The following is a 112,129-nucleotide window of genomic DNA, read 5'->3' as shown; positions in this document are numbered from 1 at the left end:
AGGCGGTGCGCAACTGGCTCGGCGCATGGCTGCCGACGCCGAACCTGCCGTTGCCGATCCCCGAGGCCGGGCGCCTGCGCCTGAGCTGGGACACCCACCTGGCCGGCGACGCCGCCTGGCCGGACTGGCCGGACTGGCCGGGCCTGCGCGACGGCCAGGGCAGCATCGATCTCGCCCTGCAACTGCCACAGCCCTGGCCTTTGCCGGGCGCGGGCAATCTGCAGGGCGACTTGCGGCTGATCGCCGGCGCGACCGCCAACGGCTGGCGCCCGACGGTGGTGAGCGGGGATTTGCGCCTGTCCGATCTCTACGGCGACTGGCTGCAGGCGTTGCCGGTCGGCCTGCGCCCGGCGCGCCTGACCCTGCGCCTGGAGCCCGGCGTGGACGACGAGGCCGGCAGCGTGCGCGCCGACCTTCGCGCCGAGGGCGCCGCCGATCTGCGCCTGCGTTCCCGCGTGGCGCTGCTGGAGGCGACCCCGCTGGCGCTGCAACTGAGCGATTCGCGGCTGGAGGGGAAGGTCCCGCACCTGGAGCTGGCCGGCCTGCGCGGCGACAACAGCCGCGTCGACCTGGGCTTCGACGGCCGGATCGATCAGCAGTCGGCGAGTTTCAACGTAGCCGATGGCGCCCACGTCCAAGTCGGCACGCTGGCCGGTCCGCCATCGCTCAAGGCCAGCAGGCTGGCCGCCTCGCTGGGCAAAGGCACGCTGAATCTCGGGTATGCCAGTGACACGCCGGCCACCCTGCAACTGGATGCCCCGTTGAAACTGGCCGTAGGCGAGTTGCGCCAGCCCCACGTCAAGCCGCTGTCCTGGAATGCCGTGGGTACGCTCGTGGCCAGTCTCGACGCCCAGCAGTTCAAGGGGCGCCTGCTGAACAGCGGCGGCCTGAATGCCGAGGTCGATCTCAGCCACTCGGCAAAGCAGGGGATTGCCCTGAGTGCGCGCCATCCCGAATTCTTCCTGCGCACCGGCAACCCGCTGGAAAAGTCCCTCGGCGACTGGCCCGGCCTGCTCAGCCTGAACAATGGCAAGGCCAGCGTCGACCTGAACTGGCGCCTGCCGCCGGGCAACGCGCCGCAGAGCCTGGAGCTGAACCTGCGTGGCAGTGGGCTGGAAGGCGTCTACGACCGCAGCGAAATCCACGGCCTCGACCTCCAGGCGAACGTCGCCGTGAAGGGCGCGCAGATGCAGGTGCAACTGCCGCAGGTGAAGGTCGCCTCGCTCAACCCCGGCGTGACCCTGGGGCCGTTGACTGTGCAGGGCAGCTACACGGCATTGCTGGCGGCGCCGCTGGCCGGGCGGGTCGACTGGCGACAGGCCGAGCTGGGCCTGTTCAACGGCCGCGCCTGGCTGCCGGCGGGTGCCGTGGATCTTTCCACGCGTGGCCAGGGTCTGACCCTGCGGCTGGAAGGGCTGGCGCTGGAGGCGATTCTCGCGGCCTACCCGGCTGAAGGGCTGTCCGGCACCGGCATCCTCGACGGCAACCTGCCGCTGGCGTTGAACCAGGGCAAGCTGGTGATCCACGGCGGCGAGGTCGCCGCGCGGGAGCCGGGCGTGCTGCAGTTCCGCTCGGCGAAGATCCAGTCACTGGGCCAGAGCAACCCGGCCATGCAACTGGTGGCCACCGCCATCGACGATTTCCGCTACGACAAGCTGAGCAGCCGCGTGGATTATGATGAATCCGGCACGCTGCTCCTCGCCCTGAGCCTGAGCGGGCGCAACCCCGCGCTGGAGCAGGGGCGGCCGATCAACCTCAACGTCAACCTGGAGGAGAACGTGCCCAAGCTGCTCACCAGCCTGCAACTGAGCGACCGGGTCAGCGACACCATCCGCAAGCGCGTGCAGGACCGCCTGCGCAACGACCCGGCCGCCGCGCCATGACCGCAAGGAGACCCTGACATGCGCCTTCGCGCCCTATTTGCCCTACTGCTCCTGGCCGGCCTCGCCCAGGGCTGCACGCCCACCGTGCAGCTGGCGGCGCCCAAGGAGCCGATCAACATCAACCTCAACGTGAAGATCGAGCACGAGATCTACATCAAGGTCGACAAGGCGCTCGACGGCATCATCAACGAGAACAGCGGCCTGTTCTAAACAAGGAGCCTTTGCATGAGATTGCACCGCAAACTGGGCGTCGCACTGGTCGCCCTCTGCCTGAGCCTGCCGGTCATGGCCATGAGCCTGGAACAGGCGATGTCCGCCCTGGGTGGCGCCAAGTCCCAGGGCCTGGTCGGCGAGCAGGCCGACGGCTACCTGGGCGTCGTGAAGAATGGCGGCGAGGCCGCCGACATCGCCGCGCAGATCAACGCCGCACGCCGTGCCGAGTACCAGAAGGTCGCCAGCCAGAGCGGCGCCACCCTCAAGGACGTGGAAGCCCTGGCCGGCAAGAAGGCCATCGACCGCACGCCGTCGGGGCAGTACGTGCAGGTCAACGGCCAGTGGGTGCGCAAGTAGGTACGCCAAGGGGATTTCCCTGCTCGCCGCCGCCTCCGGTGGTGAGCCCGCGGCACGGCGCCGCAAGCAGGTAATTCCCGTCGCGGATCGGTTGGACGCGAGAAGTTCTGGCCGATGCGCCTCTGTTCGCTATTTCCTCTGGATCTGGTGAAAATTTCGCCAGATCCTCGACCACTCGGTCTCCGGCGAAAATGCTGTAATCCTGGTGGATGTCCCTCCGTGAAAGCGACTTTTACCAGGATTTTTCCTCAAATAGCGCATCGCAATCAGTGAATATCGCTGAGCCTGACTTCCTATACTGCGCGCATCTACGTTCAGAATAAGAAACGTCCGCGCCCCTGGCGCGACGTAGGAGGCAAAGATGCGCGTTCTGGTGCTTGGCAGCGGTGTGATCGGTACCGCCAGTGCTTACTATCTCGCCCGTGCCGGCTTCGAAGTGGTCGTGGTCGACCGCCAGCCCGGCCCGGCTCTGGAAACCAGCTTCGCCAACGCCGGCCAGGTTTCGCCTGGCTACGCCTCGCCCTGGGCTGCCCCGGGCATCCCGCTCAAGGCCATGAAATGGCTGCTGCAGACCCACGCCCCGCTGGCCATCAAGCTGACCGGCGACCCGAGCCAGTACAGCTGGATGTGGCAGATGCTGCGCAACTGCAACGCCAAGAGCTACGCGGTGAACAAGGAGCGCATGGTGCGCCTGTCCGAGTACAGCCGCGACTGCCTCGACGAACTGCGCGCCGAGACCGGCATCAGCTACGAAGGTCGCTCCCTGGGCACCACCCAGCTGTTCCGCACCCAGGCCCAGCTGGACTCCGCCGCCAAGGACATCGCCGTGCTGGAAAGCACCGGCGTGCCCTATGAAGTCCTCGACCGCGCCGGCATCGCCCGCGTCGAACCGGCCCTGGCCAAGGTGGCCGACAAGCTGGTCGGCGCGCTGCGCCTGCCCAACGACCAGACCGGCGACTGCCAGATGTTCACCACCAAGCTGGCCGAGATGGCCAAGGCCCTGGGCGTGGAATTCCGCTTCGGCCAGGACATCCAGCGCCTGGACTTCGCCGGCGACCGCATCAATGGCGTGTGGGTCGATGGCCAGCTGGTCACCGCCGACCGCTACGTGCTCGCGCTGGGCAGCTACTCGCCGCAGATGCTCAAGCCGCTGGGCATCGACGCCCCGGTCTACCCGCTCAAGGGTTACTCGCTGACGGTGCCGATCACCAACCCGGACATGGCGCCGACCTCGACCATCCTCGACGAGACCTACAAGGTCGCGATCACCCGCTTCGACCAGCGCATCCGCGTAGGCGGCATGGCGGAGATCGCCGGCTTCGACCTGTCGCTGAACCCGCGTCGCCGCGCCACCCTGGAAATGATCACCACCGACCTGTACCCCGAAGGCGGCGACGTCAGCCAGGCCGAGTTCTGGACCGGCCTGCGCCCGGCGACCCCGGACGGCACCCCGATCGTCGGTGCCACCCGCTACCGCAACCTGTTCCTCAATACCGGCCACGGCACCCTGGGCTGGACCATGGCGTGCGGCTCGGGCCGCTACCTCGCCGACCTGATGGCCAAGAAGCGCCCGCAGATCAGCACCGAGGGCCTGGACATCTCCCGCTACGGCGCTGCCTCGGAGGCCCACGATGGCCATCCTGCGCCTGCACACTAACCAGCGCATGAGCCAGGCGGTCGTCCACAACGGCACGGTGTACCTTGCCGGCCAGGTGGCGGACGACCTCAGCGCCGGAGTCGAACAGCAGACCCGCGACGTCCTCGCCCGCATCGAGCGCCTGCTCGAGGAAGCCGGCACCGACCCGTCGCGGATTCTCTCGGCAACCATTTACCTCAAGGACGTCGCCGCCGACTTCGCCGGCATGAACGGCGTCTGGGACCAGTGGGTCCCGCAGGGCTGCGCCCCGGCGCGCGCCACCGTCCAGGCGGCGCTGTGCTACCCGGAGATTCTCGTCGAGATCTCCGTCGTCGCCGCACTGCCCTGATCGTTTTGCGTGGCCCGGCCGGAGCGCCGGGTTTTTTTCGTCCGTCGTTTTGTTCCACCCACCATAAGAGAGCTTCGCCATGCGTCCCGCCCGTGCCCTGATCGACCTCGCCGCCCTGCGCCACAACTACCGCCTGGCCCGTGAAGTCTCCGGCGCCCGAGCGTTGGCGGTGGTCAAGGCCGACGCCTACGGCCATGGCGCTGTCGCTTGCGCCAAGGCATTGGAAGGCGAGGCCGACGGTTTCGCCGTGGCCTGCATCGAGGAAGCACTGGAACTGCGCGAAGCCGGCATCCGCGCGCCGATCCTGCTGCTCGAAGGCTTTTTCGAGGCCAGCGAACTGGAACTGATCGACGCCCATGACTTCTGGTGCGTGGTGCATTCGGCCTGGCAACTGGAAGCCATCGAACGTGCGCGCCCGAGCAAGCCGCTGACGGTCTGGCTGAAGATGGACTCGGGCATGCACCGCGTCGGTTTCTTCCCGCAGGACTATGCCGCCGCGCTGGCGCGCCTGAAGGCGCTGCCCCAGGTGGCCAAGGTCGTGCTGATGAGCCACTTCTCCCGCGCCGACGAACTGGACTGCCCGCGGACCGGGGAGCAGGTCGCCGCCTTCCAGGCCGTGCGCGAAGCCGCAGGCCAGGGCCACGAGATCAGCCTGCGTAACTCCCCCGGCATCCTCGGCTGGTCGGACGTGCCCAGTGACTGGGTGCGCCCCGGCATCATGCTCTACGGCGCCACTCCCTTCGAACAGGCGCATCCGCTGGCTGACCAGCTGCGCCCGGTGATGACCCTGGAATCCCAGGTCATCAGCCTCCGCGAACTGCCGGCCGGCGAGCCGGTGGGCTATGGAGCTCGCTTCATCGCCGACCGCCCGGTGCGCGTCGGCGTGGTCGCCATGGGTTACGCCGACGGCTATCCGCGCCAAGCGCCGGATGGCGCGCCGGTGTTCATCGACGGCAAGCCCAGCCGCATCATCGGCCGCGTTTCCATGGACATGCTCACCGTGGACCTGACCGACCTGCCCCAGGCCGGCCTGGGCAGCCGCGTCGAACTCTGGGGCCCGAACGTCCCCGCCAGCCAGCTGGCCGCCCTGTGCGGCAGCATCCCCTACCAGCTGTTCTGCAACCTCAAGCGCGTTCCGCGGGGCTACCTGGGCGAGTGACGGATACCGCCCGTAAAGTTTGCGCAGGATCGGCGGGCGATCTGTTGTAAATACTGAACGGTGTTGCCATGATACGTGGCACTTGGAACCCGCTCGGCTCAAGCCGTTGCGGGTTCTGCCTTTCAGAGCCTGCCTGATCACAAGAATAAGGAGGACCCCACCCTTGGACGTCGGTGCTCGTCTGCAAGCCATCCGTAAGCTCAAAGGTTTGTCCCAGCGCGAACTCGCCAAACGGGCGGGCGTAACCAACAGCACGATCTCGATGATCGAGAAGAACAGCGTCAGCCCCTCCATCAGCTCGCTGAAGAAAGTGCTGGGTGGTATTCCGATGTCCCTGGTCGAGTTCTTTTCCCTCGATCTGGAGCAGAGCAGCAACACTCCGGTGGTCTACAAGGCAGACGAACTCAGCGACATGTCCAGCGGCTCGATCATCATGAAGCTGATCGGCAAGGACTATCCCAGCCGCGCCATCACCCTGCTCGACGAGACCTACCCGCCGGGTTCCGACACCGGTGACGACATGTACGCCCACGAAGGCGAAGAGACCGGCGTGCTGGTCGAAGGCCGCCTGGAACTGACCGTTGGCGACGAGACCTTCGTCCTCGAGTGCGGCGACAGCTACTATTTCGACAGCACCAAGCCGCACCGCTTCCGCAACCCGTTCGAAGCCCCGGCGCGGCTGATCAGCGCGACTACTCCGGCAAATTTTTGAACAGCCGGTAGGACCGGCCAGACCAGCTGCGACCTAATGCCGCAAAGGCCTGCAAGGCAGTGCAATTGTTTCGAGCTTCCCGGCTTTGCCGTTATACTTGCGCCCGCTCGCGCGGCCCGAGACTGTGACTGCACCGCGACCGGGCGTGATAAGCCACGATGAGGGTGAAAGGGTGAACCTGATTAGAAAAATCCTGGCAGCCCAAGCTGCCGTACTGGCCCTGTGGGCAGTGAGCGTTCAGGCCGCGACCAACGATGACGCCATTGCCAAGCGTCTCGAACCTGTCGGCAAAGTCTGCGTCCAGGGCAAGGAATGCGAAGGCGTTGGCGCCGTCGCTTCTGCCGGTGGCGGCGGTGCCCCGCGTTCGGGCGAAGAGATTGTCGGCAAGGTCTGCACCAACTGCCACGGCAGCGGCCTGCTGGGCGCGCCGAAAGTCGGCGACAAGGCTGACTGGGGCAAGCGTGCGAAAGAACAAGGCGGCCTCGACGGCCTGCTGGCCAAGGCCATCTCGGGTATCAACGCCATGCCGCCCAAGGGCACCTGCGCTGATTGCTCCGATGACGAGCTGAAAGCTGCGATTCACCACATGTCCGGCCTGTAAGCCGCCGACCTGTGCGAAGGAGCCGCCCACGGGCGGCTTTTTCATGCCCGCGATATGTCACCGGATGAGTCACGGGAGCAACTTTTGCGCCCAGCCGGTCCAAACTCCTGTCGTTGAAACGAACCAGGAGCGAAACCGGTGCAATCCTGCTCGATCGAAACCGCCGTCGAACACCTGCTGCAACGCCTGGACGGACACATCCGCCTCGGCCTGCCGCTGGGGCTGGGCAAGCCCAACCAACTGGCCAACGCGCTGTACCGGCACATCCGCGAGAACCCGCGCCGGCAGCTGACGCTCTACACCGCGCTGTCCCTCGGGCGTCCGCAGGCCGGTGGGGAGCTGCAGCGGCGTTTTCTCGAGCCCTTCGTCGAGCGCATCTACGGCGACTATCCCGAGCTGGATTACCTGCATGACCTGCGCAGCGGCAGCCTGCCGGCGAACATCCGCGTCGAGGAGTTCTACCTGCAACCCGGCAGCCTCCTGGACAGCGCCCCGGCGCAGCAGAACTACATCAGTTGCAACTACAGCCACGTGGCGCGCGACATCAACGCCAAGGGTGTCAACGCCGTCGCCCAGCTGGTGGCCCGCGACCCGGCGCGGCCGGGCAAGCTGAGCCTCGCCTGCAACCCGGACATCACCCTGGACTTGCTGCCGATGTTGCAGCGCCGCCGCGCGGCGGGGGAAACCATCGTCACCATCGGCGTGGTCCACGACCAGTTACCCTACATGCCCGGCGACGCCGAGGTGGACGAGGATCTCTTCGACCTGCTGGTGGACGCGCCGGGCGACAGCAGTACGCTGTTCTCCACGCCCAACCTGCCGGTGGGGCTGCAGGATCACTGCATCGGCCTGCATGCCAGCGCCCTGGTACGCGACGGCGGCACCCTGCAGGTCGGCATCGGCTCCATGGGCGACGCCCTGACCTCCGCGCTGCTCACCCGCCAGCGCAACAATGACGGTTACCGCGCGCTGCTCGAGCGCCTCGACTCCACCAGCCGCCACGCCGGGCTGATCGAGCGCGACGGCGGGCTGGCTCCCTTCGAGCAGGGCCTGTACGGCTGCAGCGAGATGTTCGTCCCCGGCCTGCTGGCGCTGGCCGAGGCCGGCGTATTGAGCCGGCGCGTCGCCGCAAGGCCGGGGGCCTCGCCCGCCGAGCCAGGCGTATGGCTGCATGGCGGCTTCTTCCTCGGCCCGCAGGCTTTCTACCAGCGCCTGCGCGAGATGCCCCGCGAGGCGCTGGCCGGGATCGGCATGACCGGCATCGGCTTCGTCAACAACCTCTACCGCGACGAGGAGCTCAAGCGCCAGCAGCGGCGCGACGCGCGCTTCATCAACAGCGCCTTCACCGTGACCCTGCTGGGGGCCGGCGTCGCCGACCAGCTCGAAGACGGCCGGGTGCTCAGCGGCGTTGGCGGGCAGTACAACTTCGTCGCCCAGGCCCATGAGCTGGAAGGCGGGCGCTCCATCCTGATGCTGCGCAGCTGGCGCGAATCCGAAGGCGAGCTGAGTTCCAACATCGTCTGGAGCTACGGCCACACCACCATTCCCCGGCACCTGCGCGACATGGTGGTGACCGAGTACGGCATCGCCGACCTGCGCGGCAAGAACGACGCCGAGGTCATCGCCGCGATGCTCGCCATCGCCGACTCGCGCTTCCAGGACGAACTGATCGCCCAGGCCCAGGACGCCGGCAAGCTGCCGAAGGAGTTCGAACTGGACGCGCGTTACCGCCACAACACCCCGCAGCGCCTGCGCGAGGCGACCCAGGGGCTGCGCACGCTGCTGCCGGAATTTCCGCTGGGCTGCGACTTCACCGAGCACGAGCGCGACCTGCTGCGGGCGCTGGGCTGGTTGAAGAGCAAGCTGCGGCTGAGCGAAATCCTCGAACTGGGCAAGGCGACCCTGGACGCGCCGGAGCCGGAGGCGTTCCCGCAACACCTGGAGCGCATGGGGCTGGCGAAGCCGGAGGGGCTGCGCGAAGAGTTGTACCAGCGGCTGGTACTGGCCGGGCTTAAAGCCAGCCGACCAAGCCTGTAGGAGCAACTGCCTTCTTTCTGACAAGTTGGTGCCGACGTTCCCCTCACCCCAGCCCTCTCCCGGAGGGAGAGGGAGCAGATTGTGCCGACTGACGCTGAAGTTTCATCCTGCACCGGACCGTCCAGAGGATTAGCGTGAGACAGGCCCGAACGCTGGAGTATCACTGTAGGAGCGGGCCATGCCCGCGAACCGCCGGCAGGCGAATGAAAAAAGGCGGACCCCGCCAGGGGCCCGCCTTTTTCGTGGAGCGCCGGATCAGTCCTCGAGGAACTCGACCTGACCATTGGCCAGGGATTTCACCCGGGCCAGGGATTCCACACGGTAGCCTTCGCTTTCCAGCAGCGCGCGGCCTTCCTGGAAGGACTTCTCGATGACGATGCCCAAACCGGCGACGGATGCGCCCGCCTGCTGGATCAGGTCGATCAGCGCCTTGGCGGCGTGGCCGTTGGCGAGGAAGTCGTCCACCACCAGCACGTGGTCGGCGGCGGTCAGGTGCTTGGCGGAAATGGCGATGGTGCTTTCGGTCTGCTTGGTGAAGGAGAAGACCTTGGAGATCAGCAGGTCGTTCTTCAGCGTCAGCGACTGGAACTTGCGGGCGAAGATCACCGGGATGCCCAGCTCCAGGCCGGCCATGACCGCCGGGGCGATGCCCGAGGCCTCGATGGTGACGATCTTGGTGATGCCCTGGTTCTTGAAGCGTTCGGCGAACTCGTGGCCGATCAACTTCATCAGCGCCGGGTCGATCTGGTGGTTGAGGAAGGCGTCTACCTTGAGGACCTGTTCGGAAAGAACGATGCCTTCGCTGCGAATTTTGTCTTTGAGAGTGTTCACGGGGGGAGCTTCCGAAGCGGCTGTCGCTGATGAAGCGCGTAATTCTACAACGCCATCGGCCCTGTGCGCGACGTTCCGACCAATGCAATTGCTGATCGAATGGACAGTTTTTCGATAGGCGGAAAGGTACACCTCGACGTAGGAGCGGATTCATCCGCGATCCGGCCGGCAGGCCGGTGGCCACCGGATGACAATCGCGGACGGAGTCCGCTCCTACGCGCCAGCCCGCCATGGGCGCAGGGCGAACAACCTGGAACGGGTTATCCGCTGCAATAAAAAACCAGGCTCAGCGCTTGAGCAGCGCCCGGATATCCGCCAGCGCCGAGTTGCCCTTGGCCACCTTGACCTCCTGCGGTGCATCTTCCTGGCCTTCCCAGACCAGGTCTTCCGGCGGCAGCTCGTCGAGGAAGCGGCTGGGCGAGCAGTCGATGATCTCGCCGTACTGCTTGCGCTTGGCGGCGAAGGTCATGGCCAGGTTCTTCTTCGCCCGGGTGATGCCCACATAGGCCAGGCGCCGCTCTTCCTCAATGGTATCGGCCTCGATGCTGGAGCGGTGCGGGAGGATTTCCTCCTCCACGCCGAGAATGAACACGTAGGGGAATTCCAGGCCCTTGGAGGCGTGCAGGGTCATCATCTGCACGCCGTCGGCGCCTTCTTCCTCTTCCTGCTGGCGCTCGAGCATGTCGCGCAGCACCAGTTTGGCGATGGCCTGCTCGATGGTCATGTCGCCTTCTTCGTCCCGCTCCAGGGTGTTCTTCAGCGCGTCGATGAGGAACCAGACGTTGCCCATGCGGAAATCGGCGACCTTGTCACTGGACGCGTTCTGCCGCAGCCAGTTCTCGTAGTCGATGTCCATCACCATGCTGCGCAGCGCACCGATCGGATCGCTGCCGGCGCACTGCTCGCGGACCTTGTCGATGAAGCGCTTGAAGCGCTGCAGGCGCTCGACGTAGCGGGCGTCCAGCCGTTCGGACAGGCCCATTTCCTCGATGGCGTTGAACATCGAGCAGCCGCGCTCGGTGGCGTAGTTGCCGAGCTTTTCCAGGGTGGTGGAACCGATCTCGCGGCGCGGCACGTTGATCACGCGGAGGAAGGCGTTGTCATCGTCCGGGTTCACGAGGAGGCGGAAATAGGACATCAGGTCCTTCACCTCCTGGCGTCCGAAGAAGCTGGTGCCTCCTGACAGGTGATAGGGAATCTGGTGGTGCTGCAGTTTCAGCTCGATCAGCTTCGCCTGATAGTTGCCCCGGTAGAGGATGGCGAATTCGCTGTAGGGCCGCTGCGTCTTCAGGTGGATGGTGAGAATCTCCATGGCCACCCGCTCGGCCTCGGCCTCCTCGTTGCGGCAACGAATCACGCGGATCGGGTCGCCTTCGCCCATTTCGCTCCACAGCTGTTTCTCGAACACGTGGGGATTGTTGGCGATGAGGATGTTGGCGCACTTGAGGATGCGGCTGGTGGAGCGGTAGTTCTGCTCCAGCATCACCACCTTCAGCGACGGGAAGTCTTCCTTGAGCTGCATCAGGTTTTCCGGACGCGCGCCACGCCAGGCGTAGATCGACTGGTCGTCGTCGCCCACTACGGTGAAGTGCGCGCGTTGCTGCACCAGCATCTTCACCAGCAGGTACTGGCTGGCGTTGGTGTCCTGGTACTCGTCCACCAGCATGTAGCGCACGCGGTTGCGCCACTTGTCGAGGATTTCCGGGTGCTCCTGGAACAGCTTCACCGGTTGCAGGATGAGGTCGTCGAAGTCCACCGCGTTGTACGCCTTGAGCGTGCGCTGGTAGTGCAGGTAGACCATTGCGGCAGTCTGTTCCTTGGGATTGCGCGCCTTTTCCAGCGCCTCTTCCGGAAGGATCAGATCGTTCTTCCAGCCGCCGATCAGGTTCTTGATCTCGTCCAGACCGTCATCGCCGGAATATTCCTTCTGCATGATGTCGGTCATCAGCGCCTTCACATCGCTCTCGTCGAAGATCGAGAAGCCGGGCTTGTAGCCCAGGGCCGCATGTTCCTTGCGGATGATGTTCAGGCCCAGGTTGTGGAAGGTCGAGACGGTCAAGCCCTTGCCTTCGCCGGGGCGCAGCAGGGTGCTGACGCGCTCCTTCATCTCGCGGGCGGCCTTGTTGGTGAAGGTCACGGCGACGATGTACTGGGCGCGGATGCCGCACTGCTGCACCAGGTAGGCGATCTTGCGGGTGATCACGCTGGTCTTGCCGGAGCCGGCGCCGGCCAGCACCAGGAGCGGGCCGCCGACGTAGTTCACGGCCTCTTGCTGCCGGGGATTGAGTCGGGACATGAAAGGCGGGGGTCTGTAGCGAAGCGGGCGCGTATTCTAGCAGGCCGCGCCAGGCGTCGGGGTGCCGCTCGGAATAGCGGCGATCTGTGACACGATCGTACTTATGTGTTTTGGATAAATCTGTACATGTATTAGGCTTGTGACAGCAATACTTGAAGAAAACTCTTAAGAGTTTCTCTGAAGTTTCGTTTGCATCCGTGGGAAGTCCGGATGGCGTCGCTTCAAAACCGGGGGAAATGGGCGCAGGGACGGTGCCTGGAGTTTCTCCCCTTTCTCGAGATACATGGGGGTCGCTTGGCAGCGTCGGTTGAACCAACGCGCCTGCTCCTGCTGGCGGAAGCGCCGCAGTGGGCCCAGCTACTGCGCGGGCATCTGGCCGCGTTGGGACAGGGCTATTCGCTGATCACGGCCCCGTCCTGGCAGGCCGCCAGCGCCCTGTTCGACGAGGACCAGGTCGGCCTGGTGCTCGCCACGCCCGGCAAGCTGCCGTCCGCCCACCAGTGCCATCTGCCGCAGGTCCTGCTGCTGGAGCGCGAGCCCGCGCAAGAGCCGGTGGGCGTGGCCGATTATCTGGTGGCCGAATCCCTCAGCGTCGAAGTCCTGCGCCGCACCCTGCGCTACGTGCGCGAGCGCACGTCGCTGCAGAACACCCTGCAGAGCCTGGCCGAGCAGGACCCGCTGACCGGCATCGCCAACCGCCAGGGCTTCCAGACCCTGCTCGCCGCCCGCCTGAGCGAGAGCGAAGGGCGCGGCCTGGCGCTGGGCCACCTGGACCTGGACAACTTCCGCCACGTCAACGATGCCCTCGGCCACCAGGCCGGCGACCGCCTGATCCTGCAGGTGGTGGCGCGGCTGAAGGCGCACCTGGACAGTGGCGACGACATCGCCCGCCTGGGCAGCGACGAATTCGCCCTGCTGCTGGACACCCGCCGCGACCCGGCGCGGGTGGAAAAGATCGCCGAGCTGATCGTCGAATCCCTGGGCGAACCCTACTGGGTGGAGGGCGAAAGCCTGTTGCTCGGCTGCAGCCTGGGCATGGCCCACGCCCGCGCCGGCGAAGCCGCCGACCCGTTGCTGTGGCACGCGCACATCGCCATGCAGCAGGCCAAGTCGCGCCAGGGCTGCACCTTCCACGTCTTCGACGAGCGCATCAACCGTGGCGCACGCAGCCTAGCCGACCTGGAAAGCGAGCTGCGCCGGGCGCTGCGCCGCGACGAACTGGAGCTGCACTACCAGCCGCGGCTGGACCTGCACAGCGGGCAGATCGTCGGCCTCGAAGCGCTGGTGCGCTGGCGCCACCCTGAGCGCGGCCTGCTGACGCCGGGCGACTTCGTGCCGCTGGCCGAGGAAAGCGGGCTGATCGTGCCGCTGGGCTACTGGGTCATCTCCCGCGCCCTGCGCGACATGCAGTGGCTGCGCGGGCGCGGCCTGCCACCGCTGCACATGGCGGTGAACCTGTCGTTCCGCCAGTTCCAGGACAGCCAGCTGCTGCCGACCCTGGAGCGCCTGATCCGCGAGCGCGGTGTCGACGCCCAGTGGCTGGAATTCGAACTCACCGAAACTGCCGTGATGCGCCGCAGCGACCAGGTCCTGCAGACCATGCAGGCGCTCGGCCGCCTGGGCGTGCGCTTCTCGCTGGACGACTTCGGCACCGGCTTCTCGTCCTTCGTGCACCTGAACAGCCTGCCGATCACCCTGCTGAAGATCGACAAGAGCTTCGTCGGTGGCATGCACGAGCGCCCGGAAAACCTGCAACTGGTGCGGGCCATGATCAACCTGGCGCACAACCTCAACCTGGAAGTGGTCGCCGAGGGCGTGGAAACCGCCGCCCAGCAGGACGAACTGCGCCAGTTCGGCTGCGACCAGGTGCAGGGCTACTGGATCAGCCGCCCGCTGCCGTTGGCGGAATTGGCGCGCTTCCTGGTGTTCGGCGCCAACCGCGCGTTGCGCCTGCAGGACTCGGTCAGCTAGCGGCAAGCTGGCACGGCCCGCACCGCGCCGGCCATGTGCGGGCGCAGCAGGCGCGAGGTCTTCGCCTCGAAGGCCAGGGTCAGGCCGATGGCCGCGCAGGCCAGCCCGGACGCCAACCCCCACCACACGCCACTCGGGCCCCAGCCCAGTGGGAAGGTCAGCAGCAGTGCCATGGGCACGCCCACCAGCCAGTAGCCGGCCAGCCCGACGAAGAAGGTGGTGCGCGCGTCCTTCAGGCCCCGGATCGCGCCCATGGCGATGCACTGGGTGCCGTCGAACAGCTCGAACCACGCGGCGATGGCCAGCAGGCTCACGGCCAGCTGCACCACCTCGCGGTTGGCCGGGTCCCGGTGGTCGATGAACAGGCCGATGACCAGCTCCGGCGCCAGCCAGAACAGTGCTGCGAAGGCGAACATGCCACTGGCGCCGACGCCGATGCCCAGTCGCCCGGCGCGACGCGCCTCGACCAGCCGGCCGGCGCCGTAGTGCTGGCCGATGCGGAAGGTGACCGCGTAGGAAATCCCCATGGGCACCATGAAGGCCACGTACACCGACTGGATGGCGATCTGGTGCGCCGCCAGCGCGGTACTGCCGATCACCCCCATGCACAGCGTCGCCACGGTGAACATGCCCGACTCCACCGCATAGGTGCCGCCGATGGAAATGCCCAGGCGCAGGGATTCGCCGACCACCTTGAGATCCGGCGTCGACAGCCCGGCCAGCAGCGGGTAGGGCGCATAGGCCCGGTGCCAGCGCAGGTACAGGGCGAAGATCACCGGCAGCGCGTTCATCACCACCGCGGTGACCATGCCGATGCCCGCCAGCCCCAGCCTCGGCAGGCCGAACAGGCCCTCGATGAAGGCATAGTTGAGGGCCAGGTTGGCCAGCGCGCCGATCAGGCTGATGGCCATGACCGGGCCGGGACGCTCGATGGCGCTGGTGAAGCCGCGCAGCACCATGAAGGCCATGTAGCCGGGCAGGGCGAAGACGATGCTGTGCAGAAAACTCATGGTGCCGGCCACCGTCTGCGGCGCCTGGCCGAAGGCGATGAGGATCGGCCCGAGGTTCCACAGCAGCAGGCCCGCCAGCAGCGCCAGCGCGCCGCCGATCCACAGGCCGGCCTGGGTTGCCTGCACCACGCCGCGAGCGTCCTTCGCCCCATGCCGGATCGCCACCAGGTTGCCGGTGGCCGCCACCACGCCGACGCAGAAGGTCGACACCAGTGCGTAGGTCGATGCGCCCAGGCCGCCGCTGGCCAGCGCCTCGCGGCCGAGCTTGCCCATCATCACGGTGTCGGTGAACACCATGGCCACGTAGGCCAGCTGCGCGGCGATCAGAGGGCCGGCGAGGCGGAGGATGGCGGCAAGTTCGTCACGGTACGGGCGTTTCATGAGTCAGGCTCAGCAAGCGGCAGGCGCCGCATCGATGGGAGTCGCTCATTCTCAGGCGGCCGTGGAGGCGGGCACAAAAGGAAAAATGCGATGCCATTCATGAGTCATACTCATGCTTTGCGTCGTTGGAGGCCCGCCATGAATCGCCAGTTGCCGCCGCTGTATGCCCTGCGCGCCTTCGAGGCGGCGGCGCGGCATGCGTCGTTCACCCGTGCCGCCGAGGAATTGGCGATCACCCAGAGCGCGGTGAGCCGGCACATCAAGACCCTGGAGGAACACTTCGCCTGCCGCCTGTTCCAGCGCCGCGGCCGCCAACTGGAACTGACCGAAACGGCGCGGATGCTGCTGCCCGGCGTGCGCGATGGCTTCGATGCGCTGGAGCGCGCCTGCGCCAGCCTGCGCGCCGAGGAGGGCGTGCTGCGCCTGAAGGCCCCCTCGACCCTGACCATGCGTTGGCTGCTGGCGCGGCTGAGCAAGTTCCGCATGCAGCACAGCGACAGCGAGGTGCAACTGACCAGCGCCTGGATGGACGTGGACCGGGTGGACTTCGTCCATGAGCCCTTCGATTGCGCGGTACTGCTCAGCGCCGGGCACTTCCCGCCGGACTGGGGGGCCACGCTGCTGTTTCCCGAATGGCTGATTCCCGTCGGTGCGCCGGAGCTGATGGCGGACGGCCCGTGGGACGCCGAGCGCCTGGCCGGCGCCGAGCTGCTGCACCCTACACCCGACCGGCGCGATTGGCGGCGCTGGCTGCAGCGCATGGGGCTGGGGGACAAGGTGTCGCTCAAGGGCGGGCAGGTGTTCGACACCCTGGAGCTGGGCATTGTCGCCGCCGTCCGCGGCTACGGCGTTTCCATCGGCGATCTGGTGATGGTCGCCGAAGAGGCCAACCAGGGGCGCCTGGCGCTGCCCTGGCCCAGCGCGGTGGCCAGCGGCGAAAGCTACTACCTGGTCTGGCCCCGCGCCCGCCGCAACCAGGAGCGGCTGCGCCGCTTGCGCGACTTCCTGCAGGCCGAGGTGCAGGCCATGCAGCTGCCACCGGTGGCGCTGCTCGACTGAGTCCGGCGACTCGCCCGGCCACCCGCGCCGTGCGCTGGACTGCCCGGCCGTCGCTGCTGGCAAAACCCCATGACGCGGATGGATACGTCCTGCCGCCGTCGCGACGCTTTACGTCGCTGCCGTCGCAGAGCTGAAACAGCGCTTTGCTAGGGTCATGACTGGACTAGTCCAGCGAAGACCGATGACGGCCTCGCCGATTCCAATAAAGCTCGCCAACCACCACTCGGGGAAACTCCATGAAGCCCATGCGCACCTTGCTTGCCGGCCTGTTCCTGGCCGGCCTCGCCAGCACCTCTTTCGCCGCGACCGAACTGAAACACTGGCCCGCCCCGGCCGCCAAGCAGCTCGATGCCCTGATTGCCGCCAACGCCAACAAGGGCGCCTTCGCGGTCTTCGACATGGACAACACCAGCTACCGCTACGACCTCGAGGAATCGCTGCTGCCCTTCCTCGAAATGAAAGGCGTGCTGACCCGCGAGAAGCTCGACCCCTCGCTCAAGTTGATCCCCTTCAAGGACGTCAACGGCCACAAGGAAAGCCTCAACAGCTACTACTATCGCCTCTGCGAAGTGGACGACCTGGTCTGCTATCCCTGGGTTGCCCAGGTGTTCTCCGGCTTCACCCTCAAGGAGCTCAAGGGCTACGTCGACGAGCTGATGGCCTACGGCAAGCCGGTGCCCAGCACCTACTACGATGGCGACGTGGTCAAGACGATCGAGATCAACCCGCCCAAGGTCTTCACCGGCCAGACCGAGCTGTACAACAAGCTGATGGAGAACGGCATCGAGGTCTACGTGATGACCGCCGCCCACGAGGAACTGGTGCGCATGGTGGCCAGCGATCCCAAGTACGGCTACAACGTGAAGCCCGAGAACGTCATCGGCGTGACTACCCTGCTCAAGGATCGCCAGAGCGGCGCCCTGACCACCGCACGCAAGCAGATCGCCGAAGGCAAATACGATCCCAAGGCCAACCAGGACCTGGAGGTCACTCCCTACCTGTGGACCCCGGCGACCTGGATGGCCGGCAAGCAGGCGGCGATCCTCACCTACATCGACCAGTGGAAGAAACCGATCCTGGTGGGCGGCGACACGCCCAGCAGCGATGGCTACATGCTGTTCAACGGCACCGCCGAGAACGGCGTGCACCTGTGGATCAACCGCAAGGCCAAGTACATGGACCAGTTGAACGGCATGATCAAGAAGAATGCCGATGCCCAGGCCAAGCTCGGCCAGCCGGTCACTGCCGACAAGAACTGGGTGATCGTCACGCCGGAAGACATCCAGTAACGGCGCGTCCTCTGGAACGCAAACGCCCGGCAGAAATGGCCGGGCGTTTGCGTTCAGCGCGGGGTTAGGCGATGACGTCGTGGTTCAGCGGCAGGGCCGCGTGAAGATCGCTGGCCGAGTGGAACAGCGATTGGGCGGCCGCATCCGCCGCCTTGGCCTGCACGCTCACGGCATGGTCGCCGGCGAACTCGATGGCAGCCTGGCCGACCTGCAGCAGATCGGCCAGCTTCACGCCGGTCAGCGCCTGCGAACCCTGGGTTGCCACGTTCACATCGGACTTGCCGGTGAAGGACTGGCAGTCGGTGTTGAAGAAGCTGTCGACCAGCACGGCCGTGCTCTTGATCCCGTGCTGAACCAGCAGGCCGAGGTCGGTTTTGCCGGCGGCGCCTTCCTTGCCGGCTTCCAGTTGCGAGGAATTGATGAGATTGACCGCCGTGGCCAGCCCGTCCAGCACCTTCACGGCCACATCCGCCTTGCCGAGGGCGCCGTTCGGGGTGGCGGCGAGAGCGGCATCGACGTGGGTGTGGGTCGTGGTGTCGCCGCTCTGGGTGGCGACATCCGTGGTGTTCTGGACAACCCCCGATTCCTTGCCGAGGTTGAACAGGGTGTTGTTGGTCACGTCGACGACCTTGATCAGGTCATTGAGTACCTTGACGCCCACGTCGACCTTGCCGGAAACGCCCGATGGGCTGGTGTTGACCTGCGTGTTCACGCCGACGTCCACCGCCGAGCCGCTGGCGTCCTGGGTCTTCACCGCGACCGCCACCTGGGCCGTGCCCTTGGTGGCGTCGGTGTTCACGACGGTGCCAACCGAGACGCCGGTGGTCGGGGTCGCCAGGTTCAGATTGAAGTTCAGCTTGCCCAGCGCCGAGTTCGAGGCGCTGTTGCCGATGCCGAGAAAACTAAGCAGTCCCATGTTCATGCTCCTTGATGGCCAGTGCTGATCCGTTACGCCCTTGCAGCGCTTCGCAGGCTGCCGTGGGCGACTCATCAAGAAGCAAGGTAAAGCGTGAGACGGCACCGGGACTGTCAGCTCGTGCAGCGTTGCCGGGTGGACATTTCAGAACATTCGCGAGGGCGTTCTGGCCCTTCGTACTTGGCTGAAGGGCAATTCGCAGTTGTCCGATCCTGTCCGAGATTTTGCGCAAGGTTGGCCCAGGCAGGGCCCCGTGGAACACCAATTCCGGGTGAATGACTCAAGTATTGTCCTGGGCCGCCGATAGCCTGGGCAGACCGGCGAACAACGCCGGCATTCCCCTCGAACCGAAGCAGGCCGCTCCTCGAACCCCGGGCGACGGCATGCCGTTGCGTGCAGAACCCGAAAAATGAACCAGCCCCGATCCCGCATCGCCCTGCAATTGGCGGTGGCCCTGGCCGTGCTCCTGATGCTGTTGATCAGCGGCAGCACGCTGTTTGCCCTGCGCTCGCTAGACAGCGCTACCCTGACCACCCGCGAAGAGCACCTGGCCAGCGAAGCGCGCCTGTTGGCGGACCAGTTGGAGACCTTCCACGGCACCCTGCGCGAGAGCACCCAGCGCCTCGCCGGGCTGTTCGAGCAGCGCTTCGCCGCCGGCCTCACAGCGCGTCCCGAGGAGCGTGTGCCGGTCGCTGCGCTGCAGGCGCCGGCGCTGTACCTGGGGGACACCCGGCTGAACGGCGATTTCACCCTGGTCGACGAATTCCGCCAGCTCACCGCCGGCGTCGCCACCGTGTTCGTGCGCGATGGCGAGGATTTCGTGCGTATCACCACCTCGCTGACCAAGCAGGACGGCAGCCGCGCCATGGGCACCGTGCTCGACCACGGCAGCCCGGCCTATGCGCTGCTGATGCGCGGCGAAAGCTACGTCGGCCGCGCGCTGCTGTTCGGCCGCTACTACATGACCCAGTACACCCCGGTGCGCGACGGCAGCGGGCGGGTGATTGCCGTACTGTTCGTCGGCTTCGACTACACCGACGCGCAGAAGCGCCAGTTCGACAACCTCGGCCGTTTCCGCCTCGGCCAGGGCGGTTCGCTGGCGCTGCTGGACGAACAGCACCACTGGCTGGTGCCGCCGGCCGGCGCACGCGACCCCGAGCGAGCGGCCGAGAGCCTTGCCGGCCTGCTGGACAGCCCCGGCCGCGGACGTTTCTGGAGCGATGGCGACGACGACTTCTACAGCGTGGCGCAGCCCTTCGCCGGTGGCCCGTGGACCGTCCTGGCGAGCATGCCCAAGGACGAAATCCGCGCGGTGACCTGGCGCGTCGGCGGCCAGTTGGCCATGGGCAGCCTGATCGCCATGCTGCTGGCGGTGGTCGCCACCACCTGGCTGCTGCGCCGCCGCCTGCGCCCGCTGGGCGACCTGGTGCGCCAGGCCCAGGCGCTGGGCGCTGGGGACCTGGGCGCGCGCCTCACGGTGTCCAGCCACGATGAAATCGGCGACCTCGCCCGCAGCTTCAACCAGATGGGCGAGGCGCTCTCCAGCATGGTCGCGCGGGTACGCGGCGCGGCGGAGGACGTGGGGCATTGCTCGCGCTCGCTGTCCGGGCTGTCCAGCGGCGCCTACGCCGGCATGGAGCAGCAGTCCGGCGAGATCAACAGCATGGCCGGCGCGGTGGAGGAGTTCAGCGCCACCTCGATGGACATCGCCGACAACATGCGCAGCACCGAGCGCATGGCCAGCGAGAACACCCGCCAGACCCACATCGGCCTGCAATCGATGGACGATGCCTCGGCATCGCTGGCGCAGATCGCTGGCGCGCTGCAGCGGACCGTGGAGCGGGTGAACCGGCTGGGCGCGCGCTCCCAGGAGATCGGCAGCATCGTCGGGGTGATCACCTCCATTGCCGAACAGACCAACCTGCTGGCGCTCAACGCCGCCATCGAGGCCGCCCGCGCCGGCGAGCAGGGGCGCGGCTTCGCGGTGGTGGCCGACGAGGTGCGCAGCCTGGCGGCGCGCACCCAGGCCGCGACCACGGAGATCTCGCAGATGATCGGCGCCATCCAGCAGGACACCGGCAGCGCCATCGAGACCATCGAACAGGGCAGCCAGCTGATGCAGCACGGGCTGACGCTGAACGAGAAGGTTGCCGCCGCGCTGGCGCAAATCTCCCAGCAGAGCAGCGCCGCCGGCGAGCAGTTCGCCGCCATCACCACCGCGACGCAGGAGCAGAGCCGCACCGCGACCCTGCTCAGCAGCAACCTGCAGGGCATCGCCCAGGCCAACAGCGAACAGCGTCAGGTGGTGGCCGACCTGGCGCAGACCGTGCGCGAGCTGGACAGCCTGGCGGCCGGCCTGCGCGAGGAGGTCGGGCGGTTCCGTTGACCGCGCGCGTCAGTCCCTGAGCTGGCCCAGCCCGTACTCGAGGCTGGCGGCGGACAGCTCGCCCATCTGGCTGTGCTTCAGGCGCCCCTGGGCGTCGTAGAACAGTGTGGTGGGCATGCCGTAGGAGCCGGTCGCCTGGCCGAGGCGGTTGCCGCTGTCGAGCAGCACCGCCGCGTCGCTCAGGCCCTGGTCGCGCAGGAAACGCTGCACCGCCTCGGCGTTCTCGCCCTGGTTGACCAGCAGGAAGCGCACGTCGCCGTACTGCTTCTGCGCGGCCTCCAGTACCGGCATCTCGCGCCGGCACGGCGGGCACCAGGTGGCCCACAGGTTCACCACCATGGGGCGGCCGTCCAGCGCGCGCAGGTCCACGGCGGCGCCGCGCAGGTCCATCACCGTGAGCTCGGGAAGCTGCTGGCTGCGGTCCAGCGCCGAGGTCACCGCCTTGCCGCCACCCCACAGGCACACGCCGACCAGGGCCGCGACGGCCAGCGGGCGGCGCAGTTCCGCCCTGCGCCAGGCCAGCAGCGTGCCGATCAGCGCGGCAGCGATCACTCCCGGCAGCGCGAGAAAGCCGCCATCGCGGATATCCAGGATGCCCAGCGGCGTCGCCGCGTACTGCTCGACGTACCGCGTGACGAACGCCAGCCGCGCCGCCAGCAGGCCGCCAATGAGCATGGCGAACAAGGCGCCTTCGGGATTCGCGCCGCGCTTGCGCCCGGCCAGCCAGCCGGCCAGCAGGGCGCCGAAGAAGCCGAGGTAGAGCAGTACGTGGGGCAGGGGGATGGCCAGCGGGCCGAGGGTGAGACTGGTCAAAGCGGGTGCCTGGCAAAAGGAAACCACGGTACAGCAGGGCGCCGCCGTTCGGCAGCGCCGGGCTGTGGATAAATGTTTCGCCTCAGGCCGGCAGCGCCTCCGCGTGCTGCTCCTGCAGCTCGGCGGTGAGCCGCGTGGCGCAGGCGCCGACCTTGCGCACCGCCTCTTCGATCAGTGCCAGGTCGCGGTTGGAGTAGTTCATGCGGATGCAGTTGCGGTACTTGCCCGAGGCGGAAAAGATGTTGCCCGCCGCCACCTGCACATTGTCACGGCGCAGCTCCTGATTCAGCCGCACGCTGTCGAACTGCGGGTCGAACTCGACCCACAGCATGAAGCCCCCGCGCGGCCGGGTGACCCGTGCGCCCGCGGGGAAGTAGCGGCCGACCCATTCGGTCATCAGGTCGCGATGCCGCTGGTACTGCGCGCGCATGCGGCGGATGTGCGGTTCGTAGTGGCCGCCGCCGACGAACTCGGCCAGCGCCATCTGCGGCTGCGGCGCGCAGGTGCCGCTGGCGATGTACTTGAAGTGGAGGATGCGGTCCAGGTAGCGCCCGGGCACCACCCATCCGGTGCGCAGGCCGGGCGCCACGGTCTTGGAGAAGGAGCTGGCCAGCAGCACGCGGTCGTCGGTATCGAAGGACTTGATGCTGCGCGGCCGCGGGAAGGCATAGGCCAGTTCGCCATAGACGTCGTCCTCGAGGATCGGCACGTCGTAGCGCGCCGCGAGCGTGAGCAGGGCGCGCTTGCGGGCGTCGGGCATGATGTAGCCCAGCGGGTTGTTGCAGTTGGGCGTGAGCAGGATGAGCTTTACCGGCCACTGTTCCATGGCCAGCTCCAGCGCTTCCAGGCTGATGCCGTTGCTGGGGTCGGTGGGGATTTCCAGCGCTTTGAGGCCATACGCCTTGAGCGCCTGCATGGCGCCGTGGAAGCTCGGTGAGTCGATGGCGATGATGTCGCCCGGCTCGCAGATGGCGCGCAGGGTGATCGCCAGCGCCTCCTGGCAGCCGGTGGTGATGACGATCTCGCTGGGCGGCACCTGGCAGCCGGAATCCAGCATCAGCCGGGCGATCTGTTCGCGCAGCGGCAGCGAACCCTGGATGCCCTCGTAGCCCAGGCTCTGCAGGTCGGTGCGGCGTGCGGCGTGCACCATCGCCCGCTGCAGCGGCTTGAGCGACGGGCTGGCGATATCCGGCGTGCCGCGCCCGAGCTGGACGAAATCGCCGCCCGGTGCCCGGCGCACCTGTTCCAGCACCTGGTCCCACTGCGACACGTCCACCGGCCGCTGCGCCGGGCGGGTCATGGCCGGCATCGGCGGCAGCTCGCGGCGTTCGGGCACGAAGTAACCGGACTTCGGCCGCGGCTCCACCAGTCCGGCATCCTCCAGCACGCGGTAGGCCTGCTGCACGGTGCTGATGCTGACGCCGTGCTCCTCGCTCAGCGCGCGCACCGAGGGCAGGCGGGCGCCGGGGCGGTACAGGCCCTGCTCGATGCGTTCGCCCAGGGTGGCGGCCAGTTGCACATAGCGTTTCATGACAGATCTCCCTTGCCGGGTGGCTTCGGCTGGATGCAGTACAGATGGAGAAAAAATACGCCATTCAGACCGATTTTTCTCGCTTCTGTATGGAGAAAACTTCTCCAGGTTGAATCTGTAATGCTTTTCGCCGATCCGCCACGCTAGTCCCACGTCCGGAGAACCGACTGGAGGAGTGACGACATGAGCGGCCTGAGCGATGTGCGGCTGACCCTTTACCAACAGGAACTGCTGGAAATCCCCGGCGTGCGCGAAGCACCCCGCGGCTTGCAGGAGAGCCGCTGGCAGCAGTTCTGGCGCCGGGTGCGCACCCGCAAGCAACTGCTGGAGCTCAGCGACGCGCAGCTGCGCGACATCGGCATCAGCCGCGAGCAGGCCAAGCTGGAAGCGATGCGGCCGTTCTGGCGCTGCTGATCGGTCAATGAATCGTCAGGGAGTGGCCATGAGCGAGACACGTGCGGCCGCGTTCGAACGGATTGCCGGCGAACTGGGCTACGACTTCAGCGGTGAGATGAAGATTGGCGGCAACTATGTGCCGTTCGTCATCGACGGCCATCAGGTTCATGTCAGCGGGCAGATTCCGCGGGTGGGCGACGAAGTCGTCGTCACCGGCCGGGCGGGCAGCGAGGTCTCGTTGGCCGAGGCCCAGTTGGCGGCGAAGGTCTGTGTGCTGCGTGCGCTGGCGTTGCTACGCCAGGCGCTGGGCGACCTCGACCGTGTGCGCAAGGTGCTGCAGCTCAATGTGTTCGTGCAGTGTGCCGAGCACTTCACTCAGCTGAGCGAGGTGGCCGATGGTGCTTCGGCGGTGCTGTACGAGGTGCTGGGCGCGGCCGGCGTGCACACCCGCACGTCGGTCGGCGTCTACCAGTTGCCGAAGGGCGCGACGGTCGAGCTGAACCTCCTGGCGGTTGCGATCGATCGCCCCGGCTAATGCCCCGCCCGGTATTGCAGCGCTTCGGCCAGATGCGGACGAGCGATGCTGTCTGCCTGCTGAAGGTCGGCCAGGGTTCGGGCGACCTTGAGAATCCGGTGCAGGGCGCGCAGTGACAGGTTCAGGCGCTCGCCGGCCTTCTCCAGCCAGGCCTGGTCTTCTGGGCTCAGTGCACAATATTGGTGCATCTTCTTCAGGGTGAGAAAGGCGTTGGCGCAACCCTGGCGGGCAAGCTGGCGCTGGCGCGCGGCGGCGACCTGAACGGCCAGCTCGGCGCTGCTGGTACTCGGCCCGCTGGGCGCCAGGCTGGTACTTTCGCGGCTGACGGTGAGGTGCAGGTCGATGCGGTCCAGCAGCGGCCCGGACAGCTTGGCGCGGTAGCGCTGGACCTGTTCCGGCGAGCAGCGGCAACGGCCGCTGGGGTCGCCGAGGTAGCCGCAGGGGCAGGGGTTCATCGCCGCCACCAGCTGGAAGCGCGCGGGGAAGCGCACGCGACCGTTGGCGCGGGCGATGACGATTTCGCCCCCTTCCAGCGGCTCGCGCAGCACCTCCAACACCTTCCTGTCGAACTCGGGCAACTCATCGAGAAACAGCACGCCTTCGTGCGCCAGGGTGATTTCCCCCGGCTGCGGGCGACTGCCGCCACCCACCAGCGCCGGCGCGGAGGCGGTGTGGTGCGGCTGGCGGAACGGGCGTTGCGGCCAGTGGGTCAGCGGCCCCCGCCCGGCGACGGAATGGATCGCGGCCACCTGCAGCGCCTCGTCTTCGTCCAGCGGCGGCATCAGGCCGGGCAGGCGGCTGGCGAGCAGCGTCTTGCCGGTGCCGGGCGGCCCGCTGAACAACAGGTTGTGCGCGCCGGCGGCCGCTACCAGCAGCGCACGCTTGGCCGCGGCCTGGCCCTGCACTTCCGACAGGTCGGGATACGGCGGCGTCACCCGCAGCAGGCCGTTGGCCTCGTAGGGGCGCAGGCGTTCCTGGCCATTGAAGTGCGCGGCCAGCTCCAGCAGGTGACCGACCGCGTAGACGGTCAGGCCGCTGGCCAGGCTGGCTTCCTCGGCGTTTTCCCGCGGGACCACCAGCGTGCGGCCCGCGGCGCGGGCGGCGAGGGCGGCGGGCAGCACGCCGGGCACCGGGCGCAGCGTGCCGGAAAGCGCGAGCTCGCCCAGGCATTCCAGCTCCTCCAGGCCGGCGGCATCGGCCAGTTGGCCGCTGGCGGCGAGGATGCCCAGGGCGATGGCCAGGTCGAAGCGCCCGCCGTCCTTGGGCAAGTCGGCCGGGGCGAGATTGAGCGTGATTCTGCGGTTGGGGAAATCGAAGCCTGAGTTGAGCAGGGCGCTGCGCACGCGGTCCTTGCTCTCCTTCACGGCGCCTTCGGGCAGGCCGACCAGGGTCAGCGACGGCAGGCCGTTGGCCAGGTGCGCCTCGACGGTGACGCCGGGCGCTTCCACACCGACCTGGGCGCGGCTATGGACGATGGCGAGGGACATGGATCACTCCTGGATCGCATGCCACCCGCCAGGCGGGGCCTATTCTTCGGCGGCGGGGGCGTTGGTATCGGCAGGCGCGGACAGCCTGGCTTCGATCTCCGCGACCTTGGCTTCCAGCGCCTCCAGGCGGGCGCGGGTGCGCGCGAGGACGACCATCTGGCTGTCGAATTCGTCGCGGCTGACCAGGTCGAGCTTGCTGAAGGCGCTCTGCATCAGAACCTTGAACTGGGCTTCCAGCTCGGCCTTCGGCAGGGGCGATTCGCCACCGAACAGGCGTCCGGCTTGTTGGCTGATGGCATCGAGGAAGGCTTTGGGCGGCAGCATGGTTCATGGGTTCCGGATTGAATCAGAGCGCAGTCTATCACGCAGCCGGCGCTGGCTGCGGCGCCCGGGGTTGCACGCTTTTTGAGCAGTGTGCCCGCTCGCCGTGCGCGCTTTCGGTGCGCCAAGGCGGCGCTGGCGTTTCGCCAGAAATCCTCGTTTGAGCCCAAGTAGCTGATGCCACGGGGCTTTTCACGAACTGGCAAGCTTCATGCTTTGGGGCAGATAGGGCGTGCACCGATGCAGTTCCGGTGCTGCAGGCGAGGCGGAGGACCGCTTCGATCAACGCAGTCGGAGTGCTGAGGTAGGGCGGCCGGCGCATTACAAAAGCCAGACACTGCGCTTAGACTTGTCCCCGGGTTCGTTCTTCCTGGGGCGGGTCCACCAAAACACGGGAGAGAGTTACATGAAGCTAGTCACAGCCATCATCAAGCCGTTCAAGCTGGACGACGTTCGTGAGTCGCTGTCCGAGATCGGCGTGCAGGGCATCACTGTGACCGAAGTCAAGGGCTTCGGCCGGCAGAAGGGCCACACCGAGCTGTACCGTGGCGCGGAATACGTTGTCGATTTCCTGCCCAAGGTGAAAATCGACGTCGCCATCGCCGATGACCAACTGGATCGTGTTATCGAAGCCATCACCAAGGCCGCCAACACCGGGAAGATCGGTGACGGCAAGATCTTTGTTGTAAATCTGGAACAGGCCATTCGTATCCGTACCGGCGAAACCGGCACCGACGCGATCTAAGCCAAGCCCACACCGAACCCCACGCCCCAGGAGAAACAACAATGACTCTGCGCAAATACGCAGGGCTAGGCGCCCTATTGCCCCTCGCAATGCCCGGCCTGGCCATGGCCGACGAGGCAGCGGCCCCCGTCCTGAACAGCGGCGACACCGCCTGGATGCTGATTTCCAGCGCACTGGTGCTGCTGATGACCATCCCCGGCCTGGCCCTGTTCTACGGCGGCATGGTGCGCGCCAAGAACGTCCTGTCGATCATGATGCAGTGCTTCGCGATCACCGCGCTGGTCAGCATCCTCTGGGTCGTCTACGGCTACAGCCTGGCCTTCGATACCGTCGGTATGGAGAAGGGCGTGGTCAATTTCGCCTCCTTCGTCGGCGGGTTCGACAAGGCCTTCCTCAGCGGCCTGACCAGCACCGGCCTGACCTCGGCGGCCGCGCTGTTCCCCGAAAGCGTCTTCGTGATGTTCCAGATGACCTTCGCGATCATCACCCCGGCCCTCATCGTCGGCGCCTTCGCCGAGCGTATGAAGTTCTCCGCGATGCTGATCTTCACCGCGCTGTGGTTCACCCTGGTCTACGCACCGATCGCCCACATGGTCTGGAGCGGTGACGGCGGCCTGCTGTGGGACTGGGGCGTGCTGGACTTCGCCGGCGGCACCGTGGTGCACATTAACGCCGGTATCGCTGGCCTGGTGGCGTGCATCGTGCTCGGCAAGCGCAAGGGCTACCCGACCGCTGCCATGGCGCCGCACAACCTGGGCTACACCCTGATCGGCGCCGCGCTGCTGTGGGTGGGCTGGTTCGGCTTCAACGCCGGCTCCGCCGCTGCCGCCAACGGCACCGCCGGCATGGCCATGCTGGTCACCCAGATCGCCACCGCTGCCGCCGCCCTGGGCTGGATGTTCGCCGAGTGGATCACCCACGGTAAGCCGAGCGCCCTGGGCATCGCGTCGGGCGTCGTGGCTGGCCTGGTTGCCGTCACCCCGGCCGCCGGTACCTGCGGCCCGATGGGCGCCATCGTGATCGGCCTGGCTGCCGGCGTGATCTGCTTCTTCGCCGCCACCAGCCTCAAGCGTGCCGTCGGCTACGACGACTCCCTGGATGCCTTCGGCGTGCATGCGGTCGGCGGTATCGTCGGCGCCCTGCTCACCGGCGTGTTCGCGGCTCCCGCCCTGGGCGGCTTCGGCACCGTGACCGACATCGGCGCGCAGCTGTTCACCCAGTTCAAGGGCGTGGCCTTCACCATCGTCTACACCGGTATCGTCAGCTTCGTGATCCTCAAGGTCCTGGACCTGGTCATGGGCCTGCGCGTCACCGAGGAAGAGGAAACCGTGGGCCTGGACCTCTCCCTGCACAACGAGCGCGGCTACAACCTGTAAGGGTTCGCGCACGTTCGACGAAGGGCGCCCTCGGGCGCCCTTTGTTTTTTCGATCAGCACGCTAGAATGCGCGCGCATCACCGTTAGCGACGGAAGGATTGCCCGCCATGTGGCAGCAGAAGACCCTCACCCTGCGCCCTCGCCCGCGAGGTTTCCACCTGGTCACCGACGAGATCCTGGCCGCGCTGCCGGAGCTGTCGCGTTGCCGGGTCGGCCTGCTGCACCTGCTGTTGCAGCACACCTCCGCCTCGCTGACGGTCAACGAGAATGCCGACCCTTCGGTGCGCCGCGATTTCGAGCGATTCTTCAATCGCCTGGTGCCCCAGGGGGAGGGCGGCTACGAGCACGACTACGAAGGCCCGGACGATCTTCCGGCGCATTTCAAGGCCAGCCTGCTGGGCTGCCAGCTGACCCTGCCGATACAGGAAGGAGGGTTGGCATTGGGCACCTGGCAGGGTATCTATCTGGGCGAGCACCGCGATCATGGCGGCCCGCGCCGGATAGTGGCGACCTGGCAGGGCGAGCTTGTATGAATTTTTTCCGGCTGCGTTCGTCAAACCGCGCAGCTGGGCTATAACTAACGTGCTTTGCAGCACCACAGAGGTTGAATAATGAGCGACGAAGAACTGGAACAGGACGAGCTGGACGGCGCTGACGAGGATGATGGCGAGGAGCTCGCCGCAGCTGACGACAGCGAAGTCGACGCCGACAGCGGCGACGGGGATGAAGCCCCTGCTTCGAAGGGCGGTGGCAAGAAAGCCAAGGCCGCTGCTGAAGAAGAGGAACTGCCCTCGGTCGAAGCCAAGCAGAAGGATCGTGACGCCCTGGCCCGCGCGATGGAGGAGTTCCTCAATCGCGGTGGCAAGGTGCAGGAGATCGAGCCGAACGTCGTGGCCGACCCGCCCAAGAAGCCGGATAGCAAATACGGCAGCCGCCCTATCTGATATCTGAGGTTTCATGAAAACGGCCCCGTCGCTCCCTCGGAGCGGCGGGGCTTTTTCTTAGCCGTTTATTTCCTGCGATCTGTCATGAGCGTAGGAGCGGACTCCGTCCGCGATTGGACGCCGGCGCGATGCGGACAGTCCCCTCCCCAGCCCTGGCCATGCGCCCCGCTCCAAAGGGAGAGGGAGCAGATCGCGCGAGCGAACGCGCCGCGACGCAATCGGCGGATAACCCGTTCCGGGTTATGCGCCCTACGGTCCTGCGTTGTAGGAGCGAGCTTGCTCGCGAACCAGGGCTCCTGGAAACCGCAGGGTTCAGGCAGTTCGCGAGCAAGCTCGCTCCTACGAAAAGCCTTCAGAGCTTGGCCAGCACACCCGGCAGCTCGGCAAGGTTGTGGATGATCGCGCTGGGCGCCTCTTCGCCGTCCCACGGCTTGCGCATCGGGTTGAACCAGATGGCCTTCATGCCGGCACGGCGCGCGCCGGCGATGTCGTCGCTGGGGTGGTCGCCGATATGCACGGCGTGCTCCGCCGCCACGCCGCCGCGCTTGAGCGCTTCCTGGAAGGGATGCGGGTCGGGCTTGCCGACGCCCAGCTCTTCCGCGCAGAGGGCGAACTGGAAGTAATCGGCCAGGCCCAGGCGGCGCACGTCGGCGTTGCCATTGGTGAGCACGCCGAGGATGAAGCGGTTGGCCAGTTGCTCCAGGGTCGGGTGTACTTCGGGGAACAGCGCCACCTGGTGCCGCGCGTGGAGGAAGGTCTGGAAGCCGGCTTCGGCCAGTTCGCTGGCCTCGGCCTGTGGATAACCCGCGTCGAGCAGGGCATGGAACAGGATGCGCCGGCGCAGCTCGCTCAGGCGGTGCTTGAGCATCGGGTCCTGCTCCATCAGTCGTGAGCGGATCGCCCACAGGTGTTCGATCGGCACCGGGCCCAGCTGCGTGGCGTTCACTGCCAGCCAGTCGCGCAGGGTCGCTTCCGCGCTGTTCATCACCGGGGCGACATCCCACAGCGTGTCATCGAGGTCGAAGGTGACCAGACGGATACTCATTCTTCTGCTCCGGGTTTACGGCGGGCCCGCGGGTGCGCCTGGTCATAGACCGTGGCGAGGTGCTGGAAATCCAGGTGGGTGTAGATCTGCGTGGTGGCGATGTCAGCGTGGCCGAGCAGCTCCTGCACCGCGCGCAGGTCCTGGGACGACTCCAGCATATGGCTGGCGAAGGAGTGCCGCAGCATGTGCGGGTGCAGGTGCTGGCCGAGTTCGCGCACACCCGCCTCGCGCACGCGCAACTGAACGGCGCGGGGCGTCAGGCGCTTGCCGCTGCGGCCGATGAACACGGCGTTGTCCTGGGGCGAAGCCAGCGCCCGTAGCGGCAGCCACTGTTCGATGGCCTGCCGCGCGGCGCGGCCGACCGGCAGTTCGCGCACCTTGTTGCCTTTGCCGTGCACGCGCACCAGGCCGTCCTTGAGGTCCAGCCATTCCAGGTCGAGGCCGACCAGCTCGGAGAGGCGCAGGCCCGAGGAATAGAACAGCTCCAGCAGCGCCTGGTCGCGGCGGGCGATGAAGTCGTCCTCGACGCCGCCGTCGAGCAACTGCGCGGTGCGGTCGGTGTCCAGGGTGCGCGGCAGCTTGCGCGCGCCCTTGGGCGCGGCGAGGCCGTCGGCGGGGTTGTGCCGGCAGACGCCTTCGCGGATCAGGTACTGGAACAGCCCGCGGGTGGCCGACAGCAGGCGCGCCAGGCTGCGGCTGGCAAGGCCCTGCTGGTGCAGGCGGGCGACGAACATCCGCAGGTCGCGCACCTGCAGTGCGGGCCACTCGGTCAGCGAGGATTTCTCGCAGAGCGCGGCAAGGCGCAGCAGGTCGCGGCGATAGCCGTCGAGGGTATGGACGGACACCTGGCGCTCGCTGCGCAGGTGTTCCAGGTAGGCATTGATGCCAGCTTCAAGCTCCAAGCGACAAGCTCCAGGTGAAAAGCGCAGTCCCCGCCCAGCGTACTGCGACCGCTTGCGGCTTGCAGCCTATAGCTTGCAGCGTCGCGCTAGCGTACCGAGCGCAGTGGCGTGGCGAAGCGCGGCAGGGTTCGCGCCAGCACTTCGGCGACGTACCCCAGGAACAGGGTGCCCAGCGAGCTCTTGTAGTGCTGCGGGTCGGGGCTGCCGATCGCCAGCACGCCGTGCAGGCCCTGGAAGGTCAGCGGCACCACGGCGGCGGAGCCGACCTGGTCGCGTTCGCTTTCGCAGAACAGGAAGGCCAGCTCGTGGGGGCGCAGCACGCCGCACACGGTCTTGCCGCCCGACAGCAGGCCGCCAATGGCCTGGTGCGCCTCGGCGCTGCTCACCGAGCGGCCCACCGGCAGGTTGTTGTCGCTGAACAGGATCAGGCTGACGTAGGGCACGAGGAACTCGTGGCGCAGGCTGTCCTCCACCGTGCTGACGATTTCCTCCAGGCTGGTGGCGTCGAGCAGGTCGAGTACCAGGCGGCGGGTCTTGTCGAACAGGCGGTCGTTGTCGCGGGCCACGTCCATCAGCTGCGACAGCCGATGGCGCATCTCGATGTTGCGCTCGCGCAGCAGGCGCACCTGGCGCTCCACCAGCGACACGGCATCGCCCGGCTGGTGCGGAATGCGCATCTCCGGGATCAGCTCGTCATGGTCGACGAAGAATTCAGGGTGCCGGCGAAGATAGTCGGCGACCTGTTCGGCTTCGAGCGTAACGGTGGGGTCCTGCGGAGTATCGGTCATAAGCGTCCCGGTTATAGACGTACCTGGCCTTCGAACACCCGCACGGCGGGCCCGGTCATCATAACGGGCTGACCCGGTCCTGCCCACTCGATGGACAACCGTCCGCCGGGAAGGTCGATCTGTACCGGCGACTGCAGCCAGCCCTGGCGGATGCCGGCAACCGCGGCGGCGCAGGCGCCGGTGCCGCAGGCCAGCGTCTCGCCGGCGCCGCGTTCCCAGACGCGCAGGCGCGCCTGGTGCGGATTGACGATCTGCAGGAAGCCGATGTTGGCCTTCTGCGGGAAGCGTTCGTGGACTTCCAGCTTCGGCCCGAGGGTGCGCACTGGGGCGCTGTCCACGTCGTCCACGCGCAGCACGCCATGCGGGTTGCCCATGGAGATGGCCGCCAGCGGGTACTGCTGGCCGTCCACCTCGACCGGGTAGCTCAGCGCCTCGGCATCCGCCTGGAACGGCACCTGCTCGGGCGCCAGGCGCGGCGGGCCCATGTCCACGGTGACCTGGCCGTCGTTGGTCAGGGTCAGCTCGATCATGCCGCCCTTGGTTTCCACGCGGATGGTCTTCTTCGCGGTCAGGCGCTTGTCCACCACGAAGCGGGCGAAGCAGCGCGCGCCGTTGCCGCACTGCTCGACCTCGGTGCCGTCGCAGTTGAAGATGCGGTAGCGGAAATCCGCGTCCGGCGTGCTCGGCGGCTCGACGATCAGCAATTGATCGAAGCCGACCCCGAAGTTGCGGTCGCCCCACTGTTTGACGTGGCGTGGTTGCACGTGGGCGTGCTGGCTGACCAGGTCCAGGACCATGAAGTCATTGCCCAGCCCGTGCATCTTGGTAAAGCGCAGAAGCATCGTCGTCTCGGCCTCAGTCCGGCAGCAGGCTTTCGCCGGCGGTCAGCTCGTGGCGACGCAGCACCGCTGCGGCCGAGCTATCCACCGGCACCTCGGCGGCGCGGCCCCGGGTGTTATCGTTGGAATTCATGACGAAACCATAGGCGCCGGCGCAATGGACAGCCAGCGGGTCACCTTCTTTCGGGGCGGGATGGCAAGACGCCGGGGAGACTTCGCCGCCAGCGCCCAAGCGCCCGGCGCGCGCCGCAAACGGCACGTCCCCCGCGATCGGTTGCCCGTCGCGGACGTTGAAGGCGTCCATGGGAAACGCCCTCAGAGACCGTAGCGGTCCTTGCTGTGTTCGCTCTTGGCCTTCTGGTCGTCCGGCAGGTAGAGCGGGCCTTTCTGGCCACAGCCGGCCAGCGCGGCGGTGAACACGGCGAGCGCGACGAAGGGAAGCAGCAGTCGCTTCATGGCGGAATCCTTGTAATAAAGCGTCGATTGCCCCGGAGTATACCGACCCCCCGCCGGCTTGCCTATTCAAGCGGGCTCCCGCCCGGCGGGGCTTGTGGCTCGCAGCGGCGGGCGAGTGGCCCTATGATGGCGGGCAAAAACGGACGTGCCGATGGACTATCGCGATCCCCTGCCCAGCTCGGTGTCGGTGGCCTACCTCCAAGGCCTCGTGGAGCATCTGCAGCGCCAGGGCGTGGCGCCGTCGCGGTTGCTGGCGACGGTGCACCTGGAGCCGGCGATCCTCGCCCAGCGCGACCAGCGCATCGCCGCCAGCGCCTACCTGGAGCTGGTGGGCGCCGGCGTGCGCCTGAGCGGCGACGACAACCTCGGCCTGCACCTGGGCGAGGCCGTGCGGCCCGGCTACTACGGCGTGCTCGGTTACCTGATCATGAGCTGCGCGACCCTCGCCGACGCCCTGCACCGCCAGGCGCGCTACGCCGCGCTGGTGGGCAACCTGGGCCGCGTCGAGCTGGCCGACGAACCGCCGCGGCCGGGCTACGAGGCGCTGGTCAGGCACAGCTGGACGCCGCTGCTGCCACAACAGCAGCGGCAGATGAGCGAGGAAACCCTGGCCGGCTGGGTCAGCTTCGGCCACTGGGTCAGCGGTGTGGACGAGCCGCCGGTGGAGGTGCGCTTTTGTCACAGCGCGCCGGCCGATGTCAGCGAGCACGAGCGCATCTTTCGCTGCCCCGTGCTGTTCGACCAGCCGGACAATGCCCTGGTCTTCCCCAAGCGCCTGCTGGCGCTGCCGCTCGGCCAGGCCGACGCCCAGGTGCAACGCACCCTGGACGCCTATGCCGAGCGCCTGCTGGCGCAGATCAACAAGGGCGACAGCGTGCTCGACCGCGCGCGGCTGGCGCTGGCGCGGCAACTGCCGGAGCAGGGCGCGGAGCTGGAGCGCCTGGCGCAGACGCTGGCGCTGAGCCCGCGCACCTTGCAGCGGCGGCTGCGCGACAGCGGCCTGTCGTTCAGCCAACTGGTGGACGAAACCCGTCAGCAACTGGTGCTGCACTACCTGCACGACCCGGCGCTGGACAGTGCCGACATCGCCTACCTGCTGGGTTTCAGCGAGGCCGGCTCGCTCGCCCGGGCATTCCGGCGCTGGACGGGGCAGAGTCTGGGCCAATACCGGCGTAGACTGGTGCCTTTGACTGATTCCGAGGACGATGCATGAGCACTTTGAGCGAAGCCCGCTTCCATGACCTGGTGGACGCCGTACAGGTAACGGTGGAGGACGCCTTCGACGACAGCGACCTGGACGTGGACCTGGAAAACTCCAGCGGCGTGCTGACCGTACGCTTCGAGAACGGCACCCAGCTGATCCTCAGCCGCCAGCCGGCGCTGCGCCAGCTGTGGGTGGCGGCGCGCTCCGGCGGCTTCCACTTCGACTACGACGAGTCCGGCTCGCTGTGGATCTGCGACAGCACCCGCGAACCGCTGGGTGCGCTGCTCAACCGCGCGACCCTGGAACAGGCCGGTGAGGATGTCGACTTCCCCGGCATCTGAGCCGCAGGCGAGCGTCGCCTCGCCCTGCTGCCGGCGCTGTTGCCTGGACGACGCGGACATCTGCGTCGGCTGCGGGCGCACCCTGGGCGAGATACTGGAATGGAACCAGGCCGGCGGCGAGCGCCGCCGGGCGATCCTGGCGGACTGCGAAAAGCGCCGAAACAACCACTCGCCGAAGTGGTGACTGGTCGGTGTTGCTTATTTTCTGTGCTGTGTTAGTGTCCGGGAAAACCCCGCCTTGGGCGGGGTTTTTCTTTTTTCGAATTTGACGCGGTGGTTGCCCGCCGGACGTCATTACTGCCAGAACACCCAGGGCCCCGTACGCGCGAGCGTCCGGGGCTCTCCTGTAAGGAGACTGCCAACCATCATGACCACGCCACCCATCACCGTGACTCGACTCGACCTGCAACGTCTGGAGCGCCTGCTCGACAGCCTGGATGAGTACGGCCCCGCGGCCGAGGCGCTGGAGGCCGAGCTGGCCCGCGCCACCGTGGTCGGCCACGACGAGGTTCCGCCGGGCGTGGTCACGATGAATTCCACCGTGCGCTGCCGCGAGGAAGGCAGCGGCAAGGAATACCACCTGACCCTGGTCTACCCGGCTGACGTCGGCGGCGAAGGCAAGGTGTCGATCCTGGCCCCGGTGGGCACGGCACTGCTGGGCCTGACCACCGGCCAGACCATCGACTGGCCGGCGCCCAGCGGCAAGACGCTGAAGCTGACCCTGCTGGAAGTGGAATACCAGCCCGAAGCGGCCGGCGAATACGACCGCTGAGTTCCCGCCCGGGAAGTTCCCTCCCCGGGCGCCCGGCACGGCCGCTCAGGCCTCGGCCAGCGCCCGGTTCAGAGCCTGCTCCAGGCTCTGCTTGTAGCGCAGGAAATGCACCGTCTGCAGCTCGCCGCCCTCGCGCATGGCCGACAGGTCCAGGTCGGTGATGTAGCAGGGATAGCGCTCCTGCCCGCGGCGGCGGTCGAGGATGTGCCGGGCCACGGCCTGGAACAGTTCGCTGCCGAACTCCAGCTCCGAGAATTCGCGGTGGTTGCAGAACAGGGTGGTGCGCGCGCGCTGGCCTTCGCCCGGTTCGACGATGGCCTGCACGTTGTAGTACGGCAGCGTTTCCAGCGGCTGCGGCGCGTTGCGCCGCTCGATGCGCTGGGCGCGCTGGTGGCCGTTGCTCACCACTTCGTAGAAAAGAATATCGGCACCCACCGGGCCCTGGTCTTCCAGTAGCGAGATCACCGCGTTGCGGCGGTACTGCACCGATTGCAGGAAGCGCTGCAGCGGCAGCAGCAGGCCTTCCTCGGTGTCGTAGTCCTGGCGGCGCCGCCACAGGGCATTGCGCTCGTCGAGGATGGTGATCTCTGCGCTGCCCTCGTCCAGGCGGTAGAACACCTGCACGGTATTGGCCCGGCCCAGCGGCAGGATCATCGCCAGGTCGTCGCCCTCCAGTGCGTGCCGGTCCAGTTGCAGGAAGCCGCTGTCGTCCTGGGTGTCGCCCAGGTGCTCGACCAGCGCCGGCAACCCCTCGATGACCCGGTGGCTGACGCTGCCCGGAATCAGGTGCAGCAGGTGGAAGTGCTGGCGCACCTGCAGCAGGTAGCGCCCGCCCTTGCCGCTGGCGAGTTGCGCGTGGGCATCGCGGAACAGGTCTTCCACGCGCTGGGCGATGGCGCCGGCGCGGTTGCGGCAGAAACAGCGCACCAGCAGGCGCGGCGGCGGGGCGTCGCCGGGCAGGCTGTTGAGGAATTCGCGCAGGCAGTCGAGCAACGCGTGGGGGCCGGCGTAGCGGCTGACCAGCAGTTCGTTCCAGCTGTTGAGGGTGATCTGGTCGAGGGTCAGCACCAGGTTGTCGCGCACACCGGAGTAACCCAGGGAATCGGTGCGCTCGGTGGTCATGTGCACGTTCATCTGGCTGTGCTGGCGCAGCGGGTCGACGCCGACGTTGACCAGCAGCACCACCTGGGACGGCACCGCGTTGCGCAACAGGGCGCTTTCCGGCACTTCGGAGAGCGGCAGCGGCAGGGCCTGTTGCAGGCAGCCCAGCAGGTTCTGCAGCTCGAACTCGGTCAGGTCGCTGGCGCCCGGTTGCAGGGACAGCCGCGTGGTGGCGTCGATGACGCCGTTGCGGTGGCTCCAGGCGAGCAGTTCGATGAGGTCGCGGGCGCGGCGCAGCGGGGCGAAGTCGGCCATCTCCGCCAGCGACAGGTTGCCGCCGAACAGCGCCCAGTACGGCGGCTTGCCGGCCTCGCCGCCGGGCAGCTGGGCGAGGGTGAGGATGTCTTCGGCCATGTCCGGGGCAATGCCCGGGTTGATGAACTCGACCTTGCCGGCCTTGCGTTCGAAGGCGGCGTACAGGCGCCGGCCGAGGATGCCCATGTCCCGCGGGTTGATGCCGCTGGCGGCGTGCTGCAGGCGGGCGAACTGGGAGAGGAAGCGGTAGCTGTGGGTCAGTTCGTTGACCAGCGCGCGGCGCTCCAGCAGCACCTGGCGGACCTTCCACTGGCTGCGGTTGTCGAGTTGGGCGAAGGCCCGGTTGTCCCATTTCCAGGGGGCGGAGACGCGTTCCATCACCTTGCGCTGCCAGCTCTTGTGGCCCTGGCGCGGCGGGCGGCTGAGCTTCTTGCCGACCTTCAGGTAGAGGCAGCGGCGGATCAGCTCCAGGCGCTCGGTTTCGCCGCGCGCCGTGAGGTATTCCTCCAGGCGGCGGTAGAGCATGACGTAGGGGTCCAGTTCCTCCACATCCAGGCGGCCGGCGTAGATCGCCTGCTTGTAGCGCAGGCTCAGGCAGGAGACCTGCGGGTGTTCGCTGGCGTAGACCTCGGTGAGCAGGAGCTTGAGCACCGATTTGTACGGCGACTCGATGCCCTTGAACAGCTGCCACATGCCGGCGCCGATGAATTCGCCGGGGGGGATGCGCGCCAGGTGGCCGAGGTCGAGCACGTCTTCGGCGCGGATGAAGCGCTTGCTCAGCAGCGTCTGGCAGTACTCGGCGTAGCGGCTCTCCTCGTAGACCGGCACCAGCCACCACAGCGGTGTGCGCCCGCCGAGCCAGATGGCGGTGCGGTAGAACTCGTCCAGTAGCAGATAGTGCTGGCTGGTGCCGCAGTCATCGGAGGTCAGCCGCGCTTCGCGCGCGCCCTGGGTGTAGCGCTGCGGGTCGACGAGGAAGCAGTGCACCTCGGCGCCCTGGGTGGCGGCCCAGTGTTCGAGCAGCTCGCATTTGCGACGCAGCTCGGCCAGTTCCTTTTCAGCGAGGTCCGAGGCGTGGCAGACCCACAGGTCCAGGTCGCTCTGCTCGGCCTGGGCGACGGTGCCCAGGCTGCCCATCAGGAACAGCCCATGGATCGGCAGCGGCGGGTTGCCGCGGCGGGGCTTGTAGCTGAAGGAGCGGGTCAGGCGCTGGGCTTCGGCGAGGATCTCGTCGTCCGGGACGAAGTTCGACAGCCCGGCGGGCGTGCTGGCCGAGACGTAGCCGGGGAGCAGCGGGTGGTTCACGTCCAGCAGCAGCGGTAGCAGCTTCAGCACCAGTTGCTGGCGCGTGGACAGCGCATCGCTGGCCCGTTGCAGACGCGCGGCATTGACCTTGAGGAAGCGCTGACGCAACTGCGTCAGCACCTTTCGGTCGATGCCGTCGTCGATGTCCGGGCGTATCTCGGGGGTGAGCGTCATGGCGTACTGCAGCCTGGCCAGCGGCGCCGCATCAGGTCATGCGGCGCTCGGAAGTGTGCCAGGTTATCGCCCGCTCGCGGGGGAACTTGAGATCAGCCGCGCAGGATGCCGAGCAGGACCTGGGCGTGCTCGGCGGCGTCGAGACCCAGGCTGGTGAGGTAACCGCCATCGCGCTGATCGATCAGCCCCTTGGCGTGGAGCCGGCCGGCGGCCGCCACAGCCTCGGCGGAGGCGTCATGGTGGACTTTCAATCCCGCCTGGCTGTTCTCCAGGTCATACAGCGCCAGCAGGTCCAGTTCCTCAACCATTTCTTTCGTGAAAGCCATTCGCCTAACTCCCGATGGTCAATGAGGCTCCAGTGTAGTCTCAAGTCCGACCGGTTCGGCAAGCGGTCTCGTGTCTCAACCGGTTACGCCTCGCTGCCGTCGGGCAGGGTCGGCAGGGCGCGCAGGGCCTGCTCGTACCACTGGCCGTCGAACGGGCGGTCTTCGGCCAGCATCGCCTCGATCTCGTGGGCGAGCACCAGCGCCATCAGGTGCAGGGCGTCCTCGCGCTCGTAGCCGACCAGGGTCAGCTTGTTGAACACCGCGCGGGCCGCCGCGGGGCTCTCGCTTTCGATCTGGTTCTCGATGGCCTGGACCAGGGTGTCTTCGGCAAAGGACTCTTCGCCATCGTCGTGCTCGCTCATCACAGTGTGCTCCGCTGGGCTTGTGAAGCGCCGGGAAGTTGGCCAACCTGCGGGGCAACTTCCGATGCGTAAAAGGATCGTCGGGCGACATGATCACCTATTACACCCTCGTCGGCGACCGCCTGGTGCGCCACAACGGCAACGAGTGCCATGGCATGCCCAAGGACACGCTGTGGATCGACCTGTTCCAGCCCACGCCGGAGGAGGAGCAGTTGCTGGAGTCCATCATCGAGGTGGACGTGCCGACCCGCGAGGAGATGGCCGAGATCGAGGACTCCTCGCGCTTCTACGAGAGCAAGGGCGCGCTGTACATGACCACCACCGTGGTCGGCGGCATCCGCGAGCACAAGCCCAGCAGTTCGGAGGTCACTTGTGTGCTGACGCCGAACTGGCTGGTGACGGTGCGCTACACCGACCTGCTGGCCTTCCGCACCTTCGAGACGCGCACCCAGCGCGGCGGCTGCGAAGGGCGCAGCGACCAGCTGTTCGTGACCCTGATGGACAGCGTGGTGGACCGCATCGCCGATGTGCTGGAGACGGTGCAGAAGCAGCTGGACAGCCTGGGCAACGACATCTTCCGCGAGGGCCAGGCGGCCGAGAAGGCCGACCTGCAGGAAGTGGTCAAGCAGCTGGGGCGCAAGAACTCGCTGCTGTCCAAGCTCAACGAGAGCCTGCTGAGCATCAGCCGGCCGCTGGGCTACTTCCGCCAGGGCAGCAACAACGAGTGGATCAGCGACGAGGTGAAGCTGGGCATGAAGTCCGTGGAGCGCGACGTGCGCTCGCTCAGCGAGTACCAGACGAAGATGGCCGGGGAGATCACCTTCCTGCTGGACGCCACCCTGGGGCTGATCAACATCGAGCAGAACAGCATCATCAAGGTGTTCTCCATCGCCGCGGTGCTGTTCCTGCCGCCGACCCTGGTGGGCACGGTGTACGGCATGAACTTCGCGCACATGCCCGAGCTGCAGTGGCTGGCCGGCTACCCGATGGCACTGGTGGCGATGGTGATCTCGGCGATCATTCCCTACTACTGGTTCAAGTACAAAGGCTGGTTGTAGGAAAAGTCGGAGTTATTCAGGAATTTCCTGACTTCTACTCCTGATTGGGGATTGATGTCGGTCAAGTGAGGTGGCGCCGGTGGTGCGCAAAGTGAGGGAGTCCCATCAACCCTCGCCACCCCTTAAGGAGGAGAACATGCCCCCGTCCGACACAAAGACCCGCGCGCCCAAGCCGAGCGCCGTCGACCTACCCGTCCCCACCACCGGCGGTGCGGAAATCCGCGCCCAGAGCAGCGGCCCCGTGGCCCTGAAGGTGGCCATGGCGCCGCGTGGCACCAATGAGGACTCCACCTCCGCCGAGCTGCCGGCCAGCTACCCGTACCGCACGCGCCTGCAGCGCCGTGAATACGAAAAGACCAAGGCCGAGCTACAGATCGAACTGCTGAAGGTGCAGAACTGGGTGAAGGAGACCGGGCAGCGCGTCGTCGTGCTGTTCGAAGGCCGCGACGCCGCCGGCAAGGGCGGCACCATCAAGCGCTTCATGGAGCACCTGAACCCGCGCGGCGCACGGGTCATCGCCCTGGAAAAACCCAGCGACGCCGAACTTGGCCAATGGTATTTCCAGCGCTACATCCAGCACCTGCCCACCGCCGGCGAGATCGTCTTCTTCGACCGCTCCTGGTACAACCGCGCCGGGGTCGAGCGAGTCATGGGCTTCTGTTCGCCGCGCCAGTACCTGGAGTTCATGCAGCAGACCCCCGAGCTTGAACGCATGCTGGTGCGCAACGGCATCCACGTCTTCAAGTACTGGTTCTCGGTGAGCCGCGAGGAGCAGTTGCGCCGCTTCGTTTCGCGCCGCGACGACCCGCTCAAGCACTGGAAGCTGTCGCCCATCGACATCCAGTCGCTGGACAAGTGGGACGACTACACCCAGGCCAAGGAAGCGATGTTCTTCCACACCGACACCGCCGATGCGCCCTGGGTGGTGATCAAGTCGGACGACAAGAAGCGCGCGCGGCTGAACTGCCTGCGGCATTTCCTGCACACGCTGGATTACCCGGGCAAGGACCTGCACATCGCCCATGCCCCGGACCACCTGCTGGTGGGGCGCGCCGCCGAACTGGACCGCGACGAGATGAAGGCGGCGCCCGTGGCGAAGGTCGCCAGTCCGGCCATCGAGCGGGTCGAGCCGGACGAGGAGGCGATCCCGGCCTGAGTCACTGCTGGCTGATCAGCATGAGCTGGCCGGACACGGCGCGGGCGTTGCGATCGACGATGATCGGCGCCCAGGGCCGGCCGGAGGCGCTGACCAGGGCGTTGCTCTTGCTGTTCATGTCCAGCAGCGCCTTGCTCAGGTACTCCCAGCGGGTGCGCAGCTTCTTGGTGGCGTCGCTGTCGGGCAGTTGGCCGATGCGCTGGGAGAGCAAGGGCACCAGCACGCTTTCGTCCTGGCCGAGGTATTCCTGGGGCTGCTCGCGGGCCAGTTCCAGCCCGCTCATGTAGGCGCGGCCCAGGTACTGGGTGGCGAGGTATTCCACGCGCACCGGCAGTTCCCACAGGGGAATCTGGCTGGCGTCGGCGCTGGCGGGCACGAAGCGCTCCGCCTGGTTGAGCAGGTCGCGCAGGGCACGGCTCAGGTCCTGGTTGTAGCGCCAGGGCAGGTCTTCTTCCTTGGGGCCGTAGGAAACGCCGTTGCGAATCTGCGTAACGAAGGCGGCATGCGCCTTCTTCAGCGCCTCGTCGGCCTTGGGGAAGCCCTTGATGGCGTTGTCCAGCGTGGCCAGGTCCTTTTCCAGCTGGGCGGCGTGGGTTTCCTGGAAGCCTTCGCCGCGCAGCAGCAACAGGCTGTTGATCGAGCGGCAGGTGTAGACCTGCAGGGTCTGCAGCTGCAGTTCCTCGCTGGGGAGGTTGGCCTGGGCGGCGAGGGCGAAGAGTCCGAAACAGCACAGCATGAACCCGCGAACGAGATCGAACATGGCGGAGGCGTCCTTATTGTTATTGTGAGCCGCGCGATTCGCCGCATGTGTGTCTTTCTGGCGCCAGAAACGCAGCTATCCCTAGGCTAGCCGCGAACGCGTGCGCTGCAACCGACCGAAAGAGTGATTTGCGTCCGATGGAGGTGCCGGCGGAAGGTCGGAGGGGGGAGGACCGCTCTGGGGAGAGAGCCTGACCTTCCGCCGGGCTTTGCGGGCTGGCGTCAGAAGCGCCAGTAGGCGGAAAGGGTGGTCTGGTCGAGGTCGATGTCGCCGACGTCCAGGTACTCCTGCTCCAGGCGCACGCCCAGGCCGCCGATCAGGTCCATCTCGCCGCCGAAGCCATAGAGCGGGTCGACATCGTCGGATTTGCCGGCGGCGTCGTCGGCGGCGTGCCAGGCGTGTACGCCGGCGATGCCGTACAGGCGGATGCGCTGGCCGATGGGGAAGCCCAGGTGCACGTTGGCCTGCAGCGACTCGCCGTCGAAGTGCTGGTTGCCGTCGCTCATCTCGCCGAAGTCGACCACCGCGCCTTCCAGGGACAGGTAGTTGTTCAGGCGGTAGCCGGCATACAGCTTGTAGCTGTTGTCATGGTCGTCGAAGGAGCGGTCGTCGATCTCGAGGCGGGTGACGCCGCCACCGACATAGAGGCCGCTGTCGTCGGCCATCGCCAGGGCAGGAGTGGTGAGGGCGAGGGCGCAGAGGAGTTTCGAAAGGCGCATAGGATTCCCTTGCGGCTGGCGCAGACGCCGGCCGCCTTGCTGTCGTGCGGAAGGTTCGGGTGCCACCCTGGCGCGGCTATTCGGGCGCCAGCGCGGCGGTGGGGCATTAGAGCGGGGTGGCCGGGGGCGCGACCATCGAAGCGTGTCGAGAGTGGCCTGGCTTTTGTTCTAGACGCGGCAGGGCGGGATCAGGCGTGGGCGGCCTGGCGCAAGCGCTCGCGGTCGAGGATCTCGATGCCGCCGTAGCTCAGGCGGACGATGCCCTGGGCTTCGAGGTCCTTGAGGATCTGGTTGGTGGTCTGCCGCGACAGCGACAGCATGGCGGCCAGCTGGTCCTGCGGCAGGTGCAGTTCGCGCTTGGCGGTCGCCGACTCGCCGTAGCCCTCGGCGATCATCAGCAGGCGCCGGGCCAGGCGCGGCGCGGCCGGCAGCAGTGACAGCTCCTCCAGCACGGCGAAGGTGATGCGCAGCTTGTGGCTCATCAGCAGGGCGAAGTCGCGCCAGTATTCCGGGTGCTGCGCCAGCAGCGCCTGCAACGGCGCCAGGGGTACCTGCAGCAGCACCGTGGCGCCCTCGGCATAGGCATCGTGGGTGCGCGGCTGGCCGTCGAACAGGCAGATCTCGCCGAACCAGTTGGGCGCTTCCACCAGCGCCAGCAGCGCTTCCTTGCCCGATTCGCCGACCACGCTCACGCGCATCGCGCCTTCCACCACGCAGTACAGGCCGCACGGCGCGTCGCCGCGGGCGAACAGGCGCTGGCCGGCGGGCAGGCGGCGCACCACGGCGGCGTCGCACAGGGCCTGGCGCAGCCCTTCGGGGAGGGTCTGGAACCAGCGGCCATCGTGCAGGCTGGAGAGGTAGGGCTTGGCGTCGGTCATGGGCAATGTCGGCTAACTGACAGAGTGGCAAGGCGCACCTCGCCATCATGCCAGTACCTTGCGGGAGAACAACAATGAAAACTCTGGTCGATCACCTTGCTCAATATGCCGCCTACCACCGTGACCGGCGGAACATCGTCAGCCATTTCATCGGCATTCCGATGATCGTACTGGCCATCGCCACCCTGCTGTCGCGCCCGGGCATCGAACTCGGCGGCCTGCTCTTCTCGCCCGCCACGCTGCTGGCGCTGGCCTCGGTGGGCTTCTACCTGCGCCTGGACCTGCGCTTCGGCCTGCTGATGACCGCGCTGCTGGCGCTGTCGCTGTGGATCGGCGCGGCGCTGGCGGCCGGCAGCACGGCCTATTGGCTCAGCTGGGGGATCGGCCTGTTCGTGGTGGGCTGGATCATCCAGTTCGTCGGTCACTGGTACGAGGGGCGCAAGCCGGCCTTCGTCGATGACCTCACCGGGCTGATCGTCGGTCCGCTGTTCGTGGCCGCCGAAGCGGCCTTCCTGCTGGGCCTGCGCGATGACGTGCGCCACGCCGTGGAAGAACGCGCCGGCCCTACCTGCATCCGCGAGAAGAAGGCGACCGCCTGATCACTCAGACCCGCTGAGCTGGCGGAGGATGCGCGCGCTGTCGGGGTCGGCCGGGAAGAAGGTTTCCAGGGCCAGCTCCGACAGTGTCACGTCCACCGGCGTGCCGAACACCGTGATGGTGCCGATCAGGCTGCACACGCCCAGCTCCGTCTGCAGTTGCACCGGGATCAGCACCATGTCGCCGTTGGCCGCTTCGTCGTAGGGCGGCGCCGGGTAGGCCGCCACCTCGTCGCGCAGCGCCGCCAGCGCCGGGTCGCCGCTGGCCTCGAAGTCGCGCTGCAGGCGCTCCACCACATGCGCCTTCCACGGCCCGAGGTTGAGGATGCGCGGCGCCAGCCCCTTGGGGTGCAGACTCATGCGCAGCACGTTGATCGGCGGCTGCAGCAGCTGCGGGTCGACGCCGATCAGGAAGATATCCACCGTGCGGTTGGACGCCAGCAGGTTCCAGTGGCGGTCCACCACCATGGCCGGGTTCGGCTCGTGGGCCTTGAGCAGTTGATCGATGGCCTGCCGGGCCACGGTCAGCGCCGGGTCGTCCAGGCCCTTCTCCGAATACACCGGGGCATAGCCGGCGGCGCTGAGCAGGCGGTTGCGCTCGCGCAGCGGAATGTCCAGCTGTTCGGCCAGGTGCAGGAGCATTTCGCGGCTGGGCAGGGCGCGGCCGGTTTCGACGAAGCTCAGGTGGCGCGTGGAGATCTCCGCGTCGCAGGCGAGGTCGAGCTGGCTGAGCCGGCGACGCTGGCGCCATTGGCGGAGCAGGGTGCCGACCGGTTGGGCCGGGGTGTTCTTGGCGGGGCTGTTCATCGTCGGACCGTTCATAGCGGGACTGGCCATGGCATCGAACGATAGACCGGCCGCCGGGTAACGGCCATTACCTGGCAGGTAATCGACGCACCTACGTCCGGAGCGGATTCTTCAGCCACACGCCGCCAACCGGTGGCGACCCCTGAAGGAGCTTCGCCATGACTCTGCTGCAACCTTCCCCGCTGCTTCGCCTGACCCTGAAAGTCGATGCCATCGCCAGTGGCGCCATGGGCCTGCTGATGGCCCTGGCCGCACAACCGCTGGGCGAACTGCTGGGCCTGCCCTTCGTCCTGCTGCTGGTGGCCGGCATCGTGCTGTTGCCGCTGGCGCTGGTGCTCTACTGGATGAGCAACCAGACGCTGCTGTCGCGCACCGGCGTCTGGGCGGTGATCGCCTTGAACGCGCTGTGGGTGGTGGAGAGCATCGCCCTGCTGGTGACCGGCTACGTGCAGCCCACCGCCCTGGGCTACGCCTTCGTCATCGGCCAGGCGCTGGTGGTCCTGCTGCTGGCCGAGCTGGAGTTCTTCGGCCTGCGCCGGTCGGAGAGTCTGGCGCTGTGATGTTCGCGAGCAAGCTCGCTCCTACGAAGAGCACTCCGGCGCTGGCCTGTAGGAGCGAGCTCGCTCGCGAACCGCTTTACGCCAAGGCTTCACGAACGAAGTCGAGGCGATCCTGCCCGAAAAACATCGCGTCGCCGACGAACATCGTCGGTGCACCGAACATTCCGCGCTTGATCGCCGCTTCGGTATTGGCCTTCAGCGCGTCCTTCACTTCCTGATCGGCGGTCAGCGCCAGCAGTGCCTGCGGATCGAAGCCCGCCTCGGCCAGCCACGGGCCGAGCACCGCGGGGTCGCCCAGGTTCAGCGCCGCCACCCACATGCCCTTGAACACGCAGGCCAGCAGCGCCTCGAAGCGCTCCGGCTGGCGCAACTGCACGCCGGTGGCAGCGCGCATCAGGGTGAGGGTGTTGATCGGGAAGTGCGGGTTCATCTGCAGCGGCACGCCGTAGCGGCGGGCGAAGCGCTGCATGTCGATCATCGTGTAGCGGCCCTTGGCCGGGATGGCGATGGGCGAGGCATTGCCGGTGGCCTGGAACACACCGCCCAGCAGCACGGGCCGGTAGACCAGTGCGGCGCCGGTTTCGGCGCAGATCTGCGGCAACTGGGTGTAGGCGAGATAGGAAGTCGGGCTGCCGAAATCGAAGTAGAACTCGACGCTCTTGCTCATGAGTGGCTCTCTCTTTTTGTAGGTTCGCAACATCGACAGACGACCTTGCGAGCTAGAGCCGGGCTAGGCGGAATCCAGCAGGGGCGCGGACCTTTTGCTTTGATAGGCAGCGTTTGTAAATGAGCAGCCCCTGCTGGATTCCAACGACGCCTGGCCGACGCGCAGCTAGTCGTCTTTCGATTTTTCACCAGCGCTCGATCCACGGGCGTAGATCCAGTTCGAAGGTCCAGGCGTCGCGCGGCTGGCTGTGCAGGTACCAGTAGCTGTCGGCGATGTGCTCGGGATCGAGGATGCCGTCCTGGTCCTTGAGCGCGTAACGCTCGGGGAAGGTCTCGCGGATGAACTCGGTGTCGATGGCACCGTCCACCACCACGTGGGCGACATGCAGGCCCATCGGCCCCAGCTCGCGGGCCATGCTCTGGGCCAGCGCGCGGATGCCGTGCTTGGCCCCGGCGAAGGCGGCGAAGCCCGAGGCGCCGCGCAGGCCGGCGGTGGCCCCGGTGAACAGGATCGTGCCGCGCTGGCGCGTGACCATGCGCTTGGCCACCTCGCGGCCGGTGAGGAAGCCGGAGAAGCAGGCCATTTCCCAGATCTTGAAGTATTTGCGCGCCGTCTCCTCGAGGATGCTGCAGGGGACGTTGGCGCCGATGTTGAAAACGAAGGCCTCGATGGGGCCGATGTCGCGCTCGATGGTTTCCACCAGCTCGATCACCGCCTCTTCCTTGCGGGCGTCGGAGGCGAAGCCGTGGGCTTCGCCACCTTCGGCGCGGATCTGCTCCACCAGCGGTTGCAGCTTGTCCGCCGAGCGCCGGGTGACGCAGGCGACGTAGCCTTCGCGGGCGAAGCGACGGGCGATGGCGCCGCCGGTGGCATCTCCGGCGCCGATGACCAGGACGACTTTCTTGTTCGACATGCTCGTTCCTCTGCGGTGCGCGTTTTTGGTAAACGGTCGTTAGGTAAACGAACGTTATGTTAATCTGTGCGGCATCGTCAACCGCTTCGCCGGAGTCGCCCCGATGCGCTACTCAGCCACCCACAAGGAAGAAACCCGCCAGCGCCTGCTCGACAGCAGCGGCGCGCTCGCCAAGCAGGGCGGCTTCGCCACCACTGGCGTGGATGGGCTGATGAAAGCGGTAGGTTTGTCCGGCGGGGCGTTCTACAACCACTTCGGCTCGAAGGACGAACTCTTCGCCGCCATCGTCGCCCGCGAGTTGCAGCAGAGCGTCGAGCGCCTGGCCGGCAAGGGCAAGGTGCTCGACCGCGCGCGGCTGGAGCGCAGCCTGAAGCGCTACCTGAGCATTGCCCACATGCAGGATGCCAGCGCCGGTTGCGCGATTCCGGCGCTGGGCGCGGAGATCGCCCGCGCCGACGCGTCCGTGCGGCAGAGCGCCGAGGAGGCCCTGCTGGAGTTGCAGCAGGCCTGGGCCGAGGTGCTTGGCTCGCCGGAGGACGCCTGGGCGCTGCTGGCGCAGTGCATCGGCGCGTTGGTGGTGGCGCGGATGGTCGCCAGCGAGAAGACGCAGAAGGCGGTCATCGAGTCGAGCCGGGAGTTTTTGCTGCGGCATCTCGACGAGCAGTGAGGTGCGATCCCGTAGGGCGTGACTTGTAGGAGCGAGCTTGCTCGCGAACCCGGCACTGTTGCGGAGATGGTTCGCGAGCAAGCTCGCTCCTACGAAAAGCAGGTCGGTGCGGGTCAGAGGCCGCGGATGGCCAGGTCGGCCCCGAGCAGCAGCAACCCACCGAAAAAACAGCGGCGGAACGCCAGCGGGCTGATGCGCGAACGCAGCCAGGTGCCCAGGTACATGCCCGCCAGTGCCGGCAGCAGGGCCAGCAGCGACAGGCCCAGCACGTCCGCCTGCAGCAGCGAGCCGTGCTGGCTGAGGGTGATCGCCAGGGCCAGCGTCGAGACGGTGAAGGACAATCCCAGCGCCTGCACCAGATCGTCCTTTTCCAGCCCGAGTGCCTGCAGGAACGGCACGGCGGGAATCACGAAGACGCCGGTCACCGCGGTAATGCCGCCGGTGATCACGCCGATCAGCGGCGCCAGCCAGCGCTCCTGCGCCGTCGCCACGCTGAAGCGCTTGTTCGACAGCCCCAGCAGCGCGTAAAGAATCAGCGCCACGCCCAGCAGCGGCGTCGCCGCCGGCCAGTTGCGCCCCGCCAGCAGCCAGCCGACGACAAGCGTGCCGATGACGATGCCGACCAGCATGCCCCTCAGGCGTTTGAGCAGCCCGAGGAAGCGCGGCCCGGCGGCGAGTTGCCAGATGTTGGTGACGGTGGAGGGGACGACGAGGATGGCCGCCGCCTGCATCGGCGGCATCACCAGTCCGAGCAGCCCGACAGCGACCGTGGGCAGGCCGAGCCCCACCACGCCCTTCACCAGGCCGGCGAGGAGGAAGGTGAGGACGATCAGTTCGAGGTGTTGGGGGAGGGCGTCGAACATGGCCGGGCCTTGTTGAAAGCAAGGCCGGCAGGATACGGGGCTTTGGGCTTCAGGGGAAAGCGTGCCCCTCTCCCCAGCCCTGAAGGGAGAGGGAGCCATCCGTGCCGGCTGAGAGAATACTGCTCCCTGCGCCTCCAATTTGTCCGGCGGGCTCTGTGGAGCCATCTCACTCCGAACGGTCCCCTCTCCCTTCAGGGAGAGGGTTAGGGAGAGGGCAAGCCCCCGCGCTGGAGCATGAGGTGGAAGGCCGGCCGGATCAGATATTCGCCACCGGCTGATAGGCCTTCGGCTTGAAGTACAGCGTCTCGCCGCGGGCGAGGCCGGTCAGGCTGTCGTGGTCCTTCACCACTTCGGCCTCGATCAGCTCGTCCTGGCCGTCCACCTTGAGGGTCACCCGGGTGATCGCGCCCAGCGGACGGATATCGCGGACCTCGGCGGCGCGATGCTCGGCCACTTCGGAGCGCGACAGCGAGACCTCGTGCGGACGGAACAGCACGTGCTCGTCACCGCCGATGTGCAGGCGGTTGGAGTCGCCCAGGAAGTGGTAGACGAAGTCGCTGGCCGGGTTCTCGTAGACCTCGCCAGGGGAGCCGATCTGCTCGATCACGCCCTTGTTCATCACCACGATGCGGTCGGCGACTTCCATCGCTTCTTCCTGGTCGTGGGTGACGAACACGCTGGTCAGGTTGATCTCCTCGTGCAGACGCGCCAGCCAGCGGCGCAGCTCCTTGCGCACCTTGGCGTCGAGGGCGCCGAAGGGTTCGTCCAGCAGCAGGATCTTCGGTTCCACCGCCAGGGCGCGCGCCAGGGCGATACGCTGGCGCTGGCCGCCGGAGAGCTGCTCCGGGTAGCGGTCGGACAGCCAGTCGAGCTGCACCATGTTTAGCAGTTCGTGGACCTTCTCGGCGATGCGCGCTTCGCTCGGGCGTTCCTTCTTGGGCTTCATGCGCAGGCCGAAGGCGACGTTGTCGAACACCGTCATGTGGCGGAACAGCGCGTAGTGCTGGAACACGAAGCCGACGTTGCGATCGCGCACGTCGTGCTGCGAGACGTCCTCGCCGTGGAACACGATGTTGCCGGCGTCCGGGGTTTCCAGGCCGGCGATGATGCGCAGCAGGGTGGTCTTGCCGCAGCCGGACGGGCCGAGCAGGGCGACCAGCTCGCCGCTGTGGATGTCGAGGTTGATGTCGTTCAGCGCCTTGAAGGCGTTGAAGTTCTTGCCGACGTTACGGATTTCGATGCTCATGGCGTGGCTCTCACTCTTCGTCAGCTTTGACTTTGGCGCGGGTCAGGCGCGATTCGCTCCACTGCTTGAGCAGCAGGATGACCAGGGCCATCAGCAGCAGCAGGGTGGCGACGCTGAAAGCGGCGACGTGGTTGTATTCGTTGTAGAGGATTTCGACGTGCAGCGGCAGGGTGTTGGTGACGCCGCGGATGTGCCCGGAGACCACCGACACCGCACCGAACTCACCCATGGCCCGCGCGGTGCAGAGCACCACGCCGTAGATCAGGCCCCATTTGATGTTCGGCAACGTGACGTGCCAGAACATCTGCCAGCCATTGGCGCCGAGCAGGCGCGCAGCTTCCTCTTCCTGGGTGCCCTGTTCCTGCATCAGCGGAATCAGTTCGCGGGCGACGAAGGGGAAGGTGACGAAGATGGTGGCCAGCACGATGCCCGGCACGGCGAAGACGATCTGGATGTCGTGGTCCGACAGCCACTGGCCGAAGTAGCCCTGGGCGCCGAACAGCAGCACGTAGATCAGGCCGGCGATCACCGGCGAGACCGAGAACGGCAGGTCGATCAGGGTGACCAGGATGCTCTTGCCGGGGAACTCGAACTTGGTCACGCACCAGGCGGCGGCGACGCCGAACACCAGGTTCAGCGGCACCGAGATGCCCACGGCGATCAGCGTCAGCTTCAGCGCGGCCAGCGCGTCGGGTTCCAGGATGGCTTCGAAGAAGGTGCCGAAGCCCTGCTTCAGCGCCTCGCTCAGCACCACGAACAGCGGCAGCAGCAGGAACACGGCGAAGGCCAGCCAGGCCAGCGCGATCAGGGCGCGGCGGCCCCACACATTACCCCGGCGAGCCGCGTTGGCAGCGGCCGCGGCGGAAAGGCTTGCGGTACTCATGGCGCGCTCCTCAGGGCGTTTCGATGCGGCGTTGCAGCAGGTTGATCAGCAGCAGCAGGACGAAGGCGACGACCAGCATCAGCACGCCGATGGCGGTGGCGCCCGTGTAGTCGTACTGGTCCAGCTTGACCATGATCAGCAGCGGCAGGATCTCGGTCTTCATCGGCATGTTGCCGGCGATGAAGATCACCGAGCCGTACTCGCCGACGCCGCGGGCAAAGGCCAGGGCGAAGCCGGTCAGCCAGGCCGGGAGGAGGGCGGGCAGCAGCACGTGGCGGAACACCTGCAGCGGCTTGGCGCCCAGGCAGGCGGCGGCTTCCTCGACTTCACGCGGGATGTCCGCCAGTACCGGCTGCACCGTGCGCACCACGAACGGCAGGACCACGAAGGTCAGCGCGAGCGTAATGCCCAGCGGGGTGTAGGCGATCTTCAGGCCGATTTCGGTGGCGAAGCGGCCGACCAGGCCACTGGGGGCGTACAGCGCAGTCAGCGCGATACCGGCCACGGCGGTGGGAAGGGCGAAGGGCAGGTCGATCATTGCGTCGATGATCTTGCGTCCCGGGAAGCGGTAGCGCACCAGTACCCAGGCCAGCAGGGTGCCGATCACGCCGTTGATCAGGGCGGCGATCAGCGCGGTGCCGAAGCTCAGCTTGAGCGCGGCGATGACTCGCGGCGCGGTGATGATGGTCCAGAACTGATCCCAGGAGAGCTGGGTCGTCTTGAGGAACATGGCCCCCAGCGGAATCAGCACCAACAGGCTGAGATACACCAGGGTGTAACCCAGAGTCAGCCCGAAGCCGGGTATGACCGGGGAGATGCGTCGCGACATTGTCTGTCCTTTCTCATGAACGCGTTGAGAACCTGATTACGATCTGCTGCGCGTCGGCATGACTGCGTTGAAAACTGGCTCGGATGCTCATTTACCGCTCGTAAACTGCGCTTCCTCGCCTGTTTTCGCCTTGTCCTGCCCTGGCTCGCAAGATCGTAAACAGGTTCTGTGCCCCCGCCATTGGGCGGGGGTTTTCGTTCCGCGCGGGCTGTGCACCGGCCCGCGCGGATCGGGTCGCCCGGCGCAAGGCCGGGCGGGTGGCGCATCACTGCGCCTGGTAGATCTTGTCGAAGATACCGCCGTCGTTGAAGAACTTGGGCTGCGCGACTTTCCAGCCGCCGAAGTCCTTGTCGATGGTCACCAGGTTCAGTTTCGGGAACTGGTTGGCGAACTCGGCAGCGACCTTGGCATTACGCGGGCGGTAGAAGTTCTGCGCGGCGATGCGCTGGCCTTCTTCGCTGTACAGGTACTTCAGGTATTCCTCGGCGACCTTGCGGGTGCCTTTCTTGTCGACGGTCTTGTCGACCACCGCCACCGGCGGCTCGGCGAGGATGGACACCGACGGTACGACGATCTCGAAGTTCTCGCCGCCCTGTTCCTTCTTGGCCAGGAAGGCTTCGTTTTCCCAGGCCAGCAGCACGTCGCCAATGTTGTTGTTGACGAAGGTGATGGTCGAGCCGCGGGCGCCAGTGTCCAGAACCGGCACGTGCTTGTACAGGTTCTGCACGTATTCCTGGGCTTTCTCGTCGCTACCGTACTGCTTCTTCGCCCAGGCCCAGGCGGCCAGGAAGTTCCAGCGGGCGCCGCCAGAAGTCTTCGGGTTCGGGGTGATGACTTCCACGCCCTGCTTGGTCAGGTCGCCCCAGTCCTTGATGCCTTTCGGGTTGCCCTTGCGCACCAGGAACACGATGGTCGAGGTGTAGGGGGTGCTGTTGTCGGGCAGGCGCGCTTGCCAGTCGGCGGGCAGCAGCTTGCCCAGCTTGTTCAGTTCGTCGATGTCGCCGGCCAGGGCCAGGGTCACTACGTCGGCCTTCAGGCCGTCGATCACGGCGCGAGCCTGTTTGCCCGAGCCACCGTGGGATTGCTGCACGGTCAGGTCGTCACCGCCCTGGGCCTTCCAGTGCTTGATGAAGGCGGCGTTGTAGGCCTGGTACAGCTCGCGGGTCGGGTCGTAGGAAACGTTCAGCAGTTGGGTGGCGGCGGAAACCGGGCCGGCAATCAGGGCGCTGGCCAGGGCGGCCAGGGCGAAACGGCGGATGGACATGTGCAGCTCCTGAAAAAAATGCAGTTCTTAGTGTTTGTTTGGCAGGGTCTTTCGGGGGGCTATGTCAGCCACGCATTCGTGGCTGGCTGCTGCAGTACCGGTGGGGCAGGGCGATCATGGCGACGCTCCGGATGTCCAGTCGGTTGCCTCAGGGCTCAGGCGGGTTTGCCGGGGCTCTGCTGCAGGCGGAATTTTTCCTTGCGCTCGATCTGCACGACCTGGCCGTTGTGCACGGTGATCTCGACGGCGCCGAAACGCAGGCCACGCAGGGCGCTCTGCACTTCGCGCAGGATGTTGGCTTCGTCCTGGCCGTCCAGGCTACGGAGGGTTGCGCTCATGGGTATCTGCTCCTAATGGGTTGACCACCGGCCGATTCACCAACGGCGCGTGCGGTGTGAGCGCATCTTAGGCAGGAGCTGGATATTCTTAAAAATACTGTTTAAGAATTTTTATATATCTGAAAGTTTTTAGCGCGAAATCACGCGGTGCTGCGCGGTAATTGCGGCAACAGGACCTCGGCCGGCTGCGGTGCGCCGTACCAGTAACCCTGGCCGAAGTTGCAGGCATGGGTGAGGAGGAAGGCCGCCTGGTCGGGCCGTTCGATGCCCTCGGCGACCACCTGCAGGCCCATGCTCTGGCCCAGGGCGATGATGGCGCAGGCGATGGCGGCGTCGTCGGACTCATCCGGCAGGCCGGCGACGAACCCCTGGTCGATCTTCAGCTTGTGCACCGGCATGCGCTTGAGGCGCATCAGCGAGGAGTAGCCGGTGCCGAAGTCGTCGATGGCCAGGTGCACGCCCAGCAGGCGCAGCTGGCAGAGCAGCTCCAGGGCCTGGTCGAAGTTTTCCATCACCGCGCTTTCGGTGACTTCCAGCTCCAGGTGATGCGGCGCGAGGCCACTCTGCTCCAGGGCCAGGGCGACGCGCTCTTCGAGGCCGCCGCGACCGAACAGCCGGCTGGAGACGTTCACCGCGATGAAGTCCAGCGCGATGCCGGCATCGAGCCACCGGCGCATCTGCCGGCAGGCCTGCTCCAGCACCCAGGCATCGATGGCGGTGATCAGGCCGCTTTCCTCGGCCACCGGAATGAACTCGCTGGGCGGCACCAGCCCGTGTTGCGGATGCTGCCAGCGCACCAGCGATTCCACGCCGACCATGCGACCGCTGGCCAGGTCGTGCACCGGCTGGAAATACAGGCGCAGCTCGTCATGGTCCAGCGCGTGGCGCAGGGCCGACTCCACTTCCACGTGGGAGCGCGCGCGGGCGGTCAGCTCGGGGGTATAGAAGGCGTACAGGTTGCGGCCGCTGGCCTTGGCCTGGAACAGCGCGGCGTCGGCGTGCTGCAGCAGGTGGTCGACGTTGCGCGCGTCCTCGGGGAACAGGCTGACGCCCAGGCTCACCGACATGTAGATGGTCTGCCCGTTGACGTCGAAGGGCGCGCTCATTGCTTCCAGCAGGCGCTGGGCGAGACTGCTGGCCTGGTGGGGCTGCTGGCTTTCCAGGACCACGGCGAATTCGTCGCCGCCCAGCCGCGCCAGGCAGCAGCGGTCGTCCAGGCAGTTTTCCAGGCGTTCGGCCACGGCGCGGATCAGCAGGTCGCCAATGGCGTGGCCGAGGCTGTCGTTGATGTGCTTGAAGTGGTCGAGGTCGATGCTCAACAGCGCACCGCCGCCCTGTTCGCGCTCGGCGCGGGCCAGCGCCTGTTCGATGCGTTCGCGCAGCAGCAAGCGGTTGGGCAGCCCGGTGAGCGGGTCATGGTGGGCGAGGAAATCCAGCTCGTGCTGCGAGCGCTTGAGGCTGCTGAGGTCGGAAAACACCGCCACGTAGTGGGTCAGCTCGCCCTCCTCGTTGCGCACGGCGCGGATGTGCTGCCACTGCGGGTACACCTCGCCGCTCTTGCGGCGGTTCCAGATCTCGCCACTCCACACGCCGTGCTCGTGCAGCGCGGCCCACATGCCCTGGTAGAAGGTGGCGTCCTGGCGGCCGGACTTGAGCAGCGACGGTTGGCCGCCGAGCACGTCCTCGGCGCTGTAGCCGGTGATGCGCGAGAAGGACGGGTTGGTGTGCACGATCACGCCGCGGGCGTCGGTCACCAGCAGGCCTTCCTGGGTCGCCTCGAAGACGGCGGCGGCCTGGCGCAGGTGCTCTTCGTTGCTGCGCTGGTGGGTGATGTCGCGATTGACGCCGGTCAGGCGCAGCGGCCGGCCATCTTCGCCGCGGGTCAGGCGGCCGCTGCTGCGCACCCAGCGGTAGCTGCCATCGCTGTGACGGATGCGGTAGACGCACTCCAGGGCAGTACGCAGGCCCTGGATACAGTCCCGGTGCAGGGCGAGGGTGCGCGCGCGGTCCTCCGGATGCAGGCGGTTCTCCCAGAGCAGCAGGTCGTCGCTCAGGTGTTCCACTGGCAGGCCGAGCAGCGTGGCGTAGCCGGAGGAATAATGGACGCGCTGGGTTTCCAGGTCCCAGTCCCACACGCCGTCCTCGACCACGGCGAGGGCGCGCCGGAGGCGCTGCTCGTTGTCGGCCAGGTCCACGTAGGCGGCGTGCTGCTGGCTGAAATGCCGCCAGAGCACGAAGAACAGCACGAAGAAGGTGATGGCGAGGAATCCGTACTTCTTCAGCTCCATCGCCCGGGCCAGCGAAACGGGGTCGAGCAGGACATTTTGTAACCATTGGTCACCCAGCCAGACCCAGAGGGTGGCGGCGACCAGGTACAGGAGACTGATGCGCAGGGCGCTGAGGCTTGGATTCATGCGGTAGTGGGTTGTATTTATTGGCTGTGCTGTATAAAAAATGGCCAGTTGGCCCCGTTCGTATCTAAAAGACCGGATGGTAATCCGGACCCGCATGGTGATAATGCGGGCTGTTCCTGCCTGGCGGGAACCTAGTCCACACCCCTTCCGAGGTACAGTATCGCCTATGTGGTACAACGGTTTCCTTGACCTGTCGCCGTGGCAACTGGTGGCGGTCACCCTGGTCCTGACCCATATCACCATCGTCAGCGTCACCGTCTATCTGCACCGCTACTCGGCGCACCGCGCGCTCGATCTGCATCCGGCGCTGCAGCATTTCTTCCGCTTCTGGCTGTGGATGACCACCGCCATGAACACCCGCGAGTGGACGGCCATCCACCGCAAGCACCACGCCAAGTGTGAAACCGCCGACGATCCGCACAGCCCGGTGTACAAGGGCCTGGGCACCGTCCTGCGGCGCGGCGCCGAGCTTTACCGTGAAGAGGCGCAGAACCAGGACACCCTGCGCATCTACGGCAAGAACTGCCCGGACGACTGGCTCGAGCGCAACGTCTACTCGCGCTACCCCATCGGCGGCATCGTGCTGATGGCGATCATCGACCTCGCCCTGTTCGGCGCGCTCGGCATGACCGTCTGGGCGGTGCAGATGATGTGGATTCCCGTGTGGGCCGCCGGTGTCATCAACGGCCTGGGCCATGCCATCGGCTACCGCAACTTCGAATGCCGCGACGCCGCCACCAACCTGGTGCCCTGGGGCATCCTGATCGGCGGCGAGGAGCTGCACAACAACCACCACACCTACCCGAACTCGGCGAAGCTGTCGGTGAAGAAGTGGGAATTCGACCTGGGCTGGGCCTGGATCAAGCTGTTCAGCTTCCTCGGGCTGGCCAAGGTCGCCCGCGTGGCGCCGATCGCCCATCGGGTGGAAGGCAAGGGCAGCCTGGACATGGACACCGCCATGGCCATCCTCAACAACCGCTTCCAGATCATGGCTCAGTACCGCAAGCTGGTGATCGGCCCGCTGGTGAAGCAGGAACTGGCCAAGGCCGACGAGTCGGTGCGCCACCTGTTCCGCCGCGCCAAGCGCCTGCTCTCGCGTGAAACCAGCCTGCTGGAAGAGCGCCACCATGCCCGCATCCAGGACCTGCTCGCACAGAGCCAGTCGCTGCAGGTGATCTACGAGAAGCGTCTGGCCCTGCAGCAGATCTGGGTAAAAACCAGCGCCAACGGCCACGACATGCTCGCCGCGATCAAGCAGTGGGTGCACGAGGCGGAAGCCAGCGGCATCCAGTCCCTGCGCGAATTCGCCGAGCAACTGAAGACCTATTCCCTGCGTCCCGCCGTCTGATTGACGGAATCGTCCTAGGACGTTGAGAGATGCGTCTCAGAAAAGCCCGCCGTTCGGCGGGCTTTTCGTTTAATTTGCAGCAGCAAGGCGTAGTTTGCGGTCATAGCCCCGGTCAATGAGCGGGAGGACGCTGATACATGGACGAGAACAAATTGCCGGCCGATCAGGAAGAGGCCCTGCTGGCGCTGCTGCATAGCCGCGCCGAAGTGACGCGCCTGAAGGAGCGCGAACAGCTCTTCAGCGCCCTGCTGGCGAGCGTCAACTCGGTGCTCTGGGCCTTCGACTGGCAAAGCCAGCGCATGGTCTATGTCAGCCCGGCCTACGAGCGCATCTTCGGCCGCTCCGCCGCGCTGTTGCTGGCGGACTACAACGAGTGGCGCAACTGCATCTACCCCGATGACCTGGACTATGCCCAGAGCACCCTGCAGGAAGTGCTCGAGCGCGGTGCCATCGAGCAGCGCGAATACCGCATCCTGCGTGCCGATGGCGAGGTGCGCTGGCTCAGCGACAAGTGCTTCGTCAGCCAGCACAGCGAGGCCGGGCTGCCGTTGATGATCGTCGGCATCGCCGAAGACATCACCGACAAGAAGCACCTGGAGACCGAGCTGCACCGCCTGGCCACCACCGACGTGCTGACCCAGAGCAGCAACCGCCGCTACTTCTTCGACAGCGCCGAGCAGGCGTTCCGCGACTGCAAGGCGACCTCCACGCCGCTGGCCTTCCTGCTGCTGGACGTGGACGACTTCAAGAAGATCAACGACGTCTACGGCCACCAGGTCGGCGACGTGGTGCTGCAGCGCATCGCCCAGTGCGGCGCCGGCGCGTTGCGTCGCGGGGACCTGTTCGGCCGGATCGGTGGCGAGGAGTTCGCCGTGCTGCTGCCCGGCTGCGACGAAAACATGGCGCGGCAGATCGGCGAGCGCCTGCAGCGCGAAGTGCAGCGCCTGCGTTTCAACGAGGGCGAGCATTTCTTCAGCGTCACCATCAGCCAGGGGCTGACGTTGTTGCAGCCCGATGACCAGAATCTTTCCGCTCTCTACAGCCGTTCCGACGCGGCGCTGTACCAGGCCAAACGGACTGGCAAGGACCGCATTGTTCAGGGATGAAACACTTCCCCGCGCCCCGCATCGCCCGATTAATACTTTCTGATTAATACCTCCGCGCAGAGGCGCGCGGGTGGTATTCGTCGTCAAAAGGCTTGTGTCGGGTTTATGGCGCCTTAGTAATCAACAGGTTACAAGGATCGAATTGCCTTTTGTCGGATTCTTGGCGTCTCTGGGCTTCGTTCATTGACATGCCTTCATACCCCCCACTATTACTATCCACATAGCAATATCGTGTGGTGTCTGGATGAGACACCTCAGGGAGCAGTCGCACGAGCAGTGTGTCATGGAAGATTCTGCCACCTCTTCTTCCTGTCACTTTCCTATCGCTGCCTGACAACTTCCGTCAGCACCTCGCTGTGGAAGGGCGATAGTTTTTTGCTTTTTGTTTTTCCAGATTTTCGGAACTTGGCCGAAGGGCGGTAGCTTTGCCCGGCGAAATATAACGGCCACTCCAGGGACGAACAGTTGATTGTCATTAATTGAATCGGGTCATTCGAACTCGGGCGGTAGCCTTGTCTTCGAATTTTGCATTTGGCCCGGCGCAGAGCATCTCCTGGACTGGAGTGAGTGACGATGGCCGCTGGAAGAATGGAAATGGACGGTACTTCACGTGCTGTCCTTTCAGGCAAAAAGAGCAGCGTTTCCCAGGCGAAAAGTGTTTCGCCAGTGAAACTGCGGAAGTGTGGCGCTCCTCCCCGGAGCGCTAATAAAAAGTTTAGACGGGCTCGCGCGCTTAGTTCGGAATTTTGTTACGCCGATCTTTCACATTGTCGATTCGGTTGTAACAACGATGAACTTTCCGCTGAATCAGAGCCGTACCAGACGCTGGTTGTTTCATCTCTGAAACAGCAACTTCGCGCCTCTGCCGAAGTGTTTCTGCAGGCGTCCGCCCCTCATTCCGAACTGACTCCCGCGACCCTTCCGAGGAAGGGCCGCGCGACGGCGGCTGCGCCGCAAGTGACGGAATCCCGGCGCGTTCGCCGCCACCCTGCCGGCCGACAGGGCCGGCATCACGAGAGCCGCGCGCCACGCCGCGCTGGGAGTCAAGGCTGATGGCCGAGCAATCGCTTCGTTCCAACTATGCCTGTGTGGTCGGCGGCGCCGGCCCGGCAGGCATGGGCTTCCTGTTCAACGCCTACAAGACCGGTGCGCTGGCGAGCCTGGCGCGCGAGGGTCTGCTGGTGGTGGACGCGGCGCTGGCGGTCGGCCGTGGCCGCCTGGGGGACTATCACATCACTGCCAACTCGGTGGGTGACGTGTTCCTCGACTGCCTGCGCGACCCGGCATTGCTGCCGATCTTCGCCCCGCTGGCGCATTCCCAGGCCTTCCGCGCGCTGCAGAACGACCCCCATGGCGCGCCGCTGCTGACCCAGGTCGGCGAGTTGCTGGCGCATGCCTCGACCCTGTTCATGCGCTACGTCACCGAGCACCTGGGTGTCGAGGTGGCGCTGGGCACACGCATCGAGAAGATCACCGCGCAGGACGACGGCAGCTTCCAGCTGGCGCTGCGCAGCGGCTCCCATGTCACGCAGATCGACGCGGGCGCCCTGGTGATGAACCTGGGCGGCCGGCAGAACCGCGAATACCTCAACTGGAGCCTGGCCGAACAGGACCTGCACCTGGCCCACGACGGCCCCACGGTGTACTCCTCCGACGCGCTGCTGAGCCTCTCCGCGGCCGAGCTGGTGGAACTGTTCGGCGACCGGGTGACCCCCGGCAGCCGCTTCACCGTGGTCGGCGGCTCCCACAGCGCCTTCTCGATCCTCGACAACCTTGCCTGCGCCCTCGATTGCCTGGGCCTGGAGCAGATCACCCTGCTGCACCGCGCGCCGATCCGCCTGTTCTTCGAGAGCGTCGAGGAAGCCCGTGCGGCCGGCTACGTGGTGGACGAGGGCATGGACGTCTGCCCGGTCTCCGGGCGGGTCAACCGCTCCGGTGGCCTGCGCTACCGCGCGCACCAGGTCGGCACCGACGTGCTGTCCCGCGGCGTGGTCAGCGGCACGCGGGTGAAGGTCGAACTGCTGCGCCTGGGCGATCGCTCGCCCGCCGTGCGCGAGCGCCTGGAGCAGTGCTGCAGCGAGGACGGCGTGATCGTCCAGGCCATCGGCTACCAGCCGTGCCTGCCGGCGCTGCGCCGCGCCAACGGCGAGCCGCTGCAGGTGCGCGAGAGCAAGGGCGGGCTGGATTCCGACGCCGCCGGCTGCCTGCGCGACCACACCGGCCGGCCGATTCCGGGGCTCTACAGCTTCGGCCTGGGCTCGGGCCTGGCGGCGAACCCGATGCTGGGCAGCGAGCGCTCCTTCGACAGCCGCATCTACGGCGTCTGGCAGTTCCACCACGACGCCAGCGGACGGGTCATCGAAGCCATCCAGGAGCATCTGGCCAGCCGCCTGCCGGCGCAGGCCCTGGAGACGCGTATCGACGACGCGCCCTTCGCGCTCTCGGCACTGGGTTGAGCGGCGCCCGCGCCACCTCTGAATACACCAGCCAACGGACTTTCCATCCAACTGAGGGATGCGACCGTGATCAATGTGACCAAGACCTACCTGGGCAACCTGGACAAGTTCAAGGCCTACGTGGAACAGATCTATGCCTCCGGCTGGATCACCAACCACGGGCCCTTTGTCACGGAGTTGGAAGAACGCCTGCAGGACTACTTCGGCGTTCGCCATGTGATTCTCACCAACAACGGCACCATCGCCCTGCAAGTGGCCTACCGGGCCCTGGGCGTGACCGGCAGTGCCGTCACCACCCCCTTCAGCTTCGTTGCCACCAGCAGCACGCTGCAGTGGGAGAGCATCCGCCCGCGCTTCGCCGACATCGATGCGCGGACCTGGAACCTCGACCCTGCGCGCATCGAAGCCAGCCTTGCGCCGGATACCACCGCCATCGTCGCCACCCACGTGTTCGGTAATCCCTGTGCGGTGGAGGAGATTCAGGCGGTGGCCCAGCGCAACCGGTTGAAAGTGATCTACGACGGCGCCCATGCCTTCGGTTCGCGCTACCGCGACCGCTCGGTGCTGGCCTGGGGCGATGCCACCACCCTGAGCTTCCACGCCACCAAGCTGTTCCACACCATCGAGGGCGGCGCCATCGTCACCTCCGATGACGAGCTGGCCAGGCAGATCCGCCTGATGTGCAACTTCGGCATCGCCGGCGTCGACCAGATCGTCGGCCTGGGGATCAACGCCAAGCTCAACGAGTTCTCCGCCGCCATGGGCCTGTGCGTGCTCGACGAGATCGACAGCATCCTCGCCCAGCGCGAGGAGATCGCCGCGCGCTACACCGCCGCCCTCAGCGGTTACTACGACCTGCAGGCCAGCGAGAGCTACGCGCGGCTGAACAACAGCTACTACCCCATCGGCCTGCGCGACGAGGCCCAGGTGCTGCGCGTGCGCAGCGCGCTGAACCAGATCGGGGTCAACCCGCGGCGCTACTTCTACCCGTCGCTGGACACCCTCGACTACCTGGCTCCCCAGGTGCCGCAGGTGCTGTCGCGCGAGCTGAGCCAGCGCATCCTCTGCCTGCCGCTGTACCCCGGCCTGCCGCAGGACGTGCAGCGCGCGGTGATCGAAGTGCTGCTGCTGGAAAGCGGCCGCGTCGCCGTCGCGGTGTAAGGGGACGACCATGCGCACCGCACGCTCGCTGTCGATGGTCCGCAATACCCTGCTCAACTACGCAGGGCAGGCGTACGCCATCGTCATCGGCATCCTCATCCAGCCGTTCTACCTCGGCCACCTGGGCGCCGAGGCCTACGGCCTGATCGGCTTCTTCGCGGTGCTGCAGAGCTGGCTGTTGCTGCTGGACGTCGGGTTGTCCCCGGCGCTGGTACGCCAGGTCGCCCACGGCCGCGGTGTCCACGGCGAAGGCCAGGACCAGGCGCGCCTGCTGCGCTCCTTCGAGCTGATCCTGCTGCCGCTGACCGTGCTCAGCAGCCTGGCGGTGTGGGGCGGCAGCCGCTGGATCGCCGGGCAATGGCTGAACGTGCAGCAGCTCTCGCCCGACCTGGTGGCGCAGTGCATCGGCCTGATGGGCCTGCTGGTGGCGCTGCGGCTGTACGCCACCCTGTACCGCAGCGCGCTGCAGGGCCAGGAGCTGCATGGCTTCATCAACGCGGTGAACGTGTTCATCACCACGCTGCGCTACTTCGGCGGCCTGCTGCTGGTGGCGCAGGTCAGCCAGGACCCGCTGGTGTTCTTCCAGTTCCAGGTCGCGGTATCGCTGATCGAGGCGCTGCTGCTGGGCGGCAAGGCCTACCTGTGGATGGACGTGCGCCTGCTGACGCGCTTCTGCTGGGACACGGTGCGCCCGGTGCTGCCCTTCGCCCTGGGCATGTCGTTCGCCTCGGGCCTGTGGATCGTCCTCACCCAGCTGGACAAGGTCCTGCTGTCGAACCTGCTGCCCCTGCAGCAGTACGGCTATTTCTCCTTGGTGGCGCTGGTTTCCGGCGGCGTCCTCACGCTGGTCAACCCGCTGGCGCAGTCGCTGTTGCCGCGCATGACCATGCTGGTTGCCGAGGAGCGCCACGACGACATGCAGCAGCTCTACCTGAAGGCGAACCGTTTCGTCTGCGTGCTGCTGTTCCCGATGGTTGCGGTGATCGCCGCCCATGGCCATGACCTGATCCTGGCCTGGAGCGGCGATGCCGTGGCCGCCAACTGGTGCCGGCCGATCCTCGCCTGGTACGTGCTCGGCGCCGGCCTGCTGGCCGTGGCCAGCTTCCAGTTCTACCTGCAGTACGCCCATGGCCAGCTGCGCATGCACGTCTGGTACAGCGTCATCTCCACCGGGGTGACCGTGCCGCTGGTGATCGCCAGCGCCTACCTCTACGGCGTGCAGGGCGTGGCGTTGTGCTGGTTCGGCCTGCGCCTGGTGTCGTTCCTGATCTGGCCGGCCATCGTGCACCACACCTTCGCGCCCGGCCTGCATGGCCCGTGGCTGCGCGACACCCTGCAGATCGCCGCGCTGAGCGCCGCCGGGCTGCTGCTGGGCGAACCCTTCTACGCGTTGCTGGCGCGCTCCGGCGAGCGCCTCTGGCTGCTGGCGGCGCTGGCCGTGTGCGGCCTGATCACCCTGTTCCTCGTGGGCGCGGGCTCTGCCCCGGCTTTGCTGCGCCTGTTCAAACCGTCCCACAAGCCGAGTGTCTAGACATGGATATCCGCTCCGAGCTGCAGATCCTTTCCAACTGGCCGGAAGACCCGACGCCTCTGTTGAGCATCGTTTGCCTGGCCTACAACCAGGTGAACTACATCGGCCGCACGCTGGACAGCTTCCTCGAGCAGGTCACCGATTTCCGCTTCGAAGTGCTGGTCAACGACGACGCCTCCAATGACGGCACCAGCGAGCTGATCGCCGACTACGCGGCGCGCTATCCGCACATCATCAAGCCGATCTTCCACAAGGAAAACCAGTACTCCAAGGGCGTCTCCCACGGCCTGCCGGTGTTCCGCAAGTGCCGTGGCCGCTACATCGCCTACTGCGAAGGCGACGACTACTGGACCGACCCGCGCAAGCTGCAGATCCAGGTCGACTTCCTGGAGAAGAACCCGGACTACGTGATCACCTACCACGACGCCTACACCTACAACGAGGACGGCGTGATCAAGCCGCGCCAGCTCACCGGCAAGTACCGCCGCGACGCCAGCCGCCTGGACCTGCAGAAGGCGCGGCCGATCTCCACGCTCACCACCTGCTTTCGCAACGTCCTCACCGAGATGCCCGAGGAGTTGCGTACCACGCGCATGGTCGACCTGTGCTGGTGGTCGCTGCTGGGCGCCTACGGCAAGGGCCGTTTCATCGAGGAGATCCGCCCGGCCGCGTACCGCGTGCACCAGGGCGGGATCTTCTCCATGCAGGCCGACCGCGTGCAGCAGCAGATGACCCTGCACACCTACTACTGCCTGTCGCGCTACTACCAGCGCCTGGGCAACCAGGAACTCAACGAGTACTTCCTGATGCAGGTCTGCCGGATGTCCATGGCGGCCGTCTCGCCCATGCGCAAGGTGCAGGCCTTCCTGATGTTGATCGGCAACCACGGCGCCAACCTGCTCAAGCGGCTGAACCCGATTCAGGCGCGCTGAGCCGCGCCACCTCAATGGAGGATGGAAGTCCATGAGTGTCATGCCCCGCTCGTCCCTGGAAACGCTCCAGGACACCCGCATCGACGTTGCCGGCCTGCTGCGCCTGCTGTTCGATCACAAGAAGATGATCCTCGCCATCACTGGCCTGTTCACCCTGCTCGGGCTGTTCTACGCGGTGGTCGCCACGCCGATCTACGTGTCCGGCGCGATGATCCAGATCGAGCAGAAGAAGAACGGCCTGAACGGCACGCCGGAGGTGATCAACCGCCCCGACTCGGTGTCCATCGCCGCCACCGAGATCGAACTGCTGAAATCCCGCGCGGTGCTGGGCAGGGCCGTCGAGTTGCTGAAGCTGGACATCGTCGCCAAGCCCAGGCACCTGCCGCTGATCGGCGACTACCTGGCCCGGCGCTACAAGCCCGAGGCCGGGCAGGCCCTGGCCGCGCCCTGGCTGGGCATGGGCGCCTATGGCTGGGGCGGCGAGCAGATCAAGGTGTTCTCCCTGGACGTGCCCGAGGAGTACCTGGGCGAGCCGCTGACCCTGGTGGCCGATGGTGGCGACGCCTATCACCTGCTCAACGCCGACGACCAGCTGATCCTGCGCGGCGAACTGAAGAAGCCCGTGGTGGAAAAGGGCTTCAGCATCGAGGTGGATGAACTGGTGGCGCGTCCCGGCACCGAGTTCATCGTGGCCAAGAACCGCCTGCTGACCACCACCCTGAACTACCAGAAGCTGCTCAAGGTGGTCGAGGCCGGCAAGGACTCGGGGATCATCTACATGACCCTGGAGGACCCCAACCCGCAGCAGGCTGATCGCATCCTCGACAAGATCAGCCACCTCTACGTGCTGCAGAACGTCGAACGCAGTTCCGCCGAAGCGTCGCAGCGCCTGCAGTTCCTGCGCTCGCAACTGCCGGTGGTGCGCATGGACCTGGAAAAGGCCGAAGCCGCCTACAACGCCTACCAGACCACCGCCAAGTCCGCCGACATCAGCGTCGAGACCCGGGGCGTGCTGGACCAGGTGGTGGGCATCGACAACCAGCTCTCCGAACTCAAGCTCAAGCGTGACGAGTACGACCGCCTCTACACCCCCAGCCACCCGACCTACCAGGCCCTGCTCAAGCAGGTCAGCAGCCTGCAGGAGCGCAAGGCGCAACTGCAGAAACGCATCCAGACCCTGCCGGTCACCCAGCAGGAACTGCTGCGCCTGTCCCGCGACATGCAGGTCACCCGGCAGACCTACACCAGCCTGCTGAACAAGGCCCAGGAGCAGGACATCATCCGCGCCGGCACCATCGGCAACGTGCGGGTGATCGACACCGCCCAGGCCAACGTCGAGCAGCCGGCCAAGCCGATGCGCAAGGTCATCGTGCTGCTCGCGACCTTGCTCGGCTTCTGCGTCGCCCTCGGCGTGCTGTTCCTGCGCCAGGCCTTCTACCGTGGCGTGGAAAACCCCGAGGCGATCGAACAGCTCGGCCTCTCGGTGCTCGCCGCGATCCCCTACTCGCGGCAGCAGGAGCGCCTGGAGAAGGAGCGCAAGGGCGACGTCCTCGGGCACACGCCCAAGCTGCTTGCCGCCTCCACCCCCGGCGACCTGGCCAACGAGGCGATCCGCAGCCTGCGCACCAACCTGCACTTCGCCCTGCTCGAAGCGCGCAACAACGTGGTGATGCTCACCAGCCCGGCGCCGGGCGCCGGCAAGTCGTTCGTCTCCAGCAACCTGGCGGCCATCGTCGCCCAATCGGGCCTGCGCACCCTGCTGATCGACGCCGACATGCGCAAGGGCTACCTGCACCGGGTGTTCGGCCTGACGCCGCGCCACGGCCTGTCCGACGCGCTGAGCTCGCACCGCCCGCTCAGCGAAGTGATCCTGCCCACCGAGGTGCCGGAGCTGGACTTCATCTCCTGCGGCTTCGCCGCGCCCAACCCGTCCGAGCTGCTGATGCACGACAACTTCGCCCAGCTGCTGCGCGATGCCTCGTCGATGTACGACCTGGTGATCGTCGACACCCCGCCGGTGCTGGCGGTGACCGACGCCGCCCTGGTCGGCCGGCTGTGCGGCATTTGCCTCCTGGTGACGCGCTTCGGCCAGAGCCCGGCCAGCGAGATCGACACCGCGCGGCGGCGCCTGGGGCAGAGCGGCATCCACCTGCAGGGCGCGATCCTCAACGGGGTGAAACGCAAGGCATCGACCGCCGCGTACGACTACGGCGCCTACGCCTACCGCTACGACGCCAAGGACTGAACAGGGAATTCGGAGAAGGGATGCCACCATGGTCCACATCGTCAGCCTGATGCAGCCGTACCTGTTCCCCTACCTGGGGTACTTCCAGCTGATCGCCGCCAGCAGCCTGTTCATCCTCGGCGACAGCCTGCAGTACACCCGGCGTGGGTGGATCAACCGCAATCGCCTGCTGGTCGGCGGGAAGATCTGGCAGTTCAGCTTCCCGCTGGAGCAGGGCTCGCAGAGCCAGGCGATCAACGAGCGACGGCTGAGCGGGGAGCTGCGCCGGAACAACCAGCGCCTGCTGCACACCATTCGCCATGCGTACCACCGCGCGCCGTGCTACGGCCAGGTGATGCCGCTGCTGGAGGAGATCCTCGCGCACCCCGAGCGCAACCTGTCGCATTTCGCCGAGCACTCGATCCGTCGCATCTGCCACTACCTCGGTATCGACACGCCGATGGTGCGCGCCTCGGAGCTGGCGCTGGGCGAGGACATCGGCCGCGACCAGCGCCTGATCGAAGCGGTGAAGCGGAGCGGCGGCGACGTCTACCTCAACCCGCAGGGCGGCCGCCACCTGTACTCGCCGGACGTGTTCCAGGCCCACGGCCTGGAGCTGCAGTTCCTGCGCATGGACGAGCTGAGCTATCCGCAATTCAGCCCGGATTTCGTCCCCAGCCTGTCGATCATCGACGTGCTGATGTTCAACCCGCCGGACGAGATGCAGCGGTTGCTGGGCCGCTACACCCTGGAGCGGCCCGCTCCCTCGTCGCACCTGCCTGGGCGCAGCCAACGCGCCATGGAGAGCGAGTCATGAATTCCTTTGTCAGCGTGGACCTGCAAGCCGCGCAATACCGCTGGTACCTGATCCAGACCAAACCGCACCAGGAGCTGCGCGCCGAGGAAAACCTCGGCCGCCAGGGCTTCCCCTGCTACCGCCCGCTGGTGCAGCAGGGCAGCCGAGCGCAGCCGCTGTTCCCCGGTTACCTGTTTATCCGTCTCGATCAGCAGCACGACAACTGGTTCCCGATCCGCTCCACCCGCGGGGTGGCGCGCATCGTCAGCTTCGGCGCGCAGCCGCTGGCGGTGGCCGACGAACTGGTGGAAGGCATCCGCCTGCGCCTGGCGGCCATGCCCGAGCGCCCCTCCAGCGGCTTCCACGAGGGCCAGGTGGTGCGCCTGAAGTGCGCCGGCGAGTGCGAAGTGGAGGCCATCTTCCTCTGCGACGACGGCACCGAACGCGCGCTGATCCTGCTCCACCTGCTGCAACGCGAACAACGCATCCGGGTCCCGCTCAGCCAACTGTCGGCAGTGGGCGGCAACGACGGCTGGCGCGCCTGAGGCGGCCAACCCCGAACAGGCGAGAGACAAGGAGGAGTGGCGAATGAATGGATCAACCGTGCTGGTGACGCTGACCTATGGCGATCGCCTGGAATACCTGCGGGAGCTGCTGGCCCGGGCCTTCCGCGAGAAGGACATCACCCGCGCCATCGTCGTCAGCAACGCCTCGGTGGCGGAGCTGGACCAACTGTTCATGCTCTGGCCCAACCGCGTGCAGGTGATCGAGCTGGACAGCAACACCGGCTCGGCCAATGGCTACGCGGTGGGCATCGAGGCCGCGCTGGACAGCGGCTGCGACTTCATCTGGCTGATGGATGACGACAACGCGCCGACGCCCGGTTCCTTCCCCCTGCTCAAGCAGCGCCTGATCGACTGCGCCCTGCGCCACGGCACGGACAACACCGCCGTGCTGGGCTTCCGCCCGACCCACCAAGCCGACGTCGCCTCCGGCGTGCCGACCCGTTTCATCGCGCCGCCGCGCTCCAGCTACTTCGGCTTCCACGTCCGCCAGCTGCCCTACAAGCTCTGGCGCCGCACGCCCTGGGGCAAGCCGACGCCGCGCCCGGCGCAAGCACTGCTGGAATTGCCGTTCGCCTACTACGGCGGGCTGCTCGGCCATGCCGACCTGTTCCGCCGCATCGGCCTGCCGCGCCGTGACCTGGTGCTCTACGCGGACGACACCGAATATACCTTCCGCATCGGCGCCCTCGGCGGGCATCTCTACCTGGTGCCGGAGGCCGGGCTGGATGACCTGGAGCACTCCTGGAACATCAAGCAGCGCACCGCCAACATCTACGAGACCTACCTGCTGGGCAGTTCCGACCTGCGCGCCTACTACGCCGCGCGCAACCAGGCGTGGTTCGACAAGAACCTGTGGGTCACCTCGCCCTGGATGTACCGCTTCAACCGCTGGGTGTTCATCCGCCTGCTGCACTTCTTCGCCCGCCGCCACCAGCGCGAGAGCCGCCTGGCCCTGCTGCTGCAGGCGATCCGTGACGGCGAGGCCGGCGCCCTGGGCATGAACCGGGCGTACCCGCTATGAGAGTGCTGCTGCTCAACACCCTCTACGCCCCCCACATTGGCGGCGGGACGGAGGTCATGCTGCAGCACATGGCCGAGGGCCTGCGCGCGCGCGGGCACCAGGTGCAGGTGCTGTGCACCGGCCCGCGGGCAGGGCTGCAGCGCGAGACCGTGAATGGCGTGCCGGTGCTGCGCGCCGGCCTGCGCAACCTCTACTGGCCCTTCGACGAACAGGACCACGGTGCGCTCCAGCGCCTCGCCTGGCATGTGCTGGACCGCTACAACCGCGCCATGCGCGGGCTGCTGGCGAAGGTGCTGAAGGAGGTCGAGCCGGACGTGGTGGTCTGCCACAACCTGTCGGGCTGGTCGATCGCCGCCTGGGATGCGATCCGCGCCGCCGGCGTGCCCATCGTGCAGATCCTCCACGACCAGTACCTGACCTGTCCGCGCGGCGTGCGCTTCCACCAGGGTCGCCATTGCCGGCAGCCGTGCGCGCCCTGCGCGCTGCTGCGGCGTTCCCATGCCGCCGCCTCCGGCGCGGTCGAGGCGGTGGTCGGCGTCAGCCGCTACCAGCTGCATGCCCTGCTCGATGCCGGGTACTTCACCGGCAGCCAGGCCCATGTCGTCTACAACGGCACGCCGCTGGCCGCGTCGGCCGCTACGCCGCCGGTCAGCGGGCGGCGTCCGCTGCGCTTCGGCTTCATCGGCGCGCTGACCCCGAACAAGGGCGTGGAGTGGCTGATCGAGCAGTTCCAGGCTCGCGGTGGGGATGCCTCGCTGCTGATCGCCGGGCGCGGCGACAGCGCCTACGTGAACCAGCTGAAATCCCTCGCCGACCCGCAGCGCGTGCATTTCGTCGGCTACCGCAAGGCCGCCGAGTTCTTCGCCGAGATCGACGTCGCCGTGGTCCCCAGCCTGGCGCCGGAGTCCTTCGGCCTGGTGGCGCTGGAAGCCTGCGCCCACCACCTGCCGGTGATCGCCTCGCGCATGGGCGGGCTGACGGAGATCGTCCAGGACGAGGTCAACGGCCTGCTCTGCTCGCCCGAGCAACCCGCCTCGCTGGGCGACGCCATCGCCCGCCTGGTGCGTGACCCGGCGCTGCGCCAGCGCCTGGCCGGGCGCGCCCGTGAGGTCGTGGCGCCGATGCTCAGCGTGGAACGCATGCTCGACGAGTACGAAACCATCCTGCGCCACACCCTGCTTACCCGCGGAGTCCAGCATGGAACTGCAATCCCCGTATCCCCGCTTTGAGCTCGACCGTCGCGTGACCTTCGACCGCTCGTTGCTGGCGCTCGGGGTGCTGGTGGCGTTGCTGCTGGTGGAGACCTTCAACGGCGCGCTGCGCTTCTACACCGACCAGGCCGGGCTGTCGGCCATCGTCTACCTGCCCAAGGTGGCCTGCATCGTCGCGGTCGGCTGGGAGCTGTTCACCCGCCCGCAGCAGCGCGGCCTGTGGCTGCTGCTGATCCTCGCGGCGGCCTCGCTGCTGCTCGGCCGGCTGCATGGCGCCGAGTTCAAGAGCGGCTTCTTCTCGGTGTTCATCTATGCGCCGCTGCTGTTCGGCCTGCTCTGCGGCCAGTACCTGGAAATGCACCGCAAGGCGGTGGGCTGGCTCATCTTCTTCTGCCTGATCGCCTCCCTGGCCGGTATCGCCCTGGACCTCACCATCAACGTGCCGTGGAAGGGGTACACCTATTCCATGGGCGGCGTGGAGATCAGCGGCAACCGCTCCTGGAGCGCCTACGGGCTGGACCGCATCGCCGGTTTTTCGCGGATGTCCTCCAGCCTGGCGATGATGCTGGCGGTGTTCAGCCTGTACCTGGGCTCGTTCCGCCTGATCCTGCCGATTCGCGGGCTGATCTACCTGGTGGCGCTGGTGGGCATCGTGCTGACCACCAACAAATCCTCCGCCGGGGCCTTCTTCCTGGCCCTGCTGGTGATGAGCATCAGCCGCCGGCGTCTGCTGTTCCTGCTCGCCGCGCTGCTGGTGGTGCTCGGCGCGCTGGCGCTGCCGCTCTACGGCCTGTACGGGCATGTCGACCCGTACCTGGCCACGGCCACCGGCGACAACCTGATGGGGTCGATGGTGGATCGCCTGGTGAACACCTGGCCGAACCTGATCAAGGTGATGGACTACAACGGCTGGATCTACACTGGCGCCGGGCTGGGCATGACCGGCAGCGCCTACGCGGCGTTCCCGATCTTCGGCGTCGAGCAACTGGCGGTGGCGGACAACTCGCTGCTCTACCTCTGGTGCCTGTTCGGCGTGGCCGGCGGCGCGCTGTACCTGCTGGCCGTGCCGATGCTGATGCGCCTGCAACGCCAGCCCGGCCGCGAGGCCCGTGCGCTGCTCGGCATCGCCTACTGCATCCTGCTCATCGCCTGGACCAGCGACGTGCTGGAGTCGCCGATCCCCAGCCTGTTCCTCGGGCTGGCCATCGGCCGCGCCCTGCGCCTGCCGGGCGAGGCTGCGCCGCAACCGGCGCCGCGCACCCTGCGCCTGCAGGGCGGCATGCTCAGCCTGCTGGGCTGCGCGCTGCTGATCGGCGGCCTGCTGCAATCGCCCTCCAGCATGGCCAAGGAGGCGCCGGTGGAGAGCCTCGGCCCGGCGGAGTTCATCGTCGGCGCCAGCACCCACCAGAACATCCGCCCCGGCAACCGCGACGGCATCAATCGCCTGGCCCGCGAGGCCGGCATCCTGTCGTTCCGCGACGATGCCTACTGGTCCAGCGTCGAGCGCGAGCGCGGCGTGCTGTCCATCGACGCCGCCTGGCGCGCCCAACTGCGCAGCACGCGCAGCCTGGGGATCGACACGCTGCTGATCCTGGGCAACGAGAACCAGTTCTACGGCAACGCCAAGCCGCGCGACGAGGCCTCCCGCGAGGGCTACCTGCGCTACGTGCGCTACGTGGTGCGCAGCTTCAAGGGCCAGGTCGCCTTCTACGAAGTGTGGAACGAGTGGGACTCGGAAAACGCCACCGACAAGGACTTCAGCGACGACTACCTGACCCTGGTGCGCGCCGCCGCCAAGGTGATCCGCGAGGAGGATCCGCAGGCCAGGGTGCTGGCCGGCGCGGTCACCCTCAAGGGCATTCGCCAGGGCTTCGCCGAGCGCATCGCCGGAGGCGGCGTGCTGGACGTCGTCGACGGCATTTCGCTGCACCCGTCCGTGTACTGCGAGGGCGAGATGTCCACCCCCGAGGCCTGGCTGGACTGGTTCCAGGGCGTCAACCAGAAGCTCGAGCGCGCCGCCGGCAAGCCGGTGCCGCTGTACTTCACCGAGTTCAGCTGGCCGGCCCACGACGGCGCCTGCGGCATCAGCCGCGAACGCCAGGCCGCCTACCTGGCCCGCGCCTATGTGCTGGTGCGCAGCCTGCCCAACGTGAAGGGCGCCTGGTGGTACGACCTGGTGGACGACGGCATCGACCGCACGGACATGGAGCACAACTTCGGCCTGCTCACCGCCAGCGGCGAACCCAAGCCGGCGTACCACGCCATGGCCAGCATCGCCGACATCATCGGCCGCTACCGCTTCGTTGGCCGCGTGCCCAACCAGGACCCGAACGTCTACCTGCTGCGCTTCGCCAAGGCCAGCGAGGAAATCCTGGTGGCCTGGACCCTGGGCCACGAACAGACCCTGGACATCACCAGCAAGCCCGGCAGCAGCGACACCCTCTGGCGCCTCGACGCCGTGGAAGGCATCGCCCGCCGCGAGGGCCGGCCGGTGCCCTGGCAATGCCCCGAAAGCGGCGGCGATTGCCAGGCCAGCATCCGCATCGACGCCTCGCTCACGCTGCTGCGCAGCGCGTCGGCCCCGCAGCTGTCGTTGCGCTGACCCTCTCGCGGAGACCTCCCATGATCGTGATCAACGCGCGTTTCCTCACCCAGCCCATCAGCGGTGTGCAGCGCTTCGCCGAACAGATTTCGCTGTCGCTGGCGCGGCTGCGCAGCGACCTGCACTTCGTCGCGCCGCCCGGGGACATCCTTCGTCCGGACATCGCCCGGCAACTGCAGGTCGAGCAGATCGGCAGCCACGGCGGCCACCTCTGGGAGCAGCTCGACCTGCCGCTGTGGCTGGCCCGCCATGGCCGGCCGCTGCTGGTGTCGCTGTGCAGCACGGCGCCGCTGGCCTATGGCAGGCAGGTGGTGACGCACCATGACATCACCTACGTGCGCCACCCGGAGAGCTTCTCCTGGAAATTCCGCGCGCTGTACCGGCTGATGATCCCGCTGATGCTGCGGCGCTCGCTGGCGCAGGTGACGGTCAGCGAATTCTCCCGGCAGGAGATCGCCTCGCACTACGGCATCGACCCCGATGGCATCCATGTGATCGCCAACGCGGTGTCCGCCGAGTTCTGCGCTGGCCTGGAGCCGACCCTGCTGGAGCGTCCCTACGTGCTGGCGGTGTCCTCGCCGGCCACGCACAAGAACTTCGCCCGGCTGATCGAAGCCTTTCGCCTGCTCGGCGAGCTGGACGTCGAACTGCGCATCGTCGGCGCCGCCAACCGCAGCTTCGTCGAGGCCCAACTGCAGCAGAGCGGGCAGGGCGACCGGGTGCGCTGGCTGGGCCGGCTCGACGACGACCAATTGATCGAGCAGTACCGCAATGCTGCCGTGTTCGCCTTCCCCTCGCTGTACGAGGGCTTCGGCATCCCGCCGCTGGAGGCGCAGGCCTGCGGGTGCCCGGTGGTGGCCGCCCGCAGTGCCTCGATCCCGGAAGTGCTGGGCAACTCGGTGCTCTACTTCGACCCGCTGGACCCGCCCGGCATCGCTGCCGCGCTGCGCCGCGTGCTGCTCGACCACCAGCTGCGCGCCGACCTGCGCCGCCTGGGGCAGGAGAACGTGCTGCGCTACTCCTGGGACATTTCCGCGCTGCGGCTTTCCAGCCTGATCGACACCTTTCTGACCGAGCGCGCGGACTTCCCGGTGCGCTTCGACGCCAAACAGATCGCCAAGCAAGGAGGCAGATCATGAAAGGCATCATCCTCGCCGGAGGCTCCGGCACGCGCCTGCACCCGATCACCCTGGGCGTGTCCAAGCAGCTGTTGCCGATCTACGACAAGCCGATGGTGTACTACCCGCTGTCGGTGCTGATGCTCGCCGGCATCGACGACATCCTGCTCATCTGCACCCCCGGCGACCTGCCCAACTTCCGCGCCCTGCTGGGTGACGGCGAGCAGTTCGGTGTGAGCCTGCAATACGCCGTGCAGCCCTCGCCGGACGGGTTGGCGCAGGCCTTCCTGATCGGTGCGCCATTCATCGGCGACGACTCGGTGTGCCTGGTGCTGGGCGACAACATCTTCTACGGCCAGGGCTTCACCGAAACCCTCCGCGAGGCGGCCGCACGCCCCCGCGGCGCCACGGTGTTCGGCTACCAGGTGGCGGACCCGGGGCGCTTCGGCGTGGTCGAGTTCGACGCGGCGGGGCGCGTGCTGTCCATCGAGGAAAAGCCCCGCGTGCCGCGCTCGAACTACGCCGTCACCGGCCTGTATTTCTACGACAACCGCGTGGTGGAGATGGCCCGCCGGATCCGCCCCTCGGCGCGCGGCGAGCTGGAAATCACCGACATCAACAACCTCTACCTGGCACTGGGCGAACTGCACGTGAGCCTGCTCGGCCGTGGTTTCGCCTGGCTGGACACCGGCACCCACGAGTCGCTGATGGAAGCCGGCCATTTCGTGCAGACCATCGAGGAGCGCCAGGGACTGAAGGTCGCCTGCCTGGAGGAAATAGCCTTCCAGCAGGGCTGGCTCAGCGAGACGCTGCTGGCCTTGCAGGCCGAGCGCCTGAGCAAGACCGGCTATGGCCGCTACCTGCAGCAACTGCTGCTGGACAAGCGACAGTGAACCCGCACCCGGCGAGCCCGAGGCGGGCTGGCCGGCACTGCGCCCGATAACGGACTGCGATGCAGCGGCGCCAGGAGCGACGCCGGCAGTCGTGAGGTCATCATGCCCAACAAGACGAAAGGAATCCTGCGCGCCCACCAATCGCTGATCTCGCTGGCGCATCGCCTGAGCGACATCGTGGTGATCGTGCTCACCGGCGTGGTCCTGCTCAGCGCTGGCAACGGCGTGCTGGACGCACAGATCTGGGTCTCGGTGCTGCTCTGCGTGATGCTGTTCCACTGGCTCGGCGAGCTGAACCAGCTCTACGGCTCCTGGCGCGGCGAGTCGCTGCTGCGCGAATCGCTCAGCGTCACCCTGTACTGGTCGCTGGCGTTCTTCGCCGTGCTGCTGCTGGACATCTCCCTGCGCCACGTGGAGCTGGAAGAACCCCGGCGCCTGGGCTGGTTCGCTGTCGCGCTGCTGATCATGTGCGGCTACCGCCTGGCCATCCGCATGCTGCTGCGCGTGGCCCGCCGCCATGGCTTCAACAGCCGCAACGTGGCCATCTACGGCACGGGTGAAGTCGGCGCGCGGCTGGCCGAGACCATCCTCGCGGCGCCCTGGATGGGCCTGCGCCTGATCGGCTTCTACGACGACCGCCCGCAACAGATGGAATTGGGCGAGCGGGTGCCGGTGAAAGGCGACCGCCTGGCACTGATCGAGGCCGCCCGCTCGGGGCAGATCGACAAGGTCTACCTGACCCTGCCGCTGTCCCGCGAGCCGCTGCTCAACGAGCTGATCCGCGAGCTCTCCGACACCACGGTGTCGGTCTACCTGATCCCCGATCTGTTCATGTTCGACCTGCTGCACGCCCGCAGCGAGAGCATCAACGGGCTGGCCACCATCAGCATCTTCGACACGCCCATGGACGGCCCCAACGCCGTGCTCAAGCGCATCGAGGACGTGGTGCTGGCCTCGCTGATCCTGCTGCTGATCGCCGCGCCGATGCTGCTCATCGCGATCGCGGTGAAGCTCACGTCGCGCGGCCCGGTGCTGTTCCGCCAGACGCGCTACGGCATGGATGGCCGCCCCATCCGCGTCTGGAAATTCCGCAGCATGACGGTCATGGAGGACGGCGCCGCCGTCACCCAGGCCTCGCGCAACGATTGCCGCATCACCCCGCTGGGCGCCTTCCTGCGGCGCACCTCGCTGGATGAATTGCCACAGTTCTTCAACGTCTTGCTCGGCGACATGTCGGTGGTCGGCCCACGCCCCCACGCCGTGGCGCACAACGAGCAATACCGGCGTCAGGTCAGCCGCTACATGCTGCGTCACAAGGTCAAGCCGGGCATCACCGGCTGGGCCCAGGTGAACGGCTGGCGCGGCGAAACCGACACCCTGGAAAAGATGCAGAAACGCATCGAGTTCGATCTGGACTACATCGAGAACTGGTCCGTCTGGTGGGACCTGAAAATCGTCTTGCTGACCCTGTTCAAGGGTTTCGTCCACCGCAATGCCTATTGAGTTTCCACACACGCTTCAAGGAAGGATTGCCATGAAAAACCTGCTCGCTTTCAGCTTTGTAGTCGGCAGTCTGGCGCTACAAGGCTGCGTGTTCTCCCCCGGTCAGCACATGACGGATTCCGATATTCAGAGCGAGGCACAGAAACAGGGGATGAACATCACCCTCGTGCCCATCACGCCCCAGGTGCTGCAGCGCCAGGAGGCCGCCTTCGCCGCCAAGCCCGGCGTCCCCGCGGAGCTGCTCAACTACCGCCCGCCCCAGGAGGACTATGTGATCGGCGGCGGCGACGTGCTGCTGGTGACTGTCTGGGACCACCCGGAACTGACCAGCCCCGGCTCCACCCAGCAGATGGAAGCCAACGGCCGCGTGGTCGGCGCCGACGGCAACATCTTCTTCCCCTATGCCGGCGTGGTGCGCGCCGAAGGGCAGACGCCGGCGCAGTTGCGCACACGCCTGGCCAGCCAGTTGGCGAAGAAAGGCATCGTCGATCCGCAGGTGGACGTCACCGTGCTGCGCTATGCCAGCCAGCACGTGGTGCTGTCCGGAGCCTTCCAGAACGGCGGGCAGGTGGAATTGAACAACACGCCCACGACCCTGGTGCAGGCGGTCAGCAAGGCCGGCGTGATCACCGGCGAGGCGGACCTGTCCGGCCTGGTGCTCAAGCGCGACGGCCGCGAATACCAGCTCGACGTCGATGCGCTGAACCGCGCAGGCTCGACCCTGAGCGGCATCTACCTGAAGAACGGCGACCAGATCCACCTGCCGTACAACGACCGCAAGAAAGTCTATGTGGTCGGTGAAGTGGAGCGTCCGCAGGTGGTCACCTACCGCACCACCGGCCTGTCGTTGCTGGAAGTGCTGGGCAACGCCGGCGGCCTGGCCCCGGAAACCTCCGACGGCGACTCGGTCTACGTGATCCGCGGCACCCCGCAACCGGCCGCCGGCACGGCGCCCAGTACCTTCCAGGCGCAGGTTTTCCACCTGGAAGCCAAGCGCCCGACGGCCTATGCGCTGGCCAAGGAATTCGCCATGCAGCCGCAGGACGTGGTGTTCATCGGCCCGGCCAACATCACCCGCTGGAACCGCTTCATCAGCCAGCTGCTGCCGTCGGCCAACATCGTCAGCACCAGCGCCGCCATCGGCGGCAACTGAGCGCAAGACATGCTGCCCGCGCCTGAGGCGCGGGCCGCCGCGACGGCTTGAGGATTATTCCTATGGCCCATGGCGGAATGCTGGAATCGACTCCTCACGGGGTGGTCGCCATCATCCGGCCATCGGGTGCAAGGACGCACCATCCCTTGGGTGGAGGCCATTCCACCGCTCTCTTTGGGGTCTTCCCCTAGCACAAGACCCCGAACCCGCCCGCGTTGCAGCGCCGGCGGGTTTTTTTTGCCCGGCGTTCCGGCCGGTGCCCAAGCCCGAAGCGCCGTTGGAGGTACCCCTCGCCAGGGACTGCAGCACGCCGGCGAGAGCTGTATCATATATTCCATAAAGAAATTACATATTAAGAATTAATTCTTTTTGGATTTATTGCCGTTCTTTTATCGTTGCCCCTGCGTTGCCGCGAGCTGTCTCGGACAGAACGGAAGCGGCTGGCGGTAAACCGCCAGCCGAAGGTGACGGGATGGCGGTTTTCCGCTGATTCGGCCCGGGGAAATGGCTCGTCAGGCGAGCCGGGGGCCGGATAAACGGGGGTGTTCGACAAGGCTCGCCGGTTGGCCTGGGGATTGCCTTGTCAGGTGGCGAATGCCCAGCGCATCGCCACAACAACAAGACACGAGAATCGATCCATGCCCTTCCCATCTTCTGCCGTATCCCTGTCCGCCTGCCTGCGCTTCGTTCCCGCCTAGCGGGGCGTCGAAAACAACCAACGAATCCTGCATGCCCGTCGTGCTTGCGCGCCGTGGCCGCTGCCGTTCGGTCGGACTCCCGGGGGAGCCAGTCGTTGTCGCGAATGGCGTGTTTCCAAGATCAATAAAATGGGGAAATTCCAATGAAAAGCCGCACTCTCACGCAATCGGGCCTCGCGCTCGCCATCGCTGCCGCGGGCCTCGCGCAATCTGCCGTCGCCGCTGGCTTCATCGAAGACAGCAAGGCCAACCTGACCCTGCGCAACTTCTACATCAACACCGACAACCGTAACGGCACCGCCAACCCGAGCAAGCAGGAAGAGTGGGGCCAGGGCTTCCTGCTCAACTACACCTCCGGCTTCACCCAAGGCACCGTCGGCTTCGGCGTCGATGCACTGGGCCTGCTGGGCGTGAAGCTCGACAGCGGTGGCGGCACTCACTACGAGTCCTCTTCGCAGCGCGGCGGCACCGTCTTCCCGTCGGACAGCCACGGCGATGCGGTGGATGATTTCAGCAGCCTGGGCCTGACCGCCAAGGCCAAGGTGTCCAACACCGAATTCCGTTACGGCACCCTGCAGCCCAAGCTGCCGGTCGTGACCTACAACGACGGTCGTCTGCTGCCGGTCACCTTCGAAGGCGGCCAGGTCACCTCCACCGACCTGAAAGACTTCACCCTGACTGCCGGTCAGCTGGAGCACTCCAAGGGCCGTAACTCCACCGACAACCGCAGCCTGAGCATTGCCGGTGCCAACGGCAGCTCCGCCAGCTCGCGCGACAGCAACAAGTTCTACTACGCCGGTGGCGACTACAAACTGAACAAGGACCTGACCCTGCAGTACTACTACGGTCAGCTCACCGACTTCTACCAGCAGCACTTCCTGGGCCTGCAGCACAACTGGGCCATCGGCCCGGGCGTCCTGAAGACCGACCTGCGCGCCTTCGACAGCAGCTCCGACGGCAAGAACGGCAGCTCCACCGGCCGTGCAGATGGCTATGTCAGCACCGGCTATTACGGCAATGGCGTGACCAAGGGCGAAGTGGACAACCGCGCCTTCAGCGGCCTGTTCACCTACTCCGTCAGCGGTCACAGCTTCGGCGCCGGCTACCAGGTGCTCAACGGCGACAGCGACTTCCCGTTCCTCAACCGTGGCGATGGCGAGGGTTCGACCGCTTACCTGATCACCGATGTACAGATCGGCAAGTTCCAGCGCGCCGGCGAGCGCACCTGGCAGCTCCGCTACGGCTACGACTTCGCCAAGGCCGGCCTGCCGGGCCTGACCTTCCAGACCCTGTACCTGCATGGTGACAACATCGACACCAAGTACGGCGACAAGAGCGAGTGGGAACGTGATATCTCCCTGGCCTACGTGATCCCGGATGGCACCCTCAAGGGCCTGGGCTTCACCTGGAAGAACGCCGCGCTGCGCAGCGGTCTGCCGGTCAGCGGCTCGGGCACCGCGACCCAGCGCGACCAGGACGAAAACCGCCTGATCGTCAGCTACACCATCCCGCTGCTGTAATTCCTGCGGGCTGAAAAGAAGCCGCCGACCTCGCAAGAGGCGGCGGCTTTTTCATGGGCAGCGCTTGCAGGAGCGGGCCATGCCCGCGATCCGTGAGCAGGGCTCACGGCGCTGCGGACTTGCCGCGGGCCGCGGACGGTGTCCACGGTCACGGGCGCGGCTCGTTCCTGCACGTGCGGTGCAATGAAAAAGGCCGTCGCTCCGCAGGGAGCGACGGCCTTTTTTGCCGCTGGCGAATCAGCGCTGCTGCGGGGCCGGCTGCTGCTGGGTGATGCAGTGGATGTTGCCGCCGCCCAGGAGGATTTCGCGGCCGGGCACCATGACGATCTCGTGCTCGGGGAAGATGCGCTTCAGGGTCGCTTCGGCCTCGGCGTCCGCCGGGTCGTCGAAGCGCGGGGCGATGATGCCGCCGTTGACGATCAGGAAGTTGACGTAGGAGCCGGCCAGGCGGATCGACGGATCGCGGGGCTGGGTGCCGATCACCAGGTCGATGCCTTCGCACTCGGCCTCGGTGGCGTGGATCGGGCCGGGGATGACGATCTTGTGCACGGTCAGCTGGCGGCCCTTGGCGTCGCGGGCATTTTCCAGCACGCGCATGGCGGCCTGGCAGCGTGCGTAGTTCGGGTCGTTCTGATCGTCAGTCCAGGCCAGCAGCACCTCGCCGGGGCGCACGTAGCAGCAGAAGTTGTCGACGTGGCCGTCGGTCTCGTCGTTGAACAGGCCGTCTGGCAGCCAGATCACGGTGTCGATGGCCAGGTGCTCGCGCAGCACGTCCTCGATTTCTTCGCGGCTCATGTGCGGGTTGCGGTTGTGGTTGAGCAGGCATTCCTCGGTGGTGATCAGGGTGCCTTCACCGTCTACGTGGATGGAGCCGCCTTCCAGCACGAAACCTTCGGTGCGGTAGCCGTCGCAGCGCTCGATGCCGAGGATCTTGCTCGCCACCTGGTCGTCGCGGTGCCAGGGGAAGTACAGGCCGCCTTCCAGGCCGCCCCAGGCGTTGAAGGTCCAGTCCACGCCGCGTACGTCGCCCTGGTCATTGATGACGAAGGTCGGGCCGGTATCGCGCACCCAGGCGTCGTCGTTGCTGATTTCCACGACGCGGATGTTGGCCGCGTCGGCCAGCTGGGCGCGGGCGTTCTCGTACTGCCCGGCGGAGACGCCGACGGTCACCGGCTCGAAGCGGGCGATCGCACGGGCGACGGCGCTGAAGGCGGCCTGCGCGGGCTTGCCGCCCAGGCGCCAGTTGTCCGGGCGCTCGGGCCAGACCATCCAGGTCTGGGTGTGGGGTTCCCATTCCGCCGGCATGCGGAAGCCATCGGCGCGGGGTGTGCTGGTCAGCGTGGTCATGGGCGGTCCTTGGTGTGTGCTTCGTGGCGAGGTGAGGCCGATACCCGTCGCGGGGCATCGCTGCGCTCCACCTATCCTACGGAGTGGGTTGTGTCATTCGGGAGGTCGTCGCCGGAGGGCCAGTATAGGTCGCGGTCCAGTCATCGCGTCGACGTGCTCCCGGGTGGGAGGATTTATATCCGATAAAAATCGGTTAAAGAAGGGCTAATTGAAAATATTTAGGCCATTCATCCGGATATTTATCGGATAAAAATCGGTTATTGCAGGGGCGCTGAGCGCTTCGGCAGGCAGGGCGGGAGGTACAGCGACAGGTAGGCGTCGATCACCCGCATGCCTTCCTCGGCCAGGCGCTCGGTGATCAGCCCGTGGCGCTGGACGGAGAGGGCATAGACGCGGTCGCCCAGTTCGATGGCGAGGCTGAAGACCTCGATATCCCGGGGCAGCGGCGGCAGTTCGAAGTGGCGCTCGAACAGCGCGCGCATGGCCTGGCCAAGCTGCACGTCGTGCTGGCTGTCGGCCTGGGTCACCTCGGCGAGACCGTGGCTGGCGAGGATCAGCTGGCGCGCGGCGGCATCATCTGCGTAAACCGCGAGCGTGCGCTGCTCGACCAGCCGCGCGAGGTCGCGCCAGTCGCGCAGGGCGGCATGGTCGACGGGTTGTTCCAGGCAGGCACGGAAGGCCGCATGGACGTCGCTGGTGAGCCCCTGGAGCAGCGCCGGCACGCTGGGGAAGAAGTGGTAGACGGAGGAGGGCGGGATGCCCGCGCGCTCGGCCACCGCGTAGATCGACAGGCCCGCTGCGCCGCTCTCGGCGAGCAGGGCGCGGGCCGCCGCGAGGATCACGGCGATGCGTGCCTGGCTGCTGGCGCGGGGCTTGCGGGTGGCAGAGGGTGCGGGCATGACGATCTCCGGAGCTGGGCGGCTATTGGACGCCAGCTCCGGGGTGCTCGGCAAGTCAGCTGCCGCCGGCGCGCAGCTTGCCCCAGACCTCGGTAATCACCGGGGCGGTCTTCTCCGGCGCGGTTTCCAGGGCGAAGAGTCGGCGCTTGGTCTCCTGGTCCGGGTAGAGGCCCGGCTGGTCGCGCAGGGCGGCATCGAGGAACTGCGCGGAGTCCTTGTTGCCGTTGGGGTAAAGGGTGGCGGCGGTGATCTGCGCGGCGACCTTGGGCTGCATCAGGTAGTCGATGAACTTCAGCGCCAGGTCCGGGTGTTCGGCGGCAGCGGGGATGACCAGGTTGTCGATGAACAGCACCGAGCCTTCCTGCGGTACCACGAAGCGCACCGGCTGGCCGGCGTTGGCCGCGCCCAGGGCGTCGCCGACCCAGGCCATGGCGACGCACAGCTTGCCGGCGTTGAGGTCCTGGATGTAGCGCTCGCTGTCGATGTAGCGCAGGTTCGGGCGCAGCTGCGCGAGCACCTCGCCGGCGCGGCGAATCTGCGACGGGGCGCTGCGGGCGAAGTTGCGGCCCTGGTAGTTCATCAGCACCGAGAAGGCTTCGTCCGGCGCGTCCAGCAGGCTCATGCCGCAGGCTTTCAGGCGCTGGCTCTGCTGCGGGTCGAACAGGATGCTCCAGCTGTCGGGCAGCTTGCCGCCGTAGGCCTTCTCCGCTTCGGGTTCGTTGATCGCCAGGCCCACGGCGCCCCACAGGTACGGCACGGCGTGCTGGTTGTTCGGATCGACCGCGGCCAGCTTGCTCAGCAACTGGGTGTCGAGGTGGCTGCGGTTGGGCAGCTTGGCAAGGTCCAGGGCCTGGATGCGCTTGTCGCGGATCAGGGCTGGCAGGTCGTTGTGCGAGGGCACGGCGACGTCGAATTTCTCACCGCTGTCCAGGGCCTTCTTGACCTCTTCGGCGGTGCTGTAGGTGGTGTATTCGACGCGGATGCCGGTGTCTTTCTCGAAGTCCTTGAGGACTTGCGGGGCAATGTAGTCGTTCCAGTTGTAGACGCGGATGACCGGGTCGGCCCAGGCGGACAGCGGGCACAACAACATCAGCATCAAGGCGTACAGGCGTGGCATTGGCGATCTCCCTGAATGAACCACGAAATCAGCGGATGCGGCAGTCAGTCGCCGCGCGACAGCAGTCAGCAAAGTCACGACAGACACGATGCGCCCGGTCGGGCGGATGGAGCATCGCGGGCAGGAAGGAACGACGGAGGTGACTCGCCCAGGCGCCCCTCCTCGCCGTTGCGATGTCGCAGTTCCCCTGGGTGTGCCAGCGGCACAAGGAAACGCCGGCACAAGGGCCGGCGTTTCGTTTACCACTTATACGGTGTGCAAGTACCAGTTGTACTCGAGGTCGGAGATCGAATACTCGAACTCCTGCATCTCATGCTCCTTGCACGCGACGAAGATGTCGATGTACTCGGGGCTGATGTACTTGTTCATCACGTCGCTGTCGTCCAGCTCGCGCAGGGCATCGCGCAGGTTGTTCGGCAGGCTCTGTTCCAGCTGCTCGTAGGCGTTGCCTTCGATCGGCGCGCCCGGCTCGACCTGGTTGGTCAGGCCGTGGTGGATGCCGGCCAGTACCGCCGAGAGCAGCAGGTACGGGTTGGCATCGGCACCGGCGACGCGGTGCTCCAGGCGCACCGCTTCCGGCGTGCCGGTGGGCACGCGCAGGGCGACGGTACGGTTGTCCAGGCCCCAGCTCGGTGCGTTCGGCACGAAGAAGGCCGAACCGAAACGGCGGTACGAGTTGACGTTCGGGCAGAGGAACGCCATCGACGCCGGCAGGGTCTCGAGCACACCGCCGATCGCGTGGCGCAACGCGGCGTTCTGCTCGGGATCCTCGCTGGTGAAGATATTCTTGCCGTCCTTGTCGAGCAGCGAGACGTGGACGTGTAGACCGTTGCCAGCCTGGCCCGGGTAGGGCTTGGCCATGAAGGTCGAATCCATCTCGTGGTCGTAGGCGACGTTCTTGATCAGGCGCTTGAGCAGGACTGCGTAGTCGCAGGCCTTCAGGGCGTCGTCAACGTGGTGCATGTTGACTTCGAACTGGGCCGGGGCGCTTTCCTTGACGATCGCGTCGGCCGGGATGCCCTGGGCGCGGGCGCCGTCGATGATGTCCTGCAGGCAGTCGGCGTACTCGTCGAGGTCGTCGATGGAGTAGACCTGCACCGATTGCGGACGCTTGCCGGAGATCGGCGAGCGCGGCGGCTGCGGACGGCCGTTCACGTTCTCCTGGTCGATCAGGTAGAACTCCAGCTCGAAGGCCGCGACGATGGTCAGGCCGATGTCGGTGAACTTCTGCACCACTTGACGCAGCACTTCACGGGGATCGGCGAAGAAGGGTTGCCCTTCCATCTCGTGCATGGTCATCAGCAGCTGCGCGGTGGGGCGCTTCTGCCAGGGTTCCATGGAGAGGGTGTTGGGGATGGGGTAGCAGACGCGATCCGCGTCGCCAATGTCCAGGCCGAGGCCGGTGCTTTCTACGGTGGAGCCGGTGATGTCGAGAGCGAAGAGAGAGGCGGGGAGGTTGATGCCTTTCTCATAGACTTTGGGCAGGTTGGTGCGTTCGATGCGCTTGCCGCGCACCACACCGTTCATGTCTGCAATAAGGAGGTCGACGAATTGGACCTCGGGGTGTTCCTTCAGGAACTCACTCGCTTCTTCGAGCGACACGGCACTCTGGGGTACCGACATGATGTAACACCTTTATTGTTAAAAATTTCAATCATTCGAAAGCTGAGGTGTGAGTCAATCCGAATTGGCAAGGGTTGTCAATGTCGCACCAAAGTGGGGCGCACCACTCCTGATGGGCCGTTTTTGGGGCGTTTCGAGCCGCTTTTGATTCGCGGAGAGCCTTGGCTGGCGGGCTGTTCAGTGGGGCGTGTTTGATTTTTTACATGACTATTGTGTAAAAAAATGAACAAGGCTAAGCTCGGCCTCAAGCCCATAACACTTACAAACACGGGTGTCCCATGTCTCGCCTGCCGTTAATCGGCGTGTCCGCCTGCCTCAAGCAGATCGGTTCCAAACCCTACCATGTTGCTGGCGACAAATACCTCAGAGCGCTGATCTCCGGGGCCTCGGGCATTCCTTTGATCATTCCCTCCCTGGGCGATGCCATCGACCAGGAAGCCATGTTGGCCGCGTTCGACGGCCTGCTCTTCACGGGCTCGGCGTCGAACGTCGAACCCCATCATTATAGTGGCTCCGCAAGCGTAGCAGGCACCCCTCACGATCCCGAGCGCGACAGCACGACGCTGCCGCTGATCCGCCGCGCCGTCGCGGCCGGGATTCCGGTGCTGGGCATCTGCCGCGGATTCCAGGAAATGAACGTCGCCTTCGGCGGTTCGCTGCACCAGAAAGTGCACGAAACCCCGGGCTTCATGGACCACCGCGAACCCGCCGGTGAGCCGATCGAAATCCAGTACGGGCTGCGGCACGTCGTCGACGTGCAGCCGGGCGGCGTTTTCGCCGGTATCGGGCTACCCTCGCAGTTCCAGGTCAACTCCATTCACGGCCAGGGCGTTGATCGTCTGGCGCCCGGCCTTCGTGTAGAAGCTCTGGCGCCTGACGGGTTGGTTGAAGCCTTCTCCGTCGAAGGTGCGGCCTTCGCCGTCGGGGTGCAGTGGCACCCGGAATGGCAGGTCGAAACGAACCCCAACTATCTCGCCATCTTCCAGGCTTTCGGCAAAGCCTGCGGCAAGAGGGCGGGGAACCGCTGAGCCTGGCGTTGGGGCCGGGCTCTCATACCCTGAGGTCTTTATGACTAGCACGTTAGACCAGCTGAGCGGCTGGTTGAAGGAACGCAAGATCACCGAAGTGGAATGCATGATCGCCGACCTGACCGGGATTGCCCGGGGCAAGATCGCGCCGACCGCGAAATTCCTCAACGAGAAGGGCATGCGCCTGCCGGAGAGCGTTCTCCTGCAGACGGTGACCGGTGATTACGTCGAGGACGACATCTATTACGACCTGCTGGACCCGGCCGACATCGATATGGTCTGCCGCCCGGACGAGAATGCCGTGTTCCTCGTCCCCTGGGCCATCGAGCCGACCGCGATGGTCATCCACGATACCTACGACAAGCTGGGCAACCCCATCGAGCTGTCGCCGCGCAACGTGCTCAAGCGCGTGCTCAAGCTCTACGCCGACAAGGGCTGGCGGCCCATCGTCGCGCCGGAGATGGAGTTCTACCTGACCAAGCGCAGCGACGACCCCGACTACCCGCTGCAGGCGCCGATCGGCCGCTCCGGTCGCCAGGAGACCGGCCGCCAGTCCTTCTCCATCGACGCGGCGAACGAATTCGACCCGCTGTTCGAGGACATGTACGACTGGTGCGAACTGCAGGGCCTGGATCTGGACACCCTGATCCATGAAGAAGGCACCGCGCAGATGGAGATCAACTTCCGTCACGGCGATGCCCTGGACCTGGCCGACCAGATCGTGGTGTTCAAGCGCACCATGCGCGAGGCCGCGCTCAAGCACAACGTCGCCGCCACCTTCATGGCCAAGCCGATGACCGGTGAGCCGGGCAGCGCCATGCACCTGCACCAGAGCATCGTCGACATCCAGACCGGCAAGAACATCTTCTCCAACGCCGACGGCAGCATGAGCGAGCTGTTCCTGCACCACATCGGCGGCCTGCAGAAGCTGATCCCCGAGGCGCTGCCGCTGTTCGCTCCGAACGTCAACTCGTTCCGCCGCTTCCTGCCCGATACCTCGGCGCCGGTGAACGTGGAGTGGGGCGAGGAGAACCGCACCGTGGGCCTGCGCGTGCCGGACTCCACCCCGGACAACCGCCGCGTGGAGAACCGCCTGGCCGGCGCCGACGCCAACCCTTACCTGGCCCTGGCGGCCAGCCTGCTGTGCGGCTACATCGGCATGGTCGAAGGGCTCAAACCCAGTGCCCAGGTCAAGGGCCGTGGCTACGAACGGCGTAACCTGCGCCTGCCGCTGACCATCGAGGCCGCCCTGGAGTGCATGGAAGGCAGCAAGACCCTGGAGAAATACCTGGGTGACAAGTTCATTCGAGGCTACGTCGCGGTGAAACGCGCCGAGCACGAGAACTTCAAGCGAGTAATCAGTTCCTGGGAGCGTGAGTTCCTCCTGCTTTCTGTCTGATCGGCGTGGGGTCCGGCGCGTGGCCGGGCCCCGTGTTTCTTAGAGAAGAGGTTTTATCAAGATGACTAACCAGACCAGCGCCAACACCCAACACTGGCAGGCGCTCAGCCGCGATCACCACCTGGCTCCGTTCACCGACTACAAGCAGCTGAACGAGAAGGGTGCGCGCATCATCACCAAGGCCGAAGGCGTGTACCTGTGGGACAGCGAGGGCAACAAGATCCTCGACGGCATGGCTGGCCTGTGGTGCGTGAACGTCGGCTACGGTCGCAAGGAACTTGCTGAAGCCGCCTACAAGCAGATGCAGGAACTGCCCTACTACAACCTGTTCTTCCAGACCGCCCACCCGCCGGCGCTGGAGCTGGCCAAGGCCATCGCCGACATCGCCCCCGAAGGCATGAACCACGTGTTCTTCACCGGCTCGGGCTCCGAATCCAACGACACCGTGCTGCGCATGGTCCGTCACTACTGGAGCATCAAGGGCCAGCCGCAGAAGAAAGTGGTCATCGGCCGCTGGAACGGCTACCACGGCTCCACCGTCGCCGGCGTCAGCCTGGGCGGCATGAAGGCGCTGCACGAGCAGGGCGACCTGCCGATCCCGGGTATCGAGCACATCGCCCAGCCCTACTGGTTCGGCGAAGGCGGCGACATGGACCCGGAAGAGTTCGGCGTCTGGGCGGCCGAGCAGCTGGAGAAGAAGATTCTCGAAGTCGGCGAAGACAAGGTCGCCGCCTTCATCGCCGAGCCCCTGCAGGGCGCGGGCGGCGTGATCGTTCCGCCGAAATCCTACTGGCCGAAGATCCGCGAGATCCTCGCCAAGTACGACATCCTGTTCATCGCCGACGAAGTCATCTGCGGCTTCGGCCGCACCGGCGAGTGGTTCGGCAGCCAGTACTTCGGCAACGCCCCGGACCTGATGCCGATCGCCAAGGGCCTCACCAGCGGCTACATCCCCATGGGCGGCGTGATCGTTCGCGACGAGATCGTCCATACCCTGAATGAGGGTGGGGAGTTCTACCACGGCTTCACTTACTCTGGTCACCCGGTCGCCGCCGCGGTGGCGCTGGAGAACATCCGTATCCTGCGGGAAGAGAAGATCGTCGAGAAGGTGAAGGCCGAAACGGCACCGTATTTGCAGCAGCGCTGGCAAGAGCTGGCCGACCATCCCCTGGTGGGCGAAGCCCGCGGGGTAGGCCTGGTGGCAGCACTGGAGCTGGTGAAGAACAAGAAGACCCGCGAGCGCTTCGACGGCAAGGGCGTCGGGATGCTGTGCCGCGAGCACTGCTTCCGTAATGGTCTGATCATGCGCGCGGTGGGAGACACTATGATTATCTCGCCGCCGCTGGTGATCGAAAAATCGCAGATCGATGATCTGATCACCCTGGCGCGAAAGTGCCTCGATCAAACCGCCGCAGCCGTTCTGTCTTGAGTCTTTCACCAGACCTTTGACAGACTGCGCCTGTGCGTTGGCCAGGCTCACCGGGTGGTGACGGAAGGAGATGTCCACGCCACCCGGAACATCAAAAAAACAAACGGAGCTACCCGCATGTTCAAGACCTTCGGCAAATCCCTGCTCGCCGTGACGCTGGCAGGTGCTGTGGCTGGTATGGCGCAGGCTGACGACAAAGTACTGCACGTCTACAACTGGTCGGACTACATCGCGCCGGGCACGGTCGATCAGTTCACCAAGGAAACCGGAATCAAGGTCGTCTACGACGTCTACGACAGCAACGAAGTGCTGGAGGCCAAGCTGCTGGCCGGCAAGTCGGGCTACGACATCGTGGTGCCGTCCAACTCCTTCCTGGCCAAGCAGATCAAGGCTGGCGTCTACCAGCCGCTGGACAAGTCCAAGCTGCCGAACTGGAAGAACCTCAACCCCGACCTGATGAAGACCCTGGAGATCAGCGACCCGGGCAACCAGTACGCGATCCCGTACCTGTGGGGCACCATCGGCATTGGCTACAACCCGGACAAGGTCAAGGCCGCGCTGGGCGACAATGCTCCGGTGGACTCCTGGGACCTGGTGTTCAAGCCGGAAAACATCCAGAAGCTGAAGGCCTGCGGCGTGAGCTTCCTCGACTCGCCGACCGAGATGCTCCCGGCCGCCCTGCACTACCTGGGCTACAAGCCCGATAGCCAGGACCCGAAAGAGCTGAAGGAAGCCGAAGCGCTGTTCCTGAAGATTCGTCCGTACATCTCCTACTTCCACTCCTCCAAGTACATCTCCGACATCGCCAACGGCAACATCTGCGTGGCCATCGGTTACTCGGGTGACGTCTACCAGGCCAAGTCCCGCGCTGAAGAAGCCAAGAACAAGGTCACCGTGAAGTACAACATTCCCAAGGAAGGTGCTGGCGCGTTCTTCGACACCGTCGCCATTCCGAAGGATGCGGAGAACTCCGAAGCCGCGCTGAAGTGGATCAACTTCCTGCTCGAGCCGAAGGTCATCGCCGAGATCAGCGATACCGTTTCCTACCCGAACGGCAACGCCGCCGCCACGCCGCTGGTGAGCGAGGCCATTCGCAAGGATCCGGGCATCTACCCGACCGACGAGGTGATGAAGAAGCTGTACGCCTTCCCGGACCTGCCGGCGAAGACCCAGCGTCTGATGACCCGCAGCTGGACCACCATCAAGTCCGGCAAGTAATCGGGTAGTCGCTGCCGCCTGGCGCGGCAGTGGATGGTCCGGGCAAGCGGCGGGGGAGTGCGCTCCTCCGCCCGCCACCGGCAGCAACACACAGCTTCCATCGGTGGAATGGCTGCGCAAGCCCCGGCGCTCTCGTGCTGATGGAGGTTTCGGCGCTATCCACGGACCGGTCGTCGAAACCCCGGCAGCAACCGACTGAAGTAGCAATAAACAACGAGAGGACTCACGTGTGCGTATTCCCTTCCGCAGAACCCTGATCGCAGCAGTCTCCGTCTTCGGCCTGACTTCGCTGGCGCAGGCGCAGCAGACCGTCCACATCTACAACTGGTCGGACTACATCGGTGAAACCACTCTCGCCGATTTCGAGAAGGAAACCGGTATCAAACCGGTGTACGACGTCTTCGACTCCAACGAAACCCTGGAAGGCAAGCTGCTGGCCGGCCGCACCGGCTATGACGTGGTCGTGCCGTCCAACCACTTCCTCGGCCGCCAGATCAAGGCCGGCGCATTCCAGAAGCTGGACAAGAGCCAGCTGCCGAACTGGTCGAACCTCGACCCGCACCTGATGAAGCAGCTCGAGGCGAACGACCCGGGCAACCTGTACGGCGTGCCGTACCTGTGGGGCACCAACGGCATCGGCTACAACGTCGAGAAGGTCAAGGCCGTGCTGGGTGTCGAGAAGATCGATTCGTGGGCTGTGCTCTTCGAGCCCGAGAACATGAAAAAGCTCAGCCAGTGCGGCGTCGCCTTCCTCGATTCGGGCGACGAGATGATGCCGGCTGTGCTCAAGTACCTGGGGCTGGACCCCAACAGCACCAACCCGGACGACTACAAGAAAGTGGAAGAAAAGCTGATGGCGGTGCGTCCGTACGTCACCTACTTCCACTCCTCCAAGTACATTTCCGACCTGGCCAACGGCAACATCTGCGTGGCGGCCGGTTTCTCCGGTGACGTATTCCAGGCCGCCAACCGCGCCAAGGAAGCCGGCAAGGGCGTGAACATCGCCTACGCCATTCCCAAGGAAGGCGCCAACCTCTGGTTCGACATCCTCGCCATTCCCAAGGATGCCTCCAACCCGAAGGCGGCCCACGCGTTCATCAACTACCTGCTCAAACCCGAGGTGATCGCCAAGGTCAGCGATTACGTCGGTTACGCCAACCCGAACCCCAAGGCTGGCGAATTCATGGATGAGTCCGTGCGCAACAATCCTGAGGTGTACCCCTCCCAGGAGGTTCTCGACAAACTCTTCGTGCAGCATGAGCTGCCGCCGAAGACCCTGCGCCTCATGACCCGTTCCTGGACCAAGATCAAGTCGGGCAAGTAAGGCGGTTTCCCCCAATCCGTCCGCGCGGGCACGGAGCGTCGCAGGGCCTCTCGTAAGGCGTTGCGGCGCACGTACACTGCGCCAGCCCTGAGTAATACCAAGCATGCCCGGCCGCGGGGGCCGGGCCTCTATGATTTGGGAGTTGTGGTAATGGCAATAGCCTCCGGTGCCTACAAGAAAGCCTTGAGTGGCGACCAGAAACCGAAAGAGGTTCTGGTAAAAATCGACCGGGTCAGCAAGCAGTTCGACGAAACGCTGGCTGTGGACAGCGTGACGCTGGACATCAAGAAGGGCGAGATCTTCGCCCTGCTGGGTGGTTCGGGTTCGGGCAAGTCGACCCTGCTTCGCATGCTGGCTGGTTTCGAGCGTCCTACTGAAGGTCGTATCTTCCTCGATGGCCAGGACATTACCGACCTGCCGCCCTATGAGCGGCCGATCAACATGATGTTCCAGTCCTACGCCCTGTTCCCCCACATGAGCGTGGCGCAGAACATCGCCTTCGGCCTGAAGCAGGACGGCCTGCCCAAGGCCGAGATCGACAAGATCGTCGACGAGATGCTCAAGCTCGTGCAGATGACCCAGTACGCCAAGCGCAAGCCGCACCAGCTCTCCGGTGGCCAGCGCCAGCGCGTGGCCCTGGCCCGCTCCCTGGCCAAGCGCCCGAAACTGCTGCTGCTCGACGAGCCCATGGGCGCGCTGGACAAGAAACTGCGTTCGCAGATGCAGCTGGAACTGGTGGAAATCATCGAGCGCGTGGGCGTGACCTGCGTGATGGTGACCCACGACCAGGAAGAGGCCATGACCATGGCCCAGCGCATCGCCATCATGCACCTGGGCTGCATCGAGCAGATCGGCAGCCCGATGGACATCTACGAGACGCCGGCCAGCCGCCTGATCTGCGAGTTCATCGGCAACGTCAACCTGTTCGACGGCGAGATCGTCGAAGACCTGCAGGACCACGCGGTCATCGCCTGCCCGCAGCTGGAGAACCCGATCTACATCGGCCACGGCATCAGCACCCGTGCCGAGAACAAGCGCATCACCTACGCGCTGCGTCCGGAAAAGGTCATGGTCAGCGCGCAGAAGCCGGCCGACCTGGAGCACGAAGGCTTCAACGTCGCCCAGGGCATCGTGCATGACATCGCCTACCTGGGCGGTCACTCGGTGTACTACATCAAGCTGGCGTCGGGCTTCATCGTCCAGGCCTTCATGGCCAACGCCGAGCGCCACGTGGCGCGCCCGACCTGGGACCAGCCGGTGTACATCAGTTGGTACGACGACAGCGGTGTGGTACTGCAATCATGAACATCAGCAAATCGCTCATGAAACGCCTGCCCAACGGCCGGCATGCCGTGATCGGTGTGCCGTTCTTCTGGCTGTTCCTGTTCTTCCTGCTGCCCTTCGCCATCGTGCTGAAGATCAGCCTGGCAGCAGCGGACGTGGCCATTCCGCCGTACACCGAGGTGTTCCAGTACGCCGACCAGACGCTCCAGGTGGTGATGAACCTGGGCAACTACCTGATGCTGACGGACGACCCGCTCTACATCGACGCCTACCTGGGCTCGCTGAAGATGGCGGCGATCAGCACCTTCCTGTGCCTGCTCATCGGTTACCCGATGGCCTACGCCATCGCCCGCGCCAGCAAGGAAATGCAGACCGTGCTGCTGCTGCTGATCATGATGCCGACCTGGACGGCGATCCTGATCCGCGTGTACGCCTGGATGGGCATCCTGTCCAACAACGGCCTGCTCAATGGCTTCCTGATGTGGCTGGGGGTGATCAACGAACCGCTGACGATCCTCAACACCAACTTCGCGGTGTACATCGGCATCGTCTACTCGTACCTGCCGTTCATGGTCATGCCGCTCTACGCCAACCTGGTGAAGCACGACATGAGCCTGCTGGAAGCCGCGTCCGACCTCGGCGCGCGCAATTTCACCAGCTTCTGGAAGATCACCGTGCCGCTGTCCAAGAACGGCATCATCGCCGGCTGCATGCTGGTGTTCATCCCGGCGGTGGGCGAGTTCGTCATCCCGGAACTGCTCGGGGGCCCCGAGACGCTGATGATCGGCAAGGTGCTGTGGCAGGAGTTCTTCAACAACCGTGACTGGCCGGTGGCGTCCGCCCTTGCCGTGGTGATGCTGGCGATCCTGATCGTACCGATCATCCTGTTCAACAAGAACCAGGCGAAAGAGCTGGAGGGCAAGGTATGAACAAGCGTTGGTCGTTCTCCAACATCATGCTGGTGTTGGGCCTGCTCTTCATCTACGTGCCGATGGTCATCCTGGTCATCTTCTCCTTCAACGGTTCCAAGCTGGTGACCGTATGGGGCGGCTGGTCGGTGAAGTGGTACGTCGGCCTGCTGGACAACCAGCAACTGATCGGCTCGGTGTTCCGCTCCCTGGAGATCGCCTGCTACACCGCGATCTCCTCGGTGGCCCTGGGTACCCTGGCCGCCTTCGTGCTGACCCGCATCCCGCGCTTCCGTGGCCGTACGCTGTTCGGCGGCATGGTGACCGCGCCGCTGGTGATGCCCGAGGTGATCACCGGTCTGTCGCTGCTGCTGCTGTTCGTCGCCATGGCCCAGCTGATCGGCTGGCCGCAGGAGCGCGGCATCGTCACCATCTGGATCGCCCACACCAGCTTCTGCTCGTCCTACGTGGCGGTGGTGGTGTCGGCGCGCCTGCGTGAGCTGGACCTGTCCATCGAGGAAGCAGCCATGGACCTGGGCGCCAAGCCCTGGAAGGTGTTCCTGCTGATCACCATCCCGATGATCGCGCCGTCGCTGGCGGCGGGCGGCATGATGTCCTTCGCCCTGTCGCTGGATGACCTGGTGCTGGCCAGCTTCGTGTCCGGCCCTGGCTCCACCACCCTGCCGATGGAAGTGTTCTCCGCCGTGCGCCTGGGCGTGAAGCCGGAGATCAACGCGGTCGCCAGCCTGATCCTGCTGACCGTTTCGCTGTTCACCTTCTTCGCCTGGTACTTCACCCGCCAGGCCGAGGAACGTCGCAAGCGGGCGATCCAGGAAGCCATGGAGTCCAACGCGACCGACTGGCAGCAGAAGGCGGCGACTGCCACCGCCTGACGCCCTCCGGCGCTTGTCGAAACACGGGCCACCTTCGGGTGGCCCGTTTTTTTGCCCCAGCTTATTCCGAAGTGCTTGGAAATTCGGGAGTTATCGGAAAAAACCGTGGGTCGCAAAGCCTCACTCCCAGCCGATTGCCAACTACGCTTGAAGTGTTCGGATGCGCTGCCCGGTCACCCCCCGAACCAGGATCGGGCCGCGCCGCCGGCAAACTTCCAGTGAAGCCTTATGGCACTCCGTGCGGGAGACGGCGCCCAATACAACACCCCGATCGTTATCCCTTGGGGAAATAACGCGCCAGGGAGCTTCGGCATCTCCCGCAACACTCTCTACAACGCAGTAATGAAAAACCCCGCAGGAGCGGGGTTTTTCATTTTCGGCAGCCCTGTCGAGGGGCGTCAGCGGCGGACGGGGATCAAGCGCAGGACGCCCTGGGTGTTGGCCTTCACCTCGTTGTCGTCGTAGTGCTGCGGCAGGTACTGGCCCTCGATGTAAGCCTCGGCCTGGTCACCGTAGTGCTTGTCGAACGGCACGCCGCTCTGGCCCACCGGGTTGATGCCCAGGCTGTGGGCCGGATCGGCGAAGTCGATCAGGCGCCGGGTGGACGGGCCGTACACCACTTGCCACGGCGCCGGGCCGACGCGGTGCGAGAGGTTGTTCGGCACCTCGTGACCCCCGGGCGCGGCGAACGGGCCGACGTTGAAGATACGGTCCAGCGGCTTCTGCTGGCCCAGCGCATGGACGTGGGTGAGCGTGTGCGCCGTGCCCCATTGCCACTGCTTCGAGTCCTGGCCCAGCTTGGCCCGCAGGTGCGCCAGGCTGTCCTTCCAGGCAGCCTTGACGATATCGGCGCGGGTCTCCTTCTGCGGGGTCTTGCGGTTGTCCCACCAGGGCGAATGCTCATCGGCGGCCAGGCGCGGCAAGGCCACGTCGAGCACGCGGGTGGACAGCAGGTTGTCGAAGAAGGCGTCGCCCATCTCGTCGCGCATGGCGCCATCGGCCACCTGGTAGAGGAACTGGTTGAACAGCGTGGCGGTCACCGAATCCAGCGGATGGTCGCCCTGCCAGTGGGCCAGGTTGTCCACCAGCGCCTTCTCCTCGTCGGTGGCGGCGGCTTCACGCAGGATGGGCAGCAGCGGCTTGAGGAAGCGCGGGCCGTAGCCGGTGGAGGTGTCGAGCTGCAACGCCTGGCTGTTCTGCAGGTCCCATTTCACCGACGGGTCGGCCAGGCGCTGGTTCAGGCGCTGGCCGCGGTCGGGCAGGTTGTAGTAACCGGGGATCGGGCGGCCGTTGGCCGGCACCGGCTGGAAGTTGGCGGAGACGATGTAGCCGCGCGCCGGGTTCTCTTCCTGCGGGTTCTCGCTGAAGGGGTAGAAGCCGCTCTTGTCGGCCTGCCCGCTGGCGCCGCCGAGCAGGAAGGCCGGGTTCACCCCGTCCGGGCGCACCGGCAGCTGCGCTGCGGCCCACCAGCCGATGTCGCCGCGGGCGTTGGCCCAGACCACGTTGAGGCCCGGCGACTGGATCTTCGAGGCCGCGGTGCGTGCCTTGGCCAGGGTATCCGCGCGGTTCAGCTCGTAGAAGGCGTCGAGGATCGGGTTCTGGGTTTCCAGGAAGGCCCACCACATGGCCACCGGCGTCTTGCCGGCGGCGGTGCCCAGGGCATCGTTGACCAGCGGGCCGTGGGGCGAGCTGCGCAGGGTGATCTTCACCGGCGCCTCGCCCTTCACCGCGATGCTCTGCTCCTCGCTCTTCAGGTCGACCCACTGGCCGTGGTACCAGACCTGGTTGGGGTTGTCCGGGTTGATCTTCTCCGCGACCAGGTCGACGTCGTCGTTCTGGAACATGGTCAGGCTCCAGCCGAACTGCAGGTTGTGGCCCAGCGACGCGAAGGGGTTGAGTGCCTGGTAATGGCCGTACAGCTCGAAGCCCGGCGCGCTGGCCTGCATTTCGTACCAGACCGCCGGCACCGCGAAGCGAATGTGCGGGTCGCCCGCCAGCAGCGGTTTGCCGCTTTTGGTGCGGCTGCCGGAGACGGCCCAGGCATTGCTGCCCTCGAACTGCGGCAGGCCGGCCTTCTCCAGCGCGGCGTGGCTCAGACGCGCGATGGCGCCCAGGTCCTGCCAGTCGGCGGCGGCCAGCGGCGAGGGGGTGAGCACGCCGTCAGGGTGCCAGTCGAGGTCGAAGACCTTCAGGTAGTCCGCGCCCAGTTCGTCGCGCACGTAGGTCAGCACCGGCTCGGTGCGGAAGGCGGCGGCGAAGCTGTAGGCCATGTAGCCGGCGACACTGACGGTGTCCTCCGGCGTGAAGGGGCGCTTGGCAATGCCGAGGATGTCGAATTCCACCGGGCGCGGATGGCTGTCCTGGAACTGGTTGACGCCGTCCAGATAGGCCACCAGCGCCTTCCAGGCCGGGGAGTTCTTGTCCTGCCGGGCGACGTACTCGGCGGCGTGGTCGCGGATGCGCAGGCTGCGGAACATGCGGTCGGTGTCCACCAGCTTGGGCCCGAGCACCTCGGCCAGCTCGCCGCGGGACAGGCGTCTGAGGATTTCCATCTGGAACAGGCGGTCCTGGGCGTGGACATAGCCGATCGCCCGGTACATGTCTTCCTCGCTGCCGGCCTTGATGTGCGGCACGCCGCGCTCGTCGTAGCGGACCGTGACTTCGCTGGCGAGCCCGGCCAGGGGCAGTTGTCCGTCGCGTACCGGCTGCTTGCCGTGCAGGTACCAGGCGCCACCGGCCGTTGCAGCGGCGATGACGACAGCGAGGACGGTCAAAGTGCGTTTCATGGGGCAACTCCTTGTTGTTATGCGGCGATTTTGCAGTGGATGTTGCCCGTCGCTCATTGACCCAATGTCTCGCGGCTGGAATTCTCTGGTCAATCCAAGGAGTGAACATGTCCGCCGCCGACCTGAACTTTCCCGCCACCCCGGCGCTGACCCAGTCCGCCACCTTGCGTCGCCAGCTGTACGAGGCGCTCTCGGTGCTGGGCTTCGACCCCACCGACATCTACCGCCAGGCCTTGCAGAAGGTGCGACTGCCGCCTCCGGCGCAGAGCGGCCGCCTGGTGCACGACGATGCGCCTCTGTTCTGGAACAGCCTCGACGAGATCACCGGCGACGCCGATATCGGCCTGCACCTGGGCGAAGCGATGAAGCCGCGGTTGCTGGACGTCGTCGGCTACCTGCTGATGGCCAGTGGCGACCTGCGCGAGGCGCTGCACAGCTTCCTGCGCTTCCAGCACATCCTCTCCGGCGGCTTCGCCGCGCAGATGCGCGAGGAGGGCGAGCAGGTGCGGCTGATCCTCGACCTCAACTACCTGGGCGCCAGCAACCTGCGCCAGCAGATGGAGTGCCTGATGCTGCTGTTTCTCAAGCTGCTGGCGCTGATCACCGACGATGAATTCCGCGTCCAGGCCATCGAGTTCCGCCATCCCCAGCCGCGCCGGCTGAGCGAGCACCGGCGTCTGTTCGGCCTCACGCCGAGCTTCGGCAAGCCCCATGACGCGCTGCTGTTCGACCGCGCCCTGCTGGCGCGACCGTCGCGCACCGGCAACCCGGTGCTGCACCGTCTGCTCACCGAGCACGCGCGGGAACAGCTGGGCACCCTGGACGAGAACGACCTGCTCAACCGCCTGCGCTATCTGATCGGCATCCGCCTGGGGGAGCAGGCGTGCACCCTGCAAAGCTGCGCCCGCGAACTGGGCGTGCGCGCCGGGCTGCTGCAGCGCAACCTGGCGAGCCGGGCGCAGACGTTCAGGGAGGTGCGGGAGGAGGTGCGCCGGCAGCGGGCGGCGCAGATGCTGGAGCAGGGCGTGGCGATCCGCGAGGTGGCGCGCAGCTGCGGCTTTGCCGAGCTGTCGCCGTTCTACCGGGCGTTCAAGCGCTGGTATTCGGTGCCGCCCGAGCGCTATCGCCAGCGCCTGCAGGGCGGCACCGAGGGCTGAGGGTCACTCGGCCAGCGGGATCTCGCGGCTCACTTCCAGCAGCGCCATGGCGTCGAGCTGGTCTTCGATCTGCAGGAAGCGCAGGGCGCGCTGCGGCGAAACTTCCTTGGCGATGCGCTTGAGGTACTTCTCCTTGAGGTCCTGGCGGTCGTCCTGCAGCTCCAGCACCTGTTTCTGCAGCTTGGCGGCCTCGTCGTTGCTCACCGAGCCGCTGTTATAGCTGTTGGCGTAGTCGATGATGATGGCCAGGGTCTGCTTGCTCAGCTTGTCCGCCTCGGTGCGGTAGCTGTTGTAGATCGGCCAGAACTTCTCGGTTTCCTGCGGGGTGAGCTTCATGTTCGCTTCGACGATGCGCTTGCGCTTGTAGTCGATGTCGGCGATGCGGTTGTTGATGGCCTGTTTGTGCTGCTCCATGACCTGGCTGCTGCTGGGGGCATCCTCGGCGTGGGCGGCCAGCGGCAGGGCGAGCCCGGTGGAGAGAACGGCGCAGAAGGCGAGGGCGGAAGGAAGACGCATACGAAAAACTCCTTGGTGAGCGAACGGCCCTTCTTGGGCCGGCGTTCCAAGTGTAGTCACGGATTGGCGCTTGGCTTTGTTGATGCGGCTCAGTGCCGGGTGTCATCCCAGGGGCAATAGCAGCCCACCGCCAGGGTGTGGGTGGCGTTGACCTGGCGCCCCTGCACCAGGGCATCGAGGATCGGCTCGATGAAGCTGTTGCCCGAGGTGCACACCGCGCCTTCGCTGTAGGGCCCGAAGTAGGCCAGCTTGCCCTGGGCATCCCAGATCGCCACGGCGGGGCTGGCCGGCAACTGCTCGGCGCCGGGCAGGGCCTCCAGCGCGCGCATCGCCTTCAACGTATCCGGCAGATGCCCGCGGGTGCCCGGCTTCTGCACGGCGAAGAACTCCACGCCCTGCGGGCCGAAGCGCTGGATCAGCTCGGCGAGGTGCTGCTGGTTGCCGACGTTGCACGGGCAGGCCGGGTCCCAGAAGTGCACCAGGCGGATCTTGCCGGGGCCGGCCAATTGCGCCGGCAGCATCAGGTGGTCGCCGGAAAACAGCTGCGGCTGATGGCTGAACGGGCGGATGAAGCGGTTCTCGTACCACTGGTAGGTGGCGAGCAGCGCGCCCAGGCAGAGCGCGGCGATCAGCCAGGTGAGCAGCGGTTTTCGACGTGAGGACATGGCAGCGACCAGTGACAGAGTCGGTAAGATAGCCGACAAGCTTGCCACGGGGGCGGGCGCGGCAGAATATCCCGCTGCTGCCCGCGCTCCCATCGTCACCCGCCTGCCAGAAGCGAAACGCCCATGCCTGAAGCCTTCCAGCCCGATCTGCTGCGCACCCTGCTGCGACCTCTGACCGCAGAGGCGAACGAGGTCGGCATCGCGCTGTACCAGCATTTCTACGGCCTGGACCTGCACGCCCGGCACCCTGGCCTGCAGAGCCGCCTGGGTACCTTCGAGGCCGGCGGCTACCAGATTGCCGCGCAATACTGGCGGCCGGTGCTGGCGCGCGGCACCCTGGTGCTGCTGCATGGCTACTACGACCACATGGGGCTGTACCGCCACGTCATCGACTGGGCCCTGGGCATGGGCTTCGCAGTGCTGGCCTGCGACCTGCCCGGCCACGGGCTGTCCGGTGGCGCTGCCGCCAGCATCGGCGATTTCGCCGAGTATCAGCTTGTGCTGGGTGCCTTGCTGGACCAGGCCCAGGCGCTGGAGCTGCCGCAACCCTGGCACCTGTGCGGGCAGAGCACCGGCGGGGCGATCCTGCTGGACTACCTGCTGACCGGCGCGCCGCGCCCGGAGCTGGGCCGTACCATCCTGCTGGCGCCGCTGGTGCGGCCGCGAGCCTGGGGCTGGTCGAAGTTCAGCTACCAGATGCTGCGGCCCTTCGTGGATTCGATCCCGCGGCGTTTCAGCGAGAACTCCAACGACGCCGAATTCCTCGCCTTCCTGCGGGACCGCGACCCGTTGCAGCCGAAGATCCTGCCCACTGCCTGGGTCGGTGCGCTGGCGCGCTGGATTCCGCGCATCGAGGCCGCCGGCCATGGCGCGCAAAGCCTGCTGGTGGTGCAGGGCGACGCCGACGAGACGGTGGACTGGCGCTACAACCTGAAGGTGCTGGAGGAGAAGTTCGAGAAGATCGAATGCCTGCTGCTGACGGGCGCGCGGCACCACCTGGCGAACGAAAGCGAGACGTTGCGCCGGCGATACTTCGATTTTCTCAGTGAGCGGATGGGGTAAGGCGAGGCAGGGCAGGGCGGGGCTGTCGGTATGAGGGTGTGTCCTTCACTCCTTGCGCCATCATCCTCAGGCGCCACCCTCTGTACAGCGGCGCCATTCTAGGAGGAGCCCCCCTCGGAATGGTCCACATACCCGGTAGGCGGTTTCCGATCACTGGCCGTCGGACGACACCGCTAAGCCAGCCTTAAGGGCGGCCAGCGCCGCGCGGTAATAGCTGCGGCCGGCGGGCGACTCGCTGAAGTCGGCGAACTGGCCCAGCTCGGCATCGCTCAGGCCGCGATAGACGTAGAGCAGGGTGTTGTCGAGATCGGCGCCGATCTGGCTCATCAGCTTCTGCCGCTGGCCTTCGAGCATGCCCTGGGTGGTGCCGCCGCCGAGCAGGCCGGGGAGCATCTGGCTGAGGCTGTCGGCGGCCACGCTGGCCAGCGCCAGGCTGACCTCGGCACCGGCTTCGCGGGCCGGCAGCACCTGGCTCAGGCGATGGACGATCTGCTTGCGTGCCTCGCTGGCCTGCTGGCGCGGCAGGCCATTGGCGTATTTCTGCAACTGGTCGCTGCGGGTGGCCAGGGTCTCGGCGCCGGCGACCTTGCGGCCCAGGGGGGATTCGAAGAAGTTCAGCGCCGCCGCGCTGTCCGGCAGGTTCTGGCGCAGGCCGTTGAGGGCGCGCTGGTCGATGTCGGCGGGGGCGAAGCGCTGGTTGCTGTTGTCCACCAGCGTCTGGTACAGCGCCGGCGGCAGGTTGCCCTGGTAGCGCTTCTGTGCGGCGTGCAGGGCGTCATTGAAGTGCGCTCGCTGTTCCGGCCAGCCCGCGGCCTGGTACAGGCGCTGGTAGTTGTCGGCCAGGGCAGGCATGCCCAGTACAAGAAGGGTGAGGGCCAGCAGTACGCGCATTGCAACTCCTTTTGGGCGGCAGGGTTCGCTCGCCGGGGGCTATTGTCGGCAAGGCTTGCCCCGCTTGTCGAGACACTGGCGCCAGACGTTACAATGCGCCATGCATTTCGACGCCGATTCTCCATTCCTGCAAGGCCCCCTTCTGCAACGCATCGTCGACGACCTCGCCGACCAGGGCTGGTCGCAGCAGGACGCCTTCCTTCCCGATGCCCTGATCGCCCAACTGGCGACGGAGTGTCGTGCCCGCGATGCCGCCGGCAAACTGGCCGCCGCCGCCATCGGCCGGGGAGACGGCCAGGCCGTGCGCGAAGGCATTCGCGGCGACCGCATCCAGTGGATCGAGCCTGGCCAGTGCGAGGCGTGCGACCAGTACCTGGCGGCGCTGGACACGTTGCGCCGGCTGATCAACCGCTCGCTGTACCTGGGGCTGGAGGATTTCGAGGGGCACTTCGCGCTCTATCCGCCGGGGGCCTTCTACCAGAAGCACCTGGACCGCTTCCGCGACGATGACCGCCGCACCGTCTCCGCGGTGTTCTACCTCAACCGCGACTGGCCGGCCGCCCAGGGCGGCGAACTGCGCCTGTATCTGCCCGACGAACGGACTCTCGACCTGCCGCCGCTGGCCGGCCGGCTGGTGGTGTTCCTCTCCGGCGAATTCCCCCACGAAGTGCTGCCGGCCAGCCACGAGCGCCTGTCGCTCACCGGCTGGTTCCGCCGTCGGGGCGACGCGCCGCTCTGAGCGGTCAGTGCCCCCAGATCTTCAGGGTGCCGCTGATGTCCTGGATGTCGCGCACCTCGATGCTCCCCAGCTTCCCGCCACCCACGTAGAGATCGCCGGCCACCCGCAGGCGGATGGTCTGTGAGGGCAGCCCGCTGGCGTTGAGCTGCTGGTTGATGGTGGTCAGGTCGGGCAGGGTCAGCGCCAGTTGCTGCTGGCCGCCGGCGCCTTGCACCACGTCCACCTGCAGGGTCGGCTGCTCGACGCCGAAGATCGGCAGGCTCAGGCCCAGTTGCGCCGCGCCGTAGGGCAGGCTGCCGCCACGGCCGTCGGGGCAGTCGCCGGCATTCACGCAGCCGTTGTCGATGAACACGTTGCGCAGGGAAACACTGCCGCCGTCGTCGTTCCAGCCCACGCTGTCCATGTGCGCCAGCACGTCGGCGCGGATGCTGATGCCGTCCTGGCCGGTGACGGCGCCCAGGTGCTCGTTGTCCAGCGCCTGCAGTTCGGCGAAGGCCAAGGGCAGGTAGGACAGCGCGGCGAGGGTGGCGGTGCAGAGCAAGAGGCGAGGCATGACAGAGGCTCCATGGCGATTGGCCGATGCGCGAGTCTGGGCGGCGCCCTGCGGCGCAGCCAGTGCCGGACGGCTGATCCCGTCGAAGGTTGTGCTCGGGCGGTGTCCAGGTGCACGCCGACGACCGGCGCGCCGCTCAAGGACCCGACTTTCTGCGGGTCGGAAACCTGTTGCGACAGACGCGCCGATGAAAGTTGCGTTACCCGGCGTGACCGGCAAACGGCGAGCGGCTAGTCTGTCCCCTTCCAAAAGGGAGTGATTCGCCTATGCAGAAGGTTCTCGTCAGCCGCTGCCTGCTTGGCCATCGCGTCCGCTACGACGGCGGCGCGCACGGGCCGTTCGACCTGCTCTCGCGCTGGCTCGACCAGGGCCGGGTGGTTGCCCTCTGCCCGGAGGTCGCCGGCGGCTTGCCGACGCCCCGCGCCCCGGCGGAAATCCCCGGCGGCCAGGGCATGGCCGTGCTCGAGCGGGCGCGCCCGGTGATGACGGTGGAGGGCGAGGACGTCAGCGACGCCTTCCTGCTCGGCGCCGAGCAAGCCATGGCCCTGGTGCGCCGCCACGACATCCGCCTGGCCGTGCTGAAGGCGCGCAGCCCCTCCTGCGGCAACCGCGAGAACTATGACGGCAGCTTCAGCGGGCGGAAGGTTGCCGGCGAAGGTGTCACCGCTGCCGCGCTCAAGCGCATGGGTGTGCTGGTGTTCAGCGAGGAAGAGCTGGACGCCGCCGCCGTCTGTCTGGCCGGGCTGGAAGCCGGAGGCTAGAGCGGCCGCCGACATTCGAAGACGCACTATTTTCCTTGAGCCTCGCGTCCTGGCGCCTATGCTTGTTCCTTCCATGCGAGGAGGCGAGGCCGGCCTGAGCGGGTTCTTCGCCTTTTCGATCGTCATGTAGAAAGGAGAAGAACATGAGAACCATGCTGCCTTGCCTCGGCCTCGCCGCGCTGCTCGCCGGTACCTCCGCCATTGCCGCGGACATCCCGCGCACCCCGGCCCCGGAAGGCGCCAAGGTGTACTTCATCGAGCCGGCCGATGGCGCCACGGTGGACAAGACCTTCACCGTCAAATTCGGCCTCAAGGGCATGGGCGTCGCGCCGGCCGGCGTGGACTCGCCGGCCACCGGCCATCACCACCTGCTGATCGACCTCAAGGAGCAGCCGGCGATGAACCTGCCGTTGCCGATGACCGATCAGATCAAACACTTCGGCAAGGGCCAGACCGAGACCCAGGTGACCCTGCCGCCGGGCAAGCACACCCTGCAACTGCTGGTGGGCGACAAGAACCACGTGCCGTTCGACCCGCCGGTGGAGTCGCAGCAGATTACTGTCAATGTGAAGTAATGGTCAGGCTGCGGAGCGGGGCTTTACCCTCTCCCCCGCCCTCTCCCTGAAGGGAGAGGGTTAGGGAGAGGGCGCTCCGCCCAGCACTGGAGCTTTCAGGAAGCAGACACGAAAAAAGGAGGCCGAAGCCTCCTTTTTTCTTGCCACCCAGCAGCGCTTAGAACAGCACGCGGCTGCGGATGGTGCCGTTCACGTGTTGCAGCTTCTCCAGCGCCAGGTCCGAGTACTCGGCGTCGACGTCGATCACCACGTAGCCGACCTTGTCGTTGGTCTGCAGGTACTGGCCGGAGATGTTGATGCCGTTGTCGGCGAACACCTTGTTGATCTCGCTCATCACGCCCGGGATGTTGGCGTGGATGTGCAGCAGGCGGTGCTTGCCCGGGTGCGACGGCAGGGCCACTTCGGGGAAGTTGACCGAGGATACCGAGGTACCGTTGTCGCTGTACTTGACCAGCTTCTCGGCCACTTCCAGGCCGATGTTGGCCTGGGCTTCGGCGGTGGAGCCGCCGATGTGCGGAGTCAGGATCACGCGATCCAGGCCGCGCAGCGGGCTTTCGAATTCGTCGTCGTTGGACTTGGGCTCGACCGGGAAAACGTCGATGGCGGCACCGATCAGGTGCTCGTCCTTGATCGCGGCGGCCAGGTGGTCCAGCTCGACCACGGTGCCGCGGGCGGCGTTGATCAGGATGCCGCCTTTCTTGATGGCGCGAATTTCCTTCTCGCCGATCATCCACTGGGTGGACGGCAGTTCCGGCACGTGCAGCGAGACGATGTCGGACATGCCCAGCAGCTCGTGGAGGTTGCCGACCTGCTGCGCGTTACCCAGCGGCAGCTTGGTCACGACGTCGTAGAAGAACACCTGCATGCCCAGTGCTTCGGCCAGGACCGAGAGCTGGGTGCCGATGGAGCCGTAGCCGACGATGCCCAGCTTCTTGCCGCGGATCTCGAAGGAGTTGGCCGCGGACTTGATCCAGCCGCCGCGATGGCAGGAGGCGTTCTTCTCCGGGATGCCGCGCAGCAGCAGGATGGCTTCGGCCAGCACCAGCTCGGCCACCGAGCGGGTGTTGGAGTAGGGCGCGTTGAACACGGCGATGCCGCGCTCGCGGGCTGCGTTCAGGTCGACCTGGTTGGTGCCGATGCAGAAGCAGCCCACCGCGATCAGCTTCTTGGCAGCGTCGAAGACTTCTTCGGTCAGCTGGGTGCGGGAGCGGATACCGATGAAGTGGGCATCGGCAATCTTTTCCTTCAGCTCGTCACCGGACAGTGCGGTCTTGAGGTACTCGATGTTGGAGTAGCCGGCCGCCTTGAGGGTGTCGACGGCGTTCTGGTGGACGCCTTCAAGGAGAAGGAATTTGATCTTGCTCTTGTCGAGAGAAGTCTTGCTCATCTGCTTTGAACCTGTAGTCCCGGGAGAGTGGCTAGAAAACCAATAGCTCTGGCCGAACCGGCCGGTGCCAGGCAGCTCGGCGCCAGGTGGCGATCTGCGTGGGGTGCGTATGCTAGCATGTTCTCCCTTTTCCTTGCCCGGTTGCGACCTGAGCTGTTCTCAGGACGACCATGAACCATTTGAGAGTTCCTCCAATGACCCGCGACGCCCTGATCGAATCGCTCAAGCCCCTGCTGGATGCCGGGAAGCTGCTGACAGACGCCGATTCCCTCGACACCTATGGCAAGGATTGGACCAAGCATTTCGCTCCGGCGCCGCTGGCGATCGCCTTCCCCAAGAGCACCGAGCAGGTCCAGGCCATCGTCCGCTGGGCCAATGAGCACAAGGTCGCGCTGGTGCCCTCCGGTGGTCGTACCGGTCTTTCCGCCGCCGCCGTCGCCGCCAATGGCGAGGTGGTCGTGGCCTTCGACTACATGAACAAGGTGCTGGCCTTCAACGAATTCGACCGCACCGTGGTCTGCCAGCCGGGCGTGATCACCAAGCAGCTGCAGACCTTCGCCGAAGAGCACGGGCTGTACTATCCGGTGGACTTCGCCTCGTCGGGTTCCAGCCAGATTGGCGGCAACATCGGCACCAATGCCGGCGGGATCAAGGTCATTCGCTACGGCATGACCCGCAACTGGGTGGCCGGCCTGAAGGTCGTCACCGGCAAGGGCGACCTGCTGGAGCTGAACAAGGACCTGATCAAGAACGCCACCGGCTACGACCTGCGCCAGCTGTTCATCGGCGCCGAAGGCACCCTGGGCTTCGTGGTCGAGGCCACCATGCGCCTGGAGCGCACGCCGAAGAACCTCACCGCGATGGTCCTGGGCACCCCGGACTTCGACTCGATCATGCCGGTGCTGCACGCCTTCCAGAACAAGCTGGACCTGACTGCCTTCGAGTTCTTCTCCGACAAAGCCCTGGCCAAGATCATGGCCCGTGGCGACGTGCCGCCGGCTTTCGAGACCGACTGCCCGTTCTATGCGCTGCTGGAATTCGAGGCGAGCACCGAGGAAGTGGCCAACGAGGCGCTGGCGACGTTCGAACATTGTGTAGAGCAGGGCTGGGTGCTCGATGGCGTGATGAGCCAGAGCGAACAGCAGCTGCAGAACCTGTGGAAGCTGCGCGAGTACATCTCCGAGACCATCTCCCACTGGACACCGTACAAGAACGACATCTCCGTCACTGTCGGCAAGGTCCCGGCCTTCCTCAAGGACATCGACGACATCGTCGCGGCCAACTACCCCGACTTCGAAGTGGTCTGGTTCGGCCACATCGGCGACGGCAACCTGCACCTGAATATCTTGAAGCCCGAGAACCTGACCAAGGACGAGTTCTTCGCCAAGTGCGCGACCGTCAACAAGTGGGTGTTCGAGACCGTGCAGAAGTACAACGGCTCCATCTCGGCCGAGCACGGCGTGGGCATGACCAAGCGCGATTACCTGGGTTACTCTCGCTCCGAGGCTGAAATCGGCTACATGAAGGCAGTCAAGGCGGTGTTCGACCCGAACGGGATCATGAACCCCGGCAAGATCTTCGCCGAATAAGTCGCTGCATCAGAGGAGGGCCGGCTCTTTGGATAGAGGGGCCGGCCCTTCGCACGTCAGCGCCACGGGAAGTGGCGTGTGCGCCGGCAGGAATGCGGGCAACCGCGCGGGATCACGAGCCCCGCGCGGATCATCTCTTCCATGCGCAGTCAGGAGTCGGTCATGAGTTACCAGCACCAGTATGTCGATGGCACCCCGATCCATTTCACCCTGGGCAAGGTGGTCTGCGTCGGCCGCAACTACGCGGAGCACGCCAAGGAGCTGAACAACCCGGTACCGACCGAGCCGCTGCTGTTCATCAAACCCGGCTCCTGCACCGTCTCCCACGCCGGCGGCTTCGCCATTCCGGAGGATCGCGGCTCGGTGCACTACGAGGCGGAGATCGCCGTGCTGATCGGCAAGCCGCTGTCGCGCAAGCCGAGCACCGAGGAAGTGCTGGACGCCATCTCCGGCTATGCCCCGGCGCTGGACCTGACCCTGCGCGACGTGCAGGCCAAGCTGAAGGAAAAGGGCCTGCCCTGGGAGCTGGCCAAGTCCTTCGACGGCGCCTTCGTGCTGGCGCCCTTCGTCAGTGCCGACCACTTCCCGGACCCGACCGACATCGGCATCCGCCTGGTGATCGACGGCGAAGTCCGCCAGGACGGCAACAGCCGCGACATGCTCAACCCCATCGTGCCGCTGATCCAGCACATCTGCGGGCACTTCTCGCTGCAGCCGGGCGATGTGGTGTCCACCGGCACCCCGGTCGGCGTCGGCCCGCTCACGCGCGGCAGTGAGCTGGTGCTGGAACTTCCTGGCGCCAGCCGATTCGAAAGCCGCGTGCTTTGACCCGAGTTGTCCCACCGAAGGCCGCCATTTGTGCGGCCTTCGTGTATGGCGCGACACCTTGCCGTGCTGACCCACAAGAGTCGTCATGACCATGTCCATCCTTCGCCCTCGCTGGCTGCTGCCGGCCCTGCTGCTCATCCTCGTGGTGCTCGGCTACCTGACCTCGCGCTTCCATTGGGATGACCGCGCGCGCCTGTGGCTGCGTGAGCGGGACACCAGCGCCCAGGCCCGCTCCGAAAGCGTCTGGCTGCCCGGCTACCGCGCGGTGATCCAGGCCAAGCCGCTCACCGGCGGGCTCGAGGGGCAGGAGACCTCCGACCTGGCGTACAACCCGGTGACGCGCACCCTGTTCACCGTCACCGGCAAGAAGCCGCTGCTGGCCGAACTGTCGCTGACCGGCGACGTGCTGCGGGTGATCCCGCTGCTGGGCATGTCCAACCCCGAGGGCGTGGCGGTGCTGGAAAACGGCAATGTCGCCGTGACCGACGAGCGCAAGAACTCGCTGACCATCTTCCATGTCGACCCGCAGACCCGCGAGCTGAGCACCGAGAAGCTCGCCAGCTTCGATCTCGGCCCCCGCGGCAAGAAGAACAAGGGTATCGAGGGCATCGCCTGGGACCCGCGCCAGCATCGCCTGGTGCTGGGTCAGGAGCGCGATCCGCTGGCGCTGTTCAGCCTGGCCAGCGACGGCAGCGCCAGCCTGAGCGGGGCGTTGCAGCCGATCGCCAGCGACCTGCTGATGACCAACGTCTCGGCCTTGAGCATCGATCCGCGCACCGGCCACACGCTGGTGTTGTCGGCGGAGTCGCACCTGCTGCTGGAGCTGGATGAGAAGGGCGAGCCGGTCAGCTTCATCAGCCTGCTGGGCGGGCTGAACGGCCTCCACGAGAAGATTCCGCGCGCCGAAGGCGTGGCCATCGACGAGCACGGCACCATCTACATGGTCAGCGAGCCGGACCTGTTCTACGTGTTCAAGCGCGAGGCGGCCAAAACGGATTGATCCAGGGCGGGGGAATACGTGTCGGATGGCTTTAAGGTTGGGTTAAGTCCGGATTCAGGCTGATTTCAGCCGCCGGCCATAGGCTGAACCCATCGAAAACGCCGCAGGAGGCACTTCCATGAAACTGACTCATCTCCCCCTGATCGCTGCCGCTGGCCTGTTCTCCACCTTCACCCTGGCCGCCGGCTACACTGGCCCTGGCAGCGACGCCAAGCCCGCTGCCGCCGCCGCGCAGGTCACCACGGTCAAGCAGGCGCAGTCCGCCGCCGACGACACCCCGGTGGTGCTCGAAGGGGTGATCACCAAGCGTATCGGCGGCGAGCACTACGAGTTCAAGGACGCCACTGGGAGCATCCAGGTCGAGATCGACAACGACGATTGGCCGGCGGGTGCGTCGGTCTCCGAGAGCACCAAGGTGCGCCTGACCGGCGAGGTGGATCATCACAAGATGAAAGCGACTGACATCGATGTGGATCGCGTGGAAATCCTCCAGTAATTCCGCACTCACGAAAAAGCCGCGCCGGGAATCCCGGTGCGGCTTTTTTCATTGATGCGTGAGGATTCGCTGGAAGATGTGGTGGTTCCCTCTCCCTAACCCTCTCCCTGAAGGGAGAGGGGACCGAATGGCATCAGGCGCAACTCTGCGTGTCCCGGCAACGCCGAACGACTCCCTCTCCCTTCAGGGAGAGGGCTGGGGAGAGGGTGCCTCAGGTTGCGCCGAAGATTGGCCAGCGATCACCCAATACTCTCAAACCCCTGCAGCACGTTGATCGCGTTGATGCCGATCTCCTCCACCGCGTAGCCGCCCTCCATCACGAACAGCGTCGGCAGGCCGAGCTTGCCGATGGCTTCGCCCATGCGCAGGTAGTCCGGGCTGTCCAGCTTGAACTGGGAGATGGGGTCTTCCTTGTAGGTGTCCACGCCCAGGGAGACGATCAGCACGTCCGGGCGGTACGCCGAGATCTGCCGGATCGCCGCCTGCAGTGCCAGGCTCCACACCGACCAGTCGCTGCCCGAGGCCAGCGGGTAGTTGAAGTTGAAGCCTTCGCCCACGCCCTGGCCCTTCTCGTCGGCGTAGCCGAGGAAGTAGGGGTACTCGAAGCGCGGGTCTCCGTGGATCGAGGTGAACAGCACGTCGGCGCGGTCGTAGAAGATGTCCTGGGTGCCGTTGCCGTGGTGGTAGTCGACGTCGAGGATGGCCACGCGGTTGGCGCCCTGGTCGAGGATCGACTGGGCGGCGATGGCCGCGTTGTTGAAGAAGCAGTAGCCGCCCATGAAATCCGCCGAGGCATGGTGGCCCGGCGGGCGGCACAGGGAGAACACCGAGCGCGCGCCCTTGGCCAGTTCGGCCTGGCCGGTCATCGCCACGTTCACGGAGCTCAGCACCGCCTGCCAGGTGCCGGCGGTGATCGGCGCGCCGGCGTCCAGGCTGTAGTAGCCCAGCCGGCCGTCGATGCTGTCCGGCTCCTTCTGCCGCAGGCGGCGGGTCGGCCAGCAGATCGGCAGCATGTCGTGGGTCCGGCCGGTGGCCAGCCAGTCACGCCAGGCGTGCTGCAAGAACCGCACGAAGCCTTCGCTGTGCACCCTCAGGATGGGTTCCAGGCCGAAGTCGCGCGGGGCCTGGATGTCGCCCAGTTTCACCGCCTTGGCCCGATCCAGCACCATGTCGGCGCGGCTGGGCTTTTCGAAGCAGGGGGTGAACTGGCCGCCGATCAGCTCGTGCTGACCGTGGTGCAAGCGATGGTCGTCGGTATAGATCGTCAACATCACGCGCTCCTGAGGGCGCCTCCGGGCGCCCGTTGGGTTCTAGTAGCTGGGCCGTCAGGCGTTTTCCTCGAAATTCACACTCGGTGCCTTGCGACGGAAACCGCCGGTATGCACCGCCAGGTAAGCGAAGCCGACCGCGAACCAGCTCAGGCCGACCACCAGGGTCAGCTGCGACAGGCTGGTCCACAGCCACAGGGTCAGGCACAGGCCGATGAACGGGATCGCGCCGTAGAGCAGGACGTTCTTCGCCCCGCGGCGGCGCTCGACGCCCAGGTAGGTGCGGATCACCGCCAGGTTGACCACGGAGAAGGCCACCAGCGCGCCGAAGCTGATCATCGAGGCGAGGGTGGTCAGGTCTAGCACGATCGCCAGCAGCGAGACGGCAGACACCACCAGGATCGCCACCACCGGGGTCTGGAAGCGCGCGTGCAGGGTACCGAACAGGCTGCGCGGCAGGATGCCGTCGCGGCCCATGGTGAAGATGATGCGCGACACCGAGGCCTGGGACGCCAGCGCCGAGCCGATGCAGCCGGCGATGTAGGCGGAGGTGAAGAAGTTGCCGAGGAACTGGCCGCCGGCCTTGAGCATCACTTCGTTGGCCGCCGAGTCGGCGTTCTGGAACACGCTGCCGGGGAACACCAGCTGGCTGATGATTGCCAGCAGGGTGAACATCAGGCCGGCGATGACGGTGGTGATGATGATCGCGCGGGGGATGTCGCGGCGGGCGTCGCGGGTTTCCTCGGCCATGGTCGAGACGGCGTCGAAGCCCAGGAACGACAGGCACAGCACCGCGGCGCCGGCCATCAGCGGGGCGAAGCCGGGTTGGCTGCCGTCACCGACGAAGGGCAGGCTGAAGTCGATCGCGGCGCCGCCGGCCAGTGTCTTGATCGACATGACCACGAACACCACGATGAACACCAGCTGCGCGCCGACGATGACGTTGCTCATGCCGGCGACCTGGCTGATGCCGACCACGTTGAGCACGGTGACCAGGGCGATGGAGGCGACCACGAACATCCAGGCCGGGATTTCCGGGAAGGCGATGTTCATGAACAGGCCGATGAGCAGGTAGTTGATCATCGGCAGGAACAGGTAGTCGAGCAGCAGCGACCAGCCGGAGAGGAAGCCGACCACCGGGCCGAAGCTCAGGCTGGTATAGGAGTATGCGGAGCCGGAAATCGGGTACTTGCGCACCATGAAGCTGTAGGAGGCTGCGGTGAACAGCATCGCCAGCAGGGTGATCAGGTAGGCGGTGGCGGTGCGGCCGCCGGTCATCTCGGTGACCACGCCGTAGGTGGTGAACATGGTCAGTGGGACCATGTAGACCAGGCCGAAGAAGACCAGGGCGGGCAGGCCCAGGACGCGTTTCAGGCGGGCGTCGGCGCTGGTCGCGGTGCCCTGTTGTGGAGTGTGTGCAGTGCTGGCGCTGTGTTGGCTGGCCATGGAAGAGTCCTCGCGATTTTTATGGTCTGGTGCGGGCGGGCGGCGTTCGGTGGCCGTCCTGAAGTCGTCGGGTTACGGCTCAGCCGCAGCGCTGACGACGCGCGAGGAATGAGGGTGTGTGCTGCAGGGTGACGCAAAAGCTGGTCATGGGCGTTCTCGGGGCATTTGTTCTTGTGGATAACGCGCTCGCGTTCCCTCGGGATTTCCCTGCGCCATCGTCGATGGTGCAAGGGCTGGCCGCCTTTCCAGCCGCTCCCTGCGCGAGCCGCCCGACTCTAGCAACGCAGGGTGCCGGGCAGAACCCTGCAAAGGGTCAAAAA

103 protein-coding genes and 1 pseudogene (1 of these 104 cut by a window edge) are annotated in these 112,129 nt (G+C 66.3%); 62 read left to right on the top strand and 42 right to left on the bottom strand.

The window, feature by feature from the left end:
* The 9 genes from N0B71_RS07175 to N0B71_RS07135 all read left to right on the top strand — a co-directional run.
* Window positions 1-1,883, top strand: partial view of a YdbH domain-containing protein gene (locus tag N0B71_RS07175; protein ID WP_259758077.1) — the 3' portion only. 691 nt of this gene lie to the left of the window's left edge; the window shows 1,883 of its 2,574 coding nt (coding positions 692-2,574); its start codon lies off the left edge, out of view; the stop codon is at window positions 1,881-1,883.
* Window positions 1,884-1,901: 18 nt separating this feature from the next.
* Entirely contained in the window at window positions 1,902-2,093 is a 192-nt protein-coding gene (locus N0B71_RS07170; RefSeq protein ID WP_081515164.1) for a YnbE family lipoprotein, read from the top strand.
* 15 nt (window positions 2,094-2,108) lie between these two features.
* Window positions 2,109-2,453 (top strand): YdbL family protein, encoded by a 345-nt coding sequence (locus N0B71_RS07165; protein ID WP_259758076.1) that lies wholly within the window; start codon window positions 2,109-2,111, stop codon window positions 2,451-2,453.
* Window positions 2,454-2,814: 361 nt separating this feature from the next.
* Complete coding sequence (gene dadA / locus N0B71_RS07160; protein WP_259758075.1) at window positions 2,815-4,110, top strand: D-amino acid dehydrogenase; 1,296 nt, start codon at window positions 2,815-2,817, stop codon at window positions 4,108-4,110.
* Window positions 4,085-4,438 (top strand): RidA family protein, encoded by a 354-nt coding sequence (locus N0B71_RS07155; protein ID WP_259758074.1) that lies wholly within the window; start codon window positions 4,085-4,087, stop codon window positions 4,436-4,438. Before dadA ends, N0B71_RS07155 begins: the two co-directional genes overlap by 26 nt.
* 79 nt (window positions 4,439-4,517) lie before the next feature.
* The gene (gene alr / locus N0B71_RS07150) at window positions 4,518-5,597 is read left to right on the top strand and encodes an alanine racemase (RefSeq protein ID WP_259758072.1); all 1,080 of its coding nucleotides are present in this window, start codon (window positions 4,518-4,520) and stop codon (window positions 5,595-5,597) included.
* A 163-nt stretch (window positions 5,598-5,760) separates the two neighbouring features.
* Entirely contained in the window at window positions 5,761-6,309 is a 549-nt protein-coding gene (locus N0B71_RS07145; protein WP_259758071.1) for a cupin domain-containing protein, read from the top strand.
* Between the two features lie 172 nt (window positions 6,310-6,481).
* Complete coding sequence (locus N0B71_RS07140) at window positions 6,482-6,910, top strand: c-type cytochrome (RefSeq protein WP_311197214.1); 429 nt, start codon at window positions 6,482-6,484, stop codon at window positions 6,908-6,910.
* Window positions 6,911-7,108: 198 nt separating this feature from the next.
* On the top strand, window positions 7,109-8,947 hold the full coding sequence (locus N0B71_RS07135; RefSeq protein WP_259759499.1) for an acetyl-CoA hydrolase/transferase C-terminal domain-containing protein: 1,839 nt from the start codon (window positions 7,109-7,111) through the stop codon (window positions 8,945-8,947).
* Between the two features lie 255 nt (window positions 8,948-9,202).
* Here N0B71_RS07135 and N0B71_RS07130 read toward each other — a convergent pair whose 3' ends face one another.
* Both N0B71_RS07130 and rep read right to left on the bottom strand, forming a co-directional pair.
* Window positions 9,203-9,778: a xanthine phosphoribosyltransferase gene (locus N0B71_RS07130; protein WP_081515169.1), complete on the bottom strand. Its 576-nt coding sequence runs from the start codon at window positions 9,776-9,778 to the stop codon at window positions 9,203-9,205.
* A 286-nt stretch (window positions 9,779-10,064) separates the two neighbouring features.
* Complete coding sequence (gene rep / locus N0B71_RS07125; RefSeq protein WP_259758069.1) at window positions 10,065-12,074, bottom strand: DNA helicase Rep; 2,010 nt, start codon at window positions 12,072-12,074, stop codon at window positions 10,065-10,067.
* A 294-nt stretch (window positions 12,075-12,368) separates the two neighbouring features.
* Here rep and N0B71_RS07120 point away from each other — a divergent pair, with 294 nt between their 5' ends.
* Window positions 12,369-14,045: a putative bifunctional diguanylate cyclase/phosphodiesterase gene (locus N0B71_RS07120; RefSeq protein ID WP_259758068.1), complete on the top strand. Its 1,677-nt coding sequence runs from the start codon at window positions 12,369-12,371 to the stop codon at window positions 14,043-14,045.
* Here N0B71_RS07120 and N0B71_RS07115 read toward each other — a convergent pair.
* Window positions 14,042-15,436 carry a NorM family multidrug efflux MATE transporter gene (locus N0B71_RS07115; protein WP_259758067.1) on the bottom strand — a complete coding sequence of 465 codons (1,395 nt, stop codon included), beginning with the start codon at window positions 15,434-15,436 and terminating at the stop codon, window positions 14,042-14,044. The two genes, N0B71_RS07120 and N0B71_RS07115, sit on opposite strands and share 4 nt — an antisense overlap.
* Window positions 15,437-15,574: 138 nt before the next feature.
* Between N0B71_RS07115 and N0B71_RS07110 the strand changes: the two genes are divergently transcribed.
* Together N0B71_RS07110 and N0B71_RS07105 are read left to right on the top strand one after the other, a co-directional pair.
* The gene (locus tag N0B71_RS07110) at window positions 15,575-16,495 is read left to right on the top strand and encodes a LysR substrate-binding domain-containing protein (protein WP_259758065.1); all 921 of its coding nucleotides are present in this window, start codon (window positions 15,575-15,577) and stop codon (window positions 16,493-16,495) included.
* 236 nt (window positions 16,496-16,731) lie between these two features.
* Window positions 16,732-17,784, top strand: a complete 1,053-nt coding sequence (locus N0B71_RS07105) for a haloacid dehalogenase-like hydrolase (RefSeq protein WP_442964651.1) — start codon at window positions 16,732-16,734, stop codon at window positions 17,782-17,784.
* A gap of 64 nt (window positions 17,785-17,848) precedes the next feature.
* Here N0B71_RS07105 and N0B71_RS07100 read toward each other — a convergent pair whose 3' ends face one another.
* The gene (locus N0B71_RS07100; RefSeq protein ID WP_259758064.1) at window positions 17,849-18,700 is read right to left on the bottom strand and encodes a hypothetical protein; all 852 of its coding nucleotides are present in this window, start codon (window positions 18,698-18,700) and stop codon (window positions 17,849-17,851) included.
* A 409-nt stretch (window positions 18,701-19,109) separates the two neighbouring features.
* Between N0B71_RS07100 and N0B71_RS07095 the strand changes: the two genes are divergently transcribed.
* Window positions 19,110-21,086 carry a methyl-accepting chemotaxis protein gene (locus N0B71_RS07095; RefSeq protein WP_259758063.1) on the top strand — a complete coding sequence of 659 codons (1,977 nt, stop codon included), beginning with the start codon at window positions 19,110-19,112 and terminating at the stop codon, window positions 21,084-21,086.
* A 9-nt stretch (window positions 21,087-21,095) separates the two neighbouring features.
* Here the strand turns inward: N0B71_RS07095 and N0B71_RS07090 are convergent, their stop codons facing one another.
* Entirely contained in the window at window positions 21,096-21,899 is an 804-nt protein-coding gene (locus tag N0B71_RS07090; protein WP_259758062.1) for a TlpA disulfide reductase family protein, read from the bottom strand.
* 82 nt (window positions 21,900-21,981) lie between these two features.
* Window positions 21,982-23,430, bottom strand: coding sequence for an aminotransferase-like domain-containing protein (locus N0B71_RS07085; protein ID WP_259758061.1), 1,449 nt, complete (start codon window positions 23,428-23,430; stop codon window positions 21,982-21,984).
* Between the two features lie 183 nt (window positions 23,431-23,613).
* Here N0B71_RS07085 and N0B71_RS07080 point away from each other — a divergent pair, with 183 nt between their 5' ends.
* Together N0B71_RS07080 and N0B71_RS07075 are read left to right on the top strand one after the other, a co-directional pair.
* A complete protein-coding gene (locus N0B71_RS07080) occupies window positions 23,614-23,844 on the top strand; it encodes a DUF1127 domain-containing protein (protein WP_259758060.1) in 231 nt (76 codons plus the stop codon).
* A 28-nt stretch (window positions 23,845-23,872) separates the two neighbouring features.
* The gene (locus N0B71_RS07075) at window positions 23,873-24,361 is read left to right on the top strand and encodes a RidA family protein (protein ID WP_259758059.1); all 489 of its coding nucleotides are present in this window, start codon (window positions 23,873-23,875) and stop codon (window positions 24,359-24,361) included.
* On the opposite strand, the gene N0B71_RS07070 is transcribed toward N0B71_RS07075, so the two are convergent.
* The gene (locus N0B71_RS07070) at window positions 24,358-25,848 is read right to left on the bottom strand and encodes a YifB family Mg chelatase-like AAA ATPase (protein WP_259758058.1); all 1,491 of its coding nucleotides are present in this window, start codon (window positions 25,846-25,848) and stop codon (window positions 24,358-24,360) included. The two genes, N0B71_RS07075 and N0B71_RS07070, sit on opposite strands and share 4 nt — an antisense overlap.
* A 39-nt stretch (window positions 25,849-25,887) precedes the next feature.
* Window positions 25,888-26,172, bottom strand: a complete 285-nt coding sequence (locus N0B71_RS07065; protein WP_259758056.1) for an accessory factor UbiK family protein — start codon at window positions 26,170-26,172, stop codon at window positions 25,888-25,890.
* Window positions 26,173-26,575: 403 nt separating this feature from the next.
* Between N0B71_RS07065 and glnK the strand changes: the two genes are divergently transcribed.
* From glnK to sutA, 4 genes are all read left to right on the top strand, one after another.
* Window positions 26,576-26,914 (top strand): P-II family nitrogen regulator, encoded by a 339-nt coding sequence (gene glnK, locus N0B71_RS07060; protein WP_003457590.1) that lies wholly within the window; start codon window positions 26,576-26,578, stop codon window positions 26,912-26,914.
* A 41-nt stretch (window positions 26,915-26,955) separates the two neighbouring features.
* The gene (locus tag N0B71_RS07055) at window positions 26,956-28,290 is read left to right on the top strand and encodes an ammonium transporter (protein WP_259758052.1); all 1,335 of its coding nucleotides are present in this window, start codon (window positions 26,956-26,958) and stop codon (window positions 28,288-28,290) included.
* A gap of 107 nt (window positions 28,291-28,397) precedes the next feature.
* Window positions 28,398-28,823 carry a secondary thiamine-phosphate synthase enzyme YjbQ gene (locus tag N0B71_RS07050; RefSeq protein WP_259758051.1) on the top strand — a complete coding sequence of 142 codons (426 nt, stop codon included), beginning with the start codon at window positions 28,398-28,400 and terminating at the stop codon, window positions 28,821-28,823.
* A gap of 78 nt (window positions 28,824-28,901) precedes the next feature.
* Window positions 28,902-29,234 carry a transcriptional regulator SutA gene (gene sutA / locus N0B71_RS07045; protein WP_017520751.1) on the top strand — a complete coding sequence of 111 codons (333 nt, stop codon included), beginning with the start codon at window positions 28,902-28,904 and terminating at the stop codon, window positions 29,232-29,234.
* A gap of 352 nt (window positions 29,235-29,586) precedes the next feature.
* Here the strand turns inward: sutA and N0B71_RS07040 are convergent, their stop codons facing one another.
* The 6 genes and pseudogenes from N0B71_RS07040 to lptM all read right to left on the bottom strand — a co-directional run bounded on the left by N0B71_RS07040 (window position 29,587) and on the right by lptM (window position 33,264).
* The gene (locus N0B71_RS07040; RefSeq protein WP_259758049.1) at window positions 29,587-30,279 is read right to left on the bottom strand and encodes an HAD family hydrolase; all 693 of its coding nucleotides are present in this window, start codon (window positions 30,277-30,279) and stop codon (window positions 29,587-29,589) included.
* Entirely contained in the window at window positions 30,276-31,181 is a 906-nt protein-coding gene (gene xerC / locus N0B71_RS07035; protein WP_259758048.1) for a tyrosine recombinase XerC, read from the bottom strand. The genes N0B71_RS07040 and xerC overlap by 4 nt, the downstream gene beginning before the upstream one ends.
* 86 nt (window positions 31,182-31,267) lie before the next feature.
* The gene (locus tag N0B71_RS07030; RefSeq protein WP_259758046.1) at window positions 31,268-31,969 is read right to left on the bottom strand and encodes a DUF484 family protein; all 702 of its coding nucleotides are present in this window, start codon (window positions 31,967-31,969) and stop codon (window positions 31,268-31,270) included.
* A gap of 11 nt (window positions 31,970-31,980) precedes the next feature.
* Window positions 31,981-32,811, bottom strand: a complete 831-nt coding sequence (dapF, locus tag N0B71_RS07025; protein ID WP_259758045.1) for a diaminopimelate epimerase — start codon at window positions 32,809-32,811, stop codon at window positions 31,981-31,983.
* A gap of 13 nt (window positions 32,812-32,824) precedes the next feature.
* A pseudogene (locus N0B71_RS28235) lies at window positions 32,825-33,106 on the bottom strand (diaminopimelate decarboxylase); the annotation flags it as partial.
* A gap of 17 nt (window positions 33,107-33,123) precedes the next feature.
* Window positions 33,124-33,264: an LPS translocon maturation chaperone LptM gene (gene lptM, locus N0B71_RS07015; protein ID WP_081515193.1), complete on the bottom strand. Its 141-nt coding sequence runs from the start codon at window positions 33,262-33,264 to the stop codon at window positions 33,124-33,126.
* 151 nt (window positions 33,265-33,415) lie between these two features.
* Between lptM and N0B71_RS07010 the strand changes: the two genes are divergently transcribed.
* The 4 genes from N0B71_RS07010 (at window position 33,416) to rnk (ending at window position 35,581) form a co-directional block, all read left to right on the top strand.
* On the top strand, window positions 33,416-34,477 hold the full coding sequence (locus N0B71_RS07010; RefSeq protein ID WP_259758044.1) for an AraC family transcriptional regulator: 1,062 nt from the start codon (window positions 33,416-33,418) through the stop codon (window positions 34,475-34,477).
* A complete protein-coding gene (gene cyaY, locus N0B71_RS07005) occupies window positions 34,474-34,809 on the top strand; it encodes an iron donor protein CyaY (protein ID WP_259758043.1) in 336 nt (111 codons plus the stop codon). The genes N0B71_RS07010 and cyaY overlap by 4 nt, the downstream gene beginning before the upstream one ends.
* Window positions 34,787-34,993 (top strand): DUF1289 domain-containing protein, encoded by a 207-nt coding sequence (locus tag N0B71_RS07000; RefSeq protein WP_259758042.1) that lies wholly within the window; start codon window positions 34,787-34,789, stop codon window positions 34,991-34,993. Before cyaY ends, N0B71_RS07000 begins: the two co-directional genes overlap by 23 nt.
* A 183-nt stretch (window positions 34,994-35,176) precedes the next feature.
* Complete coding sequence (gene rnk, locus N0B71_RS06995; RefSeq protein ID WP_259758040.1) at window positions 35,177-35,581, top strand: nucleoside diphosphate kinase regulator; 405 nt, start codon at window positions 35,177-35,179, stop codon at window positions 35,579-35,581.
* Between the two features lie 45 nt (window positions 35,582-35,626).
* Here the strand turns inward: rnk and N0B71_RS06990 are convergent, their stop codons facing one another.
* The 3 genes from N0B71_RS06990 to N0B71_RS06980 all read right to left on the bottom strand — a co-directional run bounded on the left by N0B71_RS06990 (window position 35,627) and on the right by N0B71_RS06980 (window position 39,164).
* Window positions 35,627-38,476, bottom strand: a complete 2,850-nt coding sequence (locus tag N0B71_RS06990) for a class I adenylate cyclase (RefSeq protein ID WP_259758039.1) — start codon at window positions 38,474-38,476, stop codon at window positions 35,627-35,629.
* A gap of 92 nt (window positions 38,477-38,568) precedes the next feature.
* The gene (locus N0B71_RS06985) at window positions 38,569-38,802 is read right to left on the bottom strand and encodes a TIGR02647 family protein (RefSeq protein WP_259758038.1); all 234 of its coding nucleotides are present in this window, start codon (window positions 38,800-38,802) and stop codon (window positions 38,569-38,571) included.
* Between the two features lie 83 nt (window positions 38,803-38,885).
* Entirely contained in the window at window positions 38,886-39,164 is a 279-nt protein-coding gene (locus N0B71_RS06980; protein ID WP_259758036.1) for a hypothetical protein, read from the bottom strand.
* An 89-nt stretch (window positions 39,165-39,253) separates the two neighbouring features.
* On the opposite strand from N0B71_RS06980, the gene N0B71_RS06975 reads away from it, so the two are divergent.
* Together N0B71_RS06975 and ppk2 are read left to right on the top strand one after the other, a co-directional pair.
* Window positions 39,254-40,222 (top strand): magnesium transporter CorA family protein, encoded by a 969-nt coding sequence (locus N0B71_RS06975; RefSeq protein WP_259758035.1) that lies wholly within the window; start codon window positions 39,254-39,256, stop codon window positions 40,220-40,222.
* Between the two features lie 241 nt (window positions 40,223-40,463).
* The gene (gene ppk2 / locus N0B71_RS06970; RefSeq protein ID WP_259759497.1) at window positions 40,464-41,378 is read left to right on the top strand and encodes a polyphosphate kinase 2; all 915 of its coding nucleotides are present in this window, start codon (window positions 40,464-40,466) and stop codon (window positions 41,376-41,378) included.
* A 1-nt stretch (window position 41,379) separates the two neighbouring features.
* Here ppk2 and N0B71_RS06965 read toward each other — a convergent pair whose 3' ends face one another.
* From N0B71_RS06965 to N0B71_RS06955, 3 genes are all read right to left on the bottom strand, one after another.
* Entirely contained in the window at window positions 41,380-42,138 is a 759-nt protein-coding gene (locus N0B71_RS06965) for a hypothetical protein (RefSeq protein ID WP_259758034.1), read from the bottom strand.
* A gap of 221 nt (window positions 42,139-42,359) precedes the next feature.
* Window positions 42,360-42,857, bottom strand: coding sequence for a porin family protein (locus N0B71_RS06960; protein ID WP_259758033.1), 498 nt, complete (start codon window positions 42,855-42,857; stop codon window positions 42,360-42,362).
* Window positions 42,858-43,045: 188 nt separating this feature from the next.
* The gene (locus N0B71_RS06955; RefSeq protein ID WP_259758032.1) at window positions 43,046-43,735 is read right to left on the bottom strand and encodes a Crp/Fnr family transcriptional regulator; all 690 of its coding nucleotides are present in this window, start codon (window positions 43,733-43,735) and stop codon (window positions 43,046-43,048) included.
* 74 nt (window positions 43,736-43,809) lie between these two features.
* On the opposite strand from N0B71_RS06955, the gene N0B71_RS06950 reads away from it, so the two are divergent.
* Window positions 43,810-44,334 carry an Mpo1 family 2-hydroxy fatty acid dioxygenase gene (locus tag N0B71_RS06950; RefSeq protein ID WP_259758031.1) on the top strand — a complete coding sequence of 175 codons (525 nt, stop codon included), beginning with the start codon at window positions 43,810-43,812 and terminating at the stop codon, window positions 44,332-44,334.
* Here the strand turns inward: N0B71_RS06950 and N0B71_RS06945 are convergent, their stop codons facing one another.
* The gene (locus N0B71_RS06945) at window positions 44,335-45,138 is read right to left on the bottom strand and encodes an MmyB family transcriptional regulator (RefSeq protein WP_259758029.1); all 804 of its coding nucleotides are present in this window, start codon (window positions 45,136-45,138) and stop codon (window positions 44,335-44,337) included.
* Between the two features lie 158 nt (window positions 45,139-45,296).
* On the opposite strand from N0B71_RS06945, the gene N0B71_RS06940 reads away from it, so the two are divergent.
* Window positions 45,297-45,698, top strand: a complete 402-nt coding sequence (locus N0B71_RS06940) for a hypothetical protein (protein WP_259758028.1) — start codon at window positions 45,297-45,299, stop codon at window positions 45,696-45,698.
* 76 nt (window positions 45,699-45,774) lie between these two features.
* Here the strand turns inward: N0B71_RS06940 and N0B71_RS06935 are convergent, their stop codons facing one another.
* Together N0B71_RS06935 and N0B71_RS06930 are read right to left on the bottom strand one after the other, a co-directional pair.
* Complete coding sequence (locus tag N0B71_RS06935; protein WP_259758027.1) at window positions 45,775-46,365, bottom strand: 2-hydroxychromene-2-carboxylate isomerase; 591 nt, start codon at window positions 46,363-46,365, stop codon at window positions 45,775-45,777.
* 184 nt (window positions 46,366-46,549) lie between these two features.
* A complete protein-coding gene (locus tag N0B71_RS06930) occupies window positions 46,550-47,278 on the bottom strand; it encodes an SDR family oxidoreductase (protein ID WP_259758026.1) in 729 nt (242 codons plus the stop codon).
* Window positions 47,279-47,381: 103 nt separating this feature from the next.
* Here N0B71_RS06930 and N0B71_RS06925 point away from each other — a divergent pair, with 103 nt between their 5' ends.
* The gene (locus tag N0B71_RS06925; protein ID WP_259758025.1) at window positions 47,382-47,945 is read left to right on the top strand and encodes a TetR/AcrR family transcriptional regulator; all 564 of its coding nucleotides are present in this window, start codon (window positions 47,382-47,384) and stop codon (window positions 47,943-47,945) included.
* A 113-nt stretch (window positions 47,946-48,058) separates the two neighbouring features.
* Here the strand turns inward: N0B71_RS06925 and N0B71_RS06920 are convergent, their stop codons facing one another.
* The 7 genes from N0B71_RS06920 to N0B71_RS06890 form a co-directional block, all read right to left on the bottom strand.
* Window positions 48,059-48,808: a sulfite exporter TauE/SafE family protein gene (locus tag N0B71_RS06920; RefSeq protein ID WP_259758024.1), complete on the bottom strand. Its 750-nt coding sequence runs from the start codon at window positions 48,806-48,808 to the stop codon at window positions 48,059-48,061.
* A 256-nt stretch (window positions 48,809-49,064) separates the two neighbouring features.
* Window positions 49,065-50,054: a sulfate/molybdate ABC transporter ATP-binding protein gene (locus N0B71_RS06915; RefSeq protein ID WP_259758023.1), complete on the bottom strand. Its 990-nt coding sequence runs from the start codon at window positions 50,052-50,054 to the stop codon at window positions 49,065-49,067.
* A 10-nt stretch (window positions 50,055-50,064) separates the two neighbouring features.
* On the bottom strand, window positions 50,065-50,937 hold the full coding sequence (gene cysW, locus N0B71_RS06910) for a sulfate ABC transporter permease subunit CysW (RefSeq protein ID WP_259758022.1): 873 nt from the start codon (window positions 50,935-50,937) through the stop codon (window positions 50,065-50,067).
* A 10-nt stretch (window positions 50,938-50,947) separates the two neighbouring features.
* A complete protein-coding gene (cysT, locus tag N0B71_RS06905) occupies window positions 50,948-51,766 on the bottom strand; it encodes a sulfate ABC transporter permease subunit CysT (RefSeq protein WP_259758021.1) in 819 nt (272 codons plus the stop codon).
* A gap of 265 nt (window positions 51,767-52,031) precedes the next feature.
* On the bottom strand, window positions 52,032-53,030 hold the full coding sequence (locus N0B71_RS06900; protein WP_259758020.1) for a sulfate ABC transporter substrate-binding protein: 999 nt from the start codon (window positions 53,028-53,030) through the stop codon (window positions 52,032-52,034).
* Window positions 53,031-53,185: 155 nt separating this feature from the next.
* Complete coding sequence (gene oscA, locus N0B71_RS06895) at window positions 53,186-53,368, bottom strand: sulfur starvation response protein OscA (RefSeq protein ID WP_017520779.1); 183 nt, start codon at window positions 53,366-53,368, stop codon at window positions 53,186-53,188.
* Between the two features lie 140 nt (window positions 53,369-53,508).
* Complete coding sequence (locus N0B71_RS06890; protein ID WP_259758019.1) at window positions 53,509-55,782, bottom strand: putative bifunctional diguanylate cyclase/phosphodiesterase; 2,274 nt, start codon at window positions 55,780-55,782, stop codon at window positions 53,509-53,511.
* Window positions 55,783-55,948: 166 nt separating this feature from the next.
* On the opposite strand from N0B71_RS06890, the gene desA reads away from it, so the two are divergent.
* The 17 genes from desA (at window position 55,949) to N0B71_RS06805 (ending at window position 79,621) form a co-directional block, all read left to right on the top strand.
* The gene (gene desA / locus N0B71_RS06885; RefSeq protein WP_259758018.1) at window positions 55,949-57,130 is read left to right on the top strand and encodes a delta-9 fatty acid desaturase DesA; all 1,182 of its coding nucleotides are present in this window, start codon (window positions 55,949-55,951) and stop codon (window positions 57,128-57,130) included.
* A 137-nt stretch (window positions 57,131-57,267) separates the two neighbouring features.
* Complete coding sequence (locus N0B71_RS06880; protein WP_259758017.1) at window positions 57,268-58,236, top strand: GGDEF domain-containing protein; 969 nt, start codon at window positions 57,268-57,270, stop codon at window positions 58,234-58,236.
* A gap of 1,052 nt (window positions 58,237-59,288) precedes the next feature.
* On the top strand, window positions 59,289-60,692 hold the full coding sequence (locus N0B71_RS06875) for a hypothetical protein (RefSeq protein ID WP_259758016.1): 1,404 nt from the start codon (window positions 59,289-59,291) through the stop codon (window positions 60,690-60,692).
* A 66-nt stretch (window positions 60,693-60,758) separates the two neighbouring features.
* On the top strand, window positions 60,759-61,853 hold the full coding sequence (locus tag N0B71_RS06870) for a DegT/DnrJ/EryC1/StrS family aminotransferase (protein ID WP_259758015.1): 1,095 nt from the start codon (window positions 60,759-60,761) through the stop codon (window positions 61,851-61,853).
* Window positions 61,854-61,863: 10 nt separating this feature from the next.
* Complete coding sequence (locus N0B71_RS06865) at window positions 61,864-63,384, top strand: lipopolysaccharide biosynthesis protein (protein WP_259758013.1); 1,521 nt, start codon at window positions 61,864-61,866, stop codon at window positions 63,382-63,384.
* A gap of 2 nt (window positions 63,385-63,386) precedes the next feature.
* Window positions 63,387-64,316, top strand: coding sequence for a glycosyltransferase family 2 protein (locus N0B71_RS06860; RefSeq protein WP_259758012.1), 930 nt, complete (start codon window positions 63,387-63,389; stop codon window positions 64,314-64,316).
* Window positions 64,317-64,347: 31 nt separating this feature from the next.
* On the top strand, window positions 64,348-66,561 hold the full coding sequence (locus tag N0B71_RS06855; RefSeq protein ID WP_259758011.1) for a polysaccharide biosynthesis tyrosine autokinase: 2,214 nt from the start codon (window positions 64,348-64,350) through the stop codon (window positions 66,559-66,561).
* A gap of 28 nt (window positions 66,562-66,589) precedes the next feature.
* The gene (locus N0B71_RS06850) at window positions 66,590-67,357 is read left to right on the top strand and encodes a WbqC family protein (RefSeq protein ID WP_259758010.1); all 768 of its coding nucleotides are present in this window, start codon (window positions 66,590-66,592) and stop codon (window positions 67,355-67,357) included.
* Window positions 67,354-67,881, top strand: coding sequence for a transcription/translation regulatory transformer protein RfaH (rfaH, locus tag N0B71_RS06845; RefSeq protein WP_259758009.1), 528 nt, complete (start codon window positions 67,354-67,356; stop codon window positions 67,879-67,881). Before N0B71_RS06850 ends, rfaH begins: the two co-directional genes overlap by 4 nt.
* A gap of 43 nt (window positions 67,882-67,924) precedes the next feature.
* Entirely contained in the window at window positions 67,925-68,923 is a 999-nt protein-coding gene (locus N0B71_RS06840; protein WP_259758008.1) for a glycosyltransferase, read from the top strand.
* A complete protein-coding gene (locus N0B71_RS06835; protein WP_259758007.1) occupies window positions 68,920-70,152 on the top strand; it encodes a glycosyltransferase family 4 protein in 1,233 nt (410 codons plus the stop codon). The genes N0B71_RS06840 and N0B71_RS06835 overlap by 4 nt, the downstream gene beginning before the upstream one ends.
* Window positions 70,121-72,736 carry a GH39 family glycosyl hydrolase gene (locus N0B71_RS06830; RefSeq protein ID WP_259758006.1) on the top strand — a complete coding sequence of 872 codons (2,616 nt, stop codon included), beginning with the start codon at window positions 70,121-70,123 and terminating at the stop codon, window positions 72,734-72,736. The genes N0B71_RS06835 and N0B71_RS06830 overlap by 32 nt, the downstream gene beginning before the upstream one ends.
* Before the next feature lie 20 nt (window positions 72,737-72,756).
* Window positions 72,757-73,875: a glycosyltransferase family 4 protein gene (locus N0B71_RS06825; RefSeq protein WP_259758005.1), complete on the top strand. Its 1,119-nt coding sequence runs from the start codon at window positions 72,757-72,759 to the stop codon at window positions 73,873-73,875.
* A complete protein-coding gene (gene rfbA, locus N0B71_RS06820; RefSeq protein WP_259758004.1) occupies window positions 73,872-74,747 on the top strand; it encodes a glucose-1-phosphate thymidylyltransferase RfbA in 876 nt (291 codons plus the stop codon). The genes N0B71_RS06825 and rfbA overlap by 4 nt, the downstream gene beginning before the upstream one ends.
* 102 nt (window positions 74,748-74,849) lie before the next feature.
* Complete coding sequence (locus N0B71_RS06815; protein ID WP_259758003.1) at window positions 74,850-76,250, top strand: undecaprenyl-phosphate glucose phosphotransferase; 1,401 nt, start codon at window positions 74,850-74,852, stop codon at window positions 76,248-76,250.
* A 31-nt stretch (window positions 76,251-76,281) separates the two neighbouring features.
* Complete coding sequence (locus N0B71_RS06810; protein ID WP_259758002.1) at window positions 76,282-77,403, top strand: polysaccharide biosynthesis/export family protein; 1,122 nt, start codon at window positions 76,282-76,284, stop codon at window positions 77,401-77,403.
* An 841-nt stretch (window positions 77,404-78,244) separates the two neighbouring features.
* Window positions 78,245-79,621 (top strand): OprD family porin, encoded by a 1,377-nt coding sequence (locus tag N0B71_RS06805; RefSeq protein WP_259758000.1) that lies wholly within the window; start codon window positions 78,245-78,247, stop codon window positions 79,619-79,621.
* Between the two features lie 237 nt (window positions 79,622-79,858).
* Here the strand turns inward: N0B71_RS06805 and aguA are convergent, their stop codons facing one another.
* The 4 genes from aguA to N0B71_RS06785 form a co-directional block, all read right to left on the bottom strand.
* Window positions 79,859-80,968, bottom strand: coding sequence for an agmatine deiminase (gene aguA, locus N0B71_RS06800; RefSeq protein ID WP_259757999.1), 1,110 nt, complete (start codon window positions 80,966-80,968; stop codon window positions 79,859-79,861).
* A 257-nt stretch (window positions 80,969-81,225) separates the two neighbouring features.
* Window positions 81,226-81,867, bottom strand: a complete 642-nt coding sequence (locus tag N0B71_RS06795) for a TetR/AcrR family transcriptional regulator (protein WP_259757998.1) — start codon at window positions 81,865-81,867, stop codon at window positions 81,226-81,228.
* A 55-nt stretch (window positions 81,868-81,922) separates the two neighbouring features.
* Window positions 81,923-82,984, bottom strand: a complete 1,062-nt coding sequence (locus N0B71_RS06790; protein WP_259757997.1) for a polyamine ABC transporter substrate-binding protein — start codon at window positions 82,982-82,984, stop codon at window positions 81,923-81,925.
* A 246-nt stretch (window positions 82,985-83,230) separates the two neighbouring features.
* Window positions 83,231-84,607 (bottom strand): glutamine synthetase family protein, encoded by a 1,377-nt coding sequence (locus N0B71_RS06785; protein WP_259757996.1) that lies wholly within the window; start codon window positions 84,605-84,607, stop codon window positions 83,231-83,233.
* 278 nt (window positions 84,608-84,885) lie between these two features.
* Here N0B71_RS06785 and N0B71_RS06780 point away from each other — a divergent pair, with 278 nt between their 5' ends.
* From N0B71_RS06780 to N0B71_RS06745, 8 genes are all read left to right on the top strand, one after another.
* Window positions 84,886-85,635 (top strand): gamma-glutamyl-gamma-aminobutyrate hydrolase family protein, encoded by a 750-nt coding sequence (locus tag N0B71_RS06780; protein ID WP_259757995.1) that lies wholly within the window; start codon window positions 84,886-84,888, stop codon window positions 85,633-85,635.
* A 40-nt stretch (window positions 85,636-85,675) separates the two neighbouring features.
* The gene (locus N0B71_RS06775) at window positions 85,676-87,034 is read left to right on the top strand and encodes a glutamine synthetase family protein (RefSeq protein WP_259757994.1); all 1,359 of its coding nucleotides are present in this window, start codon (window positions 85,676-85,678) and stop codon (window positions 87,032-87,034) included.
* 61 nt (window positions 87,035-87,095) lie between these two features.
* Complete coding sequence (locus N0B71_RS06770; protein WP_017520806.1) at window positions 87,096-88,463, top strand: aspartate aminotransferase family protein; 1,368 nt, start codon at window positions 87,096-87,098, stop codon at window positions 88,461-88,463.
* 117 nt (window positions 88,464-88,580) lie between these two features.
* Window positions 88,581-89,681: a polyamine ABC transporter substrate-binding protein gene (locus N0B71_RS06765; protein WP_259757993.1), complete on the top strand. Its 1,101-nt coding sequence runs from the start codon at window positions 88,581-88,583 to the stop codon at window positions 89,679-89,681.
* Between the two features lie 256 nt (window positions 89,682-89,937).
* Window positions 89,938-91,005 carry a polyamine ABC transporter substrate-binding protein gene (locus N0B71_RS06760; RefSeq protein WP_311197246.1) on the top strand — a complete coding sequence of 356 codons (1,068 nt, stop codon included), beginning with the start codon at window positions 89,938-89,940 and terminating at the stop codon, window positions 91,003-91,005.
* Window positions 91,006-91,155: 150 nt separating this feature from the next.
* The gene (locus tag N0B71_RS06755; protein WP_259757992.1) at window positions 91,156-92,310 is read left to right on the top strand and encodes an ABC transporter ATP-binding protein; all 1,155 of its coding nucleotides are present in this window, start codon (window positions 91,156-91,158) and stop codon (window positions 92,308-92,310) included.
* A gap of 26 nt (window positions 92,311-92,336) precedes the next feature.
* Window positions 92,337-93,218 (top strand): ABC transporter permease subunit, encoded by an 882-nt coding sequence (locus N0B71_RS06750; protein ID WP_259759495.1) that lies wholly within the window; start codon window positions 92,337-92,339, stop codon window positions 93,216-93,218.
* Entirely contained in the window at window positions 93,215-94,090 is an 876-nt protein-coding gene (locus tag N0B71_RS06745) for an ABC transporter permease subunit (RefSeq protein WP_259757991.1), read from the top strand. The genes N0B71_RS06750 and N0B71_RS06745 overlap by 4 nt, the downstream gene beginning before the upstream one ends.
* Window positions 94,091-94,488: 398 nt before the next feature.
* Here N0B71_RS06745 and N0B71_RS06740 read toward each other — a convergent pair whose 3' ends face one another.
* The gene (locus N0B71_RS06740) at window positions 94,489-96,876 is read right to left on the bottom strand and encodes a penicillin acylase family protein (protein ID WP_259757989.1); all 2,388 of its coding nucleotides are present in this window, start codon (window positions 96,874-96,876) and stop codon (window positions 94,489-94,491) included.
* Between the two features lie 107 nt (window positions 96,877-96,983).
* Here N0B71_RS06740 and N0B71_RS06735 point away from each other — a divergent pair, with 107 nt between their 5' ends.
* Complete coding sequence (locus N0B71_RS06735) at window positions 96,984-98,033, top strand: AraC family transcriptional regulator (protein ID WP_259757988.1); 1,050 nt, start codon at window positions 96,984-96,986, stop codon at window positions 98,031-98,033.
* Window positions 98,034-98,036: 3 nt separating this feature from the next.
* Here the strand turns inward: N0B71_RS06735 and N0B71_RS06730 are convergent, their stop codons facing one another.
* Complete coding sequence (locus N0B71_RS06730; protein WP_259757987.1) at window positions 98,037-98,549, bottom strand: transcriptional regulator; 513 nt, start codon at window positions 98,547-98,549, stop codon at window positions 98,037-98,039.
* An 89-nt stretch (window positions 98,550-98,638) separates the two neighbouring features.
* Entirely contained in the window at window positions 98,639-99,214 is a 576-nt protein-coding gene (locus N0B71_RS06725; protein WP_259757986.1) for a DUF6436 domain-containing protein, read from the bottom strand.
* A gap of 123 nt (window positions 99,215-99,337) precedes the next feature.
* On the opposite strand from N0B71_RS06725, the gene N0B71_RS06720 reads away from it, so the two are divergent.
* Window positions 99,338-100,276 (top strand): alpha/beta hydrolase, encoded by a 939-nt coding sequence (locus tag N0B71_RS06720; RefSeq protein WP_259757985.1) that lies wholly within the window; start codon window positions 99,338-99,340, stop codon window positions 100,274-100,276.
* Window positions 100,277-100,426: 150 nt separating this feature from the next.
* Here the strand turns inward: N0B71_RS06720 and N0B71_RS06715 are convergent, their stop codons facing one another.
* Entirely contained in the window at window positions 100,427-101,167 is a 741-nt protein-coding gene (locus N0B71_RS06715; protein ID WP_259757983.1) for a hypothetical protein, read from the bottom strand.
* A 100-nt stretch (window positions 101,168-101,267) separates the two neighbouring features.
* Between N0B71_RS06715 and N0B71_RS06710 the strand changes: the two genes are divergently transcribed.
* Window positions 101,268-101,906 (top strand): 2OG-Fe(II) oxygenase, encoded by a 639-nt coding sequence (locus N0B71_RS06710; RefSeq protein ID WP_259757982.1) that lies wholly within the window; start codon window positions 101,268-101,270, stop codon window positions 101,904-101,906.
* Window positions 101,907-101,910: 4 nt separating this feature from the next.
* On the opposite strand, the gene N0B71_RS06705 is transcribed toward N0B71_RS06710, so the two are convergent.
* On the bottom strand, window positions 101,911-102,459 hold the full coding sequence (locus N0B71_RS06705; protein WP_259757981.1) for a DUF6160 family protein: 549 nt from the start codon (window positions 102,457-102,459) through the stop codon (window positions 101,911-101,913).
* Between the two features lie 266 nt (window positions 102,460-102,725).
* Between N0B71_RS06705 and N0B71_RS06700 the strand changes: the two genes are divergently transcribed.
* Window positions 102,726-103,220 carry a DUF523 domain-containing protein gene (locus N0B71_RS06700; protein ID WP_259757980.1) on the top strand — a complete coding sequence of 165 codons (495 nt, stop codon included), beginning with the start codon at window positions 102,726-102,728 and terminating at the stop codon, window positions 103,218-103,220.
* Window positions 103,221-103,363: 143 nt separating this feature from the next.
* Window positions 103,364-103,795 (top strand): DUF4399 domain-containing protein, encoded by a 432-nt coding sequence (locus tag N0B71_RS06695; protein ID WP_259757978.1) that lies wholly within the window; start codon window positions 103,364-103,366, stop codon window positions 103,793-103,795.
* A gap of 157 nt (window positions 103,796-103,952) precedes the next feature.
* Here the strand turns inward: N0B71_RS06695 and serA are convergent, their stop codons facing one another.
* Entirely contained in the window at window positions 103,953-105,182 is a 1,230-nt protein-coding gene (serA, locus tag N0B71_RS06690) for a phosphoglycerate dehydrogenase (RefSeq protein WP_259757977.1), read from the bottom strand.
* 194 nt (window positions 105,183-105,376) lie between these two features.
* On the opposite strand from serA, the gene N0B71_RS06685 reads away from it, so the two are divergent.
* The 4 genes from N0B71_RS06685 to N0B71_RS06670 all read left to right on the top strand — a co-directional run bounded on the left by N0B71_RS06685 (window position 105,377) and on the right by N0B71_RS06670 (window position 109,095).
* Window positions 105,377-106,771 (top strand): FAD-binding oxidoreductase, encoded by a 1,395-nt coding sequence (locus N0B71_RS06685; RefSeq protein WP_259757976.1) that lies wholly within the window; start codon window positions 105,377-105,379, stop codon window positions 106,769-106,771.
* A 162-nt stretch (window positions 106,772-106,933) separates the two neighbouring features.
* On the top strand, window positions 106,934-107,599 hold the full coding sequence (locus N0B71_RS06680; RefSeq protein WP_259757975.1) for a fumarylacetoacetate hydrolase family protein: 666 nt from the start codon (window positions 106,934-106,936) through the stop codon (window positions 107,597-107,599).
* Window positions 107,600-107,684: 85 nt separating this feature from the next.
* A complete protein-coding gene (locus tag N0B71_RS06675; protein ID WP_259757974.1) occupies window positions 107,685-108,599 on the top strand; it encodes an SdiA-regulated domain-containing protein in 915 nt (304 codons plus the stop codon).
* A gap of 118 nt (window positions 108,600-108,717) precedes the next feature.
* On the top strand, window positions 108,718-109,095 hold the full coding sequence (locus tag N0B71_RS06670; RefSeq protein ID WP_259757973.1) for a NirD/YgiW/YdeI family stress tolerance protein: 378 nt from the start codon (window positions 108,718-108,720) through the stop codon (window positions 109,093-109,095).
* Between the two features lie 239 nt (window positions 109,096-109,334).
* Here N0B71_RS06670 and N0B71_RS06665 read toward each other — a convergent pair whose 3' ends face one another.
* Together N0B71_RS06665 and N0B71_RS06660 are read right to left on the bottom strand one after the other, a co-directional pair.
* On the bottom strand, window positions 109,335-110,366 hold the full coding sequence (locus tag N0B71_RS06665; protein WP_259757972.1) for a histone deacetylase family protein: 1,032 nt from the start codon (window positions 110,364-110,366) through the stop codon (window positions 109,335-109,337).
* 54 nt (window positions 110,367-110,420) lie between these two features.
* The gene (locus N0B71_RS06660) at window positions 110,421-111,809 is read right to left on the bottom strand and encodes an APC family permease (protein WP_259757971.1); all 1,389 of its coding nucleotides are present in this window, start codon (window positions 111,807-111,809) and stop codon (window positions 110,421-110,423) included.
* Between the last annotated feature and the right edge of the window lie 320 nt (window positions 111,810-112,129).

The organism is Pseudomonas sp. GCEP-101 (assembly GCF_025133575.1).
GTDB classification, from domain to species: domain Bacteria; phylum Pseudomonadota; class Gammaproteobacteria; order Pseudomonadales; family Pseudomonadaceae; genus Pseudomonas; species Pseudomonas nitroreducens_B.
Note: the sequence above shows the minus strand (reverse complement) of the source record. Positions and strands in the feature narration are given on the sequence as shown.

What these genes read in the sequence shown, in the direction of transcription:
- N0B71_RS06725 (WP_259757986.1), bottom strand. Translation starts at nt 99,214, where the DNA reads ATGTCCTCACGTCGAAAACCGCTGCTCACCTGGCTGATCGCCGCGCTC.
- cyaY (WP_259758043.1), top strand. Translation starts at nt 34,474, where the DNA reads ATGAGCACTTTGAGCGAAGCCCGCTTCCATGACCTGGTGGACGCCGTA.
- N0B71_RS06790 (WP_259757997.1), bottom strand. Translation starts at nt 82,984, where the DNA reads ATGCCACGCCTGTACGCCTTGATGCTGATGTTGTTGTGCCCGCTGTCC.
- glnK (WP_003457590.1), top strand. Translation starts at nt 26,576, where the DNA reads ATGAAGCTAGTCACAGCCATCATCAAGCCGTTCAAGCTGGACGACGTT.
- N0B71_RS06840 (WP_259758008.1), top strand. Translation starts at nt 67,925, where the DNA reads ATGAATGGATCAACCGTGCTGGTGACGCTGACCTATGGCGATCGCCTG.
- N0B71_RS06865 (WP_259758013.1), top strand. Translation starts at nt 61,864, where the DNA reads ATGCGCACCGCACGCTCGCTGTCGATGGTCCGCAATACCCTGCTCAAC.
- N0B71_RS06680 (WP_259757975.1), top strand. Translation starts at nt 106,934, where the DNA reads ATGAGTTACCAGCACCAGTATGTCGATGGCACCCCGATCCATTTCACC.
- N0B71_RS06930 (WP_259758026.1), bottom strand. Translation starts at nt 47,278, where the DNA reads ATGTCGAACAAGAAAGTCGTCCTGGTCATCGGCGCCGGAGATGCCACC.
- N0B71_RS07055 (WP_259758052.1), top strand. Translation starts at nt 26,956, where the DNA reads ATGACTCTGCGCAAATACGCAGGGCTAGGCGCCCTATTGCCCCTCGCA.
- N0B71_RS07010 (WP_259758044.1), top strand. Translation starts at nt 33,416, where the DNA reads ATGGACTATCGCGATCCCCTGCCCAGCTCGGTGTCGGTGGCCTACCTC.
- N0B71_RS06980 (WP_259758036.1), bottom strand. Translation starts at nt 39,164, where the DNA reads ATGAGCGAGCACGACGATGGCGAAGAGTCCTTTGCCGAAGACACCCTG.
- N0B71_RS07115 (WP_259758067.1), bottom strand. Translation starts at nt 15,436, where the DNA reads ATGAAACGCCCGTACCGTGACGAACTTGCCGCCATCCTCCGCCTCGCC.
- N0B71_RS07095 (WP_259758063.1), top strand. Translation starts at nt 19,110, where the DNA reads ATGAACCAGCCCCGATCCCGCATCGCCCTGCAATTGGCGGTGGCCCTG.
- N0B71_RS06825 (WP_259758005.1), top strand. Translation starts at nt 72,757, where the DNA reads ATGATCGTGATCAACGCGCGTTTCCTCACCCAGCCCATCAGCGGTGTG.
- N0B71_RS07155 (WP_259758074.1), top strand. Translation starts at nt 4,085, where the DNA reads ATGGCCATCCTGCGCCTGCACACTAACCAGCGCATGAGCCAGGCGGTC.
- N0B71_RS06685 (WP_259757976.1), top strand. Translation starts at nt 105,377, where the DNA reads ATGACCCGCGACGCCCTGATCGAATCGCTCAAGCCCCTGCTGGATGCC.
- N0B71_RS07000 (WP_259758042.1), top strand. Translation starts at nt 34,787, where the DNA reads ATGTCGACTTCCCCGGCATCTGAGCCGCAGGCGAGCGTCGCCTCGCCC.
- N0B71_RS06975 (WP_259758035.1), top strand. Translation starts at nt 39,254, where the DNA reads ATGATCACCTATTACACCCTCGTCGGCGACCGCCTGGTGCGCCACAAC.
- N0B71_RS06835 (WP_259758007.1), top strand. Translation starts at nt 68,920, where the DNA reads ATGAGAGTGCTGCTGCTCAACACCCTCTACGCCCCCCACATTGGCGGC.
- N0B71_RS06860 (WP_259758012.1), top strand. Translation starts at nt 63,387, where the DNA reads ATGGATATCCGCTCCGAGCTGCAGATCCTTTCCAACTGGCCGGAAGAC.
- N0B71_RS06745 (WP_259757991.1), top strand. Translation starts at nt 93,215, where the DNA reads ATGAACAAGCGTTGGTCGTTCTCCAACATCATGCTGGTGTTGGGCCTG.
- N0B71_RS06875 (WP_259758016.1), top strand. Translation starts at nt 59,289, where the DNA reads ATGGCCGAGCAATCGCTTCGTTCCAACTATGCCTGTGTGGTCGGCGGC.
- N0B71_RS06710 (WP_259757982.1), top strand. Translation starts at nt 101,268, where the DNA reads ATGCATTTCGACGCCGATTCTCCATTCCTGCAAGGCCCCCTTCTGCAA.
- N0B71_RS06705 (WP_259757981.1), bottom strand. Translation starts at nt 102,459, where the DNA reads ATGCCTCGCCTCTTGCTCTGCACCGCCACCCTCGCCGCGCTGTCCTAC.
- N0B71_RS07170 (WP_081515164.1), top strand. Translation starts at nt 1,902, where the DNA reads ATGCGCCTTCGCGCCCTATTTGCCCTACTGCTCCTGGCCGGCCTCGCC.
- N0B71_RS06775 (WP_259757994.1), top strand. Translation starts at nt 85,676, where the DNA reads ATGACTAGCACGTTAGACCAGCTGAGCGGCTGGTTGAAGGAACGCAAG.
- N0B71_RS06780 (WP_259757995.1), top strand. Translation starts at nt 84,886, where the DNA reads ATGTCTCGCCTGCCGTTAATCGGCGTGTCCGCCTGCCTCAAGCAGATC.
- N0B71_RS06815 (WP_259758003.1), top strand. Translation starts at nt 74,850, where the DNA reads ATGCCCAACAAGACGAAAGGAATCCTGCGCGCCCACCAATCGCTGATC.
- N0B71_RS06740 (WP_259757989.1), bottom strand. Translation starts at nt 96,876, where the DNA reads ATGAAACGCACTTTGACCGTCCTCGCTGTCGTCATCGCCGCTGCAACG.
- cysW (WP_259758022.1), bottom strand. Translation starts at nt 50,937, where the DNA reads ATGAGTACCGCAAGCCTTTCCGCCGCGGCCGCTGCCAACGCGGCTCGC.
- N0B71_RS06735 (WP_259757988.1), top strand. Translation starts at nt 96,984, where the DNA reads ATGTCCGCCGCCGACCTGAACTTTCCCGCCACCCCGGCGCTGACCCAG.
- aguA (WP_259757999.1), bottom strand. Translation starts at nt 80,968, where the DNA reads ATGACCACGCTGACCAGCACACCCCGCGCCGATGGCTTCCGCATGCCG.
- N0B71_RS06695 (WP_259757978.1), top strand. Translation starts at nt 103,364, where the DNA reads ATGAGAACCATGCTGCCTTGCCTCGGCCTCGCCGCGCTGCTCGCCGGT.
- N0B71_RS07050 (WP_259758051.1), top strand. Translation starts at nt 28,398, where the DNA reads ATGTGGCAGCAGAAGACCCTCACCCTGCGCCCTCGCCCGCGAGGTTTC.
- lptM (WP_081515193.1), bottom strand. Translation starts at nt 33,264, where the DNA reads ATGAAGCGACTGCTGCTTCCCTTCGTCGCGCTCGCCGTGTTCACCGCC.
- N0B71_RS06730 (WP_259757987.1), bottom strand. Translation starts at nt 98,549, where the DNA reads ATGCGTCTTCCTTCCGCCCTCGCCTTCTGCGCCGTTCTCTCCACCGGG.
- N0B71_RS07100 (WP_259758064.1), bottom strand. Translation starts at nt 18,700, where the DNA reads ATGGGACTGCTTAGTTTTCTCGGCATCGGCAACAGCGCCTCGAACTCG.
- N0B71_RS07040 (WP_259758049.1), bottom strand. Translation starts at nt 30,279, where the DNA reads ATGAGTATCCGTCTGGTCACCTTCGACCTCGATGACACGCTGTGGGAT.
- alr (WP_259758072.1), top strand. Translation starts at nt 4,518, where the DNA reads ATGCGTCCCGCCCGTGCCCTGATCGACCTCGCCGCCCTGCGCCACAAC.
- N0B71_RS06850 (WP_259758010.1), top strand. Translation starts at nt 66,590, where the DNA reads ATGGTCCACATCGTCAGCCTGATGCAGCCGTACCTGTTCCCCTACCTG.
- N0B71_RS07110 (WP_259758065.1), top strand. Translation starts at nt 15,575, where the DNA reads ATGAATCGCCAGTTGCCGCCGCTGTATGCCCTGCGCGCCTTCGAGGCG.
- N0B71_RS06955 (WP_259758032.1), bottom strand. Translation starts at nt 43,735, where the DNA reads ATGACCGACGCCAAGCCCTACCTCTCCAGCCTGCACGATGGCCGCTGG.
- serA (WP_259757977.1), bottom strand. Translation starts at nt 105,182, where the DNA reads ATGAGCAAGACTTCTCTCGACAAGAGCAAGATCAAATTCCTTCTCCTT.
- N0B71_RS06810 (WP_259758002.1), top strand. Translation starts at nt 76,282, where the DNA reads ATGAAAAACCTGCTCGCTTTCAGCTTTGTAGTCGGCAGTCTGGCGCTA.
- N0B71_RS07165 (WP_259758076.1), top strand. Translation starts at nt 2,109, where the DNA reads ATGAGATTGCACCGCAAACTGGGCGTCGCACTGGTCGCCCTCTGCCTG.
- N0B71_RS07030 (WP_259758046.1), bottom strand. Translation starts at nt 31,969, where the DNA reads ATGACCGATACTCCGCAGGACCCCACCGTTACGCTCGAAGCCGAACAG.
- cysT (WP_259758021.1), bottom strand. Translation starts at nt 51,766, where the DNA reads ATGTCGCGACGCATCTCCCCGGTCATACCCGGCTTCGGGCTGACTCTG.
- N0B71_RS06765 (WP_259757993.1), top strand. Translation starts at nt 88,581, where the DNA reads ATGTTCAAGACCTTCGGCAAATCCCTGCTCGCCGTGACGCTGGCAGGT.
- N0B71_RS07105 (WP_442964651.1), top strand. Translation starts at nt 16,732, where the DNA reads ATGAAGCCCATGCGCACCTTGCTTGCCGGCCTGTTCCTGGCCGGCCTC.
- N0B71_RS06805 (WP_259758000.1), top strand. Translation starts at nt 78,245, where the DNA reads ATGAAAAGCCGCACTCTCACGCAATCGGGCCTCGCGCTCGCCATCGCT.
- N0B71_RS06670 (WP_259757973.1), top strand. Translation starts at nt 108,718, where the DNA reads ATGAAACTGACTCATCTCCCCCTGATCGCTGCCGCTGGCCTGTTCTCC.
- N0B71_RS06915 (WP_259758023.1), bottom strand. Translation starts at nt 50,054, where the DNA reads ATGAGCATCGAAATCCGTAACGTCGGCAAGAACTTCAACGCCTTCAAG.
- N0B71_RS06940 (WP_259758028.1), top strand. Translation starts at nt 45,297, where the DNA reads ATGACTCTGCTGCAACCTTCCCCGCTGCTTCGCCTGACCCTGAAAGTC.
- N0B71_RS06755 (WP_259757992.1), top strand. Translation starts at nt 91,156, where the DNA reads ATGGCAATAGCCTCCGGTGCCTACAAGAAAGCCTTGAGTGGCGACCAG.
- dadA (WP_259758075.1), top strand. Translation starts at nt 2,815, where the DNA reads ATGCGCGTTCTGGTGCTTGGCAGCGGTGTGATCGGTACCGCCAGTGCT.
- N0B71_RS06830 (WP_259758006.1), top strand. Translation starts at nt 70,121, where the DNA reads ATGGAACTGCAATCCCCGTATCCCCGCTTTGAGCTCGACCGTCGCGTG.
- N0B71_RS06985 (WP_259758038.1), bottom strand. Translation starts at nt 38,802, where the DNA reads ATGGCTTTCACGAAAGAAATGGTTGAGGAACTGGACCTGCTGGCGCTG.
- rep (WP_259758069.1), bottom strand. Translation starts at nt 12,074, where the DNA reads ATGTCCCGACTCAATCCCCGGCAGCAAGAGGCCGTGAACTACGTCGGC.
- N0B71_RS06795 (WP_259757998.1), bottom strand. Translation starts at nt 81,867, where the DNA reads ATGCCCGCACCCTCTGCCACCCGCAAGCCCCGCGCCAGCAGCCAGGCA.
- N0B71_RS07085 (WP_259758061.1), bottom strand. Translation starts at nt 23,430, where the DNA reads ATGAAACGCTATGTGCAACTGGCCGCCACCCTGGGCGAACGCATCGAG.
- N0B71_RS07075 (WP_259758059.1), top strand. Translation starts at nt 23,873, where the DNA reads ATGAGCGAGACACGTGCGGCCGCGTTCGAACGGATTGCCGGCGAACTG.
- N0B71_RS06770 (WP_017520806.1), top strand. Translation starts at nt 87,096, where the DNA reads ATGACTAACCAGACCAGCGCCAACACCCAACACTGGCAGGCGCTCAGC.
- sutA (WP_017520751.1), top strand. Translation starts at nt 28,902, where the DNA reads ATGAGCGACGAAGAACTGGAACAGGACGAGCTGGACGGCGCTGACGAG.
- N0B71_RS06715 (WP_259757983.1), bottom strand. Translation starts at nt 101,167, where the DNA reads ATGCGCGTACTGCTGGCCCTCACCCTTCTTGTACTGGGCATGCCTGCC.
- N0B71_RS07065 (WP_259758056.1), bottom strand. Translation starts at nt 26,172, where the DNA reads ATGCTGCCGCCCAAAGCCTTCCTCGATGCCATCAGCCAACAAGCCGGA.
- N0B71_RS06890 (WP_259758019.1), bottom strand. Translation starts at nt 55,782, where the DNA reads ATGAATCCAAGCCTCAGCGCCCTGCGCATCAGTCTCCTGTACCTGGTC.
- N0B71_RS06925 (WP_259758025.1), top strand. Translation starts at nt 47,382, where the DNA reads ATGCGCTACTCAGCCACCCACAAGGAAGAAACCCGCCAGCGCCTGCTC.
- N0B71_RS06660 (WP_259757971.1), bottom strand. Translation starts at nt 111,809, where the DNA reads ATGGCCAGCCAACACAGCGCCAGCACTGCACACACTCCACAACAGGGC.
- N0B71_RS06855 (WP_259758011.1), top strand. Translation starts at nt 64,348, where the DNA reads ATGAGTGTCATGCCCCGCTCGTCCCTGGAAACGCTCCAGGACACCCGC.
- N0B71_RS07070 (WP_259758058.1), bottom strand. Translation starts at nt 25,848, where the DNA reads ATGTCCCTCGCCATCGTCCATAGCCGCGCCCAGGTCGGTGTGGAAGCG.
- N0B71_RS06700 (WP_259757980.1), top strand. Translation starts at nt 102,726, where the DNA reads ATGCAGAAGGTTCTCGTCAGCCGCTGCCTGCTTGGCCATCGCGTCCGC.
- N0B71_RS06900 (WP_259758020.1), bottom strand. Translation starts at nt 53,030, where the DNA reads ATGTCCATCCGCCGTTTCGCCCTGGCCGCCCTGGCCAGCGCCCTGATT.
- N0B71_RS06965 (WP_259758034.1), bottom strand. Translation starts at nt 42,138, where the DNA reads ATGTTCGATCTCGTTCGCGGGTTCATGCTGTGCTGTTTCGGACTCTTC.
- desA (WP_259758018.1), top strand. Translation starts at nt 55,949, where the DNA reads ATGTGGTACAACGGTTTCCTTGACCTGTCGCCGTGGCAACTGGTGGCG.
- oscA (WP_017520779.1), bottom strand. Translation starts at nt 53,368, where the DNA reads ATGAGCGCAACCCTCCGTAGCCTGGACGGCCAGGACGAAGCCAACATC.
- N0B71_RS06675 (WP_259757974.1), top strand. Translation starts at nt 107,685, where the DNA reads ATGACCATGTCCATCCTTCGCCCTCGCTGGCTGCTGCCGGCCCTGCTG.
- N0B71_RS06960 (WP_259758033.1), bottom strand. Translation starts at nt 42,857, where the DNA reads ATGCGCCTTTCGAAACTCCTCTGCGCCCTCGCCCTCACCACTCCTGCC.
- N0B71_RS06950 (WP_259758031.1), top strand. Translation starts at nt 43,810, where the DNA reads ATGAAAACTCTGGTCGATCACCTTGCTCAATATGCCGCCTACCACCGT.
- N0B71_RS06920 (WP_259758024.1), bottom strand. Translation starts at nt 48,808, where the DNA reads ATGTTCGACGCCCTCCCCCAACACCTCGAACTGATCGTCCTCACCTTC.
- N0B71_RS06665 (WP_259757972.1), bottom strand. Translation starts at nt 110,366, where the DNA reads ATGTTGACGATCTATACCGACGACCATCGCTTGCACCACGGTCAGCAC.
- N0B71_RS06880 (WP_259758017.1), top strand. Translation starts at nt 57,268, where the DNA reads ATGGACGAGAACAAATTGCCGGCCGATCAGGAAGAGGCCCTGCTGGCG.
- N0B71_RS06935 (WP_259758027.1), bottom strand. Translation starts at nt 46,365, where the DNA reads ATGAGCAAGAGCGTCGAGTTCTACTTCGATTTCGGCAGCCCGACTTCC.
- rfaH (WP_259758009.1), top strand. Translation starts at nt 67,354, where the DNA reads ATGAATTCCTTTGTCAGCGTGGACCTGCAAGCCGCGCAATACCGCTGG.
- N0B71_RS06785 (WP_259757996.1), bottom strand. Translation starts at nt 84,607, where the DNA reads ATGTCGGTACCCCAGAGTGCCGTGTCGCTCGAAGAAGCGAGTGAGTTC.
- rnk (WP_259758040.1), top strand. Translation starts at nt 35,177, where the DNA reads ATGACCACGCCACCCATCACCGTGACTCGACTCGACCTGCAACGTCTG.
- N0B71_RS06945 (WP_259758029.1), bottom strand. Translation starts at nt 45,138, where the DNA reads ATGAACAGCCCCGCCAAGAACACCCCGGCCCAACCGGTCGGCACCCTG.
- N0B71_RS07080 (WP_259758060.1), top strand. Translation starts at nt 23,614, where the DNA reads ATGAGCGGCCTGAGCGATGTGCGGCTGACCCTTTACCAACAGGAACTG.
- dapF (WP_259758045.1), bottom strand. Translation starts at nt 32,811, where the DNA reads ATGCTTCTGCGCTTTACCAAGATGCACGGGCTGGGCAATGACTTCATG.
- N0B71_RS06720 (WP_259757985.1), top strand. Translation starts at nt 99,338, where the DNA reads ATGCCTGAAGCCTTCCAGCCCGATCTGCTGCGCACCCTGCTGCGACCT.
- N0B71_RS06990 (WP_259758039.1), bottom strand. Translation starts at nt 38,476, where the DNA reads ATGACGCTCACCCCCGAGATACGCCCGGACATCGACGACGGCATCGAC.
- rfbA (WP_259758004.1), top strand. Translation starts at nt 73,872, where the DNA reads ATGAAAGGCATCATCCTCGCCGGAGGCTCCGGCACGCGCCTGCACCCG.